Source organism: Klebsiella sp. G-Nf4 (genome assembly GCF_002810615.1).
GTDB lineage: Bacteria > Pseudomonadota > Gammaproteobacteria > Enterobacterales > Enterobacteriaceae > Klebsiella > Klebsiella variicola.
Genome location: NZ_PION01000001.1, coordinates 733510 through 847126 on the forward strand (window position 1 = coordinate 733510; position 113617 = coordinate 847126).

Annotated in this window: 101 protein-coding genes and 2 pseudogenes (1 of these 103 cut by a window edge); 56 read left to right on the forward strand and 47 right to left on the reverse strand. The window is 59.3% G+C overall.

The genetic code is table 11. From position 1 onward, the window contains the following. Window positions 1-58 precede the first annotated feature (58 nt). The 5 genes from ynfE to clcB all read left to right on the forward strand — a co-directional run bounded on the left by ynfE (window position 59) and on the right by clcB (window position 6060). On the forward strand, window positions 59-2494 hold the full coding sequence (gene ynfE, locus CWM57_RS03680) for a selenate/tellurate reductase subunit YnfE (protein WP_100675633.1): 2436 nt from the start codon (window positions 59-61) through the stop codon (window positions 2492-2494). 10 nt (window positions 2495-2504) lie between these two features. Next, window positions 2505-3122, forward strand: a complete 618-nt coding sequence (locus tag CWM57_RS03685; protein WP_100675634.1) for a DMSO/selenate family reductase complex B subunit — start codon at window positions 2505-2507, stop codon at window positions 3120-3122. A gap of 1 nt (window position 3123) precedes the next feature. Continuing rightward, complete coding sequence (locus CWM57_RS03690) at window positions 3124-3981, forward strand: dimethyl sulfoxide reductase anchor subunit family protein (RefSeq protein ID WP_100675635.1); 858 nt, start codon at window positions 3124-3126, stop codon at window positions 3979-3981. 41 nt (window positions 3982-4022) lie between these two features. Beyond that, window positions 4023-4631 carry a Tat proofreading chaperone DmsD gene (gene dmsD, locus CWM57_RS03695; protein ID WP_100675636.1) on the forward strand — a complete coding sequence of 203 codons (609 nt, stop codon included), beginning with the start codon at window positions 4023-4025 and terminating at the stop codon, window positions 4629-4631. Window positions 4632-4764: 133 nt separating this feature from the next. Next, on the forward strand, window positions 4765-6060 hold the full coding sequence (gene clcB, locus CWM57_RS03700; RefSeq protein WP_074385949.1) for a voltage-gated ClC-type chloride channel ClcB: 1296 nt from the start codon (window positions 4765-4767) through the stop codon (window positions 6058-6060). On the opposite strand, the gene bioD is transcribed toward clcB, so the two are convergent. From bioD to CWM57_RS03715, 3 genes are all read right to left on the reverse strand, one after another. After that, on the reverse strand, window positions 6013-6708 hold the full coding sequence (gene bioD, locus CWM57_RS03705) for a dethiobiotin synthase (protein ID WP_012541855.1): 696 nt from the start codon (window positions 6706-6708) through the stop codon (window positions 6013-6015). The two genes, clcB and bioD, sit on opposite strands and share 48 nt — an antisense overlap. Before the next feature lie 127 nt (window positions 6709-6835). After that, entirely contained in the window at window positions 6836-8056 is a 1221-nt protein-coding gene (mlc, locus tag CWM57_RS03710) for a sugar metabolism global transcriptional regulator Mlc (RefSeq protein WP_044649713.1), read from the reverse strand. A gap of 124 nt (window positions 8057-8180) precedes the next feature. Next, on the reverse strand, window positions 8181-9083 hold the full coding sequence (locus tag CWM57_RS03715) for a LysR family transcriptional regulator (RefSeq protein WP_100675637.1): 903 nt from the start codon (window positions 9081-9083) through the stop codon (window positions 8181-8183). 130 nt (window positions 9084-9213) lie between these two features. Here CWM57_RS03715 and CWM57_RS03720 point away from each other — a divergent pair, with 130 nt between their 5' ends. Next, complete coding sequence (locus CWM57_RS03720) at window positions 9214-10464, forward strand: MFS transporter (protein WP_008805023.1); 1251 nt, start codon at window positions 9214-9216, stop codon at window positions 10462-10464. A gap of 30 nt (window positions 10465-10494) precedes the next feature. Here the strand turns inward: CWM57_RS03720 and CWM57_RS28120 are convergent, their stop codons facing one another. Next, entirely contained in the window at window positions 10495-10587 is a 93-nt protein-coding gene (locus CWM57_RS28120) for a KPN_01571 family protein (protein WP_004206050.1), read from the reverse strand. A 226-nt stretch (window positions 10588-10813) separates the two neighbouring features. Between CWM57_RS28120 and CWM57_RS03725 the strand changes: the two genes are divergently transcribed. The 3 genes from CWM57_RS03725 to CWM57_RS03735 all read left to right on the forward strand — a co-directional run bounded on the left by CWM57_RS03725 (window position 10814) and on the right by CWM57_RS03735 (window position 14647). Further along, the gene (locus CWM57_RS03725; RefSeq protein ID WP_100675638.1) at window positions 10814-12301 is read left to right on the forward strand and encodes a carboxypeptidase M32; all 1488 of its coding nucleotides are present in this window, start codon (window positions 10814-10816) and stop codon (window positions 12299-12301) included. Window positions 12302-12476: 175 nt separating this feature from the next. Continuing rightward, entirely contained in the window at window positions 12477-12896 is a 420-nt protein-coding gene (gene asr / locus CWM57_RS03730) for an acid resistance repetitive basic protein Asr (protein WP_043875352.1), read from the forward strand. A gap of 938 nt (window positions 12897-13834) precedes the next feature. Further along, window positions 13835-14647 carry a trypsin-like serine peptidase gene (locus CWM57_RS03735; RefSeq protein ID WP_012968314.1) on the forward strand — a complete coding sequence of 271 codons (813 nt, stop codon included), beginning with the start codon at window positions 13835-13837 and terminating at the stop codon, window positions 14645-14647. On the opposite strand, the gene CWM57_RS03740 is transcribed toward CWM57_RS03735, so the two are convergent. After that, window positions 14648-16804: a putative bifunctional diguanylate cyclase/phosphodiesterase gene (locus CWM57_RS03740; protein WP_100675639.1), complete on the reverse strand. Its 2157-nt coding sequence runs from the start codon at window positions 16802-16804 to the stop codon at window positions 14648-14650. It lies immediately after the preceding gene. On the opposite strand from CWM57_RS03740, the gene CWM57_RS28380 reads away from it, so the two are divergent. Further along, a complete protein-coding gene (locus CWM57_RS28380) occupies window positions 16764-16853 on the forward strand; it encodes an ArsR family transcriptional regulator (RefSeq protein ID WP_407028635.1) in 90 nt (29 codons plus the stop codon). The genes CWM57_RS03740 and CWM57_RS28380 overlap by 41 nt on opposite strands. Before the next feature lie 56 nt (window positions 16854-16909). Here the strand turns inward: CWM57_RS28380 and kpnF are convergent, their stop codons facing one another. Together kpnF and kpnE are read right to left on the reverse strand one after the other, a co-directional pair. Next, the gene (gene kpnF, locus CWM57_RS03745; RefSeq protein WP_061154707.1) at window positions 16910-17239 is read right to left on the reverse strand and encodes a multidrug efflux SMR transporter subunit KpnF; all 330 of its coding nucleotides are present in this window, start codon (window positions 17237-17239) and stop codon (window positions 16910-16912) included. Continuing rightward, entirely contained in the window at window positions 17226-17588 is a 363-nt protein-coding gene (gene kpnE / locus CWM57_RS03750; RefSeq protein WP_100631915.1) for a multidrug efflux SMR transporter subunit KpnE, read from the reverse strand. Before kpnE ends, kpnF begins: the two co-directional genes overlap by 14 nt. A 441-nt stretch (window positions 17589-18029) precedes the next feature. Here kpnE and CWM57_RS03755 point away from each other — a divergent pair, with 441 nt between their 5' ends. From CWM57_RS03755 to mdcH, 9 genes are all read left to right on the forward strand, one after another. Further along, a complete protein-coding gene (locus tag CWM57_RS03755) occupies window positions 18030-19064 on the forward strand; it encodes an AI-2E family transporter (protein WP_008805030.1) in 1035 nt (344 codons plus the stop codon). 225 nt (window positions 19065-19289) lie between these two features. Beyond that, complete coding sequence (gene mdcA / locus CWM57_RS03760) at window positions 19290-20945, forward strand: malonate decarboxylase subunit alpha (protein WP_074385954.1); 1656 nt, start codon at window positions 19290-19292, stop codon at window positions 20943-20945. Next, window positions 20945-21787 (forward strand): triphosphoribosyl-dephospho-CoA synthase, encoded by an 843-nt coding sequence (locus CWM57_RS03765; protein ID WP_100675640.1) that lies wholly within the window; start codon window positions 20945-20947, stop codon window positions 21785-21787. Before mdcA ends, CWM57_RS03765 begins: the two co-directional genes overlap by 1 nt. A gap of 17 nt (window positions 21788-21804) precedes the next feature. Further along, window positions 21805-22104, forward strand: coding sequence for a malonate decarboxylase acyl carrier protein (gene mdcC, locus CWM57_RS03770; RefSeq protein WP_012541865.1), 300 nt, complete (start codon window positions 21805-21807; stop codon window positions 22102-22104). After that, entirely contained in the window at window positions 22097-22930 is an 834-nt protein-coding gene (locus CWM57_RS03775; protein ID WP_012541866.1) for a biotin-independent malonate decarboxylase subunit beta, read from the forward strand. Before mdcC ends, CWM57_RS03775 begins: the two co-directional genes overlap by 8 nt. Then, window positions 22930-23730, forward strand: coding sequence for a biotin-independent malonate decarboxylase subunit gamma (gene mdcE, locus CWM57_RS03780; RefSeq protein ID WP_074385956.1), 801 nt, complete (start codon window positions 22930-22932; stop codon window positions 23728-23730). Before CWM57_RS03775 ends, mdcE begins: the two co-directional genes overlap by 1 nt. 136 nt (window positions 23731-23866) lie before the next feature. Beyond that, entirely contained in the window at window positions 23867-24826 is a 960-nt protein-coding gene (locus CWM57_RS03785) for an AEC family transporter (RefSeq protein ID WP_012541868.1), read from the forward strand. Between the two features lie 3 nt (window positions 24827-24829). Next, window positions 24830-25447 carry a malonate decarboxylase holo-ACP synthase gene (locus tag CWM57_RS03790; protein WP_100675641.1) on the forward strand — a complete coding sequence of 206 codons (618 nt, stop codon included), beginning with the start codon at window positions 24830-24832 and terminating at the stop codon, window positions 25445-25447. Further along, the gene (mdcH, locus tag CWM57_RS03795) at window positions 25447-26349 is read left to right on the forward strand and encodes a malonate decarboxylase subunit epsilon (RefSeq protein WP_074385958.1); all 903 of its coding nucleotides are present in this window, start codon (window positions 25447-25449) and stop codon (window positions 26347-26349) included. The genes CWM57_RS03790 and mdcH overlap by 1 nt, the downstream gene beginning before the upstream one ends. On the opposite strand, the gene CWM57_RS03800 is transcribed toward mdcH, so the two are convergent. The 4 genes from CWM57_RS03800 to CWM57_RS03815 form a co-directional block, all read right to left on the reverse strand. Next, complete coding sequence (locus CWM57_RS03800; RefSeq protein ID WP_100675642.1) at window positions 26339-27265, reverse strand: LysR substrate-binding domain-containing protein; 927 nt, start codon at window positions 27263-27265, stop codon at window positions 26339-26341. The genes mdcH and CWM57_RS03800 overlap by 11 nt on opposite strands. 170 nt (window positions 27266-27435) lie before the next feature. After that, window positions 27436-28620, reverse strand: a complete 1185-nt coding sequence (locus CWM57_RS03805; RefSeq protein ID WP_032732935.1) for a multidrug effflux MFS transporter — start codon at window positions 28618-28620, stop codon at window positions 27436-27438. 186 nt (window positions 28621-28806) lie between these two features. After that, window positions 28807-30417: a malate dehydrogenase (quinone) gene (gene mqo, locus CWM57_RS03810; RefSeq protein WP_229588974.1), complete on the reverse strand. Its 1611-nt coding sequence runs from the start codon at window positions 30415-30417 to the stop codon at window positions 28807-28809. 307 nt (window positions 30418-30724) lie between these two features. Then, window positions 30725-31648 (reverse strand): N-acetylmuramic acid 6-phosphate etherase, encoded by a 924-nt coding sequence (locus CWM57_RS03815; RefSeq protein WP_100675643.1) that lies wholly within the window; start codon window positions 31646-31648, stop codon window positions 30725-30727. Window positions 31649-32021: 373 nt separating this feature from the next. Here CWM57_RS03815 and CWM57_RS03820 point away from each other — a divergent pair, with 373 nt between their 5' ends. Both CWM57_RS03820 and dcuR read left to right on the forward strand, forming a co-directional pair. Then, on the forward strand, window positions 32022-33638 hold the full coding sequence (locus CWM57_RS03820; RefSeq protein WP_061154717.1) for a sensor histidine kinase: 1617 nt from the start codon (window positions 32022-32024) through the stop codon (window positions 33636-33638). Beyond that, window positions 33635-34354: a two-component system response regulator DcuR gene (dcuR, locus tag CWM57_RS03825; RefSeq protein WP_008805043.1), complete on the forward strand. Its 720-nt coding sequence runs from the start codon at window positions 33635-33637 to the stop codon at window positions 34352-34354. Before CWM57_RS03820 ends, dcuR begins: the two co-directional genes overlap by 4 nt. Here the strand turns inward: dcuR and CWM57_RS03830 are convergent. Together CWM57_RS03830 and CWM57_RS03840 are read right to left on the reverse strand one after the other, a co-directional pair. Beyond that, a complete protein-coding gene (locus CWM57_RS03830) occupies window positions 34335-35285 on the reverse strand; it encodes an FAD:protein FMN transferase (protein WP_100631923.1) in 951 nt (316 codons plus the stop codon). The genes dcuR and CWM57_RS03830 overlap by 20 nt on opposite strands. Window positions 35286-35498: 213 nt before the next feature. Beyond that, on the reverse strand, window positions 35499-38276 hold the full coding sequence (locus CWM57_RS03840) for a flavocytochrome c (RefSeq protein WP_074385962.1): 2778 nt from the start codon (window positions 38274-38276) through the stop codon (window positions 35499-35501). Between the two features lie 641 nt (window positions 38277-38917). Here CWM57_RS03840 and CWM57_RS03850 point away from each other — a divergent pair. From CWM57_RS03850 to CWM57_RS03860, 3 genes are all read left to right on the forward strand, one after another. Next, complete coding sequence (locus CWM57_RS03850; RefSeq protein WP_074385963.1) at window positions 38918-40429, forward strand: anion permease; 1512 nt, start codon at window positions 38918-38920, stop codon at window positions 40427-40429. A 54-nt stretch (window positions 40430-40483) separates the two neighbouring features. Beyond that, window positions 40484-42136: a class I fumarate hydratase FumA gene (gene fumA, locus CWM57_RS03855; RefSeq protein ID WP_074385964.1), complete on the forward strand. Its 1653-nt coding sequence runs from the start codon at window positions 40484-40486 to the stop codon at window positions 42134-42136. 164 nt (window positions 42137-42300) lie between these two features. Continuing rightward, window positions 42301-43917: a mechanosensitive ion channel family protein gene (locus CWM57_RS03860; RefSeq protein ID WP_165784131.1), complete on the forward strand. Its 1617-nt coding sequence runs from the start codon at window positions 42301-42303 to the stop codon at window positions 43915-43917. A 436-nt stretch (window positions 43918-44353) separates the two neighbouring features. Here CWM57_RS03860 and pcaC read toward each other — a convergent pair whose 3' ends face one another. Genes pcaC through CWM57_RS03895 form a run of 6 tightly spaced genes read right to left on the reverse strand, consistent with a single transcriptional unit; the run spans window position 44354 to window position 49418 of the window. Then, window positions 44354-44743 carry a 4-carboxymuconolactone decarboxylase gene (gene pcaC / locus CWM57_RS03870; protein WP_012968329.1) on the reverse strand — a complete coding sequence of 130 codons (390 nt, stop codon included), beginning with the start codon at window positions 44741-44743 and terminating at the stop codon, window positions 44354-44356. Further along, window positions 44733-45500 carry a 3-oxoadipate enol-lactonase gene (pcaD, locus tag CWM57_RS03875; protein WP_100675644.1) on the reverse strand — a complete coding sequence of 256 codons (768 nt, stop codon included), beginning with the start codon at window positions 45498-45500 and terminating at the stop codon, window positions 44733-44735. The genes pcaC and pcaD overlap by 11 nt, the downstream gene beginning before the upstream one ends. Further along, complete coding sequence (locus CWM57_RS03880) at window positions 45490-46842, reverse strand: 3-carboxy-cis,cis-muconate cycloisomerase (RefSeq protein WP_100675645.1); 1353 nt, start codon at window positions 46840-46842, stop codon at window positions 45490-45492. The genes pcaD and CWM57_RS03880 overlap by 11 nt, the downstream gene beginning before the upstream one ends. A 9-nt stretch (window positions 46843-46851) precedes the next feature. Continuing rightward, window positions 46852-48054: a 3-oxoadipyl-CoA thiolase gene (gene pcaF, locus CWM57_RS03885; protein WP_061154725.1), complete on the reverse strand. Its 1203-nt coding sequence runs from the start codon at window positions 48052-48054 to the stop codon at window positions 46852-46854. Window positions 48055-48064: 10 nt separating this feature from the next. Further along, complete coding sequence (locus CWM57_RS03890; RefSeq protein WP_061154726.1) at window positions 48065-48721, reverse strand: 3-oxoacid CoA-transferase subunit B; 657 nt, start codon at window positions 48719-48721, stop codon at window positions 48065-48067. Window positions 48722-48731: 10 nt separating this feature from the next. Then, entirely contained in the window at window positions 48732-49418 is a 687-nt protein-coding gene (locus CWM57_RS03895; RefSeq protein ID WP_032754259.1) for a 3-oxoacid CoA-transferase subunit A, read from the reverse strand. A 169-nt stretch (window positions 49419-49587) separates the two neighbouring features. On the opposite strand from CWM57_RS03895, the gene CWM57_RS03900 reads away from it, so the two are divergent. Further along, a complete protein-coding gene (locus CWM57_RS03900; protein WP_061154728.1) occupies window positions 49588-50394 on the forward strand; it encodes an IclR family transcriptional regulator C-terminal domain-containing protein in 807 nt (268 codons plus the stop codon). Here the strand turns inward: CWM57_RS03900 and smrA are convergent. Continuing rightward, a complete protein-coding gene (gene smrA, locus CWM57_RS03905; protein ID WP_100630827.1) occupies window positions 50391-50954 on the reverse strand; it encodes a DNA endonuclease SmrA in 564 nt (187 codons plus the stop codon). The two genes, CWM57_RS03900 and smrA, sit on opposite strands and share 4 nt — an antisense overlap. Before the next feature lie 101 nt (window positions 50955-51055). Further along, a complete protein-coding gene (locus CWM57_RS03910; RefSeq protein ID WP_061154730.1) occupies window positions 51056-51964 on the reverse strand; it encodes a LysR family transcriptional regulator in 909 nt (302 codons plus the stop codon). 166 nt (window positions 51965-52130) lie between these two features. Between CWM57_RS03910 and CWM57_RS03915 the strand changes: the two genes are divergently transcribed. The 3 genes from CWM57_RS03915 to abgT all read left to right on the forward strand — a co-directional run bounded on the left by CWM57_RS03915 (window position 52131) and on the right by abgT (window position 56536). Further along, window positions 52131-53441: a M20 family metallo-hydrolase gene (locus tag CWM57_RS03915; protein WP_100675646.1), complete on the forward strand. Its 1311-nt coding sequence runs from the start codon at window positions 52131-52133 to the stop codon at window positions 53439-53441. Next, window positions 53441-54886: a M20 family metallopeptidase gene (locus CWM57_RS03920; RefSeq protein WP_100675647.1), complete on the forward strand. Its 1446-nt coding sequence runs from the start codon at window positions 53441-53443 to the stop codon at window positions 54884-54886. Before CWM57_RS03915 ends, CWM57_RS03920 begins: the two co-directional genes overlap by 1 nt. Window positions 54887-55009: 123 nt before the next feature. Beyond that, window positions 55010-56536, forward strand: coding sequence for a p-aminobenzoyl-glutamate transporter (gene abgT / locus CWM57_RS03925; protein ID WP_100630829.1), 1527 nt, complete (start codon window positions 55010-55012; stop codon window positions 56534-56536). A 32-nt stretch (window positions 56537-56568) separates the two neighbouring features. On the opposite strand, the gene CWM57_RS03930 is transcribed toward abgT, so the two are convergent. Beyond that, window positions 56569-56727: a phosphatidate cytidylyltransferase gene (locus CWM57_RS03930; RefSeq protein WP_100630830.1), complete on the reverse strand. Its 159-nt coding sequence runs from the start codon at window positions 56725-56727 to the stop codon at window positions 56569-56571. A 229-nt stretch (window positions 56728-56956) separates the two neighbouring features. On the opposite strand from CWM57_RS03930, the gene ogt reads away from it, so the two are divergent. From ogt to uspE, 3 genes are all read left to right on the forward strand, one after another. After that, on the forward strand, window positions 56957-57472 hold the full coding sequence (ogt, locus tag CWM57_RS03935) for a methylated-DNA--[protein]-cysteine S-methyltransferase (RefSeq protein WP_100675648.1): 516 nt from the start codon (window positions 56957-56959) through the stop codon (window positions 57470-57472). A gap of 194 nt (window positions 57473-57666) precedes the next feature. After that, the gene (gene fnr, locus CWM57_RS03940; RefSeq protein WP_002903394.1) at window positions 57667-58419 is read left to right on the forward strand and encodes a fumarate/nitrate reduction transcriptional regulator Fnr; all 753 of its coding nucleotides are present in this window, start codon (window positions 57667-57669) and stop codon (window positions 58417-58419) included. 138 nt (window positions 58420-58557) lie between these two features. Beyond that, window positions 58558-59508 (forward strand): universal stress protein UspE, encoded by a 951-nt coding sequence (gene uspE, locus CWM57_RS03945; protein ID WP_061154735.1) that lies wholly within the window; start codon window positions 58558-58560, stop codon window positions 59506-59508. A 116-nt stretch (window positions 59509-59624) separates the two neighbouring features. Here the strand turns inward: uspE and CWM57_RS03950 are convergent, their stop codons facing one another. The 3 genes from CWM57_RS03950 to pntA form a co-directional block, all read right to left on the reverse strand. Further along, on the reverse strand, window positions 59625-59813 hold the full coding sequence (locus CWM57_RS03950; protein WP_004887037.1) for a YdiH family protein: 189 nt from the start codon (window positions 59811-59813) through the stop codon (window positions 59625-59627). A 148-nt stretch (window positions 59814-59961) separates the two neighbouring features. After that, entirely contained in the window at window positions 59962-61350 is a 1389-nt protein-coding gene (pntB, locus tag CWM57_RS03955) for a Re/Si-specific NAD(P)(+) transhydrogenase subunit beta (RefSeq protein WP_012541888.1), read from the reverse strand. 10 nt (window positions 61351-61360) lie between these two features. Beyond that, window positions 61361-62890, reverse strand: coding sequence for a Re/Si-specific NAD(P)(+) transhydrogenase subunit alpha (pntA, locus tag CWM57_RS03960; protein WP_023340072.1), 1530 nt, complete (start codon window positions 62888-62890; stop codon window positions 61361-61363). Between the two features lie 521 nt (window positions 62891-63411). On the opposite strand from pntA, the gene ydgH reads away from it, so the two are divergent. The 3 genes from ydgH to folM all read left to right on the forward strand — a co-directional run bounded on the left by ydgH (window position 63412) and on the right by folM (window position 66681). Further along, complete coding sequence (gene ydgH / locus CWM57_RS03970; protein ID WP_061154737.1) at window positions 63412-64362, forward strand: DUF1471 family protein YdgH; 951 nt, start codon at window positions 63412-63414, stop codon at window positions 64360-64362. Window positions 64363-64539: 177 nt separating this feature from the next. Then, window positions 64540-65922 carry an amino acid permease gene (locus tag CWM57_RS03980; protein ID WP_061154738.1) on the forward strand — a complete coding sequence of 461 codons (1383 nt, stop codon included), beginning with the start codon at window positions 64540-64542 and terminating at the stop codon, window positions 65920-65922. A 36-nt stretch (window positions 65923-65958) separates the two neighbouring features. Next, complete coding sequence (gene folM / locus CWM57_RS03985; protein ID WP_061154739.1) at window positions 65959-66681, forward strand: dihydromonapterin reductase; 723 nt, start codon at window positions 65959-65961, stop codon at window positions 66679-66681. On the opposite strand, the gene CWM57_RS03990 is transcribed toward folM, so the two are convergent. Continuing rightward, window positions 66678-67013, reverse strand: coding sequence for a GlpM family protein (locus CWM57_RS03990; protein ID WP_061154740.1), 336 nt, complete (start codon window positions 67011-67013; stop codon window positions 66678-66680). The two genes, folM and CWM57_RS03990, sit on opposite strands and share 4 nt — an antisense overlap. Before the next feature lie 128 nt (window positions 67014-67141). Here CWM57_RS03990 and rstA point away from each other — a divergent pair, with 128 nt between their 5' ends. The 5 genes from rstA to tus all read left to right on the forward strand — a co-directional run bounded on the left by rstA (window position 67142) and on the right by tus (window position 72019). Then, window positions 67142-67858, forward strand: a complete 717-nt coding sequence (gene rstA / locus CWM57_RS03995; RefSeq protein ID WP_100675649.1) for a two-component system response regulator RstA — start codon at window positions 67142-67144, stop codon at window positions 67856-67858. 252 nt (window positions 67859-68110) lie between these two features. After that, complete coding sequence (locus CWM57_RS04000) at window positions 68111-68473, forward strand: hypothetical protein (protein ID WP_074385975.1); 363 nt, start codon at window positions 68111-68113, stop codon at window positions 68471-68473. A 255-nt stretch (window positions 68474-68728) separates the two neighbouring features. After that, window positions 68729-69469: an SDR family oxidoreductase gene (locus tag CWM57_RS04005; protein WP_074385976.1), complete on the forward strand. Its 741-nt coding sequence runs from the start codon at window positions 68729-68731 to the stop codon at window positions 69467-69469. Between the two features lie 241 nt (window positions 69470-69710). Then, window positions 69711-71012 (forward strand): two-component system sensor histidine kinase RstB, encoded by a 1302-nt coding sequence (gene rstB, locus CWM57_RS04010; protein ID WP_074385977.1) that lies wholly within the window; start codon window positions 69711-69713, stop codon window positions 71010-71012. Window positions 71013-71086: 74 nt separating this feature from the next. Next, entirely contained in the window at window positions 71087-72019 is a 933-nt protein-coding gene (tus, locus tag CWM57_RS04015) for a DNA replication terminus site-binding protein (protein ID WP_074385978.1), read from the forward strand. Here tus and fumC read toward each other — a convergent pair. Together fumC and fumA (CWM57_RS04025) are read right to left on the reverse strand one after the other, a co-directional pair. Next, a complete protein-coding gene (gene fumC / locus CWM57_RS04020; protein ID WP_100675650.1) occupies window positions 72009-73409 on the reverse strand; it encodes a class II fumarate hydratase in 1401 nt (466 codons plus the stop codon). The genes tus and fumC overlap by 11 nt on opposite strands. A gap of 337 nt (window positions 73410-73746) precedes the next feature. After that, window positions 73747-75393 (reverse strand): class I fumarate hydratase FumA, encoded by a 1647-nt coding sequence (fumA, locus tag CWM57_RS04025; RefSeq protein ID WP_100675651.1) that lies wholly within the window; start codon window positions 75391-75393, stop codon window positions 73747-73749. A 201-nt stretch (window positions 75394-75594) separates the two neighbouring features. Here fumA (CWM57_RS04025) and manA point away from each other — a divergent pair, with 201 nt between their 5' ends. Next, window positions 75595-76773, forward strand: a complete 1179-nt coding sequence (gene manA / locus CWM57_RS04030; protein WP_016160937.1) for a mannose-6-phosphate isomerase — start codon at window positions 75595-75597, stop codon at window positions 76771-76773. An 87-nt stretch (window positions 76774-76860) separates the two neighbouring features. Further along, window positions 76861-78438: a YdgA family protein gene (locus CWM57_RS04035; protein WP_100675652.1), complete on the forward strand. Its 1578-nt coding sequence runs from the start codon at window positions 76861-76863 to the stop codon at window positions 78436-78438. A 39-nt stretch (window positions 78439-78477) separates the two neighbouring features. Here CWM57_RS04035 and CWM57_RS04040 read toward each other — a convergent pair whose 3' ends face one another. Next, window positions 78478-79506 (reverse strand): Mal regulon transcriptional regulator MalI, encoded by a 1029-nt coding sequence (locus CWM57_RS04040; protein WP_008805079.1) that lies wholly within the window; start codon window positions 79504-79506, stop codon window positions 78478-78480. Between the two features lie 173 nt (window positions 79507-79679). Between CWM57_RS04040 and malX the strand changes: the two genes are divergently transcribed. Continuing rightward, a complete protein-coding gene (gene malX, locus CWM57_RS04045) occupies window positions 79680-81272 on the forward strand; it encodes a maltose/glucose-specific PTS transporter subunit IIBC (RefSeq protein WP_012541901.1) in 1593 nt (530 codons plus the stop codon). A gap of 52 nt (window positions 81273-81324) precedes the next feature. Next, window positions 81325-82497: a MalY/PatB family protein gene (locus CWM57_RS04050; RefSeq protein ID WP_100630836.1), complete on the forward strand. Its 1173-nt coding sequence runs from the start codon at window positions 81325-81327 to the stop codon at window positions 82495-82497. Between the two features lie 13 nt (window positions 82498-82510). Here the strand turns inward: CWM57_RS04050 and CWM57_RS04055 are convergent, their stop codons facing one another. Next, window positions 82511-83539, reverse strand: coding sequence for a CorA family divalent cation transporter (locus tag CWM57_RS04055; RefSeq protein WP_100675653.1), 1029 nt, complete (start codon window positions 83537-83539; stop codon window positions 82511-82513). 298 nt (window positions 83540-83837) lie between these two features. On the opposite strand from CWM57_RS04055, the gene ydfZ reads away from it, so the two are divergent. Beyond that, on the forward strand, window positions 83838-84041 hold the full coding sequence (ydfZ, locus tag CWM57_RS04065) for a putative selenium delivery protein YdfZ (protein ID WP_061154751.1): 204 nt from the start codon (window positions 83838-83840) through the stop codon (window positions 84039-84041). A gap of 69 nt (window positions 84042-84110) precedes the next feature. Here the strand turns inward: ydfZ and CWM57_RS04070 are convergent, their stop codons facing one another. Continuing rightward, a complete protein-coding gene (locus CWM57_RS04070; RefSeq protein ID WP_165784151.1) occupies window positions 84111-84590 on the reverse strand; it encodes a hypothetical protein in 480 nt (159 codons plus the stop codon). Between the two features lie 237 nt (window positions 84591-84827). On the opposite strand from CWM57_RS04070, the gene CWM57_RS04075 reads away from it, so the two are divergent. From CWM57_RS04075 to CWM57_RS04090, 4 genes are all read left to right on the forward strand, one after another. Further along, the gene (locus tag CWM57_RS04075) at window positions 84828-85181 is read left to right on the forward strand and encodes a DUF1304 domain-containing protein (protein ID WP_100675655.1); all 354 of its coding nucleotides are present in this window, start codon (window positions 84828-84830) and stop codon (window positions 85179-85181) included. 103 nt (window positions 85182-85284) lie between these two features. Next, the gene (gene yedE / locus CWM57_RS04080; RefSeq protein ID WP_100675656.1) at window positions 85285-86496 is read left to right on the forward strand and encodes a selenium metabolism membrane protein YedE/FdhT; all 1212 of its coding nucleotides are present in this window, start codon (window positions 85285-85287) and stop codon (window positions 86494-86496) included. Then, window positions 86493-86726 (forward strand): sulfurtransferase-like selenium metabolism protein YedF, encoded by a 234-nt coding sequence (yedF, locus tag CWM57_RS04085; RefSeq protein ID WP_002903233.1) that lies wholly within the window; start codon window positions 86493-86495, stop codon window positions 86724-86726. Before yedE ends, yedF begins: the two co-directional genes overlap by 4 nt. Window positions 86727-86986: 260 nt before the next feature. Then, on the forward strand, window positions 86987-87379 hold the full coding sequence (locus CWM57_RS04090) for a DUF1398 domain-containing protein (RefSeq protein WP_016160930.1): 393 nt from the start codon (window positions 86987-86989) through the stop codon (window positions 87377-87379). A gap of 39 nt (window positions 87380-87418) precedes the next feature. Here the strand turns inward: CWM57_RS04090 and CWM57_RS04095 are convergent, their stop codons facing one another. Then, a complete protein-coding gene (locus tag CWM57_RS04095; protein WP_002903230.1) occupies window positions 87419-87577 on the reverse strand; it encodes a YqaE/Pmp3 family membrane protein in 159 nt (52 codons plus the stop codon). A gap of 282 nt (window positions 87578-87859) precedes the next feature. Here CWM57_RS04095 and gap point away from each other — a divergent pair, with 282 nt between their 5' ends. Next, window positions 87860-88858 (forward strand): type I glyceraldehyde-3-phosphate dehydrogenase, encoded by a 999-nt coding sequence (gene gap / locus CWM57_RS04100; protein ID WP_061154755.1) that lies wholly within the window; start codon window positions 87860-87862, stop codon window positions 88856-88858. Window positions 88859-88906: 48 nt separating this feature from the next. Here the strand turns inward: gap and aldA are convergent, their stop codons facing one another. Beyond that, a complete protein-coding gene (gene aldA, locus CWM57_RS04105; protein WP_100630840.1) occupies window positions 88907-90346 on the reverse strand; it encodes an aldehyde dehydrogenase in 1440 nt (479 codons plus the stop codon). On the opposite strand from aldA, the gene CWM57_RS27410 reads away from it, so the two are divergent. Beyond that, the gene (locus tag CWM57_RS27410) at window positions 90345-90482 is read left to right on the forward strand and encodes a hypothetical protein (protein ID WP_165784132.1); all 138 of its coding nucleotides are present in this window, start codon (window positions 90345-90347) and stop codon (window positions 90480-90482) included. The genes aldA and CWM57_RS27410 overlap by 2 nt on opposite strands. A gap of 61 nt (window positions 90483-90543) precedes the next feature. On the opposite strand, the gene CWM57_RS04110 is transcribed toward CWM57_RS27410, so the two are convergent. After that, complete coding sequence (locus CWM57_RS04110; RefSeq protein ID WP_100630841.1) at window positions 90544-91344, reverse strand: YdcF family protein; 801 nt, start codon at window positions 91342-91344, stop codon at window positions 90544-90546. A gap of 381 nt (window positions 91345-91725) precedes the next feature. On the opposite strand from CWM57_RS04110, the gene CWM57_RS04120 reads away from it, so the two are divergent. Continuing rightward, window positions 91726-93051 (forward strand): MFS transporter, encoded by a 1326-nt coding sequence (locus CWM57_RS04120; RefSeq protein WP_100675657.1) that lies wholly within the window; start codon window positions 91726-91728, stop codon window positions 93049-93051. A 927-nt stretch (window positions 93052-93978) separates the two neighbouring features. On the opposite strand, the gene CWM57_RS04125 is transcribed toward CWM57_RS04120, so the two are convergent. Genes CWM57_RS04125 through CWM57_RS04150 form a run of 6 tightly spaced genes read right to left on the reverse strand, consistent with a single transcriptional unit; the run spans window position 93979 to window position 101490 of the window. After that, complete coding sequence (locus CWM57_RS04125) at window positions 93979-95409, reverse strand: amino acid permease (protein ID WP_100675658.1); 1431 nt, start codon at window positions 95407-95409, stop codon at window positions 93979-93981. 9 nt (window positions 95410-95418) lie between these two features. Next, the gene (astE, locus tag CWM57_RS04130) at window positions 95419-96414 is read right to left on the reverse strand and encodes a succinylglutamate desuccinylase (protein WP_100675659.1); all 996 of its coding nucleotides are present in this window, start codon (window positions 96412-96414) and stop codon (window positions 95419-95421) included. Window positions 96415-96424: 10 nt separating this feature from the next. After that, window positions 96425-97765 carry an N-succinylarginine dihydrolase gene (gene astB / locus CWM57_RS04135; RefSeq protein ID WP_100675660.1) on the reverse strand — a complete coding sequence of 447 codons (1341 nt, stop codon included), beginning with the start codon at window positions 97763-97765 and terminating at the stop codon, window positions 96425-96427. Window positions 97766-97786: 21 nt separating this feature from the next. Next, window positions 97787-99253, reverse strand: coding sequence for a succinylglutamate-semialdehyde dehydrogenase (gene astD, locus CWM57_RS04140; protein WP_100630846.1), 1467 nt, complete (start codon window positions 99251-99253; stop codon window positions 97787-97789). Next, window positions 99244-100266 (reverse strand): arginine N-succinyltransferase, encoded by a 1023-nt coding sequence (gene astA / locus CWM57_RS04145; RefSeq protein WP_162678306.1) that lies wholly within the window; start codon window positions 100264-100266, stop codon window positions 99244-99246. The genes astD and astA overlap by 10 nt, the downstream gene beginning before the upstream one ends. Window positions 100267-100284: 18 nt before the next feature. Beyond that, on the reverse strand, window positions 100285-101490 hold the full coding sequence (locus CWM57_RS04150; RefSeq protein ID WP_012968351.1) for a bifunctional succinylornithine transaminase/acetylornithine transaminase: 1206 nt from the start codon (window positions 101488-101490) through the stop codon (window positions 100285-100287). A gap of 169 nt (window positions 101491-101659) precedes the next feature. Here CWM57_RS04150 and CWM57_RS27415 point away from each other — a divergent pair. After that, a pseudogene (locus CWM57_RS27415) lies at window positions 101660-101806 on the forward strand (hypothetical protein). Between the two features lie 212 nt (window positions 101807-102018). Then, window positions 102019-103293 (forward strand): Glu/Leu/Phe/Val family dehydrogenase, encoded by a 1275-nt coding sequence (locus CWM57_RS04155; protein ID WP_008805096.1) that lies wholly within the window; start codon window positions 102019-102021, stop codon window positions 103291-103293. A gap of 64 nt (window positions 103294-103357) precedes the next feature. Here the strand turns inward: CWM57_RS04155 and CWM57_RS04160 are convergent, their stop codons facing one another. From CWM57_RS04160 to CWM57_RS04190, 7 genes are all read right to left on the reverse strand, one after another. Then, window positions 103358-104011, reverse strand: a complete 654-nt coding sequence (locus CWM57_RS04160; protein ID WP_012968352.1) for an HAD family hydrolase — start codon at window positions 104009-104011, stop codon at window positions 103358-103360. Further along, entirely contained in the window at window positions 103992-104777 is a 786-nt protein-coding gene (locus tag CWM57_RS04165) for an AfsA-related hotdog domain-containing protein (RefSeq protein ID WP_012541915.1), read from the reverse strand. The genes CWM57_RS04160 and CWM57_RS04165 overlap by 20 nt, the downstream gene beginning before the upstream one ends. A gap of 13 nt (window positions 104778-104790) precedes the next feature. Continuing rightward, window positions 104791-105996 carry an acetyl-CoA C-acyltransferase gene (locus tag CWM57_RS04170; RefSeq protein ID WP_012968353.1) on the reverse strand — a complete coding sequence of 402 codons (1206 nt, stop codon included), beginning with the start codon at window positions 105994-105996 and terminating at the stop codon, window positions 104791-104793. Window positions 105997-105998: 2 nt separating this feature from the next. Continuing rightward, window positions 105999-107483: an FAD-dependent oxidoreductase gene (locus CWM57_RS04175; RefSeq protein ID WP_012968354.1), complete on the reverse strand. Its 1485-nt coding sequence runs from the start codon at window positions 107481-107483 to the stop codon at window positions 105999-106001. Between the two features lie 61 nt (window positions 107484-107544). Further along, window positions 107545-108609, reverse strand: coding sequence for an aldo/keto reductase (locus CWM57_RS04180; protein WP_008805101.1), 1065 nt, complete (start codon window positions 108607-108609; stop codon window positions 107545-107547). Then, entirely contained in the window at window positions 108606-109793 is a 1188-nt protein-coding gene (locus CWM57_RS04185; protein WP_008805102.1) for an MFS transporter, read from the reverse strand. The genes CWM57_RS04180 and CWM57_RS04185 overlap by 4 nt, the downstream gene beginning before the upstream one ends. Window positions 109794-109842: 49 nt before the next feature. Beyond that, window positions 109843-110841 (reverse strand): aldo/keto reductase, encoded by a 999-nt coding sequence (locus CWM57_RS04190; RefSeq protein WP_074386001.1) that lies wholly within the window; start codon window positions 110839-110841, stop codon window positions 109843-109845. Between the two features lie 100 nt (window positions 110842-110941). Between CWM57_RS04190 and CWM57_RS04195 the strand changes: the two genes are divergently transcribed. The 3 genes and pseudogenes from CWM57_RS04195 to CWM57_RS04205 form a co-directional block, all read left to right on the forward strand. Beyond that, on the forward strand, window positions 110942-111856 hold the full coding sequence (locus tag CWM57_RS04195) for a LysR family transcriptional regulator (protein WP_100675661.1): 915 nt from the start codon (window positions 110942-110944) through the stop codon (window positions 111854-111856). A gap of 137 nt (window positions 111857-111993) precedes the next feature. Further along, window positions 111994-112425, forward strand: coding sequence for a MarR family winged helix-turn-helix transcriptional regulator (locus tag CWM57_RS04200; protein WP_100675662.1), 432 nt, complete (start codon window positions 111994-111996; stop codon window positions 112423-112425). After that, window positions 112425-113617 (forward strand): annotated as a pseudogene (locus CWM57_RS04205) (MFS transporter); it runs 460 nt beyond the window's last position. The gene CWM57_RS04200 and the pseudogene CWM57_RS04205 overlap by 1 nt, the downstream one beginning before the upstream one ends.

The following is a 113617-nucleotide window of genomic DNA, read 5'->3' on the forward strand; positions in this document are numbered from 1 at the left end:
CGTCTGTTAATGACGTGGCGGCCCTTCTCCGCACAGCATAACTATCATGGAGTGAGCAATGTCGAATCAGGAATCCCCCGGCGGCGTCACCCGACGCGCGCTACTCAAATCCACAGCCCTCAGCTCTCTGGCGCTGGCCGCCGGCGGGCTTACCCTGCCCTTTACACTGCGTAGCGCCGCGGCAGCAGTACAACAGGCTACCGGCGACAACACCCGCGTCGTCTGGGGCGCCTGTTCGGTCAACTGTGGCAGCCGCTGCGCCCTGCGGCTGCACGTGCGGGATGATGAAGTGGTTTACGTCGAAACGGATAACACCGGCGACGACCGCTACGGCGACCACCAGGTCCGCGCCTGCCTGCGCGGGCGCTCGATTCGTCGGCGCATCAATCACCCGGATCGCCTTAACTATCCCATGAAGCGCGTCGGCAAACGCGGGGAAGGCAAATTTGAACGCATCAGCTGGCAGGAGGCGCTGGATATCCTCGCTGACCGCCTGAAAAGCACCGTTGCCCAGTATGGCAATGAAGCCGTGTACATTAACTACTCTTCGGGGATCGTCGGCGGCAACATCACCCGTTCGTCGCCTTCAGCGTCGCCGGTAGCGCGGCTGATGAACTGCTACGGCGGCTCGCTTAACCAGTACGGTACCTACAGCACCGCACAGATTGCCTGCGCGATGCCCTATACCTACGGCAGCAACGACGGCAACAGTACTTCGGATATTGAAAACAGCAAGCTGGTGGTGATGTTCGGCAATAACCCAGCGGAAACCCGGATGAGCGGCGGCGGCATTACCTGGTATCTGGAGCAGGCTCGCGAGCGCTCTAACGCGCGGATGATCGTTATCGACCCGCGCTACACCGATACCGCCGCCGGACGGGAAGATGAGTGGATCCCTATTCGTCCCGGCACGGACGCCGCGCTGGTCGCCGGTATCGCCTGGGTGCTGATAAACGAGGATCTCGTCGACCAGCCATTCCTCGACAAATACTGCGTTGGCTACGATGAGAAAACGCTGCCGGTCGGGGCGCCGGCAAACGGTCACTACAAAGCGTATATTCTTGGCGAGGGCGACGACGGCGTCGCCAAAACACCGCAGTGGGCCTCGCGTATTACCGGCATCCCCGCCGATCGCATCATTAAGCTGGCGCGCGAAATCGGCATGAGTAAACCGGCTTATATTTGCCAGGGCTGGGGACCGCAGCGCCAGGCCAACGGCGAACTCTCCGCCCGCGCGATCGCCATGCTGCCGATCTTAACCGGCAACGTCGGCATCAACGGCGGCAACAGCGGCGCCCGCGAATCAACCTACACCATCACTATCGAACGTCTGCCGGTGCTGGAAAATCCGGTAAAGACCGCCATCTCCTGCTTCACCTGGACCGACGCCATCGCTCGAGGCCCGGAGATGACCGCCACCCGCGACGGCGTGCGCGGCAAAGAGAAGCTGGATGTGCCGATCAAGTTCCTGTGGAACTACGCGGGCAACACCATCATCAACCAGCACTCCGACATCAATAAGACCCACGAGATCCTGCAGGACGAAAGCAAGTGCGAGACCATTGTGGTTATCGACAACTTTATGACCTCGTCGGCGAAATACGCCGACCTGCTGCTGCCCGATCTGATGACCGTTGAGCAGGAAGATATTATTCCCAACGACTATGCCGGCAATATGGGCTATCTCATTTTTATCCAGCCTGCTACCTCGGCGAAGTTCGAACGCAAACCGATTTACTGGATCTTAAGTGAAGTCGCGAAACGGCTCGGCGACGACGTGCATCAACGTTTTACCGAGGGGCGCACGCAGGCGCAGTGGCTGCAGCATCTGTATGCCAAAATGGTGGCGAAAGACCCCGCGCTACCTGGCTACGACGACCTGAAGCAGATGGGCATCTACAAGCGTAAAGATCCGAACGGCCACTTCGTCGCCTATCGCGACTTCCGCCGCGATCCTGAAGCGCATCCGCTCAAAACCCCGTCCGGCAAAATTGAAATCTACTCCAGCCGGCTCGCCGAGATTGCCGCCCACTGGCAGCTGGAGAAAGACGAAGTTATCAGCCCGTTGCCGGTCTACGCCTCCACATTTGAAGGTTGGGACGATCCGCTGCGCAGTCAGTATCCGCTGCAGCTGTTTGGTTTCCACTATAAAGCGCGCACCCACTCCAGCTATGGCAACGTCGATGTATTACAAGCGGCCTGTCGCCAGGAGGTGTGGCTCAATCCGCTTGACGCGGAAAAACGCGGGATTAAAAACGGCGATATGGTGCGCGTCTTTAATCAGCGCGGCGAAGTCCGTCTTCCGGCGAAAGTGACGCCACGCATCATGCCGGGCGTGTCGGCGATGGGCCAGGGCGCCTGGCACGACGCGAATATGGCCGGAGACCGGATCGACCATGGCGCCTGCATGAATACGCTGACCACCCACCGCCCGTCGCCGCTGGCGAAGGGGAATCCACAGCATACCAACCTGGTCGACATAGAGAAGGTTTAAGGAGTAAACCATGAGCACGCAATATGGATTCTTTATCGATTCCGCTCGCTGTACCGGGTGTAAAACCTGCGAACTGGCCTGTAAGGACTACAAGAATCTCACCCCGGAGGTCAGCTTCCGTCGCATCTATGAGTATGCCGGCGGCGACTGGCAGGAGGACAACGGCGTCTGGCAGCAGAATGTATTCGCCTACTACCTATCCATCGCCTGTAACCACTGCGAAGATCCGGCCTGCACCAAGGTCTGCCCGAGTGGGGCGATGCACAAGCGCGACGATGGTTTTGTGGTGGTCAACAAAGCGGTGTGCATTGGCTGCCGCTACTGCCATATGGCCTGCCCGTACGGCGCCCCGCAGTACAACGCCGACAAAGGCCATATGACCAAGTGCGACGGCTGTCACGAGCGCGTCGCAGAGGGGAAAAAGCCGATCTGCGTAGAGTCCTGCCCGCTGCGGGCACTCGATTTCGGGCCGATTGCCGAACTACGCGCTAAACACGGCCAGCTGGCCGCGGTGGCCCCGCTGCCGTCGGCGCACTTTACCAGGCCGAGCATCGTTATCAAACCGAACGCCAATGCCCGGCCGTGTGGTGATACCACCGGTTATCTGGCAAATCCAAAGGAGGTGTGAGATGGGAAGCGGATGGCATGAATGGCCGCTGGTACTGTTTACGGTACTGGGGCAATGCGTGGTCGGCGAGACTATCGTCAGCGGGCTGGGCTGGCTATCGCTGACAGACCAGCGCGAAGCGCAGCAGCGGCTGGTGCGCAGCATGTTTTTTATCTGGCTGCTGATGGGCATCGGTTTTCTTGCTTCAGTGATGCATCTCGGTTCGCCGCTGCGGGCGTTTAACTCGCTGAACCGCGTCGGCGCCTCGGCGCTGAGCAATGAAATCGCCAGCGGCGCCTTGTTCTTCGCCGTGGGAGGATTCTGGTGGCTGCTGGCGGTAGTAGGCAAAATGCCGGCGGCGCTGGGTAAAATCTGGCTGGTGTTCACCATGCTGTTAGGCCTGCTGTTTGTTCTGGCGATGACCCGGGTTTACCAAATCGATACTGTGCCAACATGGTACAATGGCTACACTACCAGCGCGTTCTTCCTGACGGTGCTCCTCAGCGGGCCGCTGTTCGCCGCCCTGCTGCTGCGGCTGGCGAAAGTTGACTTTAACGGCTGGTTTTTTGCCGGGCTTAGCGTGGCCGCGCTGGCGATCAGCGCCGCCGTTATCATCATGCAAAGCACCGGGCTCAGCACCATTCACAGTTCAGTCCAGCAGGCAGCCACCCTGCTGCCAGATTACGGCACACTCCAGGCGTTACGCCTGATACTGCTGGCTCTCGGTCTTGGCTGCTGGCTGTGTCCGCTGATCCGCCGCCAACCGCCGCGCGCTACGGGGCTGCTGATCGGCCTGCTGCTGGTCTTGATCGCGGAATGTATTGGTCGCGGCCTGTTTTATGGTCTGCATATGACCGTCGGTATGGCGGTTGCCGGTTAATGAGACGGCGCGCTGGCGCGCGCCGCAGAAAGGAATAAGTAATGATGCCGATCCCAAACCGCGACGCTGTCGCGTTAAGCGCCCGCACCCTGGGCGCGCTGTTCTCTTATGCGCCGAATAGCGCGCACATTGCGCCGCTGGTCGCCGCCTTCCAGGACGGCAGCTGGCAGCAACAGTGGCCCTTCCCGGTAGCCGCCCCGCTGGCGTCAGCCTTTGCCGCGTCGACGGAAGAGTCATTACCGGAAGCCTGGCAACGCCTGTTTATCGGCCCGTGGGCCCTGCCGGCACCGCCATGGGGATCCGTCTGGCTGGATAAAGAGTCAGTGCTGTTTGGCGATTCCACGCTGGCCCTGCGCGAGTGGATGCGCACGAACGGCATCGCACTGGACGCCGAGCGTAACGAACCGGAAGATCATTTCGGCACCCTGCTGCTGCTGGCGGCGTGGCTGTGCGAAACGGAGCAGGATGCGTTGTTTGCCCAGCTGCTGGCCTGGCACCTGCTGCCGTGGTCCGGGCGCTTCCTGAGCGTCTTTGTCGACCACGCCGCCCACCCCTTCTACGAGGCGCTGGGTCAGCTGGCGCAGGCAACGCTGGCGCAGTGGCAGGAGAACCTGCCGATCGCCGTGGCGGAAAAAGCGCTCTATCGTTAACCCTTCACCGCGCCGGTATCCGGCGCGGTTTTATTTCGCCGCTTCCCAGCCCCTCTCCCGCACTTATCGCTTTTGCATCTAAGGTTATTCCCTATCACAATAAGGCCATGTTTTCCGAACCTCACCGTAACTGATGCACCGTCTTCATCCCTATCCTGATGTGCAGGTGATGTTCCGCCGCCTGTTGATCGCCACGCTGATTGGCCTTCTCGCCGCCCTGGCGGTGGCGCTGTTTCGCCATGCGATGGTGGTGCTGGAAACGCTGTTTCTTGGCAATGACAGCGGAAGCCTGGTCAACGCGGCGCAGTCGCTGCCGGCGTGGCGGCGGCTGATTACCCCGGCGCTGGGCGGCCTGGCGGCAGGGACACTTCTCTGGCTGTGGCAGCGACGCAGCATCGCGCGCCCGCATGCTGCCACCGATTATATGGAAGCCCTGGAGACCGGCGACGGTTGCTTCGATACGCCGGCAAGCCTGGTGAAATCGCTGGCGTCATTGCTGGTCGTGGTCACCGGCAGCGCGATTGGCCGGGAAGGCGCCATGATCCTGCTGGCCGCGCTGGCGGCGTCGCTGTTCGCCCGCCGCTTTACCCCGCAGACTGAATGGAAACTGTGGGTCGCCTGCGGCGCCGCTGCCGGGATGGCCAGCGCCTATCATGCCCCGCTGGCCGGCAGCCTGTTTATTGCTGAAATTCTCTTTGGCACGCTGATGCTGGCCTCGCTCGGGCCGGTCGTTATCTCGGCGGTGATCGCCCTGCTGTTGACGCAGTTTCTCAACGGCGGCGCCGCGCCGCTGTACCACGTCGTCCTGCAGCAGAACCTCAGCGCGCTGCACTATGGTTTAATGCTGGCGACTGGCCTGCTGGCCGGGCTGTGCGGCCCGCTGTTTATCTGGCTGATGGACTACAGCCACCGCGGGTTCGTCAAACTGAAACTGACGCCGCCGTGGCAGCTGGCGCTGGGTGGGCTGATTGTCGGCGGCTTATCGCTCATCACCCCGGCGGTGTGGGGTAACGGCTACAGCGTGGTGCAAAGCTATTTGCGGGTGCCGCCGTCTGGCCTACTGCTGGCCGGCATTTTCCTGTGCAAACTGCTGGCGGTGCTGGCCAGCAGCGGCTCCGGCGCGCCGGGCGGGGTCTTTACCCCCACGCTGTTTGTCGGCCTGGCGATGGGCATGCTGTTTGCCAGCGTCAGCGGGCTATGGCTACCGGGGAATGAAGAGATGGCTATGATGATCGGTCTGACCGGCATGGCGGCGTTTCTGGCTGCCACCACCCATGCGCCAATCATGTCGACCCTGATGATATGTGAGATGACCGGGCAGTATGCGCTGCTGCCCGGCCTGCTGATCACCTGCGTGGTGGCGTCGGTGCTGTCGCGGACGTTACGCCGGGATTCGATCTATCGCCATCACGTTGCCGAGCATGTCTAAGTCGACGTAGCGGCTCAGCTCACGCTGTTCGGCGCGCGGCAGGTATGGCAGCTCGCCAATCAGCGGCGCCGGCAGCTTCTTACTGAGGACATCGATGATTTCAGCGTAGTGCGCGAGACCGGGGTTGATGCGGTTGGCCACCCAGCCGATCAGCGGCAGCCCGTCATTGGCGATCGCCTGGGCCGTCAGCAGCGCATGGTTGATACACCCCTCCTGGATCCCCACCACCATCAGCACCGGGAGCTGCTCCTGTACCACCCATTCGGAGAGCGGTCGCAGGTCGTTCATCAGGCTGCGCCAGCCGCCGGTGCCTTCAACCACCACGTGATCGACCTGACCGGCCAGTCGCTGCAAACCATCCGACAGCAAACCGTAGTTGATCGGGCAGCTGTGCGCCACGCTGCTTTCGTCTTCACTTAACGCTATGGGATTGACAGCCTCATACGGCAACGCCAGCGTGGAGACGCTCTGCAGCACCAGCGCGTCTTTGTTACGCAAACCGTCTGGCGTCTCTTTGCTGCCCTTCGCCACAGGCTTGTACCCGGCCACGCTTTTGCCTCTGGCAGCAAGTGCCTGCAACAGCGCACGGGAAACCACTGTCTTCCCGACAGAGGTGTCTGTACCTGTAATAAAGAAACGCTTAAACATCACTAACCCCACAGTTTTGTCGATGAAATATACGGGAGAGAAATAATCAACAGTGGGCAAAGTCTACGTGATGCCGCCAGAGGTCGGCTTGAGATAGCGCAATTTTTGGTGTGACTATGAAAAAATGTTAACCCTGTAACAGTCGTATGAGTAAGGATCCGTTATAGAGCGCATCCTTGACCAGCGCCGCGCCAGCCATCGTACCACGATTGGAAAACTGGGTGCTTTCAACCGCGATATGCTGGCTGTAGGCCGGGAGCGATTGTTGCCGAATGCAGCTGGAAATTGCCGGAAAAAGGATATCTGCCGCCAGATTAAACGGCGAGCCAATCAGAATTTTCTGCGGGTTAAACAGATTGACCATAATCGCCAGAATCCGCCCGACGTGGTTACCCACGCCGCTGATAATGTCTCTGGCCAGCAGATCGCCCTGCAGCGCGGCCTGGCACAGCCACTCCACGCTCAGCGGACGCTGGTGCAGCAGCGAGCTCATCGACTGGGCCATGCGCATCTGCGCCAGCTCCAGCACGCTCTCTACGCTGGCAATGGTTTCCAGACAGCCATGGTTGCCGCAGTAGCAGCGCTTGCCGTAGGGATCGACCTGAGTATGGCCGATCTCCACCAGGCTGCTGCTGCCGGCATGCAGCAGGCGCCCGTCGGTGATAACCCCGGCGCCGACGTTATGATCGATAACCACCTGGATGACGTCCCGGGCGCCGCGCGAGGCGCCGAACAACGATTCCGCCATAGTCCAGGCGCTGATGTCATGCTGAATGTAGACCGGCACCCCGGTATGGTTGGCCAGCACATCGCCCAGCGGCACATCTTTGACATCCTCATAAAACGGCATGCGATGAATAATGCCATTTTCGGTATCAATAATACCCGGCATCGTCATGGCGATGGAGGTGAGGCGTTCCAGCTTCTTCTGGTGACGAATAAAGAACCGATCGATGTGGTCAATAATGCGCGTCAGAAACGGCGTGCTGTCGGTGAGGGCCAGCTCCAGCTGATCCTCCACCACCAGCTGACTGCTTAAATCACGCAGCGAAAGGTGGATCTCGCCGCGGCTGACGCGCACCGCGAGATAGTGCCAGGCCTCGGTTTCCACCATCAACCCTACCGCCGGGCGGCCACGGCTGCCGGGCTCCTGGATCTCCGTCTCCTGTACCAGATGCGCTTCCAGCATCTCGCGGACAATCTTGGTGATGCTGGCGGGAGCCAGTTGCGCAAATCGGGAGAGGTCGATACGCGATACCGGGCCGAGCTGATCAATCAGGCGATACACAGCGCCCGCATTGGTCTGCTTAATTTGATCGATATGGCCTGGTTGACTATCCGCTACCACCATTGACTCCCTTTATTTTCGCGCTTCGAAATAAACTTTCGGCTATGGTGAAGCACTTCGATGGTGAACGTCAAATTTTTACTTAGCCTTGTGATTTACCGCACATTTCCAGCCCCTTTTCGCCTCAATTGTGCTCGGTTTTCCAGGCCAGCAGCGACTCGCGAAAGCGTTTTGCCAGCGCCCCCTGTTCATGATGTTTCGACCACACCAGCCACATCTCCGAGACTGCATCCTGTTCGTCGATCGGCAGCCAGCGCATTTCACTGAGCTGTACGCGCTGAAAGGAGGCCGGCAGGATAGACACCCCCAGTCCGGCGGCCACCAGACCAATAATGGTCATCGCCTCCCCCACCTCCTGGGCAATCACCGGCGTATGGCCGTAACGACGCAGCAAGCCAAGGATATCGTCATACAGGCCGGTACCCACGTGCGGGTCGAAAAAGACGAAGGGTTCGCGCGCCAGCGCCGTCAGGCTGACCGAGGGCTGGCGGGCCAGCGGATGGTCGGCCGGGACCATCGCCAGCAACGGCTCGCGCAGCACCCGCTCCCACGCCAGGGTGTCCGGCAGTTGGGTATTGCGCAGCAGCCCCAGATCGAGAGCCCCCTCGCTCAGCGGCACAATCTGTTCGCGGGTGTTGGTCTCGCGGGTCAAAATATGCACATCCGGGTAGCGCTGACGAAACATCGACAACGTATCGGATACCGCCTTGATAAAGGGGGCCGAGGAGGTAAAGCCGATACGCAGTTCGCCGGTTTCACCGTGATGCAGACGCGCAGCGCGGGTGGCCGCGTCATCCACCTGGGCAAGAATTTGTCGGCTATCGGCGAGAAACTGCTTTCCAGCCGCCGTCAGGCTGACGCTGCGATTGGTGCGCGCGAACAGGCGGGCGCCGGTCTGCTGCTCAAGGATCTGAATTTGCTGGCTTAACGGCGGTTGAGAAATATTCAGTCGCGCCGCGGCGCGGCCAAAATGTAATTCCTCGGCGACGGCGACAAAGTAGCGCAGATGACGCAACTCGATATTCATATTTAAAACGTCTTATTTGAGATTATTAATATATTAGACAGAATATTTACATTTTCATACCCTAAAAATGTGAGCTGAATGGTCACAACATTCTGTTGGTAAGCAGCAACTTCTACGCAAGGAATTATCTGTGAGTCGTACAACAACCGTTGACACCGTGCCGGCGGGCGAGGTCAGCGTCGCTGGTGCATCCCGCCCGGATCAGTTTATTAAGCGCGGCACCCCGCAATTTATGCGAGTCACCCTCGCGCTGTTCTCCGCCGGTCTGGCCACCTTTGCTCTGCTCTACTGCGTGCAACCGATCCTGCCGGTGCTGTCGAACGAGTTCGGCGTATCGCCGGCCAGCAGCAGTATTTCACTCTCCATTTCCACGGCGATGCTGGCGGTGGGCCTGTTGTTTACCGGCCCGCTGTCCGACGCCATCGGGCGCAAGCCGGTAATGGTCACCGCCCTGCTGCTGGCCGCCTGCTGCTCGCTGCTGTCGACCATGATGACCAGCTGGCACGGCATCCTCATTATGCGCGCCCTGATCGGCCTGTCGCTGAGCGGCGTGGCGGCGGTCGGCATGACCTACCTGAGTGAGGAGATCCACCCCAGCTTCGTCGCCTTTTCGATGGGCTTATATATCAGCGGCAACTCTATCGGCGGCATGAGCGGCCGCTTGCTGACCGGGGTCTTTACCGATTTCTTCGGCTGGCGCGTGGCGCTGGCGGTGATCAGTGGCTTCGCGCTGGCCGCGGCCATCATGTTCTGGCGCATTCTGCCCGAGTCGCGCCATTTCCGCTCGACCTCGCTGCGACCGAAAAACTTGCTGATCAACTTCCGTCTGCACTGGCGCGACCGCGGTCTGCCGCTGCTGTTCGTCGAAGGTTTTCTGCTGATGGGCGCTTTTGTCACCCTGTTTAACTATATTGGCTACCGGCTGATGATGTCGCCGTGGTCGCTAAGCCAGGCGGTGGTTGGCCTGCTGTCGGTAGCTTATCTCACCGGCACCTGGAGTTCACCGAAGGCGGGCGCCATGACCGTACGCTTTGGCCGCGGACCGGTGATGCTCGGCTTTACCGCTGTCATGCTCTGCGGCCTGCTGCTGACGCTCTTTTCTTCCCTGTGGCTTATTTTCATCGGCATGCTGCTGTTTTCCGCTGGCTTCTTCGCCGCGCATTCCGTCGCCAGCAGCTGGATTGGCCCACGCGCCCGCCGCGCCCGCGGTCAGGCGTCATCGCTGTATCTGTTCAGCTATTATTTGGGTTCAAGTCTTGCCGGGACGTTAGGCGGAGTGTTCTGGCATCACTACGGCTGGAATGGCGTCGGTGGGTTTATCGCGCTGCTGCTCCTTGCCGCGCTGTTGACCGGCACCTGCTTACATCAACGACTGAAATAGTCGCGTGTGACGTGGCCTGCGGGCCACGTTTCACCACATGCCCATAATGGAAGACAAGCCCATCAGCTCTCTGACGGCATCAACGGACAGTAGTGCAATAAACAGCCAGGTGAACGGATTCATAAACCACCCCCGAACCTCCAGACCTGCGTTATAGATCACAGTTTAGTTCCGATATGTTACCGTTTTCTGCAATATTGCTCACAGAGTCACTTTTTTTTCTTTCCCGCTCGGGGCTGACGTTTATCCCGTACTCCAGCGCACAATGCTCGACCCGCCAGGCGTATCAGGATAGTGTAGAAGCATACCGATAACCTGTTCATTCACCTGTCACGGACCGAACGCCACTATGACTGAAAATACGCCTTATCAGCAACTTACCCGTACCTTTCAGCGCCTGTCGCGCTTTTCGCATCTCTCCGCCATCGCTGGCTGGGATATGTTTGCGATGATGCCTCCGGGTGGCAGCGCCGCCCGGGGCGAAGCGCTGGCGGAGCTCGGCGTGCTGCAGCATCAGATCCTGACCGATAAAAAAGTGGGCCAATGGCTGCAGGAAGCCCGCCAACAGGACCTCAACGACGTCGAGCAGGCCAACCTGCGTGAAATGCAGCGTCAGTATGATCAGGCCGCGCTGCTGCCGGAGAGCCTGGTGGAGGCAAAATCTCTTGCCGGCAGCCGCTGTGAGCATGCCTGGCGCAGCCAGCGTCCCGCTAACGACTGGGCTGGCTTTGCCGACAATCTTCGCGAGGTGGTCAAGCTGAGCCGTCAGGAAGCGCAGATCCGCGCCGATGCCAGAGGCGGCTCACGCTACGACGCACTGCTCGATATTTTCGAACCAGATATGACCAGCGCCCGGCTGGATAGCCTGTTTGCCGACCTCAAGTCCTGGCTGCCTTCCCTGCTGCGGCAAGCGGTCGCTAAGCAAGCGACGCAAACATTACTCGCCCCGCAGGGGCCTTTCCCGATTGCCGATCAGCGCGAGCTGGGCCTGCAGGCCATGCGCATTCTCGGCTTTGACTTCGACGGCGGGCGCCTCGACATCAGCGCCCACCCATTCTGCGGCGGCGTCCCCCAGGATGTGCGTATCACCACCCGCTACAATGAAAACGACCTGCTCAGCGCCCTGTTCGGCGTGATCCACGAAACCGGCCATGCCCGCTATGAGCAGAATCTGCCTCGCCCGTGGGTCGACCAGCCGGTAGGACTCGCTCGCTCCACCGCTATCCACGAGTCGCAGAGTCTGTTTTTTGAAATGCAGCTGGGACGTAGCGAGCCTTTCCTTAACCGCCTGTTACCGGCGGTGCGCGAGCGCTTTGGCGATCAACCGGCCTTTAGCCGCGACAACTTTGTCGCCTGGAATCAGCGGGTGAAACCGGGCTTTATTCGCGTCGATGCCGATGAGGTCAGCTACCCGGCGCATGTGATCCTGCGTTATGAAATTGAACGCGCGCTGATTGACGGCGAGATTGAAGTAGATGATATCCCGGCGCTGTGGGACGAGAAGATGCAGCACTGGCTGGGGCTGTCGACCACCGGCAACTACCGGGACGGCTGTATGCAGGATATTCACTGGACCGACGGCGGATTCGGCTATTTCCCTTCCTATACGCTGGGCGCGATGTATGCCGCCCAGCTGATGGCCGCCGCCCGGCGCGCGCTGCCGACGTTAGACCGCGATATTGCGGAGGGAGATTTCAGCGCCCTGTTCGACTGGCTGCGACAGAATATCTGGCAGCATGGCAGCCGCTTCTCCACCTCGCAGCTGATCCAGCAGGCCACCGGCGAGGATCTTAACAGCCGCTACTTCCGCGAACACCTTACCGCCCGCTATCTGTGATCGTGCGCGCCGGGCTGCCCGGCGCGTCCTTCCACTCCCCACGGCCAGGCGTGTTGTACATTCGGTTACACGCCGATACCAAACACTCACGGAAAGCTCGAAAAGACAAGCATATAGTGATTTCACCGGCCCCGCAGTGGGGTTGAAATTAAGAAAACTTTTCGAGGATATCAGAATGAAAAAAGTATTAGCTCTGGTCGTTGCCGCTGCTATGGGTCTCTCTTCCGCCGCTTTCGCTGCTGACGCAGTAAGCACCACTCAGGCACCGGCTGCTACCCACAGCACTGCTGCCAAGACCACCCATCATAAAAAACACCACAAAGCCGCGGCAAAACCAGCTGCAGAGCAGAAAGCTCAGGCTGCCAAAAAACACAAAAAAGCAGAAGCTAAACCAGCCGCTGCCCAGAAAGCGCAGGCCGCTAAAAAACACAAAAAAGTAGAAGCTAAACCCGCTGCTCCGCAGAAAGCTCAGGCGGCTAAAAAGCACCACAAAGCTGCGGCTAAACCGGTAGCACAGAAAGCGCAGGCTGCGAAAAAACACCACAAAACCACTAAACACCAGGCCGCTAAACCTGCTGCACAGCCGGCAGCATAATTCCTCCCGGTGAACTAACCTTCTTAATAATCGGCGCTGTTTCAGCGCCGTTTTTTTCTGGAGAGCACTATGCTGCGGCGCTATCGTTTTGAGCTCATCCTGATCCTGTTAATCATTTGCGCAGTGGTTGCTACCCGCTTTTTCTTCTATTAATCATTTCCACCACGCTCTCATTTACTGCTTCTGCCGCCTTTGTAGAAAAATAAATACCGTACGGCGATCGCTGACGACACCTTCCCGCTTCTCATTACCCTGAATTTCCTGCGGCACAAAAAATGCCCGGCGCCCGAAGACGCCAGACACTGTAGTCATAAACTAGCGCGCGCCGGCCACCTCGCGGTGACCAGACGCTTCACAGTACGCGCACCGCTTCCATCACCAGATAACCGGTCGCGCCCCAGATAGCGACTGAGACCAGGGAAACATAAACCAGTGCGCGAATACCTTTTTTAGACATATACCCTCCCAACGTCGGGGAAATAGAATTCAGGCTATCATCGCCGGTATTACCTCTCTATTTACTCAACGGCGGAGTGACGGTAACAACGTTTTCGGTGAGAAAATGTTTCGCATTGAAAATAATTACGAGAGGCGTAAAGAAGTGCGAATTCTGGTGAAGTTTTGGCGGGCAAGCGCGTTATTTTTCAGCGAATCGCTGACAAACCAGGAATAATCCTAATGCCCGGTTGGTGAATTATTCACCGGATTCAGTACGTTCTGATACACGAATTTTGTTGCGTCGGACGTCGCTTTCTGCGGAAATAGCTAAAGCAATCAGCTGGCATTAACCGTTTGAAATCAGACGGTTTTGCCAGCGGCAGCGTCAGCCCGCCTCGCCTGATGGCAGCGGTTTGGTCTGATTAGAATTATTGTTTACTTTCAAAAACTTAAATCTCCTGCTACTGTCAATAGACATCATAGCCTCCCCAGAGAGTGATATGCGTAGAGACGTTCTGTTATTGCTGTGTTCATTTTATCTGTTACCTCTGGGCGCACATGCCGATGATAGCGGACTGAGCGCCAAAGATATTAAGACGCTGTTCTTCGGCCATGATGACCGAAAAGCGGTCAGTCACCCCGAGGAAAGCCCGTGGGATGCGATCGGTCAGCTGGAAACCGCCAGCGGCAATCTGTGCACAGCGACGCTTATCTCCCCGCACCTGGCACTGACCGCAGGCCACTGTCTATTGACGCCTCCGCGCGGCAAACCGGACAAAGCGGTTGCTCTGCGCTTTATTTCGCGCAAGGGCGGCTGGGTATATGAAATTCACGGCATTGAAGGGCGAGTGGATCCGGCCTTAGGTAAGCGCCTGAAGGCCGATGGCGATGGCTGGATCGTGCCCTCCGCCGCGGCGCCGTCAGATTTTGGCTTGATCGTACTGCGCTATGCTCCCTCGGGCATCACGCCGATCCCACTCTTCCCGGGTAGCAAGGCCGATCTCACCGCTGCGCTGAAGGCGGCGGACCGGAAAGTGACCCAATCGGGATACCCGGAGGATCATCTGGATAATCTGTACAGCCATCAGGATTGCATCGTGACCGGCTGGGCGCAAAACAGCGTGCTGTCGCATCAGTGCGATACGCTGCCTGGTGACAGCGGGTCGCCGCTGCTGTTGAAAACGGAGGACGGCTGGCAAGTGATTGCCGTGCAAAGCTCCGCTCCCGGCCCGCAGGATCGCTGGCGGGCTGACAACCGCGCCATTTCGGTTACCGGCTTTCGCGATAAGCTGGAAGCGCTGGCCGGAGAGTAATCACCCCTGCGGCTGACGCCGCTGCAGCAGGTCGGCGATCGGCATCGGTTTACTGAAATAGTACCCCTGAAGCCGGTCGCAGCCGGCCCGCCGCAGCAGCGCCAGCTGTTGCGGATCCTCGACCCCTTCCGCGACCACCGTCATTCCCAGCGCGCGGGCTATCCGCACCGTCCCGCGCACCATTTCTGCCGCCTGCTCATCACGCTCCACTCGCCCGGCAAGAGATTTATCGATTTTAAGACTGTCGAAGCGAAAGCGGCGTAAATAGCCAATGCTCGAATAGCCGGTACCGAAATCGTCCAGCGCCACGGCGATGCCCTGGGCCTTCAGATTTTCTACCACCGCCAGCGAACGTTCCGGATTTTCCAGCACATAGCTCTCCGTCACCTCCACCTGCAGGCGCGACGGCGGAAAGCGGCAGGCAGCGACGGTCTTCATTACCCGGTTTTCAAAGGCCGGGTCGCGAAATTGCGCCGGCGAGATATTCACCGACAGGAGGAGATCGTCCATCGGTTGCAGATCGCTGCAGGCGCGTTGCAGGACAAACTGCCCGAGGGCATCGATCAGGCCGCTGCTCTCGGCAATACTAATAAATGCGTCCGGCGCCAGCGCCCCCTGCGGGCGTCGCGGCCAGCGCAGCAGCGCCTCCACGCCAATCATCGCCAGGGTATCGGCATCAACCACCGGCTGATACCAGACCTCAAATTCCTCCTCCTCCAGCCCCTGGCGGATGCCATTCTCAATCGTCATCTGATGGCGGCGCACGGCATCCAGCGCATCGTCATACCAGGCCGTACGACCTTTGCCGCTCTTCTTGGCATGGTACATAGCGATGTCCGCCCGGCGAAACAGCTCGGTACTGGAGCATTCCGCCGGAGCGCCGCTGGCGATGCCAATGCTGGCGCCGATATAAATTTTGCGTTTGCTGAGCGTCACCGGCGCTTTCAGCAGCTCCAGCGCTGCCCAGGCGAACGCCGCCGCCCGGTCAATCGCTTTTGCGCCGCTCACCGCCATGGCGAACTCATCCCCGCCCATTCGAGCCAGCATGGCCCCCGCCGGTACCCGCGTCTGTAGGGCGCTGGCAATATGGCGGATCAGGGCGTCGCCGACATCATGACCATAGTTATCATTGACGTCCTTAAAACCATCCAGATCGATAAACACCACGCACTGAATGTCGTGTTTCCCCGTCTCGCATACCTGGCTTAGCCGCAGCAGAAGCGCTCGCCGGTTAGGCAGACGGCTCAGCCAGTCAATCATGGCTATCTCCCGCGCCTGACGTTCGCCGCGCGCCAGCTTATACATGCCCAGACTGCTAAAAAGGATAAACAGCAGGATCAGGCTGGCCGCAACACCAGCGATCAGTCGCATACTGCCTGACGAGGCCTGCGCCGCTTCGGCTCCGGGCAGGCGTGGCTGCCAGGCCAGGTATCCCAGTACCTCACCCGCCTGCGTTCGCAGCGGAATACGGTAGGCGCCGGGGCCCTCGGCGAGATGCAGATGGCTTATCTGGAAGGTGTCGCCCAGGCGTTCCAACAGCTGGGGGTTGATATGCCGAGTAATCACCAGATAGCGCCGCGTCGCATCAAATACCTGAAGCCGAGCTGTCGTCGGGCGTATCAGGCCGATACCGACAAAGGCGATCCCGGCCTCCGTGCGCGTGATACCGGCAAAGGCGTTTTTTCCCTCACGCAATGCCTGCGCATGAGTGTGGATCAGACTGGTCAGGCCAGCCCCAAGAAATGAGAGGTCGGTCCGGGGCATGACCTGGCTCTGAAAGGCGCCCCACAGGATGCGATAGTGTTCGTCCAGGACAAAGGTACCATCGTACAGATTATTGATTTTAAAGCCTGACCCCCACGAGTCGTACAGCCATTTCTGATCCAGCGAGGGCGCGTAAGTCTGCGTGACCGCATCGTCCCAGATGGCATTATCCAGCACCAGCGACAGCACCCGATTGACCGAGGTCTGCACGGCCCCTTCCACCGAGAGGACTGACCGCTGCTGGTCAATTTCATTGGATTTACTGGCAATGAGGTGTTGCGAGAGATAAAGCAGGGAAATGACCGACGCGGTGAGTCCGAGGCCGGCGAGAAAAATCATTATCGACAACGTCCTGGCGGAAGGAATTTTCCGCCAGCCGAAAGCATTGAACATGCGCAGTCCTCATCGTCACCGGACACAAACTCAGCGGGGCCGGTCTTGAGATAAGCATACTACAGAGGACCTGTTTTGCCGCCTGGCTTTGCAGGCGGCGAGACGTCAGGCGAGTTTAATTAACACCATGCCGGCCACCAGCAGGATGAGCCCCGCCCAGCCTTTGTTATTCAGGCGCTGACCAAACAGCACCCAACCGGCGGCAATGGTCGCCGCGATACCAAAGCCGCCCCACAGCGCATAGGCGACCGACAGATCGATACCTTTGACCGCCTGCGACAGGGCGCTGAATGCGCCCAGCACCGCCGCCAGCGACAGGATACCGTAGACCTTGCGGCGGAAGCCGTCGGAAAACTTCAAAAAGACGTTGGCAATGATTTCAAGCACGATGGCGATCGCCAGCCAGGCGGCATGGATCCACTCAAACTGCTGCATGGGCCACCTCCTGCTTTGACGACGCTTTTTTCTGGGTGCCGGATTTAATTAAGACGATCCCCACCACCAGGGTGGTCAGGCCGGCGATCTTCAGCGGCGACAGGCTTTCATCAAACAACAGCACGCTGAACAGGGTAATCAGCAAAATGCCGATCCCTTCCCATAGCGCGTAGGCCACACCCAGGGCAATTTTTTTAACCGCAAAGGCAAGAAAAATATATGACAGAGCAATCATGGCCAGCATTAAAATAAAGCCGGTGTGCCCGCCACTCACGCTTGCCCATTTCATTGACAAGGTGCCGGTAATTTCAGCAACAATAGCTAAAGCTAATAAAATCCAATAAAACATGATCCCTTCTCCTGCTTGAGAATATAATCCATTACCGTTTACGCGAGGCGTAAACAGGAAAATTTCTGACGTAGATTTCGCTGTGCGCTTGGCGCCAGCTCAGGCAGAGAAAAGGTGACTATAGCGCCGAATGCCAGTGCTGCTCGCCGGCAAAACGGGAAAAAGAGAGAGAGACTGCGGGGTGGTTTAAAATATACATCCTGAACTGATTGTCCATAAAATTACAATTATCCGCGGTGTTGCTTCTCGTCCGTTGCGGATGAAAATTGTCCTCAGTAGTTATACACAGGTAAATTTGTAGCATAGTGCTACATTTAATTCAAAGAATTTGCAGTTCTTTACGCCGCCGTTTTGCTTCAATGCGTTTTTTCTGCAAAAAAACGTCATTATGCTAATGTAACGCAACCTGTTAATAGGCAAGGAAGATTGAGGTCGGGACCTATGGCTAAACCCATTATTACACTTAACGGATTAAAGATGGTCATCATGCTGGGCATGCTGGTGATCATCCTTACCGGCATTCGCTTTGCGGCGGACATTATTGTCCCCTTTATTCTCGCCCTCTTTCTGGCGGTGATCATTAATCCGCTGGTACAACTGCTGGTCCGCTGCCGGGTCCCGCGCGTGCTGGCGATCTCGATGCTGATTGGCCTCATCGTCATGCTGGCCATTGTGCTGCTGGCCTCGCTGGGGACCTCGCTTAACGAACTGGCGCGTACCTTACCGCAGTATCGCAACTATCTCTACGAGCCGATGCAAACCATCGCCCCCTGGCTGCAGCGCATGGGGTTCACCGTCTCGGTGGTGGAGCTGAATAAATACATCGACCCTAACGCAGTGATGACGCTGGTCACCAGCCTGCTCACTCAGCTGTCGAACGCGATGTCCTCGATTTTTCTGCTGCTACTGACGGTTGTATTTATGCTGCTGGAGGTCCCCCAGCTTCCCGCCAAGCTGCAACAGCTGATGTCCCGTCCGGTTGAAGGAATGGGCGCCATTCAGCGCGCCATCGACAGCGTGTCGCATTATCTGGTGCTGAAAACCGCGATTAGCCTGGTGACCGGCCTGGTGGTCTGGGGCATGCTGGTCCTGCTGGACGTGCGCTTCGCCTTTATGTGGGGACTGCTGGCCTTCGCGCTCAACTATATTCCCAATATTGGCTCCGTGCTGGCGGCCATCCCGCCGATCCTGCAGGTACTGGTGTTTGGCGGGCTGTACGAGGCGCTGGTGGTCCTGGCCGGCTACCTGATCGTCAACCTGGTGTTCGGCAACATTCTGGAGCCACGGGTGATGGGACGTGGCCTGGGGCTCTCCACGCTGGTGGTGTTTCTGTCCTTGATCTTCTGGGGCTGGCTATTGGGCCCGGTCGGCATGCTGCTGTCGGTGCCACTGACGATTATCGCCAAAATTGCCCTCGAGCAGACCAGCGGCGGTCAGAGTATTGCTTTCTTATTAAGTGATGTCAGTAAAGAGTAACCCCTTCCCACGGCCGGCCGTGTACCGGCCGGCTTCCTCACCTGCGCTCTCCCCGTAGACCACTACGCCTTTCGTATTATTGATCCCTATCACAAACGGTAAGACCCAATCGTTACTCTAAAGCTAACAATCAGCCGCCGTGCTTAATTGATGCGCAGCGCCACGCATCGCACACTAACTTCCACCAGGACAAACGAAACGATTTGTCGAATCAGGAGGTTAACAATGAATGCTGAACAAACGACGGCGCGGGTCTGGAACCGTCGCCGGACGGAAAAACAGCGGCGGCTGGCCGAAGCGAAGATCGCCGGCAAAGTCATCCCCACTGACCAGCTGGTCAGCGTACTGGAAAAGCTGCTCGCCCCGGGCGATCGGGTGGTACTGGAAGGTAACAACCAGAAACAGGCTGATTTCCTCTCCCGCATGCTCGCCGAGGTCAATCCGCAAAAAATTCACGACCTGCATATGATTATGCCCAGCGTCGGACGCAGCGAGCATCTGGACCTGTTTGAAAAAGGCATTGCCCGTAAACTGGATTTCTCTTTCTCCGGCACCCAGAGCCTGCGCATTTCGCAGCTACTGGAAGATGGCCTGCTCGAAATCGGCGCCATCCACACCTATATCGAACTCTACTCCCGCCTGTACGTTGATCTGTCGCCAAACGTCGCGTTGATCGCCGGCTATAAAGCGGACCGTAAAGGCAACCTGTATACCGGGCCAAGTACCGAAGATACCCCGGCGCTGGTCGAAGCCGCCGCCTTCCACGACGGCATTGTCATCGCCCAGGTCAACGAACTGGTGGACGACGAATGCGATCTGCCGCGCGTCGATATTCCCGGCTCGTGGATCGATTACGTGGTGGTCGCCGACAAACCGTTCTTCATTGAACCACTGTTCACCCGCGATCCGCGCCTGATTAAGCAAGAACACATTCTGATGGCGATGATGGCGATCAAAGGCATCTACGCGGAACACCAGGTGCAGTCGCTCAACCACGGTATCGGCTTTAATACCGCCGCCATTGAGCTGCTGCTGCCCACTTACGGCGAGCAGCTCGGCCTGAAAGGCAAAATCTGTAAACACTGGACGCTGAACCCGCATCCGACCTTAATCCCGGCCATCGAGAGCGGCTGGGTGGAGAGCGTGCACTGCTTCGGTGGCGAACTGGGGATGGAAGAGTACATCCGCGCCCGCCCGGATATCTTCTTTACCGGCCCGGATGGCTCGATGCGCTCTAACCGCGCCTTCTGCCAGCTGGCAGGTCAGTACGCGGTAGATATGTTTATTGGTTCGACCCTGCAGGTTGATGGCCTGGCTAACTCCTCCACCGTCACCCGCGGCCGCCTTTCCGGCTTCGGCGGCGCGCCGAATATGGGCCACGACCCGCACGGTCGCCGCCACGCTACCCCGGCCTGGCTCAATATGATCACTGAACCAGACCCGATGCAGCGCGGGAAAAAACTGGTGGTACAGATGGTCGAAACCTTCCAGGCTGGCGTGAAACCGACCTTCGTTGAAACCCTCGACGCGGTTGAGGTGGCGAAAGCTTCCGGCATGCCGCTGGCGCCGGTGATGATTTATGGCGATGACGTGACCCACGTGCTGACCGAAGAAGGTATCGCTTACCTGTACCGCGCGGAGAGTCTTGAAGAGCGCCGGGCGATGGTCGCCGCGGTGGCCGGGATCACCGATATTGGCCTCGGCGTGGACGCCAAACGCGTCGCCGCCCTGCGCCAGAGCGGCAAAGTGGTCTACCCGGAAGATATCGGCATTCGCCGCAGCGATGCCACCCGCTCGCTACTGGCGGCCGGCAGCGTCGCCGACCTGGTGGAATGGTCCGACGGACTGTACAACCCACCGGCAAAATTCCGGAGCTGGTAATGAAAAATCTCTCTCCCCAACTCGCAGAAAGCCGCGTCAGCTGGCTGGCGCATACCGCCAGCGCGTGTCTGATTGACGAAGCCCGTCTGAGCCCGAAACCGGGTCTGGTCGATAGTCGCGGCAACGGCGCGCATCAGGATCTCAATCTGGACCTGATGGAACGCTCCGCCCGCAGCCTGCAGCCGACCTTTCACGCGCTGGCGCAGCAAAGCTGGCAGCGTCCGGCGGATATCGCCCTGCGCGAAACCGTCGGCCGCCTCGGTCGCGAAGGTGAAGCGCAGATGATAATGGCGACGGGTGGGGTTAACACCCACCGCGGCGCCATCTGGGCGCTGGGCCTGCTGGTCAGCGCGGTGGCGATGTTGGGTGGAGAGGGTCAATCACAGGCGATCGCCGGGACCGCCGCCGCCCTCGCCCGTCTGCCTGACGGCTTCGCGCCGAAAAGCTTTAGTAAGGGGCTGCGCGCCAGCCGCCGCTGGCAGGTGCCGGGCGCACGCGAGGAAGCGCAGCGCGGATTTCCGCATGTTACCACCCTGGCGCTGCCGCAACTGCAGCAAAGCCGGGCGCGAGGCGCCAGCGAGTCGCAGGCGCGCCTTGATGCGCTGATGGCCATCATGACCTCGCTGAGCGATACCTGCGTGCTGTCACGTGCAGGCATGAACGGCCTGCACGCTATGCAGCAAGGCGCTCGCGAGGTTCTGGCGGCTGGCGGTTGCGCCAGCGTCGCCGGTCGCGCCGCGCTGGCGCGCCTTGATGCGCAGATGCTGGCGCAAAACGCCTCGCCGGGTGGCGCGGCCGATCTCCTTGCCGCCACCCTGTTTCTCGACCGGGTTTCCGGCTAACGCATTCAGAGGATGTTATGGAACAGATTACATTGTCATTTCCTGCCAACCGCGCCCTCAGCGGCAAAGCATTGGCAGGGGTCGTAGGTTCAGGCGATATGGAAGTGCTTTATACCGCCGCACAGAGCGCCACGCTCAACGTACAGATCACCACCTCCGTGGATAACAGCCAGGCGCGCTGGCAGGCGCTGTTCGACAGGTTGAACCTGATCAACGGTCTGCCCGCCGGGCAGTTGATTATCCACGACTTCGGCGCCACGCCGGGCGTCGCTCGTATTCGTATTGAACAAGTCTTTGAGGAGGCCGCTCATGCGTAACGATCGCAGCTTTATCGAACTGCGCGCTCGCGAACGCGCCCACGCCCTGCTGGACGACGGCAGCTACCGCGAACTGCTGGATCCGTTTGAAGGCATTATGTCGCCGTGGCTCGGCGCACAGGGCATCGTCCCGCAGTCCGACGACGGTATGGTGGTCGCCAAAGGCACTATCAACGGCCAACCTGCGGTGGTGATTGCCATCGAAGGCACCTTCCAGGGCGGCAGCATGGGCGAAGTCTCCGGAGCCAAAATGGCCGCCGCGCTGGAGCTGGCGGCGGAAGATAACCGCAACGGTATCCCGACCCAGGCGGTGCTGTGTCTCGAAACCGGCGGCGTGCGTCTGCAGGAGGCCAACCTTGGTCTGGCCGCCATCGCCGATATTCACGCCGCGATTGTCGACCTGCGCCGCTACACCCCGGTCGTCGGCATTATCACCGGTACCGTCGGCTGCTTCGGCGGCATGTCCATCGCCGCGGCGCTGTGCAGCTACCTTATCGTCACACGTGAAGCCCGTCTTGGCCTCAACGGCCCGCAGGTTATCGAGCAGGAAGCCGGCATTGAAGAGTACGACTCCCGCAACCGGCCGTTTATCTGGAGCATGACCGGGGGTGAAATTCGCGCCGCCAGCGGGCTGGTCGACGCGCTGGTTAACGATGGCGTTAATGCCGTTAAAACCGCAATGAATGAGGCAATCGCCAAAGGCGTACCGGCCCAGCACCGCAGCGACAACTATGACGATTATCTGCGTCGCTTGAGCCAGTTCGATACCCGCCAGCAGGCGGATACCGCGCAGATTAAACAGCTTTTTGCCCGGGAGGATAAATAATGAGTCAGTTCCCAAACCGCGCCGCGCTGTGGCTGAATAAACTGGCGCCTGACGCGCCGCTGATGAGCGGGCTGTGCCCGTCGGTACAGGTCGCAGATGGCCAGATTGATGGCGAAAGCGTCCGCTTTATCGCCGTGGTGCCTGACGCCAACAACCACTACCCGCGCGCGGCCGGCGGCGAAGTCGGCCTGCTGGAAGGCTGGACGCTGGCGAAAGTGGTCAACGAAACCATCGCTGCCGACGCCGACCAGCCTGTCAAACGGCCAATCGTGGCAGTGATTGATGTCCCGAGCCAGGCCTATGGCCGCCGCGAAGAAGCTTTCGGCATCCACCAGGCACTGGCCGGAGCCGCGGGCGCCTACGCCAAAGCCCGTCTTGCCGGCCACCCGGTGATTGGTCTGATTGTCGGAAAAGCGATGTCCGGGGCGTTTCTGGCCCATGGCTACCAGGCCAACCGCCTGATCGCCTTTAACGATAGCGGCGTGCTGGTTCACGCCATGGGTAAAGAATCGGCGGCGCGTATTACCCTGCGCACCGTGGAGGCGCTGGAAAAACTGGCGGCTACCATTCCGCCGATGGCCTACGACGTCAGCAACTATGCGACGCTCGGCCTCCTCTCCGCCCTTTTGGATATTAATAATCCGGATGCCCCTGACGACCACGATCTGTCGTTGGTCAGCAACACGCTGCGCGACGCCATCGCTGACGCGCGCAAAGATACCTCGCTGAAGTGCCGCCTGGGCGCGGAAAACCGCCGCAGCTCACAACGGGTTCGCGATCGCATGCGCGCCAGCTGGTAAGACGTTCGTACGTAAGTAGTAGAAGAAAACCTGCCGGAAGTCGTCCCCCGGAGCGCGGAATAAACGCTCCGGGAAGGGACGGCTTTTAGAAAAAATAACAATCGCGCCAGTACTCTATTTTATTTACAGGTGATTTATGACTTATGTGATTATTCATGCTCTCGCGCCCATTTTCGTTATCATGCTGCTGGGTTTCTGGGCCGGAAAGGCCGGGATGGTAGATAACAAAAACGTCTCGCTGCTCAATATTTTTGTAATGGATTTTGCCTTACCCGCCACGCTGTTTAGCGCGACGGTACAAACGCCGTGGGCCGGTATCGTCGCCCAGTCGCCGCTGGTGCTGGTACTGACCGGCGCGATGTGGATCACCTATGCCGCGATCTACTTCCTCGCCACCAGCGTGTTCAAACGCACGCCGCAGGATGCCGCGGTGCTGACCCTCACCGTCGCCCTGCCAAACTATGCCGCGCTGGGCCTGCCGATCCTCGGCAGCGTGCTGGGTGAAGGCGCGTCAACCTCGCTGTCGGTAGCGGTCTCTATCGCCTGCGGTTCGGTATTGATGACCCCGTTCTGCCTGCTGATTCTGGAACGTGAAAAAGCCCGCGCCGCGGGTGAAAACAGCGGTTCTACGCTGGCGATGCTGCCGGTGCTGATGTGGCGCTCGGTGAAAAAACCGATCGTCTGGGGCCCGCTGCTTGGGGTGGTGCTTTCCGCTATCGGCATCAAAATGCCGGAAATGCTGCTGGCCTCCATCAAACCGCTGGGCCTGGCCGCCACCGCTGCCGCGCTGTTCCTCACCGGGGTGATCCTGTCGGCACGTAAACTGCAGCTCAATGCGCTGATCGCCACCTCCACCATCGTGAAACTGCTGGTGCAGCCGTTTATTGCCTGGGGTCTGGTGATGCTGCTGGGTCTGCACGGATCCATCGCCATTACCGCGATCCTGATGATTGCCCTGGCCGCCGGCTTCTTCGGCGTGGTCTTCGGCAACCGTTTCGGCGTCCAGTCACCGGATGCTGAAGCCGTGCTGCTGTTGAGCTCGGTTCTGTGTATCCTGTCGCTACCGCTGTTTATCTCTTTGACTTCAGGACTGTAAACCATGTCATCAACGCCGCGTCCCCACGATTTAATCTGGTTAAACCACGCCAGCGCCCTGGAGGCTATTGCCGAGCCGTGGGTGGCTCAGCAGTGGCGGGCCGCGCTGCCGGTGGTGGTGAGACGCGACGTTGATGACCACTCCCGCATCCCGGTTGGGGTACGAGGCATGAAGCGCGAGCAGCGCGCCGCCGGTTGGGTACAGGCGCACAATATCGTGCGCAGCGTCACCCCGGAGATGCTTGTTGATCGTGAGGTCTTACTCCATTCGCCTTTTGTTTCGCAGCCGCCGGTCCAGGCGGCTATCGCCCTTACCTTGCACAACTGGCCCTGGCGCTGGGGCGTCACCGGTAGCACCGGCTACGCGCTGGCAACCGAAATCCCGGTACTGCATGGGGCAAGCGATCTGGATCTGCTGATCCGCGCGCCGCAGCCGCTGGACCGCGAGGCATTGCTGGAATGGCAGGCCCGTGTGGCCCAACTGCCGTGCCGCGCCGATACCCAGATAGAAACACCGTATGGCGCCTTCGCCCTTAATGAGTGGCTGCGCGATGGCCGCGCGCTGCTGAAAACATCCCGCGGCGCACGCTTAACCGCGACGCCGTGGCACAGGGAGGAATGATGAAAATTTTGTTTACTTTTCCCGGTCAGGGCGGCCAGCGGCCAGCCATGCTGGCGGCCATCCCCGACCGCGAGAACATCTTCGCGCAGGCGCGCGAGGTGCTGGGGGATGAAGTCGATAGCCTCGATAGCGCCGCAGCGCTAAAACACACCCGTGCGGTACAGCTCTGTCTGCTGATCGCCGGCGTGGCCTGGGCGCGCGAACTACAGCGCCAGGGCGTTAATCCGCAAATGGTCAGCGGCTTGTCAATCGGCGCCTTTCCCGCCGCGGTGATCGCCGGCGCGCTCGATTTCGCCAGCGCGCTGCGGCTGGTGGCGCTGCGCGGTGATTTAATGGAGCAGGCGTATCCTGAAGGTTACGGACTGACGGCGATTATGGGCCTGACCCGCCCGCGGGTTGAGGCGCTGATGCAGGGCCACGAGGTTTATCTCGCCAACCTCAACGCCGAAACGCAGATCGTGATCGCCGGGCGCGATGAGGCGATGGCCGAGGTGGCGCAGCTGGCGCTGCGGGCTGGCGCCAGTAAAGCCCAGCGGCTGGCGGTCAGCGTGCCCTCGCACTGCGCACTGCTGGATAAACCCGCCGCAGCGCTGGCAAAAGCCTTTGCCGATGTCACACTGACGCGTCCTAAGTGCGCCTATTTAAGCGGCTCGACGGCGCGCGTGCTGTGGGATCCACAGCGGATCGCTGACGATCTGGCGATGAACATGGCGCGCACCGTGCACTGGCAGGAGGCGATGATCGCCGCCGATGAACGCGACGCCAGGCTGGCAATCGAGATGCCGCCCGGCGGGGTGCTCACCTGCCTGACCCGCCAGGCGGGCTGGCGCGGCGAGACCATTTCGCTGGAGCGCAGCGGCGTAGACGTCGCTCGCCATCTGGCCCAGCGGCTTAGCGATTAATACTGCGGGCGTACATCCGCCCTTCCGCCGCCAGCGCCAGCAGGTCGGCATCGCGCTCGCGGTGGTGCGAATAGACGATAGAGATCAGCTGGCGCATCTGATAGGGTTCCGCCAGCTTTAACAGCTGCACATCGTTTTCGTAAACCTTCTTCATGCGCCCCGGCAACAGTGCAAACCCGACGCCTGCCTGCACCAGGCTTATCATCGAAAAGATATCATTCACCCGGGTCACAATTTCCGGTTCAAAACCGGCCACCTGAAAGGCCTCCTGAAATCCGGCATAAGTCGCAAACCCTTCCGCCAGCGAGACAAATTTACGATCGGCGTAATCGCGCAGGTCGGCGAGCTGAGTGGTATCCAGCTGTTCCGTCGCCGGCGCGGCGAGGAAGATATCATCTTCAAACAGCGGCACTACGTCGAAAGCCGAATTATTGTATTCGCCTTCATTGGTGGCGATTAAGATAGCGTCAAGGGCATCGTCCTCCAGCATATCCAGCAGCATCTGGTTGGAGCCCATGGTCAGATCCAGCTCCAGCTCCGGGCGACGCAGCTTCATCCCCATAATGATGCGCGGAACAGTTTCCAGCGTCAGCGAATAGAGGGTACCGATGCGCAACCGTCCCTGACCGACGCCGGCGACTTTACGCGTCGCCTCAAGCCCACGGCTCATCAGACTTATCACATCCTGGCAGTATTCGAGCAGCGTCCAGGCCGCCTGCAGCGGCAGCAGGTTGCGCCCTTTGTGGACAAACAGCGGGCAGCCGACCCCCTCTTCGAGCGTATGCAGCGCGCGGTGAACGCTAACGCTGCTGAGCTTCATGGCTTCGGCGGTTCTGGCGATATTGCCCTTCGCCATAAACATCATAAAGACTGACAGTTTGCGGAAGGTGATCTCCTGGTTGATATCGTCTTTCATAGCCCTTCCACACTCCTGGTTATCGTTTTTCTGCAGTAATTCAAGGCAGTATAACAATAACCCTCACGTCCGTTTTGACCGCAACCGCTAATTATCGTCAATATCCCCCGCGTTGTCGGTTCGCTTACTCGCCAGCCGGGAAATCGACTTGTCTCTATGAGCTCAATTCATTAATCGACGCGCCGATGGAGCCACGCCAAAAGCAGGCTGGCGAGTGTAAAAGCGGCCATGATCCACGCCATCGTCCACGGCGTACCGTCGTGGAGCCATGCCAGCAGTAGCGAAGAGATAATGCCGCTGCCATACTGCAGCGAGCCGATCAGCGCCGAAGCGGAACCGGCATATTCACCGGCCTCATCCAGCGCCGCAGCGGTTGAGGTGGCGGCAATCACCCCATTCATTGAGAAGAACAGGAAAATACTCACCACAATCAGCGCCACGCCGCCGATATGCAGACGCACGCCGGCTGCCAGCACGACGACGGCAATCGCCGATACCGCCAGCGCCGCCTTCAACAGCGAACCTAACGCATGGCGCTGCACCAGACGACGATTGACCACGCTCATCAGCATAACCCCAACGATATTGACCGCGAACAGCCAGCCGTAGTGCTGCGGCGCAACGCCGTAATAGCGAATATAGACATCCGGCGAACCGGTGATAAAAGCGTAAGCCGCGACGTAAAAGAAAGTCAGACTGAGGGTATAACGCATAAACGTCCGGTTTTTTACCAACGCGGCGTAATTGCGAAACGCGCTAAGCGGCGATCCTTTCTGCCGACGCTCTGGCGGCAGAGTTTCCGGCAGCCAGCACAAGGCGATAAACATCAGAGCGCCAATCACCACCAGCAGCCAGAAAATAGTGTGCCAGCTGGTGAATTTAATCATCTGCCCGCCGATCAGCGGCCCGGCAATCGGCGCAATCGCCATCACGATAGTCAGCGTCGAGAGCATCTGCGCGGCGCGGGTACGAGCAAACAGATCGCGAACCATCGCCCGCGCCAGCATCGGCCCAGTGCAGGCGCCAAGCGCCTGAAACACGCGCCAGAAGACAATCTGATCGATGGTGGTCGACAGCGCGCAGCCGGCGGAGCCGATAATAAATAGCACCATGCCGATGAACAGCGGCGTGCGACGCCCCAGCCGGTCGCTTATTGGCCCCCACACCAGTTGCGCCAGCGCAAAGCCAATCAGAAATCCGGTGATCGTCAGTTCGGCATCGCCGTGCAGTTGCGCGGCCATCATCGGCATGGCCGGCAGATAGATATCGGTGGAGAGCGAAGTAAAGGCCATCAGGCCGCTTAAAATCAAAATAAAAAGCGCCCCGCTGGTGGCGCGCTGATGCGATGAAGTCATTATGGTATCCGTTAAGGAGAGGAAAGCGGTGAAGTGCCTGGCTATTTTAGCCGTTTCGGGGTAACGGATAATCCCCGGAAATCATAACAGGGTTATGAGCATCATTCATAAATAGCGGCAGGGAAATGTGGATGTAAAAAAGGGAAGACCGTGGTCTTCCCTTTTGTTCACTGCACGAATGTGCTTTTACAGCGCCATATCGTGCTGCGGCGAGGCGTCGCGCTGCGGTTCAGCCGGTTTGGCGGTCGCGGTTGGCGCAGCCGCTGGCATCTGAATCACCGGCGGCTTAGTCAGCTGCAGCGCCGCGGCGGTGTCATCCCATACCTGCTGGGTCAGCGCCACGTTACCGTTCAGCTTCTGACCGTAGCTCGGCACGATAGCGTGAATACGGCTCTGCCACTCCGGCGAGTTAAACTGCTGCGGGAACATCTGCTTGAGTACGTTCAGGGTGATCGGCGCGGCGGTGGAAGCCCCCGGCGACGCGCCGAGCAGCGCAGAAATCGTTTTCTGCTGATCGACCACCACTTCGGTACCCAACTTCAGAACGCCGCCCTTCTCTGCATCTTTCTTAATGATCTGCACGCGCTGGCCGGCCTGGATCAGCTTCCAGTCTTCTTTACGCGCGTCCGGGTAGTACTCTTTCAGCGCAGCGAAACGATCATCATCACTGAGCATCACCTGGCTGACGAGATATTTCACCAGATCGAAGTTGTCGAGACCGACGTGGGTCATCGGCAGCACGTTATCGGTGGTGGTGGTGCTGAGCAGGTCAAAGAACGAACCATTTTTCAGGAACTTGGTCGAGAAGGTGGCGAATGGCCCGAACAGCACCACGCGCTTACCGTCGAGGTAACGAGCGTCAAGGTGCGGCACCGACATCGGCGGCGCGCCGACCGAAGCCTGACCGTAGACTTTCTCCAGATGCTGCGCGGTGACCGCCGGGTTCTCGGTCATCAGGAACGAGCCGCCCACCGGGAAACCGGCGTAGTTATCCGCTTCCGGAATACCGGTTTTCTGCAGCAGCTTCAGCGCGCCGCCGCCGGCGCCGATAAAGACGTATTTGGCGTCAATAGTCTGCGCTTCCCCGCTCTGCACGTTCTTAATCGTCACGTGCCAGGAGTTGTCGGCATTGCGTTTGAAATCGGTCACCTCGGAGGAGGTTTGCAGGGTGAAGTGGTTATTTTTCTTCAGGCTGCCGATCAGCTGGCGGGTAATTTCGCCGTAGTTGACATCGGTACCCACCGGCGTCCAGGTGGCGGCCACTTTCTGCTGCGGATCGCGACCTTCCATCACCAGCGGCGCCCACTGTTTAATTTGCGCGTGATCGGTGGAGAATTTCATTCCCTGGAATAAGGTGGTCTGCTGCAGCGCGTTATAACGTTTTTGCAGGTAATCGACATTATCGCCCCACACGAAACTCATATGCGGTGTGGAGTTAATAAAGGAGTGCGGGTCGTGCAAAATACCGCGTTTCACCTGTGTCGACCAGAACTGACGGGAAATCATAAACTGTTCGTTAATATCCAGCGCTTTGCTGACGTCAATCGACCCGTCCGCCCGCTCCGGCGTATAGTTCAGCTCCATATTCGCTGAGTGGCCGGTACCAGCGTTATTCCAGCCATTGGAAGATTCCAGGGCCACGCCGTCCAGTTTCTCCACCATGGTCAGGTTCCAGTCCGGCTGCAGCGCCTGCAGCCAGGTGCCGAGCGAGGCGCTCATGATCCCGCCGCCAATCAGCAGAAAGTCGGTTTTTTTAGAGGTATCCGCTTCAGCATGCGTCGCCGCGCTGACGAACATTGCTAATGCGGTAAAGGAAATAATCGTTTTTTTCATTGCAGGCATAATAGAATTATCACGTAGCACACGGTAATAAGAGGCAGCATATTAACGCACTTTTACTTTATTTTAAAATATCATTTACACTCTGGCATTTTTAATCAAATAATTATTTAACTTAAAAAAGCAAAGCGAGCCATCAAAATGATACCTGGTGAAAAATAAGATCGAAAATTCAGCCTGATTGCTGAGAAAAATAAAAAAGAGAGTTTTTTTTAGTTAATAAAGTCCAGGCGCGTACGACAATCGCGCGCGCCTGGCAGAGGGGTTAATGGGCGGGAGTGGCCGTGCTGCTGCGCTGTGCTTCGCGCAGGGCGAGACGCAGATGATCGTGATGTTCCCTCAGCAGCTCGCGCGCGTGCCAGGCATCCAGCCCGCTGAGCAGCATCAGGATCGCGGTGCGGCAGTGCTGATGGCAGCTGGCCAGTGCCGCTTTTGCTTCACTGCGCGTGCAGTCGGTGGCCGCCATGACAATCGCTATCTGCCGCTCCGCCCAGTGCGAATTGTCAGCCTGCACGTCCACCCGCAGATTGCTGTACACCCGACCGTCACGGATGGCGAGCCCGGTCGTCAGCATGTTGACGATCTGCCGCTGGGCCAGTTGAGCCTTCGGATTGGCTAAGCCCGACACTGCCTCCGGCCCGGTCTGTGGGGCAATGATGATATCCGCCAGTTGCGCCGCCTCACTGGCCGCCTGCTGAGTGACGACAGCGATAGGGGCCCCCAGCGACCAGGCGTGGCGCATCGCGCCCCATACCCACGGCGTCTTGCCGCTGACGGTCAACGCCAGCAGCATATCGTGGTTGGAAAAGTCCAGCGACTGCAGTTCAAAGGCGCCCAGGTCATAATGGTTTGCTGCGGTTTCCCGCTCGGCCATCGCCGCCGTCTGCCCACCGGCAATCAGTCCCACCAGCGCGTGTTTGCCTTCCGGCGAATAGTCACTGACCGCCTCGATGGCCGTCCGGCCTGACGCCCCGGCGCCGATAATGACCAGGCGCCCTCCCCGGCCCATCGTCGCGGTGGCGACATCAATCAGCCGGGCGATGTCCGGCAGGCAGGCGCCGACCGCCTCCGATATCTGCTTATCATCCTGATGCAGCATCGCCAGCATGTCGGCCGTGGCGAGACGATCGATGTGAGTGGTATCCGGGTGACGGCGGGCCTGCATTGCAGCGGTTAGCGAACTGTTCATAACAACCTCCATTTACAACAGAAAAAGCGCATCTCGGCGTAATCAGCGGCCTGATGCATATCCTTATATTCATCATGCCTATTTAATCTCTGTCGCCACTATACGGGCATTCTTCCGCACTTTACCGCCGTCGGGGTCACAGTTTACCGTCCCGACCGCCCCGCCAGGGGGCGATTGCCGGTTATCTGAGCAATCCTGTCTTACGCCTCATCTTCACCGCCCGCCGGCATGGCCAGCCAGAAGGATTGCTGACCGGGCATGTGAAACGGTTTACGCATCGGCTAAACCGCCTCGATTTGCTTTGATTACACGGCTTTATGAAAACCGTCCTATCGGCGATAATATGCCTTCACTGAATCAATCCGGGATCGTCATGAAGGCATCAGAGCAGCAGCCTCGCGTTCGTCAACGCACCTTACCGTTAAAGCTGAGCACCGCCGTATCCTTGATGATTGGCAGCGTCATCGGCGCCGTGCTCCTGCTGGTCTATGCCCTGTGGTATATGCAGATAAGCAATGCCACCCGCGACGGTTTGAAAGAGACCGCGCTGGCGGTGGCGCGCACCATGGCTGATATGCCGCAGGTGAAGCGCGGACTGGAGGCGCCCCCGCAGCAGCAGATCATTCAGCCGCTGGCGCAGGCCATCACCCGGCGCAATGACCTGCTGTACGCTATCGTCACCGATATGCACGGTATTCGCTATTCGCATCCGGATACCTCCATCATCGGTAAGCGGTTTATCGGCCGGGATATCCTGCCCACGCTGCAGGGAAAAGAGAACGTTGCCATTAACCACGGCGTGCTGGCCCCGGCGCTGCGGGTGTTCACCCCGGTGTTCAACGACCAGCGCCAGCAAATTGGCGTGGTGGTGGTCGGCATTTCGCTGAGTAAAGTGGACGAACAGATCGCCAACAGCCGCTGGGACGTGCTGCTGACCATCCTGTTCAGCGCGCTGGTCTGCGCGCTGGGCACCTGGAGCCTGGTGCGGGGCCTGAAGCGCGTCCTGCTGGGGCTGGAGCCGCAGGAGATTTCCACCCAGTTTCAACAGCGTCAGGCCATGCTTCACGCCCTGAAGGAGGGCGTCGTTGCCGTCGATGCCCACGGCGAAGTTAATTTGATCAACCCGGCGGCGCAGGAGATCCTCTTTTCCGGGCCGGACAAAACCCTGGCCCACACGCCGCTACTCGCCGACCTGCAGACCGTCTTGCAGAGCGGCGAGCCGATGTACGACCGCGAGCTGGGGTGCAATGGCCTGTTGCTGATCGGCAATACGGTGCCCATTCGCAGCCAGGAAGCGGTAGTCGGCGCCATCTGTACCTTCCGCGATAAGACCGAGGTGAGCCAGCTGCTGCAGCGGCTGGACGGCATGATGAGCTATGTGGATGCCCTGCGCACCACCTCCCATGAATTTATGAATAAACTGCACGTGATCCTCGGCCTGCTGAATATGAAAAGCTATGGCAAACTCGAGGAATACGTGCTGCAGACCGCCCACCGCTATCAGGCGGACATCGGCGACATTCAGCACCGCATTAAATCCCCGGTGGTGGCCGGCTTCCTGATAAGTAAAATTCAGCGCGCCACCGAGTGCGGCTTTACGCTAACGCTGGCGGAAGAGAGCCTGGTGCCGGATTGCCCGAATGAGAAGCAGGTCACGGTGCTGGTAACGGTGCTGGGCAATCTTATCGAGAACGCGCTGGACGCCATGAGCGGCCAGGCGGAGGGTGAGATCGGCCTGCTGCTGCACTACCAGGACGGCTGGCTAAGCGGTGAAGTGAGCGATGACGGACCGGGGATCCCGGAAAATAATATCGACGCTATCTTTAACAAAGGCTTCTCCACCAAAGGCGAGAATCGCGGCGTCGGGCTGTTTCTCGCCAACCAGCAGCTGCGCGAACTGGGCGGCACCCTCGCCGTCGAGTCGGAACCCGGCGTATTTACCCAATTTTTTGTTCATCTCCCCTGGGATAGTAAAAGGAAACGTGCGTGATAAATGTGTTGATTGTTGACGATGATGCGATGGTGGCCGAACTGAATCGCCTGTACGTGGCAAGAGTTCCCGGCTTTCGTTGCAGCGGGAGCGCTTCGACGCTCAGTCAGGCCCAGGAGATGATTAACGATAAGCAGCGGGAGATCGATCTGGTGCTGCTGGATGTCTACATGCAACAGGACAGCGGGCTGGATCTACTGCCGACGATCCGCGAGTCGGGGCGCGCCATCGACGTCATCATGATCACCTCGGCGGCAGACGCCGCCACGGTGCAGACTGCGATGCATTACGGGGTGGTTGACTACCTGATCAAACCTTTCCAGTTTCCGCGCTTTGAAGAGGCGCTCACCACCTGGCGGGAGAAGCGTAAACTGATGACCGGCCAGCCGTATTACGAACAGGCCGACGTCGACCGTCTGCTGCACGGCGGCGCGCCGGAGGCCAGCGACGCGCGCAAGCTGCCCAAGGGGCTAACCGCGCAAACGCTGCGTACACTCTGCCAGTGGATTGACGCCCATCCGGACGTCGAATTCTCTACCGATGAGCTGGCGGCGGCAGTGAATATCTCCCGAGTCTCGTGCCGCAAGTATCTGATTTGGCTGGCGCAGATCAATATCCTCTACACCACTATCCACTACGGCGCTACCGGGCGACCGGTCTATCGCTACCGCCTGGTCGCCGAACAGTACAGTTTGCTTAAGCAGTACAGTCAATAACCTGATAGCCGCTGTCCAGCGGCGCAAAACGCAGCCGCTGCGGCGATGAGAGAATGATGTCGCGATTTTTGGTGACGAAAATCGCGTCGATATCCTCACGCTGACGCAGCGCTGCGCAGCCCTTCTCTACGCCGAGGCCGAACAGCAGCGTAGTCCAGATATCGCCGTCTAAAGAATCCGTGGAAATCACCGTCACGCTGTCGAGTTCGTTATCCAGCGGATAACCGCTGCGCGGGTCGAGAATATGGTGCCAGCGTTTGCCGTCCTGCTCAAAGTAACGTTCATAGGTTCCGGAAGTGACCACCGACTGCCCGTTGATCGTCAGGGAGCCGATCAGCGCCTGCGCGTCGGCAAACGGTTTTTTCAGGCCAATGGTCCATTCGCCGAGGGTATGCACATTGCCGCCGAGATTGATCAGCGCCTTCTCCACCTGTTGCTGACGGAGATAATCGCGCACGCGGTCAGCGATATAGCCTTTGGCGATCGCCCCGAGATCCAGCTCCATCCCCGGCTGCTGGAGAAACACGCTACAGGTTGCCTCATCAAGGACCACCTCCTGCGGGCGGGTCAGCGCCAGTCGGGCCCTGATATCAGCCGCGTCAGGCACGCTGTGCCCGTGAAAGCCAATTCGCCACAGCTTCACCAGCGGGCCGATGGCAAGGTTAAAGGCGCTGTCGCGCACCATGCTGGCAGCTTTGGCGCACTGAATCAGCTGAAAGACCGGGCGACTGACCGTGACCGGATGGCGCCCGGCGGCATGGTTGATATCCATCACCTGCGACTCGGCACGGTTAACGGTAAGCAGATCTTCGTAGCGTTTAATTAACTGAAATACGCGGGAGGCCAGCGCCTCATCGTGGGAATAAAGTTTGAGCAGGATGGGCGAGCCCATCAACACGGCGGAGTAGCTATAGACGCGGTTATCGGACATCGGGCTCTCCTTAGAAGGGATAAGAACCTATCCCAGTAGGCGTAATTGGCGCAGCCAGTTTGAACACGGACAGCGCGCAGAAACCGGAGCGTACACGTAGTACGTGAGGATTTCGAGCACTGCCCAGGTTCAACATGGCAAGCAAAATAGCCCTAATGAGATAGGCTCTAAGCCGGGCGGCAAAAGCACCAGCCCGGCATCAGCAATTACCTGTTATCCTCTGGCACGTTTCGCCGCCTGGTGGCCCGCGAGGGTACCGAAGATGATGATATCCGCGACCGCGTTACCGCCGATGCGGTTGCCGCCGTGGATCCCGCCCACCACTTCACCGGCGGCGTAGGCGCCGCGGATCGGCTGCTGGTCAACGTTCAGCACTTCGCCATCGGTGTTAATGGTCACGCCGCCCATGGTGTGGTGCACCCCTGGGGCAATACGAATGGCGTGGAACGGGCCTTCGTTAATCGGCGCGCGCAGCGCGGTGGTCCGGCCAAACTGTTCATCATGCTGTTTTTCCACTGCCCCGTTGTAACACTCGAGGGTGGCGAGGAAGGCATGGTAATCCATCCCCAGTTTCTCCGCCAGTTCACGTGGCGAGCTGGCGCTGGTGACGAAGCCTTTGGCGATGTACTCATCGGCAGCTTTGTTTTTCGCCCGCACATGTTCGTCAAAGACAATGTACGCATAGTGTTCCGGCAGGGCGATAATCGCCGCCGAGACTTTATCGCGGGTCTCCATTTCGTTAAAGAAGCGGTTCCCCTGCTGGTTAACAAGAATAGCGCCGCCGCCGCGAATCGATTCGGAAATCAGGTACGAGGTCTGCTGTTCGACGGTGGGGTGAATCTGAATTTCGCCCATATCCACGGTGCCGGCGCCGATGCGTTCCAGCAGCGCGATACCGCTCCCGGTCGCCCCTTTGTGGTTGGTGGTCACGAAACCGTCGAGGTCCGGACGATACTTCACCACCATCGCGCTGTTGGCACTGAAGCCGCCGGTGGCCACTACGATGCTTTTGGTCTGCACTTCGATGACTTCTTTCTCGTCGTTGACCAGACGTACACCGCTCACCTCATCCCCGCGCATCAGGATCTCTTCCACCGAGGTATCCAGCAGGACGTCGATGCCGCGTTTGGTGATGTTGCGCACCAGGCCGCTAATCAGATAGCCGCCGACCGCTGACCCGTCGCGCGGACGGTGGGTACGGTCAATGCTCATCCCGCCGGTGGTGGTGATGTCGTTGAGCATAATGCCGCGGTCCGCCAGCCACTCAATGGCTTGCGGCGCATTCTCCACGAAGCGACGCAGCAGCTGCGGGTTGTTTTTGTTGTGGCCGCCCTTCAGGGTTTCCTGATAGAACAACTCTTTACTGTCCTGAATACCTTTGACCCGCTGGAAGCGAGTTTCCGCGGCGTTCATCCCGGCGGAAGCCTTGATGGTGTTGCCACCAATGGTCGGCATTTTTTCGACGATCAGCACGCTGGCGCCTTCGTCGTGAGCCTGAATAGCTGCCGCCAGGCCGGCGCCGCCGCTGCCGACCACCACCACGTCATAACTTTTCGGCGCGGCGTCATTGCCGCCCTCTTCCGCTGCCAGCGCTTTGCTGGATTTCAGCATCGCTTTGGCGACCGCTTTTTTCACCGCTTCGCTCTGGCTGGTGGCACCGGAAATGGCGTCCACGTGCGGGGTATTGGCGGTCAGAATACGTTCGCGGATCTCTTCGAAGCTGGTGGTGAACTCGACGGTCTGCACCGGGCTCGCCGCCAGTTCGATATCGGCAATATGATCATTTTCGAGGCTGACGTTGATCACCAGTTCATTGGTGTCATCCTGAACGGTTTCAACAAACATCCCCGGCTTAAATTTGGCGTCGCCCATGCTCATGTCGCGGATCATCGCTTCCACCAGCGAGAAGCGCCACAGCGGTTCCGGAATATGCAGCGCTTCACGCTGGGTGCTGTCGATAAACAGCTCCAGCTCTTCACCGGCGGCGATACGTGCCGCCCAGTCCGGATAGGCGATGCAGGCGCGACCCACGGCGATCAGGTCATAACCATGATCGAGGCCCAGCTCGGCATCAGCAACGTTAACCACACCGCCGACGCCCATTACCGGCACCTGGGCGAGGGTTTCAGAGCGCATCGCACAGTATTTCTCGATCAGCGGTGTCGGATCGCAGGTATCGACGATAGACGGACGCAGCGTCGCGCCCACCGAGAAGTGCAGATAATCGACACCGCGGGCGGCCAGCTTTTCCAGCAGATACATGGTGTCGTCGAAGCGGATCCCCGGGACCTCCATCTCTTCCGGCGAGAAGCGATAGCCGATGATAAAGGCATCGTCAGCGTACTGGCGGGCCATTTTGTGGGTGATGTCGAGGACCGCCAGCGGGAAACGAGCGCGATTGTCGCGGCTACCGCCCCACTCGTCGTCGCGCTGGTTGGAGTTCGGCGAATAGAACTGCTGGATAAGATAGGTGTTGGCCCCATGGATTTCAACGCCGTCGAAACCGGCGAGAATGGCGCGACGGACGCCGTCGCCAAACTTGGCGATCATCCCTTCCACTTCTTCTCCGCTCAGCGCCCGCGGCATCGCGGCGCCCTCACGCGGCGCGGCAATAGCGCTTGGCGCCACCGGCTGACGCCCCCCGATCAGTTGCGGGTCGACCATGCGTCCGCCGTGATAGATCTGCAGAATCGCTTTTGAACCTTGCGCTTTGATCGCCTCGGCGATTTTCGCCAGGCCGGCAATTTTTTCATCATTATCGATGCCGATCGCGCCCGGGAAGGCCAGGCCGTAGTCATCAATAAAGCAGCACTCGACAATAATGGTACCGATGCTGCCGGCGCGAGCGCGATAGTACTCCACCAGCTCGCTGGTGACAGTCCCATCGAAATAACCGGTGCAGGTGGTCATCGGCGCCATGAGCAAACGGTTTTTCAGCTCCGTACCATTTGGTAAAGTAAATGGCTGCAGAATTCGTTCGTTACTGGTCATAAGTTACGCTCCAGATTTTAAAATATTAAAAACTCAGAATGGGGTGACGGAATCATTAATGGTTTTGGTTTTTTAATTCCTGTTGTCATGCCAATAATATAGCGTGTTTTTTAGTTACTAAATCAATTACGTTAGTTATAAAACTATTTAACCCCAACAATAACATCGCTACCTCTATTGTATTATTAAAATAATAAATAGCATTTACATAATACAAATGTACGATAACATTTTAGATACTTATGTTAACATTCAAAACGATTGCAGCGACCAATAAAAGCATTTACTTTCATATAGTTGTGCGAGAAATGAATAAATTAAGCATTAATTGTTCATTTTTATTTTAACATTTATCGATATTTTAGCCAAATTAACACCTCATCACATAGGGTTATACTGATAATAAAAAAATAGTGAAATCACCTGCTTTACTTGATCTCGATCAATTGCAACGGCCATTGAAAGCGCAATATATAAATAACCAACAAATTTAATTTAACGCCCAGACAAACGCGTTAAATAATCGCCCTGACGATACTCAGAAACGAAAAATAAAAACTAAAGTAACTTTTGTAATTAAAGAAATCACTGAGCATGTCGCTGGCGTAAACGCTATTTTCAACAACTTGCAGATACTCATTATGAAAGAGAAAAAGACAACCATACCGCCTGCCGGTACAGTCAACCCAACGACTGCGACTAAAAAACGTCTCCTGATGATGGCGCTGCCGATAATCGTCGCTGTGCTGTTACTGTTTGTTCCCGTCCCCGATGGCCTGCCGCCGTATGCCTGGCACTACTTCGCCATCTTCGTCGGGGTGATCGTCGGGTTAATTTTTGAACCGCTGCCTGGCGCCGTTATCGGCATCACCGGCGTGGTGGTGATCGCCCTCTGTAGCCAGTGGCTGTTGTTCAGCCCGGAACAGATGGCCGCCCCGAGCTTCAAGCTGGCCGGCGCCTCCTTTAAATGGGCGGTGAGCGGCTTCGGCAACTCCACGGTCTGGCTTATCTTCGGCGCCTTTATGTTCGCCGCCGGCTACGATAAAACCCAGTTTGGACGCCGCCTGGCGCTGATCCTGGTGAAATATCTTGGCCGTCGCAGCCTGACGCTGGGCTACGCCATCACCTTCGCTGACCTGTTGCTGGCGCCGTTTACGCCGTCTAACACCGCACGCAGCGGCGGTACCATCTACCCGATTATTGCCAACCTGCCGCCGCTGTACGGTTCAAAACCAAACGACCCGAGCGCGCGTAAAATCGGTTCCTATCTGATGTGGGTGGCGATCACCGCCGCCTGTATCACCAGCTCGATGTTCCTGTCAGCGCTGGCACCGAACCTGCTGGCCCTGGCGCTGGTAAAAAGCATCGTCGGCATCAACATCTCGTGGGGGACCTGGTTCATCGCCTTCCTGCCGCTCGGTGTCCTGCTGATCCTGACTATGCCGCTGCTGGCTTACTGGTTCTATCCGCCGGAAGTGAAAATCAATAACGAAGTGCCGCTGTGGGCCGCGCGTGAGCTGGAAAAACTGGGCAAACTGTCGCGCAATGAAATTCTGCTGCTGGTGTTCGTCTGCTTCGCGCTGATGATGTGGATCTTCGCCGCCGACTGGATTGAACCGGCGCTGGCCGCCCTGCTGGTTATCGTGCTGATGCTGTGGACCGGCGTGCTCTCCTGGAGCGACATCACCAACAACAAAGCGGCGTGGAACACCTTTGTCTGGTTTGCCACCCTGGTGGCGCTGGCCGACGGCCTCTCCTCCACCGGTTTCATCGCCTGGCTGGGTAAAGAGGGCGGCGCGCTGATGGGCGGTATCTCCCCAGGCGTGGCGACCATCGTCCTGCTGCTGGCGTTCTACCTGCTGCACTACCTGTTTGCCAGCACCACCGCGCACACCACTGCCCTGCTGCCGGCCATGCTGACTATTGCGGCCACCATTCCGGGTATGAATATGGAAGTGTTCGTCCTGCTGATGGTCACCTCGCTGGGCGTGATGGGGATTATCACCCCGTACGGTACTGGCCCAAGCCCAATCTACTACGGCAGTGGCTACCTGCCGACCAAAGACTACTGGCGCCTCGGCACCATCTTTGGCGCCATCTTCCTGGCCGCCCTGCTGCTGATTGGCTATCCGTGGATGTCCATGATGTTCTGATTCATAACCGCCGGGACCACCCCGGCGGTTTTTATCTTTATGGAGTAAGTGACTATGTCGACTAAACCGTTTGTTTATCAGGATCCGTTCCCGCTGGCGCACGACGATACCGAATACTATCTGCTCAGCAAAGAGCACGTCTCTGTCGCCGAATTTGAAGGCCAGCCGGTTCTGAAAGTAGAACCGCAGGCGCTGACCCTGCTCGCCCAGCAGGCCTTCCACGACGCCGCCTTTATGCTGCGTGTCTCTCATCAGCAGCAGGTCGCGGCCATTCTGCTCGACCCGGAAGCCAGCGAAAACGACAAATACGTGGCGCTGCAGTTCCTGCGCAACTCCGAAATCGCCGCCAAAGGTATTCTGCCGACCTGTCAGGATACCGGCACCGCCATCATCATGGGTAAAAAAGGCCAGCGCGTCTGGACCGGCGGCGGTGACGAAGCCGCCCTGGCGCAGGGTGTATACAACACCTATACCGAAGATAACCTGCGTTACTCGCAGAACGCGCCGCTGGATATGTATAAAGAGGTCAACACCGGCACCAACCTGCCGGCGCAGATCGATCTCTACAGCGTCGACGGTGAAGAGTATAAGTTCCTGTGTATGGCGAAAGGCGGCGGTTCCGCCAACAAAACCTATCTCTATCAGGAAACCAAAGCGCTGATCACCCCGGCGAAGCTGAAAAACTATCTGGTTGAGAAAATGCGCACCCTCGGTACGGCCGCCTGCCCGCCATACCACATCGCGTTTGTGATCGGCGGTACCTCGGCAGAAGCGACGCTGAAGACCGTGAAGCTGGCGTCCACCCGCTACTACGACGGCCTGCCGACCGAAGGCAACGAGCACGGTCAGGCGTTCCGCGATGTGCAGCTGGAGCAGGAATTGCTGCTGGAAGCGCAGAACCTCGGCCTCGGCGCGCAGTTCGGCGGGAAATACTTCGCTCACGATATCCGGGTGATCCGTCTGCCGCGCCACGGCGCCTCCTGTCCGATCGGCATGGGCGTCTCCTGCTCCGCCGACCGCAACATCAAAGCGAAAATCAACCGCGACGGCATATGGATCGAGAAGCTGGAGAGCAATCCGGGGAAATATATCCCTGAGCATCTGCGTCAGCAGGGTGAAGGCAATGTCGTCAGCATCAACCTGAATCAGCCGATGAGCGAGATCCTGGCGCAGCTGTCGGCGCACCCGGTCTCCACCCGCCTGAGCCTCAACGGCACCATTATCGTGGCCCGCGACATCGCCCACGCTAAGCTGAAGGAACTTATCGATAACGGCGAGGCGCTGCCGCAGTACGTCAAAGATCACCCGATCTACTACGCGGGCCCGGCGAAGACGCCAACCGGTTATGCCTCCGGCTCCCTCGGTCCGACAACCGCAGGCCGCATGGACTCTTATGTCGGTCTGCTGCAGTCGCACGGCGCGAGCATGGTAATGCTGGCGAAAGGCAACCGCAGCCAGCAGGTGACCGATGCCTGCCATAAACACGGCGGCTTCTACCTCGGCAGCATCGGCGGCCCGGCAGCCGTGCTTGCCCAGCAAAGCATTAAGAGCCTCGAGTGCGTGGCCTATCCGGAACTGGGGATGGAAGCCATCTGGAAGATCGAAGTGGAAGATTTCCCGGCGTTTATTCTGGTCGATGATAAAGGTAACGACTTCTTCCAGCAGATCCAGAATAAGCAGTGCGCCGGCTGTAAACAGCACGGCTAACGCTCACTTCTGACGCTGATAGCAGGCCGTCGCCGTTTGGGCGACGGCTTTTTTTATGCCCACCCCGCGCCAACTTGAATTCATTTCGCGCCAGGCTATGCTCAACTACAAGCCGTCCGTTGTTTGCTGAAAAATAACAATAATTCTCTTTCTCAGGTGCCTCTATGAACAGGATGAGCGTGGTGATCGTCTGGGCGCTGGCGCTGCTGGTGCTAAAGCCGGCGCTGGCTGCCGAACCGCGGCAGCAGCCAACCGCGCGCGAGCAGGCACGCACGGTCACCGTTTTCCACCAACCTGTCGTCATGTTGCAGGCTACTTTCGGCCAGACTACGCCCGAAGAGCGCGTCCTGCGTACCCGCAGCGCCCTGCGCGCCTTTACTGAAGACGATATTCGCCAGCCGCTGCGGGTCGTTGCGGTCAACCGCTATGGTCAGCCAGGCCGGCTGTTCCTGATGAACGGCAAACCGGTGCTGCTGCTGAGCCAGGCGGATCTCGACGAGGGCGATGATTTAACGCTCGACCAGGCGGCCCAGCGGGTGCTGGCGCGAATGGAGGCCCAGCGCACCAGCCTGCAGGAACAGTTCAACCACCGCTATCTGCTGCTCTCCGCCGGCAAAGCGCTGGCCGGGGGGCTGCTGCTGGCACTGTTTTATTATGGCGCCTTCCGCGCCTGGCGGCGGGTGCGGCGCTTTTTCCTGCTGCGGATCCTTGAAAAACGCAGCGCCATCCCGCAGCACTGGCGGCGCTATCTCGGCAATATTGAAGTTCGACTCTATGCTGTGCTGGTCATTCTCGTCGGCATGCTGGCCAGTTATCTCTGGCTGAACTGGGCTTTCAGCCTGTTTCCCTGGACACGGGTGTGGAGTGAATCGCTGGGCGACTGGTCGCTGGGCGTGATCCGCGATCTCTCCCTGTCGATTGTCGCCTCCCTGCCGGGGCTGATGATTGTGGTACTGATTTTCCTGATCACCTGGCTCATCATTCGCCTGGTGAAAGTCGCTCTCGACCAGGTCGCCGCCGGCCGCATTCAGGTGCCGGGCATCCATCCGGAAACTGTCAGCGCCACCCGCCGGTTGATCTCGGTGGTCATCTGGCTGTTTGCCCTGTCCGCCGCCTACCCGTTCCTCCCCGGCGCCAACTCCCTCGCCTTCAAAGGCATTAGCGTGTTCTTCGGCCTGATGCTGACTCTCGGGTCGACCGGGGTGATGACCCATGCGATGAGCGGCCTGGTGCTGATCTACTCCCGGGCGCTGCGCAAAGGCGACTGGATCCGCCTCGCCGACAATGAGGGACAGGTCAGCGAGATTGGCGTGCTGGCGACCAAGATCCTCACCCGTGAGAATTACATTGTCACCGTCCCGAACGCCGTGGTGGTGAGCGGGAAAATTATTAATCTCAGCGCCGAGAGCACCGACGGCGGGTTCAACCTCACCACCAGCGTCACCATCGGTTACGATACGCCATGGCGTCAGGTTCATGCGCTGCTGGAGCTGGCGGCAAGACGCACCCCCGGCGTGGATCAGCAAATCGCCCCGATAGTTCGCAAGCTGGGGTTGCTTGACTGGTACACCGCGTATGAGCTGCAGGTGCGCTTGCTCCCCGCGACGTTGTTGCCGGAGGGCCGCAACGCGTTGCATAGCAGTATTATTGATGTGTTTAACGAATTCGGCGTGCAGATTATGTCGCCGAATTTTGTGATGCAGCCCAAGGCGGCGGTGGTGGTGCCGCAGGAAGCCTGGTACGCCGCCCCAGCCGTCGCGCCGCAGGAGCCTGAGAAATAAGGGATATCGTACCGGCATGTCCGCCGGGTGGCGGCTGCGCCGCTGAGCAAAAACAGCCAGCGCAGAGCCGCGTTTGTGCCGGGCGGTGGCTAACGCCTTGCCCGGCCTACGGATCGTGCGACCTGTCACTCATTTACCCACTTGCGCGACTGAAACTGCCGGTGCTGGCCGCCCCCTGTGCGCTCCCTGCGCCATAAGAGACATAGCGCAGAAGATCAACCGGGAGCGCAATCTGCCCGGAATTAACATAGAAGTTGTAGCCCTGCCAAACGTTGTGGCCCTGCCAAACATAGTGCGAACAGGGACATTTCCGGTAGTGCCGTTATTTCGCCGGGTGGCGGCTGCGCCTTACCCGGCCTACGGGGTCTACAGGCGATCTTCGCTTCCCAGGCCCGGCAAGCGCAGTGCCGCCGGGCAATCCGACTCGGACGACGACTCAACCCTGCGCGGCGTCGATGTCATCAAACACCTGCTGCGCCAGATGCATCGTGGCATTCGCCGCCGGCAGCCCACAGTACAGCGCAGAGTGCATGATCAACTCTTTCAGCTCATCACGGGTCACCCCGTTGTTAAACGACGCGCGCAGATGCATCTTCAGCTCCGCCTCGCGATTGAGAGCGATCAGCATGGCAATAGTGATCATGCTGCGGGTATGATGATCGAGCCCCGGACGCGTCCAGGTCTCGCCCCAGGCGTAGCGGGTGATAAAGTCCTGAAACTCGTCATTCAACGGCGTCAGATGCTGCAGGGTACGGTCGACGTGGGCGTCGCCCAATACTTTGCGCCGTACCGCCATCCCGTCCTGATAGCGCTGTTTATCCTCCATGGCGTTCCCCCTGGAAAAAGCTCAGCAGCGCCGAAGTAAAGCTTTTCGGCGCCTCAATGTTTGACAGATGCGATGCCGCCAGCACCACCACCTGGGAAGCGGGGATCTGCTGCTGCAGGAAACTGGCGTCGCTGACCGTAGTGACAGGGTCACTTTCACCGGCGATAATTAACGTCGGCAACGGGATCTGCCCTACTTCGCCGCGCAGGTCGGCCGCGGCCAGCGCCTCACAGCAGGCGGCATAGCCTTCGGCGTCGGTATGGGTTAACTGGTGGCATAGCGCCTCCACCACCTCCGGCGCCTTCTGGCGAAACGCATGAGTGAACCAGCGATCCGCGGCCCCGGCGGCCACCACCGCCATTCCCTCCTGGCGTACCGCCCGCGCCCGCGACAGCCAACTGGCCTGATCGCCAATACGCGCCGCGGTGTTGGCGACAGCCAGACCATAAAAACGCTCTGGCGCAAAGCGTCCCAGCCACAGGCCGGTCAGCCCCCCCATTGAGATCCCGCAGAACCAGGCGCGGTCGATATTCAGGTGATCGAGCAGCGTAATCACATCCTCACCCAGTTGGGCGAGGGTGACTTTGCCATTTTTCGTCGTATTGCCGTGACCGTGGGTGTCATAGCGCAGCACCCGAAAATGGGCGGTTAACGCCTCGATCTGCGGCTGCCACATCGCCCGGGTGGTGCCCAACGAGTTGGAGAGGACGATAACCGGCGCGCCATCCGGCCCGTCGAGTTGATAATCAAGATTCATCACGTTGCTCCTGATAACGCGCCAGCACCTGGCGCACAAAGCGTTCGGCGCTGCCGGTCGCCGTTGCCGGGTCCAGCAGCGTGGTTAAGCGTTCACGAGAGAGATACTGACTGACCTGCGGATCGGTCGCGAGCAGATCGACCAGCGGAGAGTGACGGTCCAGCGCCTGACGGCACAGCGCCTCGATATGATGATGCGCCTCGGCTTTGCCGGTGAATTCCGCCAGCGCCAGGGTCACCGCCTCGGCCATGATCAGCCCGTGGGTGATATCGAGATCGGCGCGCATTTTCTGCGGGAAGACCTGCATATCGCGCACCAGCGCTTCGCTTTGCGCCAGCGCCCCACCCACCAGGGTAATCAGCTCCGGCAGCGTCTCCCACTCCGCCTGCCAGCCGCCCAGCGCCCGCTCGTGCTGCTGAAGTTGGCTGGCGTAGAGGGTCGCCATCAGTCCCGGCGTACGCTGGGCGGCGGTCAGGATCGCCGCGCAGGCCACCGGATTGCGCTTATGCGGCATCGTCGATGAGCCGCCGCGGCCTTCCGCCACCGGCTCGCCGACCTCAGCCACTTCGGTCTGCATCAGCAGAGAGAAGTCGTTAGCGAATTTCCCCAGCGTGCCGCAGACGCCGGCAAACCAGGCGCCCACCTCCAGCAGCCGATCGCGCTGGCTGTGCCACGGGGTATCCGGCAGCGACAGACCGAGGATCTGCGCCAGCGCCTGGCCAACCGCCGGCCCTTTCTCTTTTAGCGCGTCCAGAGTGCCCGCGGCGCCGCCAAACTGCAGCACCAGCAGCCGCGGACGCATCTCGCGCAGCCGCTGCTGCCAGCGAAGGAGCGCGTCGAGGGTGCCCGCCAGCTTCAGGCCAAAGGTCACCGGCAGCGCATGCTGCATCCAGGTCCGACCCGGCATGACAGTATCGCGATAACGATCCGCCTGGAGAGCCAGGGCAGCCAACAGTTGCTCAAGCAAGGTCTCAGCGGCTTCCAGCGCCCCGCGCAGCTGGAGCACCAGTCCGGTGTCGATGGCGTCCTGGCTGGTAGCGCCCCAGTGAACGTAGCGCGCAGCCTCAGGATCTCGCGCTTTTACCTGCGCCGTCAGCTGTTTCACCAGCGGGATCGCCAGGTTACCGGCCCCCACCGCCGCCTCGCCCAGCGCGGCAAAATCAATGGTCTCGTGGCGGCAGGCCGCGACAATCGGCCCGACCGCTTCCGGCGGCACCATCCCGCAGGCGGCCTGCGCCTGCGCCAGCGCCGCTTCAAAATCCAGCATGCCCTGCACCCGCTGCGCGTCGCTGAACCAGTCGGTCAGCGGACTGCTGCGCAGCATTGGGGTCAACAAACTCATTCTGGCTCCTTAAACACGTTCAATAATCAGGGCAATCCCCTGTCCGACGCCGATGCACATGGTGCACAGGGCGTAGCGGCCGCCGGTCCGTTTCAGCTGATAAGCCGCGGTCATCGCCAGCCGGCCGCCGGAGGCGCCGAGCGGGTGGCCCAGCGCGATCGCCCCGCCGTTAGGGTTAACGTGGGCGGCATCATCCGGTAAGCCCAAATCACGGGTCACCGCCAGCGCCTGAGCGGCGAAGGCTTCATTCAGCTCGATGACATCCATCTGGGCTAATGTCAGGCCGGTCTGCGCCAGCACCTTACGCACCGCGGGCGCCGGGCCAAAGCCCATGATCCGCGGCGCAACACCCGCCGTCGCCACGCCGACCACCCGGGCCAGCGGTTGAAGATCGTGAGCCGCCAGCGCCGTCTCGCTGGCCAGCAGCAGCGCACAGGCGCCGTCGTTAACACCGGAGGCGTTACCGGCGGTGACGCTGCCGTCGGCGCGCACCACGCCGCGCAGTTTAGCCAGCGCCTCCAGCGAGGTACTGCGCGGGTGCTCATCGCGGCTAAACAGCAGCGGCTCGCCTTTGCGCTGCGGCACCTGGACGGCAATCAGCTCATCGGCGAAACGCCCCGCCTCCTGCGCCGCGGCGGTACGCAGTTGACTGCGTAAGGCGAACGCGTCCTGATCGGCACGGGAAATGGCAAACTCATCGGCGACGTTTTCCGCCGTCTCTGGCATGGAATGTACGCCGTACAGGGCTTTCATCTGCGGGTTAATAAAGCGCCAGCCGATGGTGGTATCCTCCATCTGCATGCTGCGGCTAAAGGCGCTCTCCGCTTTCCCCATCACAAACGGCGCGCGGGACATGCTCTCCACGCCGCCAGCGATCATCAGCTGCGTCTCGCCGCTTTTAATGGCTCGCGCCGCGACGCCGATCGCATCGAGGCTGGAACCGCACAGGCGGTTGATGGTGCTCCCGGGCACGCTCTCCGGCAGCCCGGCCAGCAGCAGCGCCATCCGCGCCACGTTGCGGTTATCTTCCCCGGCCTGGTTGGCGCAGCCAAAGATCACATCGTCAATGCGCGAGGGATCCAGTCCCGGGTTACGCGCCAGCAGGGCTTTCAATGGCAGCGCCGCGAGGTCGTCGGCGCGCATCGTCGCCAGGGTACCACCAAAACGGCCAAAGGGTGTACGCACCGCATCACAGATAAATGCCTGATTCATCATAGGTTCCTTACGCGCTTTCCGCCAGTTGTTCAAAGGTCAGCGCCACCGGAGTGATGCGCTGCAGCTCTTCAAAAGAGAGACCGTTAAAGATTTCACGTACCACCGGGCCGCGGTCGGTGATGTCGATCACCGCCAGGTCGGTATAGATCCGGCTGACGCAGCCGACGCCGGTCAGCGGATAGCTGCACTGCTCCACCAGCTTGCACTCGCCGTCACGGGTCAGGTGGTCCATCATCACGAATACCTGGCGGGCGCCGATGGCCAGATCCATCGCCCCGCCAACGGCCGGGATCGCGTCCGGCGCACCGGTGCTCCAGTTGGCGAGGTCGCCGCTGGCGGAAACCTGATAGGCCCCCAGCACGCAGATATCGAGATGGCCGCCGCGCATCATGGCGAAGGAGTCGCCGTGGTGGAAATAGCAGCCCCCCTGCAGGAGGGTGACATACTCTTTGCCGGCATTGATCAGCTCGGGATCTTCTTCCCCGGGCTGCGGTTTCGGCCCCATCCCCAACAGGCCGTTTTCGCTGTGCAGGAACACCTCTTTGTCGGCGGGCAGGTAATTGGCAATGCGGGTCGGCAGGCCGATACCGAGGTTGACGTAAGCGCCTTCGGGAATATCTCGGGCCACGCGCTGGGCCATTTCGTCACGGGTCAGTTTTTGCATGTCGGGCTCCTCAGGCGCGTTGCGCGGCAGTCAGGTTTTCCAGCGAGAAGACACGCTGGACGAAAATGCCGGGGGTGATGATAGTTTCCGGGTCGAGGTCGCCCAGCGGCACCAGCTGCGAGACTTCAACGATGGTGGTTTTCGCCGCCGTCGCCATGATCGGGCCAAAGTTGCGCGCCGCCTTGCGATAGACCAAGTTGCCCCAGCGGTCGCCCTGATGGGCCTTAATCAGCGCGAAATCGGCTTTGATCGGATACTCCAGCACATAGTGACGACCGTCGATTTCCCGCGTCTCCTTGCCTTCCGCCAGCGGTGTGCCGTAGCCGGTGGGGGTAAACACTGCCCCCAGCCCGGCGCCAGCCGCCTGGATCCGCGCCGCGAGGTTACCCTGCGGCACCAGCTCCAGCTCCACTTTGCCGCGGCGATAGAGGTCATCGAAAATCTGGGAATCCACCTGGCGCGGGAAGGAGCAGATCATCTTGCGTACTCGCCCGGCCTTGAGCAGCGCCGCGAGACCCACTTCCCCGTTGCCGGCATTGTTATTAATGATGGTCAGGTCGCGGGCACCCTGGTCAATCAGGGCGTCAATCAGAAAGGTCGGCTGGCCGGCGGGACCAAAGCCGCCGATCATAATAGTCGCCCCGTCGTGGATCCCGGCGATGGCCTCGCTCAGCGTCGATACGCTTTTATCAATCATCAGGTCGCTCCAGTGATGTGCGGTAATCGCACTTTTATTCGTTGTTCGCACAAAATGTGACCCGCTTAACGATGTCGGTCAAGGGCGATAATCGAAATATGGTGCGATAATCGAACATCGGTTATCTTTAGCGAAAGAATGTGATCGATGGCAAATATGGGGAACAGAAATGGACAAGCATCCAGACGATTTACTGACCGGCGACGGCGATCCGTTTAAAGGCGATCCTAACTTTATGGCCTCCCTGGCTCGGGGTCTGGAGGTGATTCAGGCGTTCACACCGCAGCGGCCCCTGTTGTCTATCTCGCAGATCAGCCAGAAGACCGGCATTCCGCGCGCGGCGGTGCGCCGCTGCCTGTATACCCTGAGCAAGCTGGGGTTCGTGTATGCCGAAGACGGTAAGAATTTCCAGCTGCGACCGCGGATCCTGGCGCTGGGCCACGCCTGGCTGGCCTCGACGCCACTGGCGCGTTCGGCGCAGCCGGTGCTGCGACATCTGAGCGAAATGCTCAATGAGTCCTGCTCCATCGCCACCCTCGACGGGGACGATATTCTGTATATCGCCCGCGCCTCCAGCTCGCGGATTATGACCATCGACCTGGATATTGGCAGCCGCCTTCCGGCCTGGGCGACCTCGATGGGCCGGGTGCTGCTCAGCCATCAGCCGGAGGAGAAGCTCAACGATATGCTGGCTCGGGTGACCATGATCCGCTACACCCCGCAGACGGTGGATTCGGTGGCGAAGCTACGCACCGAACTGAAACGGATTCACCAGCAGGGGTATGCCCTCAACGATCAGGAACTGGAGATGGGCCTGCGCTCCCTCGCGGTACCGCTGTTTAACGCTCAGGGGCAGGTCCAGGCGGCGCTGAACGTCGGGGTGCATGCGGGCCAGATGTCGGCCCGCGAGATGATCGATCGCGTGCTGCCGGAGCTGCAAAAAGCCGCCCGCGAGCTGACGCTGCTTCTGCGCTAACGACTGCGCTTGGCGTGCTGCTCCCAGGTCTCCTGCTTCGCCTCGGCCGATTTACGCAGCGCGACATAGCAGGCGCCGCTACCGCCATGATGTGGAAGCGCGGTGCAGAAGGCCTGCACCTCCGGCAGCTCTTCCAGCCAGCGCGCCAGATAGCTGCGGATAATATTGGCGTGGGACTGGTCGTCGCGGCCTTTGCCGTGAACGATCAGCACATTGCGTAACCCCTCTTTCTGCGCCTGCACCATAAAAGCGAAGAGCATCTGCCGACATTGCTCCACCGGCTGGCGCAGCAGGGAGAGGCTCGCCTGCTGGCTGTATTTCCCTCGGCGCAGCTTATCCAGCACGCCGCTCTGCAGCCCTTCACGCTTAAACTCCAGCGGCGTGGCGAGCGGCACGATATCGAGATAGCCGGTGGTGAGAAAATTATCCAGTTGCAGGGTATCGACGCGCTGCGGGGCCCGGCTGTTGCGCCCGGGATGCCAGTGCACGTCATTGTTACGTTTCAGAGGCTGGACATCTTCCATGGCGTCAAGAAACAGGGATTTGTCATCAAGGTTCATGGGCTCTCCTCCAGCGGCTGTCGCCAGCTACTATAGCCGCCCCGCGCGCGCCCCTCAACGCGTTTAGCCGCGTTCGCTGGCAAAGTGAGCGCCACGGGCGATTAAGGAAACAATTGTCGGCTCTGACGGCGAAACAGCGTGATTAACGACGCCGTTAATGGCGTCTGCCGGGTGTCGCGCCGCTGGATCAGAAAATAGGCGGCCGTCGGCAAGACGTCGCGGACAGGGATCATCACCAGCTTGTCCGCCATCAGCGGATCGTTGCCGAGCTCCACCGGCAGGATGCTGAGAAAATCACTTTTCACCACCAGGCTAATGCACGACGAGAAGGTTTCGCAAACAATATCCACCTTAGGTGCCAGCCCGGCCTGATTAAGCCGGTCCTGCAGCTGTTTAAAGTAGCTGCCGCGCGGCGTCGGCATGGTCCAGTGGTGATCCATCAGCTCCCCCAGCGAGGTGGCCTGCGCCGCCGGATGTCCCGCGCGGGCGAACACCGCGAACGGTTTCTCAAACAGTTTCTCAAAGCTGAACTCATGGTCGTACGGCCCGGGGTAATAGGTATTGATGGTGAAATCCAGCTCTCCCTGGCGCAGCTCATTGATCATCGCCAATAGTTGGCCTTCCATGATCCGCACCTTTACCTGCGGATGCTGCTGATGAAAGCGGCAGATCACCGACGGCATCAGCGACCGGGCGACGCTGGCGCCGAGGCCAATATTAATTTGCCCGGCCTGCTCGCCCTGGCGCTGCAGCAGTTCGTCCTGCGCCGCCCGCAACTCTTCAAGGATCAAGCTCGCATGTTGGTAAAAGCTTTCGCCGTTTTCGGTCAGCGCCACCCCCTGACTGCGGCGTACGAACAGCTGGGCGGAAAGCCCCTCCTCCAGCTCTTTAATCGCTTTGGTCAGGGCCGGCTGCGAGACCGCCAGCGCCCGGCTGGCGCCGCGAATACTCCCTTCCCGGGCCACTTCGACGAAGGCGCGGATATGATGAAATTTAATCTGAAATGCCATGCTTTAGGTGATAACCATTGTTTATCAGACAGAAGAAAATCACATCTACTGTAATCCATCAGGCTGTGGCAGGTTAAGTGGGATACGGCCTGTAAAACGTAAGTGATAAACAAAAGCTATCACATCGTGAACACCGTCACATTTTTTACTTATGACAGGATGAGCTATGCCGCAACTTGATGAATACCTCCACCAGCTGGCGCCGGCCATGACCGAATGGCGTCGTGATTTTCACCTGCACGCGGAATCCGGCTGGCTGGAATTCCGCACCGCCAGCAAGGTGGCGGAGATCCTCGACGGGCTCGGCTATCAGCTGGCGCTGGGGCGCGACGTCATCGATGCCGATAGCCGGATGGGGCTGCCGGACGAGGAGACCCTGGCCCAGGCTTTCGAACGCGCCCGCGAACAGGGGGCGACGGAACGCTGGTTACCGGCGTTTGAAGGCGGTTTCGCCGGCGTGGTCGCCACGCTCGACACCGGGCGGCCCGGCCCAACACTGGCTTTCCGCGTCGATATGGATGCCCTTGACCTCAATGAACAGCACGACGACAGCCACCGCCCCCATCGCGACCATTTCGCTTCCTGCAACGCCGGCATGATGCACGCCTGCGGCCATGATGGCCATACCGCCATCGGGCTGGGTCTGGCGCATGTCCTGAAGCAGTATGCCGCGCAGCTCAACGGGGTAATTAAGCTGATTTTCCAGCCCGCTGAAGAGGGCACCCGCGGAGCCCGGGCGATGGTGGCCGCCGGCGTGGTGGATGACGTGGACTACTTCACGGCGATCCATATCGGAACCGGCGTGCCGGTGGGCACCGTGGTGTGCGGCGGCGACAACTTTATGGCCACCACTAAATTCGACGTGCAGTTTAGCGGCGTGGCCGCCCACGCCGGCGGCAAGCCCGAGGAGGGGCGTAACGCGCTGCTGGCCGCCGCCCAGGCCGCTCTTGGCCTGCATGCCATCCCGCCGCACAGCGCCGGCGCCTCGCGGGTCAACGTCGGGGTGATGCAGGCCGGTACCGGGCGTAACGTGGTGCCCTCTTCCGCGCTGTTAAAAGTGGAAACCCGCGGTGAAAGCGAAGCCATTAACCAGTACGTGTTCGAGCGGGCGCAGCACGTCGTCGCCGGGGCGGCGGCGATGTACGAAGCCCGCTACGAACTGCGCATGATGGGCGCAGCGACCGCCAGCGCACCGTCGCCGGCGTGGGTGGACTATCTGCGCGAACAGGCCGCCCGGGTGCCCGGCGTGCAACAGGCGGTGGATCGCATCGCCGCCCCGGCGGGCTCGGAAGACGCCACCCTGATGATGGCCCGGGTCCAGGCGCGCGGCGGCCTCGCCTCGTACATGATCTTCGGCACCGAACTGAGCGCCGGTCACCACAACGAGAGATTTGACTTCGACGAGAGCGTCATGGTGATAGCGGTAGAAACCCTGGCGCGAATCGCGCTTAACTTTCCCTGGCAGCGGGGGGTGTGATGGGATCCATTTTTGCGTTTGTGGATGAAGTGATTGAGACGCGACGCGAGGCATACTGTGCCATCGCCGATGACATCTGGGATCACCCGGAGACCCGCTTTGAGGAGTTCTGGTCCGCCCAACGCCTGGCGGACGCCCTGGAAGCGGAAGGTTTCCAGCTCACTCGCGATGCGGGTGGGATCCCTAACGCCTTTATCGCCAGCGTCGGCGAAGGCCAACCGGTCATTGCCCTGCTGGGCGAATATGACGCGCTGGCGGGTCTCAGCCAGCAGGCCCATTGCGCGGAGCCAATGTCGTTGACGCCGGGGGCAAACGGCCACGGCTGTGGGCATAATCTGCTCGGTACGGCGGCATTCGCCGCGGCGGTCGCCGCCAAAGCCTGGCTGCAGCAGCACGGCGGCGCGGGCACGCTGCGCTTCTATGGTTGTCCCGGCGAGGAAGGCGGCTCGGGAAAAACCTTTATGGTGCGCGAAGGGTTGTTTGATGATGTCGATGCGGCGCTGACCTGGCATCCGGAAGCCTGGGCCGGGATGTTCAGCACCCGCACCCTCGCCAATATTCAGGCGGCATGGCGTTTTACCGGCACCGCCGCCCACGCTGCGAATTCGCCGCACCTGGGCCGGAGCGCGCTGGATGCCGTCACCCTGATGACCACCGGCAGCAACTTCCTCAATGAACATATCATCGAGAAGGCGCGGGTCCATTATGCCATTACCGATACCGGCGGTGTCTCGCCCAACGTAGTGCAGGCTCAGGCGGAAGTGCTGTATCTGATCCGCGCGCCGGAGATGGCCGACGCGGAGCAGATCTTCGCCCGCATCGAGAAGATTGCTCAGGGGGCCGCGCTGATGACCGAGACTCAGGTCAGCTGCCGCTTTGAAAAAGCCTGCTCCAGCTATCTCCCCAACCGCACGCTTGAGGCGGCGATGTATCAGGCGGTCTGTCATTACGGTACCCCCGACTGGAGCGACGAGGAGCGCGCCTTTGCCGCGGCGATCCGCGCCACCCTCAGCGCCAACGATATTAACAACAGTCTGAACAATATTGCCGGCACCAGTGGGGAGGAAGGGAAAACGTTCGCTCGTCGCCACCGCGACACGCTGCTGATTGATGAGGTGGCGCCGTGGGCGGCCACGGATAACGTCCTCGCCGGCTCCACTGACGTCGGCGATGTCAGCTGGAAAGCGCCGGTGGCCCAGTGCTTCAGCCCGTGCTTCGCGGTGGGAACCCCGCTGCACAGCTGGCAACTGGTGAGCCAGGGCAGAACCACCATCGCCCATAAAGGGATGTTGCTGGCGGGGAAAGTGCTCGCGGCGACTGCCATCCGTTTATTCAGCGACAGCGCCCTGCTGGCGGCCAGCCAGCAAGAACTCAAGCAGGTACTGGCCGAACGCCCCTATCGTTGCCCGATCCCGGCGGAGGTGAGTCCGTCCGTTTTACGATAACCACTTAAGACAGGCTACTCCTGGCCAACGCTGACCGGCATCGCGGCACGCACCGACCATAATAACCGCCGGCAGTACGGGAGCAGGCCTGCCCAACACAACAACGACAACAGAGGAACGCCCATGAGTATGTCATCCATACCGTCGTCTTCCCCCGGCGGAAAGCGCTATGGCTGGGTAGAGAAGATCGGTAACAAAGTCCCGCACCCGTTTTTGCTGTTTATCTATCTTATCGTGGCGCTGATCGCGGCCACGGCGATACTCTCCGCCTTCAACGTCGGGGTGCAGAACCCTACGGATGGTTCACGGGTGGTGGTCAAAAATCTGCTCAGCGTGGAAGGGTTGCACTGGTTTTTGCCCAACGTCATTAAAAACTTCAGCGGTTTCGCGCCGCTGGGGGCGATCCTCGCCCTGGTGCTGGGCGCCGGCTTCGCCGAGCGGGTGGGCCTGTTACCCGCGCTGATGGTGAAGATGGCCTCTCACGTCAGCGCCCGATATGCCAGCTATATGGTGCTGTTTATCGCCTTCTTCAGCCATATCTCTTCTGACGCGGCGCTGGTAATTATGCCGCCGCTGGGCGCGCTGATGTTCCTCGCCGTCGGTCGGCATCCTGTCGCTGGCCTGTTGGCGGCGATTGCTGGTGTGGGCTGCGGCTTTACCGCCAATTTACTGATTGTCACCACCGACGTACTGCTCTCGGGGATCAGCACCGAGGCGGCAAAATCCATCGATGCCACTTTGCACGTCAGCGTGATCGACAACTGGTACTTTATGGCGACCTCGGTGATCGTTCTGACGCTCGTCGGCGGACTGATCACCGATAAGCTGGTTGAACCGCGGCTGGGTCAGTGGCAAGGCAGTCGTGATGAAAAGCTGCAGACGCTGACGCCCGAGGAGCGTTTCGGCCTGCGCATCGCCGGCGTGGCAACGCTGGTATTCGTGGCGGTCATCGCCCTGATGGTGGTCCCCGAGAACGGTATACTTCGCGACCCGGTTCAACATACGGTCATGCCCTCGCCGTTTATCAAAGGCATTGTGCCGCTGATTATCTTTTTCTTCTTTGTCGTGTCGCTGGCATACGGCATCGCCACCGGCAAAATTCGCCGCCAGGCCGACCTGCCGCAGCTGATGATTGAGCCGATGAAAGAGATGGCCGGGTTTATCGTGATGGTCTTCCCGCTGGCGCAGTTCGTGGCGATGTTCAACTGGAGCAACATGGGCAAGTTTATGGCCGTCGGTCTGACGGACCTGCTGGAGAGCGCAGGGATGAACGGCGTCCCGGCGTTTGTCGGACTCGCACTGTTGTCGGCTTTTCTGTGTATGTTTATCGCCAGCGGCTCGGCCATCTGGTCGATTCTGGCGCCGATCTTCGTGCCGATGTTTATGCTGCTGGGCTTTCACCCGGCATTTGCGCAGATCCTCTTTCGCATCGCCGATTCATCGGTGCTGCCGCTGGCGCCGGTGTCGCCGTTTGTGCCGCTGTTTCTCGGCTTCCTACAGCGCTACCGGCCGGATGCCCGCCTCGGCACCTACTACTCGCTGGTGCTCCCTTACCCGCTGATTTTTCTTGCCGTCTGGCTGCTGTTGCTGGTGGGCTGGTATCTGGTGGGACTGCCGATCGGCCCGGGCATCTATCCGCGTCTTCCTTAACCCGCTTGCAGGCCAGGGACGGCCGCATAACGTTAACGCGCCCCCTTCGTTTTCACTTTGCTGGCAGCATGATCCGCACTGGCGAATTTGTAGAAAAGCGCTTTATACACCCTTTCAAACACCAGGGTCAGACCGTGGATCGCTAAGCCGCTGATGATCAATACCAGTACGCCAGTCAGTATAAATTGCATAGCTCCACCTCTGAGTGATTAACCGCGCCGCGCTGAGGCGTCGGCATCGTCATTAAAAAGTAGCAAAAACCATGCCCGATAACCCGCCGGGATCGATCCAAAAATAAATCATTGTGGCTCACGCAGAGCGCCAGCCCGTGATGCGGCTTTATCTTTTGGGAGTATAGTTGACTGTCGTCAGCGCGTGGTATCGTGTGCCCCTCATGTACGATGGTGGATGACAGAAACGATGTTGACCTTGCTGCAGGATAAAATGGATACCCCGCTGGGGCCGCTGTGGGTACTTTGCGACGAACAGTTTAATTTGCGCGCCGTTGAGTGGGACGAGCACCGCGATCGGATGGAAACCCTGCTCGACGTTCACTATCGCCGGGAAGGTTATCAGCGCGTCGACTGCTGCAATCCAGGCGGTCTCAGTAGTAAGCTGAACGACTATTTCGCCGGCGATCTGGCGATTATCGATACCCTGCCTACCGCCACCGCTGGCACCCCTTTCCAGCGTCAGGTCTGGCAGGCGTTACGCGATATCCCCTGTGGCCAGGTGATGCACTATGGCCAGCTAGCCGAGGCGCTCGGACGCCCCGGCGCCGCTCGCGCCGTGGGGGCCGCCAATGGCGCCAATCCGGTGAGTATCGTGGTGCCCTGCCATCGGGTCATCGGGCGTAACGGCACCCTAACCGGCTATGCCGGCGGCGTGCAGCGAAAAGAGTGGTTATTGCGCCATGAAGGGTATCTTTTACTTTGACTGAAAATGCCTTTTCTGGAATCTTCAGGTAATTTTACAATCAAACATAGCGAAATAATCTATTGTTAATCAAATAGATATATATCCGTTTTGATTTACCCTGCTGATATTACGTGTTTCCGGGTCTGAAGACTTACCTGCTGATCAAAAAGATGTTAAAATTGACCAATATCAATTAAGGCCTGAGCAGACATATGATCCCTGAGAAGCGAATTATTCGACGCATTCAGTCTGGCGGTTGTGCTATCCATTGTCAGGATTGCAGTATCAGCCAGCTCTGCATCCCCTTTACTCTGAACGAGCATGAGCTTGATCAGCTGGATAATATTATCGAGCGGAAAAAGCCTATCCAGAAAGGTCAAACCTTGTTCAAAGCCGGTGATGAGCTGAAGTCGTTGTACGCTATTCGCTCCGGGACCATCAAAAGCTACACCATCACCGAGCAGGGTGATGAGCAGATCACCGGCTTCCATCTGGCGGGCGATCTGGTGGGCTTCGACGCTATCGGCACCGGTCTGCACCCGAGCTTTGCACAGGCGCTGGAAACCTCGATGGTTTGCGAGATCCCCTTCGAAACCCTTGACGATCTTTCCGGAAAAATGCCGAATCTGCGCCAGCAGATGATGCGCCTGATGAGCGGTGAGATTAAAGGCGACCAGGATATGATCCTGCTGCTTTCCAAAAAGAATGCCGAAGAGCGCCTGGCTGCGTTTATCTATAACCTCTCTCGTCGTTTCGCCCAGCGCGGCTTCTCACCGCGTGAGTTCCGCCTGACCATGACCCGCGGCGATATTGGCAACTATCTCGGCCTCACTGTCGAAACCATCAGCCGTCTGCTGGGGCGTTTCCAGAAAAGCGGCATGCTGGCGGTGAAAGGCAAATACATCACCATTGAAAACAGCGATCTGCTGGCCCAGCTGGCCGGTCAGGCGCGTAACGTCGCTTAATCTCTGCGCACCACCTGGTCACGATCGGCAATTTTTTAAGATTTGTTGATCTGACCAGGCTCCTCCCCTGTTTCAATTCATCCATATAGGTTATCTTTTTAGTAACTGACGGTAGCTGCAGTTGTAAGGAGACCCTGTATGGCGAAGTATCAGAGCATGCTGGTAGTAATCGATCCTAACCAGGACGACCAGCCGGCACTTAGGCGCGCGGTGTACCTGCACCAACGGATTGGTGGACGCATCAAAGCCTTTTTGCCGATCTATGATTTTTCTTATGAAATGACCACCCTGCTGTCGCCGGACGAACGCACGGCGATGCGCCAGGGCGTTATTGCCCAACGTACGGCCTGGATCCGCGAGCAGGCGAAATTCTATATTGAATCGGGTGTGCCGATTGACGTGAAAGTGGTGTGGCACAACCGCCCCTTCGAAGCCATTATTCAGGAAGTCATTAGCGAGAAACACGATTTGCTGTTGAAGATGGCCCACCAGCACGACAAACTGGAGGCGGTGATCTTCACCCCGACCGACTGGCATCTGCTGCGTAAGTGCCCGTGCCCGGTGTGGATGGTGAAAGACCAACCGTGGCCGGAAGGTGGTAAAGCGCTGGTCGCGGTCAACCTTGCCAGCGAAGAGAATTATCACAATACCCTGAACGAAAAGCTGGTTCGGGAGACGCTGTCGCTGGCGAAAGAAGTCAACCATACCGAAGTACATCTCATCGGCGCCTATCCGGTGACCCCCATCAATATCGCGATTGAGCTACCGGATTTTGATCCCAGCGTCTACAACGACGCCATTCGCGGTCAGCACCTGCTGGCGATGAAAGCGCTGCGGCAGAAGTTTGGCATCGATGAGAAATTCACCCACGTGGAAAAAGGACTGCCTGAGGAGGTGATCCCGGATCTCGCCGAGCATCTGCAGGCGGGGATCGTGGTGCTGGGAACGGTCGGACGTACCGGCCTGTCAGCAGCGTTCCTCGGCAATACGGCGGAACAGGTGGTCGACCATCTGCGCTGCGACCTCCTGGTACTCAAACCGGAGGCCTACCAGACGCCGGTGGAACTGGACGACGACGACGACGATTAACCCTCTTCTCGTACCGCTCACCTTCCCCCGCCTCGCGGGGGATTTTTTTGCTTGCTGCCAGTCAGGCACAAAAAAAGGGCCGCTGGCGGCCCCTGTCACTGTCCAGCGAGAATGGCTTAGTGGATACCCAGACGCCAGGCCAGATCGATCTCTTCTTTCAGCTCCAGCGATGAGAGCGCCATCAGGTCAGCAAACTCCAGCTCCAGCAGTTTCAGCTTTTTCAGATACTGCGCTGGGGTCATGACGGTAGTGTCGCGGCGTAAGAATTCGATGGCCATCTGCGTTGGGGTTAACTCGGTATCCATAATATCCTCTGTCTGATGTAATAACCGGGACATTATATCACCTCTTGCCGCTTATTTTATGAACAATTCCAGGCACTGCGCCGTATATAAAAAAGCCGTCTCACAGGAGACGGCTTATAAACAAACGTTGTAAAACAAGCGTGCTACATTACAGCGCTTTCAGGATCGCATCGACGCTGGCTTTCGCATCCCCAAACAGCATATGGGTGTTCTCTTTGAAGAACAGCGGGTTCTGTACGCCGGCGTAGCCAGTGTTCATCGAACGCTTAAAGACCACCACGTTCTGCGCTTTCCAGACTTCCAGCACTGGCATACCCGCGATAGGACTCTTCGGATCGTCCTGCGCCGCCGGGTTGACAGTGTCGTTGGCGCCAATCACCAGCACGGTGTCGGTATCGCTGAAATCGTCGTTGATCTCATCCATCTCCAGCACGATGTCGTAAGGCACTTTGGCTTCCGCCAGCAGCACGTTCATATGCCCCGGCAGACGCCCGGCTACCGGGTGAATACCAAAGCGTACTTTGATACCCCGCGCCCGCAGCTTCTCGGTAATTTCTGCCACCGGATACTGCGCCTGAGCCACCGCCATACCATAGCCGGGGGTGATGATCACCGACTGGGAGTTTTTCAGCATCTCCGCCGTCTCTTCCGCGCTAATCTCGCGATGCTCGCCCACTTCTTCATCGCCGCCGCTGGAAGAACCATCGGTGCCGAAACCGCCGGCAATCACGCTGATAAAGGAGCGGTTCATCGCCTTACACATAATGTAAGAGAGGATGGCACCGGAAGAACCCACCAGCGCGCCGGTGACGATCAGCAGGTCATTGCTCAGCATAAAGCCCGCTGCCGCTGCCGCCCAACCCGAGTAGGAGTTCAGCATGGAAACCACCACCGGCATGTCCGCGCCGCCGATAGAAGCCACCAGGTGCCAGCCGAAGGCCAGCGCGATCGCGGTCATCACCAGCAGGCACAGGACCTGGGTGCCGGTGCTGTCGGCGCGAACAAAAATCACCATCAGTACGAAGGAGACCACCAGCGCCGCCAGGTTCAGCTTATGGCGATTGGGCAGCATCAGCGGCTTCGAGGAAATTTTGCCGCGCAGTTTACCAAACGCCACCACCGAACCGGTGAAGGTGACTGCACCGATGAAGATGCCGAGGAACACTTCGGTCAAATGGATATTGACCAAAATCTGCTCCATCCCGGTTTCATGCTGCAGGTAGCTGTTAAAACCAACCAGCACCGCCGCCAGGCCCACGAAGCTGTGCAGGATAGCCACCAGCTCCGGCATCTCGGTCATCTCGACCTTCTTCGCCAGACGAATACCGATCGCTCCGCCGATCACCATCGCGAGGATGATCCAACCGACGTTGCCGGCGTCCGGCCCCAGAATAGTGGCGATCAGGGCGATGGCCATCCCGGCGATGCCGAAATAGTTGCCCTGCTGCGACGTTTCGTGTTTCGACAGACCCGCCAGGCTGAAAATAAACAGGATTGCGGCAACAATGTATGCAGCTGTAACTAATCCACCAGACATGTGCTACCCCTTATCCTTTGCGAAACATTTTCAGCATGCGCTGAGTCACGGTAAAACCACCGAAAATATTAATGCTGGCGATCAGTACCGCGATAAAGCTCAGGAAGCTGACCCAGCCCCCGTGGCCTATCTGCAACAACGCACCAACAACGATAATGCCCGAAATGGCGTTCGTCACCGACATCAGCGGCGTATGCAGCGCATGGGAGACGTTCCATACTACGTAGTAACCCACTACGCAGGCCAGCGCGAAGACGGTGAAATGACCAAGGAACTCTTTTGGCGCGACGTTGGCCAGCCAGCCGAAGAGGATAATCGCCAGCGCTATCAGGGCATATTTACGCCATGGGGACACCGGTTTTGCCGCTTCTTTCGGCGCTTCGACTTTTTTCGCCGCAGCCTGCGGCTGAGCGGAGACCTGAATCGGCGGCGCCGGCCAGGTGATTTCGCCTTCACGCACCACGGTCACGCCGCGCACCACCACGTCATCGAAATCGATAACAATGTTGCCATCTTTCTCTTTGCACAGCAGCTTCAGCAGGTTGACCAGGTTGGTGCCATAGAGCTGGGAGGACTGGGTCGGCAGACGGCCCGGCAGGTCGGTGTAACCGATAATTTTCACGCCGTTGGCGGTGGTGACCACTTCGCCAGGCACGGTGTACTCACAGTTGCCGCCGTTTTGCGAAGCGAGGTCGACCACCACACTGCCCGACTTCATGGAATCAACCATTTCGCGGGTGATCAGCTTCGGCGCCGGTTTACCCGGAATTAACGCCGTGGTGACGATGATATCGACATCTTTCGCCTGTGCGGCGAAGAGCGCCATTTCGGCCTTAATAAAGGCCTCAGACATCACCTTGGCATAGCCGTCGCCGCTGCCCGCTTCCTCTTTAAAGTCCAGCTCGAGGAACTCGGCGCCCATACTCTGCACCTGCTCCTTCACCTCCGGACGGGTATCAAAGGCGCGGACGATAGCGCCCAGGCTGTTGGCGGCACCAATCGCGGCCAGACCGGCCACCCCGGCGCCGATGACCATCACCTTCGCGGGCGGAACTTTGCCTGCCGCCGTAATCTGCCCGGTAAAGAAACGGCCGAATTCATGAGCCGCCTCAACGATTGCGCGATAGCCGGCGATATTCGCCATTGAGCTGAGCGCATCCAGCGACTGGGCGCGAGAAATACGCGGCACCGAATCCATCGCCATCACGTTGATATTACGGGCCGCCAGTTTTTCCATCAGCTGCGGGTTTTGCGCAGGCCAGATAAAACTTATCAGCGTAGTTCCCGGATTCAGCAGCGCAATTTCATCGTCATTTGGGGCATTGACCTTGAGGATGACGTCAGACTGCCACACCTCGTTGCCCGTGACGATCTCAGCCCCTGCCTGGGTAAAGGCTGCATCGTCAAAGCTGGCCAGTTTCCCGGCACCGCTTTCTACCGCGACGCTAAAGCCGAGTTTAAGCAATTGCTCAACGGTCTTCGGCGTGGCGGCGGCCCGGGTCTCCTGGGCTAGCCTCTCTTGTGGTACACCAATACGCATAGTTTTCCCTTCCATCGGTTTTTGATGATGGTTTACTTTTCTGACCAACAACGACAAGACGGCGAAATCTTCCTCGCCATCTTCCGCTGTCTGCAAAATGAAACAGTAACAAACTTTTTATAACCTACTGAAAATAGCGATTGTGATCTACAGCGATAAAACAGAAATTTTGATTTTATTGCTTATTGTCAGCACAGATGGTTTCGGGCAGCAATATTTACCTGAATTTCTCACTCAGGCCTGATAATCCGCTTATCCAGCGTGATAAAACGCCATTTATCGCCATTGAGATCATTGTATTAACATTACGTTAACTAATAAAAGTGGTATCGATTATCGTTTTTGCTGGTCAAGCGGCTGTTTTTTCAACATATCGAAAAATGTTATCTTTCCGTAGTATACGATTCGGGCGGCAAGCAAAAAATGACGCAGACAGTCACAACGATTAAATGCAATAATCAAACGTTTTCAGTCAACAACAACACCAGTATATGGTTTGCGCAAGGCAAAGGATTATTTTTATGAAGCTTAAAAACACCCTCCTGGCGTCTGCTCTCCTGACAACCGCCACGTTGTCTGCCCATGCAGCGACCGAGTTGACCCCGGAGCAGGCGGCTGCGCTGAAGCCCTACGATCGCGTTGTCGTCACCGGCCGGTTTAATGCCATTGGCGACGCGGTACAGGCGGTATCGCGCAAAGCCGACAAAGACGGCGCGGCCTCATTCTATGTTGTCGACACGTCGGACTACGGCAATGGCGGCAACTGGCGCGTCACGGCTGACCTCTATAAAGACAACGCACCGCAAGCGGATACGCCGAAAAATCGCATCATCAATGGCGTGGTAGAACTGCCGAAAGATCAGGCTGTTGCACTGATGCCTTACGACACCGTCACCGTTCAGGGCTTCTATCGCAGTCAGCCGGAAGTGAACGATGCCATCACCAAAGCGGCAAAAGCGAAAGGCGCCTATGCGTTCTTTATCGTGCGCCAGGTGGATGCCAACCAGGGTGGCAACCAGCGCATTACCGCTTATATCTATAAAAAAGATGCTGAGAAACGCGTACTGCAGAGCCCTGACGCCATTCCGGCGGACTCTGACGCCGGTCGCGCAGCGCTGGCCAAAGGCGGCGAAGCGGCGAAAACTGTGGAAATCCCGGGCGTCGCCACCACTGCGGCTGTAGGGTCAGGCACTGGCGTCGGTCGTTTCTTCGAGACCCAGTCGTCTAAAGGCGGGCGTTACACTGTCACGCTGCCGGACGGCACCAAAGTCGAAGAAGTGAACAAAGTGACCGCAGCGCAAATGGTGCCGTTTGATAATATCCAGTTCACCGGCAACTACGGCAACATGACCGAAATCTCCTATCAGACGGCGAAACGCGCGGCGAAGAAAGGGGCGAAGTACTATCACATTACCCGCCAGTGGCAGGAACGCGGCGGCAACATCACCATCAGCGCCGATTTGTACAAATAATCACTGCTGACTGGCTAAAAAGGCGGCGCAATGCCGCCTTTTCATTTTTTTTCATCCCCCGCCATTGCATGGCTCCCGGACACTCCGTAAAATCCCGCGCCTTAGCGCAATCCTCCATTTTTATGCGATTTCGCAAAATAAATATTCTGGAACAGCCATTTTCACCTCGGGAATGCAATGGAAAAGAAACTGGGCCTGAGCGCCCTGACCGCCCTGGTCCTTAGCTCAATGCTCGGCGCTGGCGTATTCAGTTTGCCGCAAAATATGGCTGCCGTAGCCAGCCCCTCCGCTTTGCTTATCGGCTGGGCCATCACCGGCGTCGGGATCCTGTTCCTCGCCTTCGCCATGCTGCTGTTAACCCGAATTCGCCCCGACCTCGACGGCGGGATCTTCACCTACGCCCGCGAAGGGTTCGGTGAGCTGATTGGCTTCTGTTCCGCCTGGGGATATTGGCTCTGTGCGGTGATCGCCAACGTCTCCTATCTGGTGATCGTCTTTTCGGCGCTCAGTTTCTTCACCGATACCCCTGAGCTGCGCCTGTTTGGCGATGGCAACACCTGGCAGTCTATCGCTGGCGCTTCAGTTCTGCTGTGGGTTGTCCATTTTCTGGTTCTGCGCGGCGTGCAGACGGCGGCGGGGATTAATCTGGTGGCCACCCTCGCCAAACTCCTGCCGCTGGGCGCGTTTATCGCGCTCGCCGCCCTGGCCTTCCAACTGGATACGTTTCGCCTCGATTTCCGTGGGCTGGCACTGGGTATCCCCGTTTGGGAGCAGGTTAAAAACACCATGCTGATCACCCTGTGGGTGTTTATCGGCGTGGAAGGTGCCGTCGTGGTTTCCGCCCGCGCCCGACACAAGCGCGATGTCGGTCGCGCAACGCTGCTGGCGGTCATCTCTGCCCTCGCGGTTTATCTGCTGGTCACCCTGCTGTCGCTGGGCGTGGTGCCGCGCAGTGAACTGGCCGGCATGCGTAACCCGTCGATGGCGGGACTGATGGTCAACATGATGGGCTCATGGGGAGAAATTGTGATTGCGGCGGGCCTGATCGTGTCGGTGTGTGGCGCCTACCTGAGCTGGACCATCATGGCTGCGGAAGTGCCGTTCCTGGCCGCCACGCATAAAGCCTTCCCGCGCCTGTTTGCCCGCCAGAACAGCAATAATGCCCCGTCCGCCTCGCTGTGGCTGACCAATATCAGCGTTCAGGCATCGCTGGTGCTGATCTGGTTGACCGGGTCGGACTACGGCACCCTGCTGACCATCGCCTCAGAGATGATCCTCGTCCCCTATCTGCTGGTCGGCGCCTTTCTGCTGAAAATCGCCACCCGCCCGCTGCACAAAGCGGTGGGTATCGGCGCCTGCATTTATGGCTTATGGTTATTATACGCGTCGGGACCTGTGCATTTACTGTTGTCGGTGGTACTTTACGCTCCGGGTCTTCTGGTCTTTTTGTACGCTCGACGTACGCACCAGCACGATCGTTCGCTCAAACGCCGCGAATTGGCGCTAATTGGTTTATTGCTGGTTGCCGCTGTGCCGGCAACGTGGATGCTGGTGGGGTAAGCGGTCGCCCTGCCGCAGAACGCATAGGAGATACCCATGGCTGAACAACAGCCCCGCCCGGTTCTGATCACAGGAGGAGGCCGCCGCATCGGTCTCGCTCTGGCACACCATTTACTGCTGCAACACCAGCCGGTCATCGTCAGCTATCGCACGCCCTATCCGGCGATCGATGGCCTGCGCGACGCGGGCGCCCTCTGTCTGCAGGCCGATTTCAGTAGCGATGACGGCATACTCACCTTCGCCGAAGCGGTCAAATCGCATACCAGCGGCCTGCGCGCCATCATCCACAACGCCAGCGACTGGATGGCGGAGAAGCCGGGGGTCGCGCTGAGCACAGTGATCAACCGCATGATGCAGATCCACGTCCATGCCCCCTATCTGCTCAACCACGCACTGGAGGATCTGCTGCGCGGCCACGGCCATGCCGCCAGTGATATCATCCATATTACCGATTACGTCGTGGAGCGCGGCAGCGATAAACATATCGCCTACGCCGCCAGCAAAGCCGCGCTGGACAATATGACCCGCTCCTTCGCCCGCAAGCTGGCGCCGGAGATCAAGGTCAACGCCATCGCCCCGTCGCTGATCATATTTAATGAGAGTGATGACGAAGCCTATCGGCAGCAGGCGCTGGATAAATCGCTGATGAAAATTGCCCCAGGCGAAAAAGAGATTAGCGACCTTATCGACTACCTGTTTACCAGCCGCTATGTCACCGGCCGGTCATTCGCCGTCGACGGCGGCCGCCCGCTGCGCTAGTGGAAGCGGCTCCAGCCAACAATTAGCAGCCACGCGCATAGCCCCCAGCACCCCACTGCGCCTGCCAGCGCCAACGGCAGGCGCATGATCCCGGTGAAGTACCACAGCGATAACAAATAGACAAAATAGGGAACGATCGACCACATGCCGAACACGATAGTGGTGCGCAGGGCTTCAATACCGCGCTCGCTGGCGACGATATAGTGAGCGATGAGCGCAAAGGTAGGAAACAGCGGGATCAGCCCGGCGAGAGCGTAATTTTTCGTTTTTGCCAGCACGCCAATCAGCACCACCACCAGCGCACCCAGCAGCCCTTTGATTAACAGCCCCATGTCCGTATGCCTTAACAATGAATCAACAAGTTAGCGCAGCATAGCGGAAATAGCGCTGTTTATAAAAGAGTAATGGCGGGTAAAATAAGCGCGGTGTATGTTACTTCTTTTACTGATGTGCAATAGACATGAATAAAATCGTTTTTGTTGAGGATGACCCTGAGGTAGGGACGCTGATCGCCGCCTATCTCGGCAAGCATGATATGGATGTGGTGGTCGAGCCTCGCGGCGACCGCGCAGAGGACGTGATCGCGCGGGAGAAACCGGACCTCGTGCTGCTGGACATTATGCTGCCCGGCAAAGACGGGATGACGCTCTGCCGCGACCTGCGCGGGCAATGGCAAGGGCCCATTGTCCTGCTGACCTCGCTCGACAGCGATATGAACCATATCCTCTCCCTGGAGATGGGCGCCAGCGATTATATCCTGAAAACCACGCCGCCAGCGGTACTTCTCGCGCGACTGCGTCTGCATCTACGCCAGCATATCGCTCCGGCGGGCGCCGGAACCCCCTCAACACTCACGCCACATAAAACCATCTCCTTTGGTTCGCTGACCATCGACCCGGTCAACCGTCAGGTGCTGCTCGGCGGGGAAAGCGTCGCATTGTCGACGGCCGATTTCGATCTGCTGTGGGAGCTGGCCACCCATGCCGGGCAAATTATGGACCGCGACGCGCTGCTGAAAAATTTACGCGGTGTCACCTACGACGGGATGGATCGCAGCGTCGACGTGGCCATCTCCCGCCTGCGTAAAAAACTGCTCGACAACGCCACGGAGCCTTATCGGATTAAGACCGTTCGCAACAAAGGCTACCTGTTCGCCCCTCACGCCTGGGACAACTAAGCTTCTCCCGCGGCCCTGCGAGGGGCCCGTTTTATGGCGCACTCCACGGCGATAACCGCCTCAGCTTTGGCTGCTTAGGGCGACTGCGCGGGTTTCCCTCTGCGCGCCGACTGCCCGCTGCGAATTTGTCATATTGCGTAAATCAATAGATTTAGCCGTACAGTTCCCCATCACATAAGCCCTCAATATGATTGTGCTCAAGGACTTACCGTTATCAGAGTGGCATAAAGCCTGAAAACACAGGACTTTTGCATGATGAAATACGTTGTACTTTTGGCACTCTCACTCTTCACTTCACTCTCTGGCTGGGCTTTTTCCCTCGACAACGCCGATATTCGACTCCTCTGTCCACAGCGCGGGCAAATCGAGGTGATCCTCCACCGCTATGAACATACCCAGCAATCCTGGGGACAGCATCACTTTGAAACGGGAGGCGGCCACGTTCGCCAGGGACCGCTGCTGGTGATCCCGTTTGCCAACCTCGATCAGATGATTTACCACCAAACCACGGGCGAGTTTGCTTACTGGTATGCCGAAACGGAAAAGCTGGTGCGCTGTCGGCTGCTGAGTCTGACGACCACCTATCCGGTAGATATTCCCTACTTTCACGAGTAGCGATACCCCGGTCGGCTCCCCTGGAAGGCGCAGGTCAGGTGAATAAACTTTATTTGTGACACCGTCACATACACACCTCCCTGTGCGACCTTCCCGGCGAATGTCACCCCGGAGACGCTGCATACATCGGGTATAGCGGCGCCACAAAGATGGCAAGTCGCAACACGCCGGGCCCCCCAAAGATGGTCGTTTTACAATAAATTTTCATTGTTCTAGTGTGAGTTAACTCAACACTCACGCGGTACGGGAGAGACAATGGGACGGTTCTCAGGTAAGAAAATTGTGATTACAGGGGCGAGCAGCGGTATTGGTCTGGCAGGGGCAATGCGCATTATTGATGAAGGGGGCGAAGTGATGCTGACCGGACGCCATCAGCAAAAACTGGAATCGTTACGCACAGTGCTGCCCGAGCGCGCCTGGTTTCTCCAGAACGATGGCGCGGAACCTGAGGCAGCGCATGCCCTCGCCGAGTCTGTAGAATCCTTTGGCATGCTGGATGGCCTGTGGCTGAACGCCGGCCAGCTCGCCTTTTCAACGGTGGAAAATACCACCGAAACGCAGTTCGATACCATCATGGCCAACAATGTTCGTTCTGCCGTCCTGCAAATCGCCGCACTTACGCGTTTTTTGAAGACCGGAGCCTCGGTGGTCATCACCGCCTCTACGGCCGCCTACGAAGGCACGCCACTGGCGGCGCTCTATGCCGCCAGCAAAGGCGCGCAGCTTGCACTGGTTCGCAGCTGGGCAACGGCCTTCGCCGCCCGCGGGATCAGAGTTAACGCGCTGGTCCCCGGGGCAATCGATACCCCTCTGCTTGACGCGATCCCCGCCCCCTTCCGCGAGCAGTATGATGCGCAGATCAGGGCTACCGTGCCGCTAAAACGCCAGGGAACGCCGGAAGAAGCGGCGGCGGTTGCGCTGTTTTTATTATCGGATGATGCCGGGTATGTGACGGGTAGCCAGTATGTGGTGGATGGCGGACTGCTGCGCTTATAAGGGCTGCGTCATTATTTATGCCTGCGGGATGTTGTCAGTGAGGGTGAACCCTGCTTTGATAGCGCATTAAACAGGGCGTGAAACGCAGAAGTGATTTTTGCGGTATATTCTGCCGTGACAAACGCCCTGGACAGCGGTCTGGTTTCGTTCCTGCATCTCCGCTTTAGCGGAAAGGCACATACCACACCGCGCCATGAAGGCAAAAGATAGGTAATTAACATTCTGATTTAAGTGAGATTTAATGAAAAAGCTGTTTGTGCAGTTCTATCTTTTGCTCTTCGTCTGCTTTCTGGTCATGACCATGCTGGTCGGCCTGGTCTATAAATTTACCGCTGAACGCGCCGGACGACAGTCGCTTGACGATCTGATGAAAAGCTCGCTGTATCTGATGCGCAGCGAGCTGCGGGAAATTCCGCCGCGCGACTGGAGCAAGACGCTCAAAGAGCTGGATCTGAACCTGTCGTTCGATCTGCACATCGAGCCGATGAGCAAATTCAAGCTATCGGAAAGCTCGATGCAGCACCTGCGCGCCGGCGATATTGTCGCGCTGGATGACCAGTACACCTTCATTCAGCGTATTCCCCGCAGCCATTATGTGCTGTCGGTGGGCCCGGTGCCCTATCTCTATTTTCTGCATGAAATGCGCCTGCTGGACATTGCGCTGATGGCGTTTATCGCTATCTCGCTGGCCTTTCCGGTGTTTATCTGGATGCGTCCACACTGGCAGGACATGTTGCGCATTGAAACCGCTGCCCAGCGCTTTGGCGAGGGCCACTTCAGCGAGCGCATTCATTTTGACAGCATGTCCAGCTTTGAACGGCTCGGCGTGGCCTTTAATCAGATGGCCGATAACATTAACGCCCTCATTGCCAGTAAAAAGCAGCTGATTGACGGTATCGCCCATGAGCTCAGGACGCCGCTGGTCCGCCTGCGCTATCGTCTGGAGATGAGCGAAAACCTCACTGAGGCGGAATCGCAAGCGCTGAACCGCGATATCGGCCAGCTCGAGGCGCTGATTGAAGAACTCCTGACCTACGCCCGCCTCGACCGTCCGCAGACGGAACTCAGTCTGACCACCCCTGATTTCCCCGCCTGGATCAGCGATCATGTCGAGGATATTCAGATGGTCAACCCGCAGCGCGAGGTCGCTCTGGCGACGCTGACCCACGGCAACTATGGCGCGCTGGATATGCGGCTGATGGAGCGGGTACTGGATAATCTGGTGAATAACGCCCTGCGCTACAGCACCCAGCGGGTGGCGGTCAGCCTGACCCTGCAGGGAGCGCGTGCCTCGTTGCAGGTCGAGGATGACGGCCCGGGCATTGCCCCTGAAGAGCGCGAGCGAGTGTTTGAGCCCTTTGTCCGTCTTGACCCCAGCCGCGATCGGGCGACCGGAGGATGCGGCCTCGGCCTGGCGATTGTGCACAGTATTGCCCAGGCGATGGGCGGTGACGTGCGCTGCGAGGCCAGCCCTCTCGGCGGCGCCCGCTTCTGCTTTAGCTGGCCGGTTTATCATCAGTTGCCCGATTTTACCTCTGCCTGAATAAAACTTGCGCAGAGGCCGCGCGCTGCGTATGCTGCAAAAATCGAATAGTATGTTGTAACTAAGGTGAATCGATGGCTCGCTACGACCTTGTTGAACGTCTGAATGATACCTTTCGTCAGATCGAGCTGGAGCTGCAGACGCTCCAGCAGGCGCTAAGCAGCTGCCGGCTGCTGGCGGCCCGGGTATTTGAACTGCCGGCGGTCAGTAAGGATGCCGAGCACGATCCGCTGGCCAACATTCCGGTGGTGCAACACATCGGCAAGGCGGCGCTGACCCTCGCCCTACGCCATTACAGCCATCTGTTTATCCAGCAGCAGTCGGAAACCCGCAGCAGCAAAGCCGCCGTTCGTCTGCCGGGGGCTATCTGCCTGCAGGTCACCGCCGTGGAGCAGCAGGATCTGCTGGCGCGCATTCAGCATATTAACGCCCTGAAGGCTACCTTCGAGAAAATCGTCACCGTCGATTCTGGCCTGCCCCCCACTGCCCGTTTTGAATGGGTGCATCGCCACCTGCCGGGCTTGATCACCCTCAGCGCCTACCGCACGCTGACGCCCCTCGTCGACCCGAGCACCATCCGCTTCGGCTGGGCCAATAAACACGTGATCAAGAACCTGACCCGCGACCAGGTATTGATGATGCTGGAGAAAAGCCTGCAATCACCGCGGGCGGTGCCGCCGTGGACCCGTGAGCAGTGGCAGAGCAAGCTTGAGAGGGAGTATCAGGACATCGCCGCCCTGCCGCAGCGGGCGCGGCTGAAAATCAAACGGCCGGTGAAAGTGCAGCCGATTGCCCGCGTCTGGTACGCCAGCGAGCAGAAACAGGTACAGTATGCCTGCCCCAGCCCGCTGATCGCGCTGATAACCGGTAGCCAGGGGGTCAGCGTCCCGGATATCGGCGAATTGCTGAACTATGACGCCGACAATGTCCAGTACCGCTACAAACCGGAGGCGCAGTCGCTGAGATTACTTATCCCGCGCCTGCACCTCTGGCTGGCTAACGAGTAGCCAGGCTGCCGACCATCTCTTCCGGGCGCACCCAGCTGTCGAATTCGGCTTCCGTCAGGTAGCCCAGCGCCAGCGCCGAGGCTTTGAGGGTCAGCCCCTCATGGTGCGCTTTTTTAGCGATTTCCGCCGCCTTGTCGTAGCCGATATGGGTATTCAGCGCGGTTACCAGCATCAGCGACTCATTGAGCAGCTGGCTGATCCGCTCGCGATTCGGTTCAATACCCACCGCACAGTGCTCATTAAAGCTCTCCATACCGTCCGCCAGCAGACGCACCGACTGCAGGACGTTGTGAATGACCATCGGACGATAGACGTTAAGCTCAAAGTTACCCGAGGCGCCGCCGATATTTACCGCCACGTCATTGCCCATCACCTGGCAGCAGACCATGGTCAACGCTTCGCATTGAGTTGGGTTAACCTTGCCGGGCATGATTGAAGAACCCGGCTCATTCTCCGGGATGGCGATTTCGCCAATGCCGCAGCGGGGGCCGGAGGCCAGCCAGCGGACATCGTTAGCGATTTTCATCAGCGACGCCGCCAGGCCTTTCAGCGCGCCGTGGGCATGGACCAGGGCATCCACAGTAGCCAGCGCTTCGAATTTGTTCGGCGCGGTGACAAATGGCTGTCCGCTGAGCGACGCCAGCTCGGCCGCCACCCGCACGGCATACTCCGGATGGGTATTCAGCCCGGTTCCTACCGCCGTCCCGCCCAGCGCCAGCTCGGCAAGATGCGGCTGGCTGGCTTCAATGTGCTTCAGGCTATGGTCCAGCATCGCCACCCAGCCGGAGATCTCCTGGCCTAACGTGAGCGGTGTGGCGTCCTGCAGATGGGTGCGGCCGATCTTGAAGATATCCCTGAAGGCCACTGCTTTTTCGTTGAGCGTCGCCCGCAGCGCCTGCAGCGACGGGATCACTTTTTCCCTCAGGGCAATCAGCGCCGCGACGTGCATGGCGGTGGGAAACACGTCATTTGAGCTCTGGCTCTTATTCACATCGTCATTGGGATGAATTTTTCGCGCCATCCCCCGTTCACCGCCCAGCAGTTCACTGGCGCGGTTGGCCAGCACCTCGTTCATATTCATATTGCTTTGGGTGCCGGAGCCGGTCTGCCAGATAGCCAGCGGGAACTCCTGCGAGTGCTTTCCGGCCAGGACTTCGTCAGCGGCAGCGACGATCGCCCCGGCTTTCTCCGCCGTCAGCAACCCGAGATCCTGATTAACCTTCGCCGCCGCCCGCTTGGTCAGCGCCAGGGCGTATATCAGCTCCCCGGGCATTTTTTCGGTCGAGATGCGGAAATGCTCCAGCGAGCGCTGGGTCTGGGCGCCCCAGAGTTTATCGGCCGGGACGTCGATGGCGCCCATCGAGTCTTTTTCACTGCGATGCGTTGTCATTACTTTCTCCTTGGATTCAAAGTGCGTCATAGCGACAAAGCTCACCTGCTTAAAAGACTAAGTATTGGCCAGATTTATAAGTTGTTTTGGTGGTTCGTGCCGCGAAGCGACATAAAAAAGCCGCCCCGAAGGGCGGCCCAGACCGCTGACAATATGCAATCGTCGGGATTGCCCGGCGGCGCTGCGCTTGCGCGGTCCTACAGAGAACTGCATAACTGTTTGATATTGCTGTTTTCGTAGGCCGGGTAAGGCGAAAGCTGCCACCCGGCAGAAAGGCGATCACAATAACGAAAACCGGTTTGTCATCGGCCAGAGCCGCCCCGAAGGGCGGCCTGGGTTACTTCACGCAGCGGGCGCACTGCGACGTCTGGATCTGCTGGAAGAAGTCATTGCCTTTATCATCGACGAGGATAAACGCCGGGAAATCTTCCACTTCAATTTTCCAGATAGCCTCCATACCCAGCTCCGGATACGCCACGCACTCGAGGCTGCGGATGCTCTGCTGGGCCAGCACCGCCGCCGGGCCGCCGATGCTGCCGAGGTAGAAGCCGCCGTGTTTGTGGCACGCATCGGTCACCTGCTGGCTGCGGTTGCCTTTCGCCAGCATGATCTTGCTCGCGCCGTGCGACTGCAGCAGATCGACGTAAGAATCCATGCGGCCTGCGGTGGTCGGCCCCAGAGAGCCGGAGGCGTAACCGTCCGGCGTCTTAGCCGGGCCCGCGTAGTAGATCGGGTGATCTTTGACGTACTGCGGCAGTGCTTCACCGCTGTCGATAAGCTCCTTCAGCTTGGCGTGGGCGATATCGCGGGCCACGATGATAGTGCCGCTCAGCGACAGGCGGGTGGACACCGGGTACTGCGACAGCAGCGCCAGGATCTCGCTCATCGGCTGGTTAAGATTCACCTTCACCGCTTCGCCTTCCCCGGCCTGGCGCAGATGCTCAGGGATATATTTCCCCGGATTGCTCTCCAGCTTCTCGATCCAGATGCCGTCGCGGTTGATTTTGGCTTTGATGTTGCGGTCGGCGGAACAGGAGACGCCCATCCCTACCGGGCAGGAAGCGCCGTGACGCGGCAGACGGATCACCCGGATATCGTGGGCGAAGTATTTCCCGCCGAACTGCGCGCCGAGGCCGAGGTTCTGCGCTTCCAGCAGCAGCTCCTGCTCCAGCTGAATGTCGCGGAACGCCTGGCCATGCTCGTTACCTTCGGTCGGCAGGCCATCGTAGTATTTGGTGGAAGCCAGCTTCACGGTTTTCAGCGTCGCTTCCGCCGAAGTTCCGCCAATCACAAAGGCGATATGGTACGGCGGACAAGCGGCCGTACCGAGGGTGCGCATCTTCTCAACCAGATAGTTTTTCAGCTTCGCCGGGGTGATCAGCGCTTTGGTTTCCTGGTACAGATAGGTTTTGTTCGCCGAACCGCCGCCCTTGGCGATGCAGAGGAATTTATACTCATCGCCATCGGTAGCATAGAGATCGATCTGCGCCGGCAGGTTAGTACCGGTGTTAACCTCTTTATACATATCCAGCGGCGCGTTCTGCGAGTAGCGCAGGTTGTCCTGGATATAGGTGTTGTACACACCCTGCGCCAGCGCGGCTTCATCGCCGCCGCCGGTCCACACGCGCTGGCCTTTTTTACCCATGATGATCGCGGTGCCGGTGTCCTGGCAGGTGGGCAGAATGCCTTTGGCGGCGATATCCGAGTTGCGCAGGAACTGCAGCGCCACGTATTTGTCGTTTTCGCTGGCTTCCGGGTCGTTAAGGATATCCGCCACCTGCTGCTGATGCGCCGGGCGAAGCATAAAGGAAGCGTCGTGGAAAGCATGCTGCGCCATAAGGGTCAGCGCCTGAGGGTCGACTTTTAGCACTTCCTGGCCGGCAAATTCGGCCACGGAGACGTAATCACTGCTGAGGAGATAATACTCGGTGTCATCCTTTTTGAGGGGAAAAGGATCCTGGTAAACAAACGGTTTATTCGACATTGTACTCTCACTTACTGCTTTGGCTGATTATGTTTCAGGCAGGGACTCCATGTGCCTGTAGAAAAGCGAGTCGATCAATCTTACACAATTTTTTAACAAAAACTGAGACAGGGACGACTTTTTCTTTCAGCAGTTGCTTCTCCACGGTTTGCTGGTTTAATAGAGTAATAATTTTTACTTTGATTGATACAGGGAATGAGAATGCAAAAGCTGATCAACGCCGTACAGAACTACGCATGGGGAAGCCACACCGCTTTAACTGAACTGTATGGCATTGCCAACCCGGACAACCTGCCGATGGCAGAGCTGTGGATGGGGGCGCATCCGAAGAGCAGCTCGCAGATCCTGGCGGCCGACGGCCAGCCGCGTTCGCTGCGCGAGGTGATTGACGCGGATAAAACCGCCCTGCTCGGCGACAAGGTTGCCGCCCGCTTTGGTGAGCTGCCGTTCCTGTTTAAAGTGCTGTGCGCCGCTCAGCCACTCTCTATTCAGGTACATCCCAACAAGCAGGCCTCGGAAGAAGGTTTCGCCCGCGAGAACGCCGCCGGCATCCCGCTCTCCGCCGCCGAGCGTAACTATAAAGATCCAAACCACAAGCCGGAGCTGGTTTTTGCCCTGACGCCGTTCCTGGCGATGAATGCGTTTCGCGAGTTCAGCGAGATTGTCACCCTGCTGCAGCCGGTGGCAAGCGCGCATCCGGCGATTGGCGCCTTCCTGCAGCAGCCGGACGCGGCTCACCTGAGCCAGCTGTTTGCCAGCCTGCTCAATATGCAGGGTGAGGAAAAAGCCAAGGCGCTGCAGGTACTGCGCGACGTACTGGCCCGTGAACAGGGCGAACCGTGGCAGACTATCCGCCTGATCGCGGAATTCTATCCGGACGACAGCGGCCTCTTCTCGCCGCTGCTGCTGAACGTGGTGAAGCTGAACCCTGGCGAAGCCATGTTCCTGTTCGCCGAAACGCCGCATGCCTATCTGCAGGGGGTGGCGCTGGAGGTGATGGCCAACTCGGATAACGTACTGCGCGCCGGTCTGACGCCGAAATACATTGATATTCCTGAGCTGGTCGCTAACGTCAAGTTCGAAGCCAAACCGGCGGGTGAGCTGTTGACCCAGCCGCAGCAGCACGGCGCAGAGCTGGACTTCCCGATCCCGGTGGAAGATTTTGCCTTCTCGCTGCACGACCTCTCCGCCGAGGCCAGCGATCTGGCTCAGGCGAGCGCGGCGATTATTTTCTGCGTCGACGGCGAAGCCGTACTGCACAAAGGTGACCAGAGCCTGACGCTCAAGCCGGGCGAGTCGGCTTTCGTGGCCGCCAACGAATCACCGGTGCAGGTCAGCGGCCGCGGCCGCGTGGCGCGCGTGTTTAATAAGCTCCAGTAAGTGACTGACCTTTCAGGTCGCGCTTACTGAATGATGACAACTCAGCCAGGCGGTCTCTCCGCCTGGCTTCATTTATGGACAAATGCTATGAAAAAATCGCTGGTCGCAGCAGGCATCATCGTGGCGCTGGGCGTGGTATGGACAGGCGGCGCCTGGTACACCGGCAAACAGCTGGAAGGCCGGGTCGCCGATATGGTGCAGCAGGCTAACGCGCAGCTACGCAGCAGCGCGCCGGAATCAGGTCTGGAGCTGAGCTATCAGGATTACCGGCGCGGGCTGTTCAGCAGCCATCTGCAGCTGGTGGTTAAGCCGATCGCCGGTCAGGCCAGCTGGCTGGCCGCCGGACAGAGCGTGGTGCTTGACGAGGTGGTCGATCATGGCCCCTTCCCGCTGGCCTCATTAAAAACCTTTAATCTGGCGCCGGCGATGGCCTCGGTCCACACCACGCTGGTGAAAAATGACGCCAGCCAGGCGCTGTTCGAGATCGCCAAAGGCAACACTCCCTTTACCGTCGATACACGCATCGCCTACCGCGGCGACAGCCAGTCGGCGATCGTGCTCAATGCCCTCGACTATGCCAAAGGTGATGAGAAAGTCACCTTCAGCGGCGGTCAGTTCCAGCTCGACGCCGACCGCGACGGCAAAAACATCAGCCTGAAGGGCCAGGCCGGCAGCGGGCAGATCGATGCGCTCAACGAATATAATCAGAAGGTGCAGCTGCGCTTCGTCAATCTGACCACCGACGGCGCCACCGAGCTGGCCAGCTTCAACGAACGTATCGGCCAGCAAAAAATGACCCTCGATAAACTGGCCATCAGCGTCGAAGGCAAAGAGCTGGCGCTGGTTGACGGGATGGCGCTGGACGGCGGCTCGACGCTGACCCAGGACGGTAAAGGCGTGAACAGCCAGGTGAACTACACCGTCAACAGCCTCAAGCTGCAGGGGCAGGATATGGGCAGCGGCAAACTGACGCTGAAAGTGGATAATGTCGACGGTCAGGCGTGGCACCAGTTCAGTCAGCAGTACAGCGCACAGTCTCAGGCGCTGCTGGCAAAACCGGAGCTGGCGCAAAACCCGGAACTGTACCAGCAGGCGTTAACCGAAGCCCTGTTCAATGCGCTGCCGATCCTGCTTAAAGGCAATCCGTCGGTGACCCTCTCTCCGCTGAGCTGGCGCAATGCCAAAGGGGAAAGTACCCTGAATCTGTCGGTTCTGCTGAAGGATCCGGCCCAGGTGACCACCCCACCGCAGACCCTGGCGGACAGCCTGGATCGCGTGGTGCAGTCGCTTGACGGCAAGGTGGTGATCCCGGTGGATATGGCGACGGAGTTAATGACTAAGATCGCCGGTCTGGAAGGTTACCAGCCAGCCGATGCGGCCAAGCTCGCCGATCAGCAGGTCAAAGGCCTGGCGGCGATGGGCCAGATGTTCCGCATCACCACCATGGAAGATAACGCCATCAGCAGCAGCCTGCAGTACGCTAACGGCCAGGTGACGCTGAACGGGCAGAAAATGCCGCTGGAGGATTTTGCCGCGATGTTTGGTCTGGAAGCGCCTGCTCAACCGGACGCGGCGCCGCAGGAAGGCCAGCCGCAACAGGATGACGCCGCTCCGCAGCAAGATGACGCCGCTCCTCAGCAGGACGACGCCGCCCCGCAGCCGTAACTTATCGGCTCAGGAGACGGCCATCGCGCGCCGTCTCCCTCATTTCCGTGTCACCAGCCGCGGCGGCATAATCTGGTTGCGCGCCTCGCCGGTGCCTTCCTCAAGCCGTCGCAGCATCGACTCTGCCAGGGTTTTCCCCATCTCGCGCGCCGGGGTCGTTACCCAGGTGAGCGGCAGGTCATCCAGCGCCGCCTCCGGCACGTCGGCGAACGCCGCCAGCGCCACCCGCTGTTCGAAATAGCTCTCGACACCGTCTTCTCCGCTCTGCCTTCCGGCCCGCAGTAAACCAAACCACGCGCCAGTGGCCACCACGTTGTTGTAGCACAGCACCGCAGTGATGGTCGGATTCTGGCGCAACAGCCCCGCCATCGCCTCCGCCGCCTGCTTCTGGCTCGACTCGCACTCCAGCACCCATTCGCTGTGAAACGGCAGACCGTATTTCAGCAAGGTGGCGCAATAGCCGCCGACCCGCTCGGCGCGCGTCAGCGAAGAACTCTGCCCACCAAGCCAGGCGATCCGCTGATGGCCGCGGCGGATAAGATGCTCGGTCACCAGCTGCGCCGCCTGCATGTTGTCCGGGCGGATCAGGTCGACATCGTCAAGGTAGCTGGCGCGGGAAGCAAACACCAGCGGCACGCCAGCCTGCGCGGCCCGCTCGCGCAGTTCGCTCCCGCGATCGATCGACCCGGCGATGATCACCCCGTCGACCCCCTGCGCCGCGAGGGTATCAAACCGCTGGTCTATCTTCTCGCCGCTGCGACCGCCCTGGGTGAGGAACACCATTTTCCCCTGCCTTTCCAGGGCGTCGGTGAGGCCGGCGGTTAATTCGGCGTAAAACGGCTTTGACAGATCGCTAACGATAAGGCCAATCACCCCGCTCTGCCCGCCACGCAGCGAGGCGGCCTGGCGGTTGCGCACAAATCCCAGCTGTTCGATGGCCTGATTAACCCGCTCGCCGGTGGCGCTGGAGATGCGCCCTTTACCGCTCAGCACCAGCGAGACGGTGCTCACGGAGACCCCGGCGGCCTGCGCCACATCATTGATGGTGATCTTTTTTGCGATAGCCATAACGCGCTGGCTGACTCCCTTGCCTGTCGATAAAACGTTTTATCATTGTGCGATCTTTATAAACCTTATTATCGCTTGATTATGTGATTTTTATCGCACTAAAAAGTGATAAAACGTTTTATCTTGCCGTGGCGTTAGTTCTTCCCGACCACTTGAGAATCAGGAACCGTGTTATGACGGCGAAAACAGCACCAAAAATCACTTTATGGGAGTTTTTCCAGCAGCTCGGAAAAACCTTTATGCTGCCCGTAGCGTTGCTCTCGTTTTGTGGGATCATGCTGGGGATTGGCAGTTCGTTAAGCAGTCACGATGTTTTGACGCTGTTGCCGTGGCTGGATATGCCGCTGCTGCAGGCCATCTTTATCTGGATGAGCAAAGTCGGCTCCTTTGCTTTCAGTTTCCTGCCGGTCATGTTCTGTATCGCCATCCCACTGGGGCTGGCGCGGGAGAACAAAGGCGTCGCCGCCTTCGCCGGCTTTGTCGGCTACGCGGTCATGAACCTGGCGGTCAACTTCTGGCTGACGGCGAAAGGCATTCTGCCCACCACCGACGCCGCGATCCTGAAGGCCAACAATATCCAGAACATCATCGGTATTCCGTCGATCGATACCGGGATCCTCGGCGCGGTTATCGCCGGGATTATCGTCTGGCTGCTGCATGAACGCTTCCATAACATTCGCCTGCCGGACGCCCTGGCCTTCTTCGGCGGCACCCGCTTCGTGCCGATCATCACCACCGTGGTGCTGGGTCTGGTCGGGCTGGCGATCCCGCTGGTGTGGCCAGTCTTCGCCATGGGGATCAACGCCCTCGGGAAGATGATCAACAGCGCCGGGGATTTTGGCCCGATGATCTTCGGCACCGGCGAGCGACTGCTGCTGCCGTTTGGCCTGCACCACATTCTGGTGGCGCTGATCCGCTTCACTGAAGCCGGCGGTACCCTCGACGTCTGCGGCCACAGCGTCAGCGGCGCGCTGACCATCTTCCAGGCGCAACTGAGCTGCCCGACCACCCACGGCTTCTCCGAAAGCGCCACCCGCTTCCTGTCGCAGGGTAAAATGCCGGCCTTCCTCGGCGGCCTGCCGGGAGCCGCGCTGGCGATGTACCACTGCGCCCGTCCGGAAAACCGGCATAAAATTAAAGGCCTGCTGATCTCCGGGGTCATCGCCTGCGTGGTCGGCGGCACCACCGAGCCGCTGGAGTTCCTGTTCCTGTTCGTCGCGCCGGTGCTGTATGTCATCCACGCGCTGCTGACCGGTCTCGGCTTTACCATCATGGCGGTGCTCGGGGTGACCATCGGCAACACCGACGGCAATATCATCGACTTCGTGGTGTTTGGCATCCTGCATGGCCTGGCGACCAAGTGGTATCTGGTGCCGGTGGTGGCGGCTATCTGGTTCGCGGTCTACTATGCCATCTTCCGCTTCGCCATCACCCGCTTCAATCTGAAAACGCCGGGTCGCGATATCGACACCGCCGCCAGCGTGGAGAAAGCCGTCGCCGGTACCATCGGCAAATCCGGCTATAACGTGCCGGCGATTCTGGCGGCGCTCGGCGGCGCCGAGAACATTGTTTCGCTGGATAACTGCATTACTCGTCTGCGTCTGTCGGTACACGATATGAGCAAAGTGGACGCCGCCGCGCTGAAAGCCCATCGCGCCATCGGGGTGGTTCAGCTCAATCAGCATAACCTGCAGGTGGTTATTGGCCCGCAGGTGCAGTCAGTAAAAGATGAAATGGCCGTATTGATGAATACTGTTCAGGCCTGACCCTACTGGTCCCCCTTCCGCGCGGAGGGGGACATTCGCTAAGGAAGTTCCGATGTTTGATTTTGCCACCCCCATCGACCGCCACGGTACCTGGTGCACACAGTGGGACTATGTCGCCGACCGGTTTGGCGCCGCCGACCTGCTGCCGTTCACCATCTCCGATATGGATTTCGCCACTGCGCCCTGCATTCTCGACGCCGTCAGCCAGCGGCTGGCCCACGGGGTATTCGGCTACAGCCGCTGGCAGAACGAGGCGTTTCTCGGGGCGATTGCTCACTGGTACGCCAGCCGGTTTAACAGCGTCATCGATCCGCAAACGGTGGTCTACGGGCCATCGGTTATCTACATGGTGGCGGAAACCATCCGCCAGTGGTCAAGCGAAGGCGACGGCGTCGTCGTCCATACTCCCGCCTACGATGCGTTCTATAAGACCATCACCGCTAACCGCCGGGAGATTGCCCCGGTGCCATTGACCCTGACGGATAACCAGTGGCACTGCGATATGGCCCGCCTGGAAGCCGTGCTGGCGGAACCGAAGAATACCCTGCTGCTGCTGTGCAGCCCGCACAACCCCACGGGGAAAGTCTGGCGTCGCGAGGAGCTGGAGACCATGGCGGCCCTGTGTCAAAAACATGGCGTCAGGGTGATTAGCGACGAAATTCATATGGACATGACCTGGGGCGAACACTGCCATATCCCGTGGAGCGAGGTCGCTCAGGGACCGTGGGCGCTGTTCACCTCCGGTTCAAAGAGCTTTAATATTCCGGCCTTTACCGGGGCCTATGGCTTTATCCCCGAGGCGAACGCGCGCGACAGCTACCTGCAGGCGCTGAAGGCCCGCGACGGGCTCTCTTCTCCCTCAGTGCCAGCGCTGGTCGCCCATATCGCCGCCTATCGCGACGGGGCTCCCTGGCTCGACGCCTTGCGTGACTATCTGCAGGCGAATATGCGCTATGTCGCCGACACGCTTAACAATGCCTTCCCCGCACTCTGCTGGCAGCCGCCGGAGGCCACCTACCTGGCGTGGATCGACCTGCGCCCCCTGAACATCGACGACCACGCGCTACAGCAGGCGCTGATCGCCGAACAGAAGGTGGCGATTATGCCGGGTTATACCTATGGTCCTGAGGGCAACGGCTTTCTGCGGCTCAACGTCGGCTGCCCGCGCGAGAAGCTGGAACGCGGTGTCGAAGGACTGATTGCCGCCCTGCGCAGCCTCAGCTGATTCGACGCGCAATCTACAGGTCATCGCGCCGGCGGAATGCCAGGTAGCCGGCGCCGAGGGTAAAGATGGCGACTATCACCACCAGCAGGATAAACCCGTGGTGGTTACTCGCCAGCGGGATCCCACCGACGTTCATGCCGAAGAAACCGGCGACGATGTTAATCGGCAGTGCGAGGACCGTGATCACCGTCAGGGTGTAGAGGGTGCGGTTGCTCTGCTCCAGCTGGCGGGCGCCAATCTCCTCCTGCAGCAGACTAATGCGCTCGATCAGGCCGGACAGGTCATTGAGCACCACGCTAAACTCTTCGGTGAACTGACGAAACGCCTGCACCACTGCACGATCCATCCACGCCGGCGGCCGGTTAAGCAGACGGAACATCGCTGCCGGCTCCGGCGCCAGCAGCCGCTGAAAGCGTAAAAGCATCCGCCGCAGCCGCGCCAGATCGGCCCGGTTGCGCTGCACATGATTGCTCAGGAGACGCTCTTCGATAAGGTCGACATGGCGGCTGGCCTGGCGGACGACCTGCTCCAGCACCTCCTCCTGCTCCTCCAGCAGAAAAGCCAGCAGCTCGGTAGAGGAATTCACCCTGAGCGTCTGCAGACGCGGCAGCATCCATTCGATAAACCGTAACGGTTTGAAGCGCGCCGTCACCACCAGCTTAGGGCTACAGTAGAGCCACAGCGTGGCGGTTTCCGCGCTGGTATCCTGCGGCCGAAACAGCACATCGTTGAGCACAGCGAACAGATTCTCCCCCTGTCGCTCAATGCGGGTGGTGTGCGAGCCGCTGCGGATCTCCTCGAAGAAAAAGTCCGCCACCGGAAAGTGGCTGGTTAACCATTTCTCGGCGGTGGCATGATTAAGATTCAGATGTAACCAGATAAACGCCTTGTCATCGGCGAGCGCCTGATAGCGGGCGCACACCTCGCCAGAGGCGATGGGCTGCGGGGGGCGCTGTTCATGAAACAGATAACCATGCACCAGACCGGAAACTTCACTATCAAAATCGGGCTTTAACATCTTCGCGGTGACGTCTTGACTCATGGCTCCCTCAGGACACGCACTGGCACTGTTGATGCCCGAATAGCGCCATCTTTCGCTATTTTCCGCGGGCTGGCAAGGTTAATAATCTGGTCATAAAACAGTAACCTGAATGACATATTGCCGTCAGTGTCGCGCGCCACGCAGGCGATACGATCGGCGCGAATGGCGGGGGCTTCTGGCCCTTTTCGCTCCGGGGTTATTAAAATAAATTTGATTATCCTCAAAACTTTTTTAGGAAAAAAGCGTATTAATTAAGCCGCTTAATCATTGCTTACACTGGTTTATTGAGGAGGAGACCATGAAAACCTATGACCGTAATCGTAACGCTATTGCTACCGGCAGCAGGGTAATGATCGCCGGTAACGGCACGACAGGCGTGATTAAAGCTATCCATGGTGAAGGGAAAACCGCCGAGCAGCTTCGCCGGGCGGACTGCGTTGAAATCGACGGCTGCGAGGGCCGCTTTTGCCCGTTAGATCTGATCCGTCTCGGCTTCCATTAATTCCTGCCGCCAGGTCATCAGTATCAGGCCACCTGAGGTGGCCTGCTCTTTTCCCGACTAATAAAGCGTCTAGCGAAAGCTCCACTGAATACTCATCACAAAGATCGCCGGCACAATAATGCCGCCTTCCACACCGAAATAATCGGTGAAGTTATATTGCAGACCATGATAGATGTAGGGCGAAAAACCGACGCCGGTCATTTTTTTGGCGGTGCGGTAGGTGCCGGAATCCCCACAGTGGCTGAAGGCATCAAAGAAAAATTCCCCGGTATAGGCATACACCCCTTTCAGCACCCAGCCGGTATCGTTTTTCAGCCAGTCGCGGCGCACGCCGAGGGTCAGGCAGCGATCGTCAAAGCTGTTTTTCATCGTTCCGACCAGCACGCTGTATTTTGAATCCTGAGAAAACTTGCGCTCCACCGAGAAAAAGTTGTTATTGAAATGTTCGTTATATTGTCCGTGGTTACCGGTCATATGATAAACATAGGAGCCGGTATTCATCGAATAGAGGTTTAATTCCCCGGCCTGCGCCGACGGCATGGCAACCATCAGTAGCCCTGATAACAAAATCCATAATTTATTTAACATTCAGTAACCTACACCACACCCGAAAAAAAGAACCCGGCATACTAGCACCGCCAAGCTAAACCAAAGGGCAATCGGATAAACCGACGCTGGTCGCGGCAGAAAACATGACCCTATCTGCACTATAGCAGCGACGCTCCCGCTTCGTTAGCGCTTGCAGCTATACTGCAGACACATTCCTCTTATTGATTAAGGACCGCTGTGTTAACCACTTTCCTCGTTGCGCTGGTCGCTATTATTCATCTCGCCATCCTGGTGCTGGAGATATTTTTCTGGGAGGCCCCCGCCGGGCGCCGGGCCTTTAACCTCAGCGCCGATTTCGCCCGGGAGACCCGGGTGCTGGCGGCCAACCAGGGATTGTATAACGGTTTTCTGGCCGCCGGCCTGGCGTGGGGGCTGTGGCTGGGGGCGTCGGGGGTGCAGGTGGTTATCTTTTTCCTGGCCTGCGTGCTGGCCGCCGGGATTTTCGGCGCGCTGACCGCCAGCCGCAAAATTCTTTATATTCAGGCGCTGCCCGCACTGCTGGCGCTGCTTGCCATGCTGGCGCAAGCGTAGGGGCTTGATCCAAAACAGAGAAAGCAGGCGCTGAGGCGGGTATTATTTGCCCCCTTCGGTCGGTCATCGACCTTTAATACCTTCTGAGTTCAGAGGCATTTTTATGACATGGCAATCCTTCAAACAGGCCTGGCTTATCCGGTTCTGGTCCCCTGTCCCGGCGGTCATCGCCGCGGGCATCCTCTCCACCTACTATTTTGGCATCACCGGCACCTTCTGGGCGGTGACCGGCGAATTCACCCGCTGGGGCGGTCAGCTGCTGCAGTTGCTGGGCGTCCACAGCGAACAGTGGGGCTATTACCAGCTGATTCATCTCGAAGGGACGCCGCTGACCCGCATCGATGGCAGGATGATCATCGGCATGTTCGGCGGCTGCCTGGCCGCCGCGCTGTGGGCCAATAACGTCAAACTGCGCTTTCCACGCAGCCGGATCCGCATTGTGCAGGCCGTGGCAGGCGGCATCATCGCCGGGTTCGGCGCGCGGCTGGCGATGGGCTGCAACCTGGCGGCCTTTTTCACCGGCATTCCGCAGTTCTCCCTGCACGCCTGGCTGTTTGCCATCGCCACCGCCATCGGCTCCTGGTTTGGCGCCCGCTTCACGCTGCTGCCCCTTTTTCGCATCCCGGTAAAAATGCAAAAGGTGTCCGCCGCCTCGCCGTTAACCCAAAAACCGCAGCAGGCGCGTCGCCGTTTCCGGCTGGGCATGGTGGTCTTTTTCGCTATGATCGGCTGGGGCCTGCTCACCGCCGCAGACCACCCGGCGCTCGGCCTGGCGATGCTGTTCGGCATCGGCTTCGGTCTGCTTATCGAGCGCGCGCAGATCTGCTTTACCTCCGCCTTTCGCGATATGTGGATCACCGGCCGGACGGTGATGGCAAAGGCGATTATCTTCGGCATGGCGGCGAGCGCCATCGGTATCTTCAGCTATGTGCAATTGGGGATGGCGCCCAAAATTATGTGGGCCGGTCCCAACGCGGCGATTGGCGGGCTGCTGTTTGGCTTTGGCATCGTGCTGGCCGGCGGCTGTGAAACCGGCTGGATGTACCGAGCGGTGGAGGGCCAGGTTCACTACTGGTGGGTTGGGCTGGGCAATGTCATTGGCTCAACGCTGCTCGCCTGGTGCTGGGACGATATCGCCGCTCCGCTCGCCACCCACTGGCAGAAAATCAACCTGCTGAAAGCCTTCGGCCCCTTCGGCGGGCTGCTGGCGACCTATCTGCTGCTGCTGATCGCCCTGCTGCTGGTGATCGCCTGGGAAAGACATTTTTTCCGCCGCCAGTCGACGGCGGTCCGGACCGTGAAGGAGAGCGCATGAAAAACATCATCCCTGATTATCGCCTGGATATGGTCGGCGAACCCTGTCCCTATCCGGCCGTGGCCACGCTGGAGGCAATGCCCTCCCTGCAAAAAGGCGAGATCCTGGAAGTGGTCAGCGACTGTCCGCAGTCGATCAATAACATTCCACTCGATGCCAGGAACCATGGCTATACGGTGCTGGATATTCAGCAGGATGGCCCAACCATTCGCTATCTGATCCAGAAATAGCCGCGGCTCATGGCCCCGCCGGCGACGATCATCGCCGGCGATAATTTCGCCCCTTCCCGTCTTATCACACCCTCTGCCTGCCTCGAGGATCCCCTGCGAACCTTTGCAATAGCTTGTAACACTTGAAACGGTGTTCCAGTTACATAATAACCATTAATATAACGCGCCTATATTATTAAAATACGAATAAGTAAACGTGTGAATGGTTTATGCCGACAGACGCCGAAACCATGCGCAGCAACAACACAACAAGGATTGAAATGGAACTGCTGGCAAGGCTGGGTCACTTTTTCGAACAGGTTCGCGCGGATGCCGATTTTACCACCTTCGCCAGTGAACTCCGCCGGCATCAGGTCTCCTACTACATCTATTTTGTCTCCACCGGCAATATGAATTTCGTGATGGCAAACGACGAGGTGATTTCGATAAAAAGCGCCCGCGGCCTGCTACGCGTGCGCAGCGCCCCCAGCCATCGGCTGACCTCGGCCGCGGTCATCCGCCATTTTGCCGGCGCCATCAACTTTGAACAGTACTGCAAGGATCTCGCCAGCGCCGGCGTGTTTAAGTGGATCGTTGATCTGGAAGAGGAGACCCGGCACTACTGGTCGAAGGATAATACGCTGCTGTATAAAGAGAACCTGATGCCCCCCTGAGCGGGTCACAGGGGGGAGACGTGGTTATCTGCTCGGCCCTCAGTCGCGGGTCTGTACCCAGAAGGCGTGGATCAGGCCAGGAATATAGCCCAGCAGGGTCAGAATAATGTTGAGAATAAACGCCCAGCCGAAGCCTTTACCCAGCAATACGCCCAGCGGCGGCAGAATGATAGTGAAAACGATTCTCCAGAATCCCATAACCTCTCCCTTCGTCTAACGTCAATATTTTACTAAGCTATTCAATAGTTAAGCATAGCCACTTTTCACCGCTTCGCCAGCAGGCGGCAACCTCATCTCCGGTAACAAAAATTATTCCCTGCTGTCAGCGCTAAAAAAGGCCGGGAAAACATTCACTTTTTCCCTCTCCGGGCCGGAAGCGCTGGCATACCGCACAGATTGTCAGTTGACCAATCAGGGGGACAGGACTAAGCCTGGAGGAGTTTTATCACATCGAGTCGTTTTACCAACCGGAGAATGTCCATGAGTAAACTTGGGATTAATGGATTTGGTCGTATCGGACGTTTGGTGTTACGCCGTTTATTAGAAGTCGACAGCAGCCTGGAAGTGGTGGCTATCAACGACCTCACCTCGCCAAAGGTGCTGGCCTACCTGTTAAAGCATGATTCAAACTACGGCCCCTTCCCGTGGAGCGTCGACTTTACGGAAGATGCGCTGATCGTCAACGGCAAAACCATTACGGTGTATGCCGAAAAAGAGGCGCAGCATATTCCGTGGCAGGCGGCAGGCGCCGAGGTGATTGTGGAGTGTACCGGGTTCTACACCTCGGCAGAGAAATCGCAAGCCCATCTCCAGGCTGGCGCGCGCAAAGTGCTGATTTCTGCCCCCGCTGGCGAGATGAAAACCATCGTCTACAACGTCAATGATGACACCCTGACCCCGGAAGATACCATCATCTCCGTGGCTTCCTGCACCACCAACTGCCTGGCGCCGATGGCCAAAGTGCTGCAGGATGCCTTCGGCATCACCGTGGGCACCATGACCACCATCCATGCTTATACCGGCACCCAGTCGCTGGTGGACGGGCCGCGCGGCAAAGATCTGCGCGCCTCCAGAGCGGCGGCAGAAAACGTCATCCCGCACACCACTGGCGCAGCCAAAGCCATTGGTCTGGTGATCCCCGCCCTGAGCGGTAAACTGAAGGGCCATGCCCAGCGCGTACCGACCAAAACCGGCTCGGTGACGGAACTGGTGTCGGTGCTGGAGAAAAAGGTCAGCGTTGAGGAAATCAATCAGGCGATGAAGCAGGCGGCCGAGGGCAATGAATCCTTCGGCTACACCGAAGAAGAGATTGTCTCTTCGGATATTATCGGCAGCCATTTCGGCTCGATCTACGATGCCACTCAGCTGGAGATTGTGGAAGCTGGCGGCGTACAGCTGGTGAAAACCGTCGCCTGGTACGATAACGAATACGGCTTCGTCACCCAACTGATCCGCGTGCTGGAGAAATTTGCCCGCTAAGCGAACGGCGGGCAGCCTGAGCTGTCCGCCGGTTCTGTGTTGAGTGCCTCAGGCCTGCAGATAGACCACTTGGGTCTGCAGGTACTCATTCAGCCCGTGGCGGCCATCAGCGCCGCCGATCCCCGATTTGCGCCAGCCGGCGTGGAAACCCTGCATCGCCTCAAAGTTTTCCCGGTTGATATAGGTTTCGCCGAACTTCAGTCCCTTAATCGCCTTCATCGCCACGTTCAGATCGCGGGTATAGATCGAGGAGGTCAGGCCATAGTCGCTGTCATTGGCCATCGCCAGCGCCTCATCGAGGGTCGAAAACGCGACCACCGGCAGCACCGGCCCGAAGGTTTCCTCGTGGATAATGTCCATCTCCTGACGCACATCCAGCAGCAGGGTCGGCGGATAAAAATAGCCTTTGCCCTCCAGCGGCTGGCCGCCCAGCGCCACCCGTGCCCCCTGCGCCACCGCCTTCGCCACTTTGCCCGCCACCTGATCCCGCGCCGCGGCGTTGATCAGCGGCCCCATCGCGATGTCATCGCGCGCCGCCGGGTCGCCAAACTGCACGGCCTTCATCGCCTCGCCGAGGCGGTTGACGAAGCGGTCGTAAATGCCCTGCTGAACATAGACCCGCTCGACGCAGTTACACACCTGTCCGGTGTTAATCACCCGTGAGTCCACTACCGCTTTCACCGCCAGCTCCAGATCCGCATCGTCCATCACAATGGCAGGCGCTTTGCCGCCGAGCTCGAGGCACACTTTGGTGATATTTTTCGCCGCAGCGGCCATGATTTTCTCTCCTGCCGCCACGCTACCGGTCATGCTGACCATCGCCACCTTCGGATTGCCGGCCAGCTCCTGACCAACGGTTTCCCCGCGGCCGAGCACCAGGTTAAAGACCCCTTTCGGCAACCCTACCTGATGGACAATCTCGGCAAAGGCGATGGCATTATTGGGCGTAAATTCGCTGGGCTTAATGACGATGGTATTCCCGGTGATCAGCGCCGGCGCCAGCTTGCGGGCGATAAGAAAGAACGGGAAGTTCCACGGCAGGATCCCGGTGGTCACCCCCAGCGCGCGTTTAAAGACGAGGATACTCTCTCCCGGGTGATCGCTCTGCACGATCTCGCCTTCGTAACGGCGCGCCCATTCCGCCATATAGTCGAGATAGTCCGCGGTGAATGCGACTTCCACCGCCGCCAGCTGCTGGATCTTGCCGCCTTCAGCCACGATCAGCCCGGCAATCTCTTCAGCACGCTGGCGGATACCCGCGGCAATCTTGCGCAGCCAGCCCGCGCGCTCAATGGCCGGCAGTGCTTCCCAGGCGGGCTGGGCGCGCTCAGCCGCGTCAATCGCCAGCCGCGCCTCTTCAGCAGTCCCGTCCGGGATCCGCGACAGCAGCGCTTCGGTCGTCGGGTTAAGCACGTCGATCCAGCCGTCGCCGCGACCGGAAACGAACTGGCCATCAATATACATTTGGTGTTGAACGGGTGCTGTCATGGCTGCTCCTGTAGTGCGTTTGTATTTAACAAGTAATTTTTTTGTTAAATATCGGGCGGATAAGCCGTGGCTTCGCAGCACGTTGGCGCAGTTCTGTGAGCTGATTCATAAAACCGGGCCAAAAATGCCCGATTGAGGTTACATTTCAATAACACAAACTGCCCGTTTGCGACAAATTTGCCGCAAACGGGCAGTTTTTAGCCGAGGGTGCGGGCCTGCAGCGCCCCGGCAAGCTGGGCGTCCTCCCGCAGCTGTCGCCAGGCATCGAGGACCTCAGGCGGGAAGGTGACGTGGCTAATGAAGTCTTTCCCGCGCGGACCGTATCCTTCAGGCGTATCCTGCAGGCGCGGCAGCTCGCCCAGCAGCAGCGCCAGGTAGCGAGTGACCGGCCACAGCCCCGCCCCGCCGCCCGCGAACCTCAGCTGGCCATCGGTCTGCTCCAGCACCGGCGAGCAGCCGGGAAAGCTCAGCCACTGTGGCGGCGTCGTCGCCCCCTGCCAGACGCGGGCGAAGGTAGCCATGGTTCGCCGCTGCATGGTGGGGTCCTGAATGACGATCCCGCGACGATGCAGGATCCCCCGGCTCTCCAGCGTTGTACGGGTAAAACGGGCGTTCTCGCCGCAGTTGGTCGACTGGTCCTCCACGACCAGCCGCGAGCGCGGAATGTGCCAGTAGTCATGAGCAATATCGGCCAGAATATGCGCTTCCGGACGCCCCTCCACCGGCAACGTACGGTAGCGGCTGTCCTGACGCACCGCCTCGTAGAGAAAGCCCGTAGAATGCCCCACGCCGCCGCTGATCAGCAGCGGGACCTCCTGCGCCGCCGCCAGCCGGCAGGCGGCGTCGATGGTCGGGATCACGGCGTTGCCGGCCAGCACCACCACGTCCACCTGCGGCAGCGCGGGCAGCGTCGCCAGATCGTCCTGCGCCAGCCAGGCGCCGACCTGGTTAGCCGCCGCCAGCGTCGCCGCCGACAACGGGGGAAATTGTTCTGCCATTCTGTCTCCTTAATCCCCTCTCAGCCGATCGGAGAGGATGCATTCGCCATCATAAACGCCGCCTCGCGGGACGCAAAGCGGCGTCGATTTGTAACCATTTTGAAATAACAAGAAACATCTAAAAACAGGCGGGTTGCACCTGAACAACTCACTATGAAAATAACAAAAAACAGCAAAATCAGGTGGAAAATAAAAAATAGCGTCGCGGTTACACCACACCAAACCTCGCCATGTCGCCCAGTTTGCCAGCGATGAACTTGCCAATTGTAACCTTCAACCCTAATTTGCTTAACAATTACACAACCTTTTTCACACCAGGTTGCACCCTGCTTACACAGAGTGACACCTGACCTATTTACCGTGGCGGGAGAACGTTTCGTAATGAGCAATCCACAAGACAACACTGCATCCATTCTGCAGAAAAACAAGAAGGTCCTGATAGCGAGCCTGACAGGCAGCGCCATCGAATGGTTCGATTATTTTCTCTATGGCACCGCCGCCGCGCTGGTGTTCAACAAAATCTTCTTTCCGATGGTCGACCCGGTCATCGGCCTGATCCTCTCCTGGCTCTCCTTCTCGCTGACGTTTTTTATCCGCCCCATCGGCGGCGTCATTTTCGCTCATATCGGCGATCGCATCGGCCGCAAGAAGACGCTGGTGCTGACCCTGTCGCTGATGGGCAGCGCCACGGTGGCGATCGGCCTGCTTCCCACCTATGAGATGGTGGGCCTCTGGGCGCCCGCCCTGCTGATTACCCTGCGCATTATTCAGGGCATGGGTATCGGCGGTGAATGGGGCGGTGCGCTGCTGCTGGCCTACGAATACGCGCCGGAAAAGCGGAAAGGCTTTTTCGGCAGCATTCCCCAGGCCGGCGTGACCATCGGCATGCTGATGGCGACGTTTATCGTCTCGCTGATGACCCTGTTTGACGAGGCACAGTTTCTCGCCTGGGGCTGGCGCATACCGTTCCTGCTCAGCTCCGTTCTCGTTTTTCTCGGCCTGTGGATCCGCAAAGATATCGACGAAACGCCCGCCTTTAAGCAGGTGAAAAAATCCGGCCAGGTGGCGAAGGCCCCGCTGCGCGAAACGCTCAAGCACCACTGGCGGGAAGTGCTGATTGCCGCCGGTCTGAAAGTGGTGGAGACCGCCCCATTCTATATCTTCTCCACCTTTGTGGTCAGCTATGCCACCACCACCCTGAGCTACCAGAAGTCGCAGGCGCTGGAATCCGTGACCCTGGGCGCGCTGGTGGCCACCGTGATGATCCCGCTGATGGGGCTGCTGTCAGACAAGGTGGGTCGGCAAAAAATGTACACCCTAAGCGTGGTGCTGCTGGGGCTGTTTATCGTCCCGTGGTTCCTGCTGCTCGACACCGGCACCAGCTGGGGCATCATGCTGGCGACGGTCGTGGCCTTCGGCATCCTGTGGGCGCCGGTAACTGCGGTACTCGGCACCTTGTGCTCTGAGATTTTCAGCGCCAATGTGCGCTATACCGGGATCACCCTCGGCTACCAGTTGGGTGCCGCGCTGGCCGGGGGCACCGCGCCGCTTATCGCCACCGGTCTGCTGGCGAAATATGACGGGGACTGGCGGCCGGTGGCCGTTTATCTGGGCGTTACGGTGGTGATTTCGCTGCTGGCAATTTTCTGCGCCAGCCGGATGAAGTCCGCGCCCGGTGCGGCCCCTTCCCGCGCGCAAAGCGTCTAACCGCCGCCCGCCCGGGCTACTACGGCGCCGAGTATCCCGCCCGGCGGCGCTACGCTTGCGCGGGCCTACAGGGAGATCGCGCCGCAGGGGAAACCGCTCATCCCAGGCCCGGTAAGCATATAGGCCCGGTAAGGCGCCAGCCGCCACCGGGCAGTAAAGCCGCTACGGAGCTGAGTATCCCGCCCGTCGGCGCTGCGCTTGCGCGGGCCTACGGGGGGATCACGCCGCGGGGGAAACCGCTCATCCCAGGCTCAGTAAGACAGTAGGCCCGGTAAGGCGCCAGCCGCCACCGGGCAGAAAAGCCGCTACGGAGCCGACTATCCTGCCAGGCGGCGCTGCGCTTGCGCGGGCCTGGGGGGGATCACACCGCGGGAGAAACCGCTCATCCCAGGTCCGGTAAGCATGTAGGCCCGGTAAGACGCCAGCCGCCACCGGGCAGTAAAGCCGCTACGGAGCCGAGTATCCCGCCCGTCGGCGCTGCGCTTGCGCGGGCCTACAGAGGGGGATCACGCCGCGGGGGAAACCGCTCATCCCAGGTCCGGTAAGCATGTAGGCCCGGTAAGGCACCCGCCGCCACCGGGCAGTAAAGCCGCTGCGGAGCCGACTATTCTGCCCGGCGGCGCTGCGCTTGCGCGGGCCTACAGAGGGAGATCACACCGCGGGGGAAACCGCTCATCCCAGGTCCGGTAAGACAGTAGGCCCGGTAAGGCGCCAGCCGCTACCGGGCAGTAAAGCCGCTGCGGAGCCGACTATCCCGCCCGGCGGCGCTGCGCTTGCGCGGGCCTACAGGGGGGATCACGCCGCAGGGGAAACCGCTCATCCCAGGTCCGTAAGCATGTAGGCCCGGTAAGGCGTCAGCCGCCACCGGGCACAAACAGACGTCCAGTCTTCACCTCCTGCTTAGCCGGCCAGGTTGGTCGGCGAGTGTCAGGCGCTCTGGTTGTCCAGCGTCAGCTGCCCCTCGCGCCGCTGCTTCAGCTTCCAGAAGCCCCACAGCGCGATAAACCACAGCGGAGAAGCCAACAGCGCCAGCAGCGTGTCCGGGTCAAAGATCATGATGAAGATGGCGAAGGTGAAGAACAGCAGGCTCACCCAGCTCATCACCACCCCGGCAGGCATCTTAAAGTTCGACCCGGCGTGCAGGTCCGGACGCTGACGGCGATAGACCAGATAAGCCACGAGGATCATCCCCCAGCTGAACACCACCATAATCGCCGCCAGGGTCGAGACGATGGTGAACAGGGTCATCACATTCGGCACCAGGAACAGCAGCAGCGTGCCGATCAGCATGCAGAAGCAGGAGAACAGCAGGCTACGCACCGGGATGCGGGTATTGCGCGACAGGATGCGAAACTGCCAGTGCGCGTGCTTCTCCACCGACAGGCCGTACAACATGCGGGTGCTGGAGAAGACGCCGCTGTTGGCCGAGGACATCGCCGAGGTCAGCGCCACGAAGTTAATCACCGCCGCGGCGGCAGGTAGCCCAGCTTTGGCAAACAGCGTCACGAACGGACTGGTCTCCGCCGACACCCCCGGCCAGGAGGCGACGGCGATAATCACCACCATCGACAGCAGATAGAAGATGATAATCCGCAGCGGCAGAGCATTGATCGCCTTGGGCAAAATGCGCTGCGGATCGCGGGTCTCCGCCGTCATGGTGCCCAGCAGCTCAATGCCGGTAAAGGAGAAGATCGCTATCTGGAAGCCGGCGAAAAAACCGGTGATACCGTGAGGCATAAAGGCCGTCGGGTCGGTAAGATGGCTGAGAGAAGCCGTCACGCCGTCCGGGGAAGTCCAGCCGGTGGCAATCATCCAGCCGCCAGTGCAGATCAGGGCGATAATGGTGATCACCTTGATCAGGGCGAACCAGAACTCCGCCTCGCCAAACATTTTCACCGACAGCAGGTTAAGCAGGAACAGGATCGCCAGCATGCTGAGGGCCGGCATCCATGCCGACAGTTCCGGGAACCAGTACTGCATATAGCTCCCGCAGACCACCACGTCGGCGATACAGGTCACCACCCAGCTTAGCCAGTAGGTCCAGCCGAGGTAAAAGCTCGCCTGCGGCCCAAGATACTCGCCGACAAAGTCGGCAAACGAGCGGTAGTCATGGCGGGTGAGCAGCAGCTCGCCCATCGCCCGCATCACCATATAGGTAAAGAACCCGACCAGCACATAGATCACCAGAATCGAGGTGCCGGCGACGGCGATGTTGCGCCCCGCCCCCATAAACAGCCCGGTGCCGATAGCGCCCCCGAGGGCAATCATTTGAATGTGGCGGGCGCCGAGCCCGCGTTTAAGCTGTGACGCGTCCTCACCTCCGGCGGCAGGTGACGCCTGATGTTGATGTTCAGTCATGGTGTTTCCTCAGGCTGGTTGTGGGAGGCGAAGAGCCGCAGCGCGCAGCAGCAGCCCGGCGCGCTGACCGGTGGCAACCCCGGCGTTGGGAAAGAGGATATAGGGGGCCCGGGCCTGCACCACCCACCGTGTCTCCGCCTGGCGAGCGATTTCGTATCCCGCCGGGAGCGCGGTGAAGTTCTCAACGTTGGCCGCGAGGTTAAGCGTAAATTCCCCCTCGCGCTTGATGATGCTCTCCTCGACCAGGAAGTAGTCCACCGGCGCTTTGTCGCGCGGCGGCAGCGGCGCGTCAGAAATCCAGGCCCGGATCGCCGCGTCGGTGGCGGCGAACAGGCTGAGATCGTTGGCGCCGAACGGCATCACTTTCCCCAGCTCCAGGGTGGCGCTTTGCGCGGCAAACTTTTCGCAGGTGAAATGGGTGAAAGTGCCGCCCGCTTCGGTATGGCGCACGATGGCGTCCATCCCGCTGGCCTGCAACAGCTGATAGAAGCCGGACGAAAAATCCCCCGCGTGGGCCGGGAGCAGCGCAAACTGGCGATACAGCGACCCGCGAATAGCGGTGTGCATATCGAGATGGCTACGGTTGACCGGACCCGCCGCATCGGCGGCGCGATAGAAGGCCTGCACCGCCTGCTCCAGCGCAAAAGCCCGCCGCGACTCATTACCCGGGGTGACCGCCAGATGGCGGCCGCCGAACAGGCGATTCAGGTCGTTGTGCAGATAGCGGCGCGCGGCGCGGATCGCCGGCAGGTTACCAAAGACGATCAGCAGCGCCTGAGTGAGCGGCTGCCGCCCCTGGCTCAGATCGTGGGTCAGCTGCAGCAGCAGCTCCGTCGGCGCGGTCTCATTGCCATGCACGCCCGCGGAGAGGATCGTCGCCTGGCGCCACGGCGACGTCGGCAGCAACTGCAGGATCCCCTCGCCCAGCCAGCGGGCCTCGATATCCGCCGGGAAGGTCCACTCCTGCAGGCGGCAGTGCAGTAAATCGTTAACCAGGTGCTCCATCTGCCGCTCCTTAACGCTGAAAATCATAGACCGCGCCCAGGCGCAGGATCTGCGTCAGCTCATCCAGCGCCTGATAAACCTCGCGCAGCAGCTGCGGGTCCGCCAGATCGCGGGCGTGCAGCCGATCGCGATAATGTTTTTCCACCCATGCCGTCAGCTGCTGATAACGCTCGTCGTTCATCAGGCTATGCGCGTTGACCGCCTGGCGTTCAGCCTCGTTGAGCACCACCCGCAGCCGCAGACAGGCCGGGCCGCCGCCGTTGCGCATGCTTTCCCGCAGATCAAAGACCGCCACTTCATCGATCGGCGATGCGCTGTCGGCGGCCAGGTCGCTCAGATAGCGCCAGACGTTTTCCCGCTGGCGGCACTCCTCCGGGACCACGATCAGCATCTTGCCGTCAGGTTTGCTCAGCAGCTGGCTGTTGAACAGGTACGAGGCCACGGCGTCATCGAGCGACACCCGCTCGTCCGGCACTTCCACGCTGGTGAAGGGGATATCCAGACTGTCGCTTTTAGCCCGCAGCGTCGCCAGCACCGTCGCCTGATCGACAAACGCCTGCTGATGGTGAAACAGCACATGGCGATTGCTGACCGCAATGACGTCGTTATGAAACACGCCGCGATCGATAGCCTGTGGCGCCTGCTGGGCAAACACCGTGTAGCGCGGATCCAACTGATGCAAGCGAGCCACTGCTTCGCTGGCCTCGAGGGTCTGCCGCGCCGGATACTTCACCGGGGCGATCCCACCGCTGGCGCGTCGACCGTAGACAAAAAACTGCACCCCCTGCCGGGCATACTCCCGGCAGAAGCGGTTATGGTTGGCCGCCCCTTCATCGCCGAGGTCGCCATGCTGCGGCAGCGCCGCATGGTGGGCGAAGTAGCGCGGATCGGCGAACGTGGCGCCCAGGATCGCCGAGGTGGTGGGCGCCTCCTGCATACGGTGCAGCTTATTGTTCAGGTTGGCGACGGTGAAATGAACTTTGCCATCGGCGCTGTCCGCCGACGGTGAGACGGTCGCCGCGTTGGCGGTCCACATCGACGAGGCGGAGCTGAAGGCGGAGAGCAACTGCGGCGCCGCGTGGGCCGCCTGCTGGATAACCTGCTCATCGCTGCCCTGGAAACCCAGTTCGCGTAGCAGACGCAGATTCGGCCGCGGCTGTGGCGGCAGAATGCCCTGCACGAACCCGCGATCGGCAAGGGCTTTCATTTTATACAGCCCCTGCAGCGCCGCCTTTTTAGGGTTAGAGAGACCATCGCGGTTATTTTGCGAGGCTTCATTGCCGACGGAGAGTCCGGCGTAGTGGTGCGTCGGGCCGACCAGGCCATCAAAGTTTGCTTCAAAACCAGACATATGTCCTCACAGGATCCGTTATCAGAATGGCAGGCCCGGCGATACCGTCGCCGGAAGCGTCAGCGTATCGCTGACCAGAGAGGCCATCGGCCAGGCACAGTAATCGGCGGCGTACCACGCTGCCGCGCGATGGTTGCCGGAGGCACCCACCCCGCCAAACGGCGCTTTACTGGAGGCGCCGGTCAGCGGCTTGTTCCAGTTGACGATCCCGGCCCGCGCCTCGTCCGCCAGCTGGTCAAACTGCGCCGCATCGCTGGAGATCAGCCCGACGGCCAGGCCATAGCGGGTCTGGTTGGCGAGGCGGATGGCCTCCGGGAAGCCGTCATAACGGATAACCGTCAGCAGCGGGCCAAAGTACTCTTCATCCGGCACGTCGATACCGGTGACATCAACGATCCCCGGCGTCAGTACCGTGGAACGTGGGTCGGGCTGGCGCATGCGCAGCAGCACCTTGCCGCCGAGCCCCTCTAGTTTTTGCTGCGCCGCCAGCATGTTCTGCGCGGCGTCGAGAGAAATCACCCCGCCCATAAACGGCGCCGGCTGGTCATCCCATTTGCCGGCGCGGATCTGCGCGCTGGCCGCGACCAGCCGCTGCAGCAGCGCATCCCCCTGCTCGCCACGCGGAACGATCAGCCGGCGCGCGCAGGTGCAGCGCTGTCCGGCGGAGATAAACGCCGACTGGATAATCACATGCAGCGCCGCATCGACATCGGCCACGTCGGCGACGATCAGCGCGTTGTTGCCGCCCATCTCCAGCGCCAGCATCTTCTCCGGCTGGCCGCCGAAATAGCGATGGAAGTGGAAACCCGCCGCCGCGCTGCCGGTGAACAGCACGCCGTCGATATCACGATTTTCCAGCAGCGCCTGGCCAGTGGTTTTTCCGCCCTGCAGCAGATTAATCACCCCGGCGGGGACGCCCGCCTGCTGCCACAGCTGGACCGTCATTTCGGCGGTGGCCGGCGTCAGCTCGCTGGGTTTAAACACGATGGTGTTCCCGGCGATCAGCGCCGGAATGATATGCCCGTTGGGCAGGTGGCCCGGGAAGTTGTAGGGACCAAAGACCGCCATCACACCGTGCGGTTTGTGGCGCAGCTGTGCTTTTCCGTCCGGCAGCGTCGACTCGTGAAAGCCCGTCCGCTGGTGATAGGCCTCGATGGAGATCGCGGCCTTGCCGATCATCGCCTGCACTTCGGTGCGGGTCTCCCACAGCGGCTTGCTGGTCTCCCGGGAAATCAGAGTCGCCAGCGCCTCTTTATGCGTCTCCAGCAGCGCGGCAAAACGCTCCACCACGGCAATACGCTCGGCCAGCGGCCGGTGCGACCAGGGGTAAAACGCCGCGCGCGCCGCGGCGCAGGCCGTCTGGACGTCGTCGGCACCCGCGCTGGCCGCCTGCCACAGCAGCGACTGATCCTCCGGGGCCAGTTTGCTCATCGTTGCGCCGCTGCCCGCCTGCCACTGCCCGGCTATAAACTGTGCTTTTACCGCCATGATCTGTTTTCCTCTGGATTCAGGGTTACCGTATAAACGCGGTCGGTTTCACTGACCTGCAGCGCGTCCAGCGCGGCGGCATCCAGTGAGACCTGCTCTTCGTGGGCCACCAGCAGCGCCCGGAAATTGTCGAACTGACCGTTGGCGACGAGCGTCGGCGCCGGCAGGGCGCCCATCAGCTGCTGGGCCGGCAGGCACTGGCTGTCGCGCACGGCGCGGATCTGATCGGTGTTCGCCTCCAGCACCGGACCGGCATCGAAAATATCCACCGAGCCGCGCCAGCTGAATCCCTCTTTCTCGAGGATCGCCCGCGCCGGGGCGGTATTGGGATGCACCTGACCGATGACCTCGCGGGCCGCTTCCGGCAGCAGTGAGATATAGATCGGGTAAGCCGGCATCAGTTCGGCAATAAAGGTTTTCATGCCGGTGCCGGTCAGCCGGTCGGCATCGGCAAACGGGATGTCGAAGAAGTGATGGCCCAGCGCATCCCAGAACGGCGACTGCCCCTGCTCATCGCTGCAGCCGCGCAGTTCGGCAAACAGGTGCGGGGAAAACCACTCGCGAAAGGCGGCGATAAATAAAAAGCGCGCCTTGGAGAGCAGCAGACCATTGCGGTTGCGCTGATAGGCCGGGTCGAGAAACAGCGTACACAGCTCGCTGTGCCCGGTGTGGTCATAGCTGAGATTCAGCAGCTCCTGAGGCTTATAGACTCCCAGCGCTTTCGAGGCGCGAACCGTTTTCTGAATGCGAAAATTGTAAAACGGCTCGTCAAGGCCCACCGCGACCTCAATGGCGCTCACCCCCACCACCCGCGCCAGCGCGGTGTCTTCCAGCACAAACAGGAAACCCTGCTGGCCGCGCGGCAGTTCGCCGGCGAAGGTCTCGATACTGCGCTGGATACGGGCCGCCAGGCGCCCGGCATCATGCGGTAAGGAGGTCATGCCGACTCCCGCCCGCGCGGCAAGGCGGACGATGTCGTCGAGATCGTTTTCCCGTACGGGACGAAATAGCATCACAGGCCGTCCTCCCGGTTAGCGGGTTAAGCGAGCAACGGCGCGATCAAGGCGCACGAAGGCTTCCGCAATATCCGCCAGCGGGATATTGAGCGCCGGCGCGAAGCGCAGCACGTCCGGGCCGGCAATCAGGGCGATCAGCCCCTCTTCCGCCGCCAGGTTGGTCAACGTTTTGGCCTTGCCGCGCAGCGGCCCCGCCAGCTCAGCGCCGATCAGCAGACCGGTGCCGCGCACGGCGCTGAACGCATCGTAACGGGCAGAGATCGCATTCAACTGGTCAACAATCAGCGCATGGCGCTCGCCAACGCCCGCCAGCAGCGGCGCATCGAGATGGGCCAGCACGGCGTTAGCGACGGTCGCCGCCAGCGGGTTGCCGCCGAAGGTGGTGCCATGGGTGCCGGGCTGGAAGACCTGCGCCCAGGCCTCTTTCGCCAGCATCGCGCCGATTGGGAAGCCGCCCCCCAGCCCTTTGGCGCTGGTGAGGATGTCCGGGACGACGTTGTAGTGCTGGTAGGCGTAGAGATGGCCGGTACGGCCCGCCCCGGTCTGCACCTCATCGAATATCAGGGTCGCGTGATGGCGATCGCAGAGGGTGCGCAGCGCCTGGAGGAACGCCGGGTCAGCGGGTATCACGCCGCCTTCGCCGATGATCGGCTCGACGATCACCGCACAGGTGCGCGAAGAGATGGCCGCGGTGACCGCCTCGATGTCGTTATAGGGCAGATGGGTAATGCCCTGCGGCAGCGGAGCATAATCGCTGGAATATTTCGGCTGGCCGCCGACGGAGACGGTGAACAGCGTCCGGCCATGGAAGGCATGGTTGAAGGCGATGATTTCGCTTTTTTCACCACCAAACTTATCGTGAGCGTATTTCCGCGCCAGTTTGAGAGCGGCCTCGTTGGCTTCGGCGCCGGAGTTGCAGAAAAACACCTTATCGGCAAAGGTCGACTGCACGAGGGTTTTCGCCAGCTGCAGCACCGGCTCGTTGGTATAGCCATTGCCGATATGCCACAGTTTCGCCAGTTGATCCTGCAGGGCCTGAGCCAGCGCCGGATGGGCATGGCCTAAGGCATTCACCGCAATGCCGCCCGCCATATCGATATACTCTTTCCCCTGCTGGTCCCAGACGCGGGAACCCGCCGCCCTGACCGGAATAAACGGCGCGGGGGCAAAACAGGGAACCAGGTAAGCGTCAAAATCTTCGCGAGTCATAGTGCCTGACATCATTCATCTCCGGAACGTAAGACGACGGAAAACGCTCCCGCCGCGTTGGACAATCGACATTAACCCTGACCCTCGGCTTATTTTGGACACGAGCGCGCCCGCTGTGATGGCAAAAATATTCACCACAGGAAAAATAAGCCCTATTTATTTTGCGGATATTTGTTAATTCATGGTTAACGTCATGTTGTTGTGTGGGCTAATGCTGGCCTGTGAACAATAAGATTGTCAATACGGGTGGAAGCAATTTATTCACTTTTTGAAGATCATCAAGATAATGAAAAACATAGAAAAAATATTTTTCTATGCACTTAAGTGAATAAAAAGTGAATTAAAATGCACAGCTTGTAGGTGGTTGGCGTGCGTAGTTATTCACTTAAAAAATAAAAAATCTAACAAAAATTTAAAAATCGGAATTGCCGTCAAATACCGCTTTATAAAATTGGTGATACCATTCATTGCACAGAGTTTACTGCTGTAGCTATTCCACGGTTTTACACGACATAAATAACACTGAGAAACAGGACTCTTATGGAAAAGTTATCTTACGCATCTGAAAGTAGTACATCTCCATGGACCACCTACCTGCGCCAGATCGACCGTGTCGCGCCTTATCTCGGCGATCTTGCCTACTGGGTGGAAACCCTGCGCCATCCGAAGCGTGCGCTGATCGTCGACATTCCTGTGCAAATGGACGACGGCACCATCCGCCACTTCGAGGGCTATCGCGTTCAGCACAATCTGTCGCGTGGACCGGGTAAAGGTGGTGTTCGCTACCATCCGGATGTCGATCTTAACGAAGTCATGGCACTTTCTGCCTGGATGACCATTAAGTGCGCCGCGGTCAATATTCCTTACGGCGGGGCCAAAGGCGGCATTCGCGTCGACCCCTTCTCACTGTCAGAAGGTGAACTGGAGCGTCTGACCCGCCGCTACACCAGCGAAATCGGCATTATTATCGGGCCGCAGAAAGATATTCCGGCGCCGGACGTCGGCACCAACGGTAAAGTGATGGCATGGATGATGGACACCTACTCCATGAACCATGGCACCACCATTACCGGCGTGGTCACCGGCAAACCGATCCACCTCGGCGGCTCCCTCGGCCGTGAAAAGGCCACCGGGCGTGGCGTATTTGTCACCGGCCGGGAAGTGGCTCGTCGCGCCGGTATCGAAATTGAAGGCGCCAAAGTCGCGCTGCAGGGCTTTGGTAACGTCGGTAGCGAAGCAGCCCGCCTGTTCGCCGGCGTCGGCGCCCGCGTGGTGGTCATTCAGGATCATACCGCGACCCTGTATAACGAAGGCGGGATTGATATGGCCGCCCTCACCGCCTGGCAGGCGGAGAAAAAGCAGATTGCCGGTTTCCCTGGCGCCCAGGAGATCGATAAAGACGCCTTCTGGACCACCCCGATGGACATTCTGATCCCGGCGGCACTGGAAGGGCAAATCACCCGCGAGCGCGCGGAGAAGCTGACCTGCAAACTGGTGCTGGAAGGGGCCAACGGCCCAACCTATCCGGAAGCGGACGACGTGCTGGCCGAGCGCGGCGTGATCGTAGTGCCGGACGTTATCTGTAACGCCGGTGGGGTGACCGTCAGCTATTTTGAGTGGGTGCAGGATATGGCCAGCTTCTTCTGGAGCGAAGAAGAGATCAACGCCAAGATGGACCGCATCATGACCGACGCCATTATTCACGTCTGCGATAAAGCCGCCGAGAAAGCGTGTACGCTGCGTACCGCCGCCTATATCGTGGCCTGCGAGCGCATCCTGATGGCGCGTAAAGACCGCGGCATCTACCCGGGCTGATCCCCGTCAGGGTGTGAATCAGGGGGTGGCGTAGCGCCGCCCCCTTTTTTTCGCTATCGTGCCGTCAACCGCCGTTAGACCACAGCACCGGCCATCCCCGACGCTGCGACTCCGCCAGCAGCGCCGCGCACGGATTGACCGCGCAGGGGTTGCCAACCAGCGCGAGCAGCGGCAGATCCGAGATATGGTCCCCAAAGGCATAGCACGCCGCCAGCGGCTGGCCCCGTTCCTGCGCGTAGCGTTGAGCATGCAACGCCTTATGTTCGCCAATGGCGGTCCGCCAGAGTTCCCCGGTATAGTGTTCGTCAACCACCACCGGCTCTGAACACAGGGCATGCTCCACCCCCAGCGCCGCCATCGCCGGCCAGAGAATGTCGGTCATCGATCCGGAGACAAACACCACGTCATCCCCGCGCCCCTGATGTTGCCGGAGGATCGCCACCACCTCACGGTGAAAACCGTACCCACCTTCGCGATACAGTGCCTCAGCAACCGCCCGCACCTGGGCGCGCGGCTCATGGCGAAACAGCGAATAGTAGTAGCGATTGATCGCCTCCCGCGGTTGACCCGCTTTGCTAAGCGCCTGGAGCTGGCGGACAATCGCCGCGGCCGTCAAACCGCACTGCAGCGGATATTCCTCGGCATAGCGGTGCAGAAACAGGAACATACTTTTGCCGGTAATCAGCGTTTCATCCACGTCAAAAAAGGCGATGCTCATCCCCGTCCCCCTGCTCAATACTGACCAGATAATGTTGATGGCAGAGCGCCGCCTGCTCACACTCCTTACGAGTAATGTAGTTCAGGTCATAGACGCTGAAGCTAAAGCCGACTTCCGCTTTGCGGGTGCCGGTCTGGTCAAAACCGACCGAACACTCGCAGGTAAAGCGGCCGTGGGCTGAGCTTTTGCGCGACACCACATTCAGCACAATGGTCACCGGCAGCGGGAAAACAAAGCTGGAAAAAGCTACCTGCAGCGAGCTCAGCGTGAAGTACTTCTCGTCCATCGCCACGCCCGCCTCCGCCAGCAGAAATTTCTCCGAGGTGGCGATGATGGTTTGCCGCGCCGCCTCGATCAGCACCATCCCCTGGATGTGTTGCCCGGTCTGGTGGTCGCAAAGCAGCTCCGAGGCGTCCTGCAGGATCAGACGCGCGCAATAGCTATCTTCATCGCGTTTTTCCGGCGAGGTGATGAGGATGTTCTCTTTTTTACGTTTATGCACCAGCCGCTGATGATCGCGGTTGTTTTGATAATAGAGATCCTGCAGATTGACGATCTGGCGGATTTTATCCGGATAGTGCTGACGAATAATGCAGACCGTGCGGGAGATGTCGTCGAGCTGCACGCCCTGACCAATGACGATTTTATCGACGCCGGCGAGCTCGCCGCTCCAGACAAAACGCTCAAACTCGTTGACGGTCAGCACGTTCTGATGCCGCCGGGCAAAATCGGTAAATTTCTCACCCACCACAATTAATTTTTCCATGGCGCTTGTCTCCTCAGATCGTTTTCACAATTAACGCAATACCCATCCCACCGCCGATACACAGCGAGGCCAGGCCGGTCGGTTTATTCTCCCGGCGCAGCGCGTGCAGGAGGCTCACGACAATCCGGGTTCCGGAACTGCCGAGCGGGTGCCCGAGGGCAATCGCGCCGCCGTTGACGTTCAGGCGGGCGGCTATCTCCTCCGCCGTCATCTGATGCTCGCGGGCCAGCCCCTTGACCACCCCCAGCACCTGCGCGGCAAAGGCTTCGTTAATTTCCAGTCGCGCCATATCGCTGAGCTGAAAACGCCCGCGGCGCAGAGCGCACGTCATGGCCGGCAGCGGCCCAAGCCCCATCATCGCCGGGTCGACGCCGCCCTCGCCGAAGGCGACTATCTCAGCCAGCGGCCGCAGGCCGTACTGCGCAACGGCGCGCGCCGAGGCGAGGATCACTGACGCCGCGCCGTCGTTCAGCCCCGAGGCGTTGCCCGCCGTGACGCTCCCGTCGCGACGAAAAGCCGGTTTCAGCGCCGCCAGCTGGTCGGCGCTAAGGTCATGGCGGATCTGCTCATCCTCGCGGACCACGCTGACGCCCCGCTTCCCGCTGACCGTCACCGGCACTATCTCCTCGGCAAAATGGCCGGCGCGGCTGGCGGCGGAGGCTTTTTGATGGCTGTCCAGCGCGTACTGGTCCTGTTCTGCGCGCGAGATCTGCTCATGCGCGGCGATGGCCTCCGCCGTTTCCCCCATCGGAATATGCAACAGCGGATCGGTTAAGCCATCGCTCTGGATCAGATCCTCGCTGCTGAACGCGCCAAATTTCACGCCGCCCCTTATCTCTCCCCTCAGCAAAAACGGCGCCTGGCTCATGTTTTCCATCCCGCCAGCGACGACCAGGTCGGCATAACCGCTCTGGATATGGATCGCCCCCTCGGTAATACTTTTCATGCCGCTACCGCAGATCATATTCAGGGTGTAAGCCGGCTTTTGCACCGGGATCCCCGCCCGCAGCGCGACCTGACGCGCCGGCCCCATCCCCTGCCCGGCGGCGAGGACGCAGCCGCAGATCACTTCGTCAATCCACGCCGGGTCAATCCCGGCCTGCTGCAGGTTGTGGCGGACGGTGAGCGCGGCCAGTTCCACCGCAGAGACCGTTTTCAGGGCGCCAAGAAAACGCCCCACCGGCGTACGGCAGGCCGCGACGATATACACTTTATTCATGATTATTCCATTACGTAGAGCGAGGAAAGATACTGCGATGTCCCGGCTTCGCTGCCGGTAAAGCCCACATAGCCATCGGGATTGATCACCGCATAGTCATCGCGGCCAATCTGTAGCGCCTCGAGAAACGCCTCGTCCGCTGGGTCAAGGGCGCAGAATATAAACCAGCCGCCAGGTTTCAGGCGGGATAAGGGAGGACAGTCGACGCGCGCGGAAAAGACCACGACCTTACCGCTGGCGAAGGCGTCATAACTGTTGCGAAACGTCGCCTGCGGCGAGGTAAAGACGTACCACGGAACATGGTGGCCCATCAGGCCGTTCGGGTGAGCGCACTGCGGCGCGGCAAAGCCGGCGTACTGCAGCGGCAGCTGGTGGCGATAATAGTGACGATTGCAAAACTCCGGAAAGTAGACCGCGTCGATATGATTTTTCGGCACCAGACCGGCAATCAGGCCGGTATCGTGATCGGTGGCATGCAGCACGCCGCTCACCGCGGCGAAGCGCTCGGTGCGATAGGATGCCAGCAGCCGGTCGCTGGCGACGCCATGCAGGTAAAAGGCCAGCTTCCAGGCCAGGTTAATCGCATCCTGAATACCGGTATTCATCCCCTGCCCGCCAATCGGACTGAACAGATGGAAAGCATCGCCTGCCAGCATGATATTGTGCTGCAGATTGTCATCGGCGATCCGGTTATAGAAGTTGGCGCTAGAGGACCAGGTCAGCGCCTGCGCCGGAGGAACCTCGGGGCAGAAGCGCGCCAGCGCCACGTTGATCTCCTGCAGATCCGGCACCGGACGCGGCGACGGTAATCGACCGGCTCTTTTAATCACGATCCTGACCTGATTGTCCGGCATGGGCAGAAAGATCAGAAAGCCCAGCTCGTCAATATAGTAAGAGGTTCCCGGGAGCGTCGCCGCGCTGGCGAACTGCACGTCCGCCATTACAAAATGCAGCGGGTAATCATGGCCGCTAAAGCCAATCCCGGCCAGCTCCCGGACGGTGCTGGCCGCGCCGTCGGCGCCGATAATATAGTCATAGGTAGCGGAACAGGCCCGGCGGGCATCGTCGAGCAGAGAGACGTGATAGCGCCCTTCCTCCCGCCGCCAGGAGACCAGCTGATGTCCGCGTTTCACCAGTTGACCGGCCTCGGCCAGCGCCGTTTCAAGGATCTTCTCCGTCCGCGGCTGCGGGATACTGACATGGAAGGGATAGCAGGTGGGGAGATGGCGGTTATCAATATGCAGAAACTTGCGGTTTTTATACCAGGCGTAAATTGACTGAACCTGCTTGCCCTGGGCGGTCAGCTCCCCGGCAAGGGCTAAGCCGTGGAAGGCTTTAATCGTCGCCGGACTGACGCTCAGCGCTTTGGACCAGGTGGTGCTGTGTGTATTTTTATCAATAATATCAAAATCAATTCCATACTTATTCAGATAGCAGCCAATGATTAACCCTACCGGGCCGGCGCCAACAATGAGTACTTTTTTCACGATCGAGCCTCTCTGTATGCCCCCAGGGGGGCATACGCGTGTTGCCTGGGTGCAGGGTGAGTTAGGGGTAGATATCGTCGGCCAGACGGCGATCGCCGGCGACATTGCAGATATGCCAGTAGGGATAAGGCTTCTCTTTTTCGCTCACGCTGTTGAGGATCGCCGCCTCCTCGTCGCTCAGCGTCCAGTTCAGTGCCGCCAGGTTATCCTCCAGCTGGGCGAGTTTGGTCGCGCCGATCACCAGCGATGTGATCCCCGGGCGGGTACGCAACCAGTTGAGCGCCACCTGCGCCACGCTGGCGTTGCGCTGACGGGCAATCTCCTGCATCACTTCCAGAGTCTGCCAGGCTTGTTCGCGATTGGCGATCGGCGCCGACTCAAACGGGGTGGCGTTCGCCAGCCGACTGCCCTCAGGAAACGCCTGATTGCGAGGGTATTTACCGGTGAGGAAGCCCCCGGCCAGCGGGCTCCAGACGGTGATGCCGACGTTCTGATCGACGCTGAGCGGGATAATCTCATGCTCCAGTTCTCGCGCGGCGATATTGTAATAGCCCTGATAGACGCAGAATTTTTCCAGTCCGAGGCGCTCTGAGATCCCCAGCGCCTTCGCCAGCTGCCAGGCCGCGTAGTTGGAGACCCCGATGTAGCGAATTTTCCCGGCGCGAATCAACGCATCCAGCGTCCGCAGGGTATCCTCCAGCGCGGTGCGCGGATCGAACCCGTGGAGATGATAGATATCGATATAATCCGTTTTCAGCCGCTGCAGGCTGGCGTCGACGGCATTAATAATATGGTAGCGCGACGCCCCCAGCGCGTTCGGATTGGGGTCGGTCTGCCAGCGTCCTTTGGTGCCGATAATCACCTGCTGGCGTTTCCCCTTCAGCGCGTTACCGAGCAGCTCTTCGCCCTGGCCGTTTTTATAACAGTCCGCGGTATCAAAAAAGTTAATCCCGGCGTCCAGCGCTTTGTACACCAGATCGTATGCCGTATGCTCAGGCACCACGCCGAATTCCGACCAGTTGCGTCCCGGCGCGCCGAGAAAGGCCCCTTTTTCACCAAACGTCATGGCGCCAAAACAGAGCTCTGACACCGACAGCCCGGTGGAACCTAAATACCGATACTTCATGCTTGACTTCCTTTTAAAGGTGACAACGTCACACTAGCGATAACAAATCCGCTGGCGGTCAGGCATGCACCGGCCAGGGGAATATGCGAGAGGGAGACGCCGGCGGTGAGCAACAGCCCACCAAACCAGGCGCCAGCGGCATTGCCGAGGTTAAAGGCGGCGATATTGCACGAGGAGACCATGCTTTTGCCGGTCTCACTGCTGTCCAGCGCCTGCATCTGCAGCGGCGGAATGGTGGAGAACATCGCCGCCCCCAGCAGAAACACCGCCGCGCAGGCGCCGGGTAGCGTCTGAATGGCGAACGGAAAGAGGCACAGGACGACGATAAGCAAGGCCAGGGTCAGCAGCAGCGCCCGGCGGACCCCACCGTCGGTCAGGCGGCCGCCGAGGTGATTCCCGGCGACCATCCCGACGCCAAACAGCACCAGCACCGGTGGAATGAGATGTTCGCTCATCCCGGTGACGGTTTTCAGCATGGGCGCAATGTAGGTAAAGGCGGCGAAGACGCCGGAAAACCCGAGCGCGGTGATCAGCAGGCTGCGCAGCACCGTCGGATGGCGCAGCACCTTCAGCTCGTCGCGGATCCGACTCTGCACCGCCGGTTGGGCCTGACGGCCGGGCACCAGGGCAATGACTGCCAGGGCGGAAAGAATGCCAATCAGCGTGACCATAAAGAAGGTGTAGCGCCAGCCAAGGTATTGCCCTACCCAGGCGCCGAGGGGCACGCCCAGAATATTGGCCAGGGTGGCGCCGAGAAAGACGGCGGAGACCGCCGAAGCCCGTTTATCCACCGGCGCCAGCTCCGCGGCATAGACCGAACTGATGCCGAAGAATGAGGCGTGAGCTAAGGCGGTTATTACCCGGAAAATAATGAGCATGGTCATATTACCGGCAATACCGCAACCTAAATTACCGATGGAAAATAAGATCATCAGAAATAACAACGCTGGTTTTTTGGGGTAGCGGCTTAATAGCGGTGTGAGGAGCGGCGCGCCAATCACCACCCCACAGGCATAAGCGGTAATAGACCAGGCGGCAAGCGTAATGGATATATGAAAATCATGGGCCACATCAAGTAATAATCCCATAATCACAAATTCGGTGGTACCAATACCAAATGAGCCCACGGAAAGCGCATAAACTGCCGCAGGCAATCCCGCCGAACGGGAAACAGCAATAGTCATAAGTAACCTCATCTCCCGCCAGGACGGCGGGAGAATAGTATTCAGGGAGTTATTTTTCGATTAAGTTAAAGTCGCCCTGGTTATAGCGTAAGCCAGTGACGTTATCGGGAGTGAAAATATCTTCGATGGTGAGAATATCCTCAGGAGAGAGGGTAATATTGGCGGCTCCGGCATTATCACGCAGATGGGCAATTTTTCTCGCCCCCGGGATAGGCACGATATCCTCGCCTTTGCTCATGACCCAGGCAAGGGCAATCTGCGCAAGGGTCGCGTCATAGCGCGTGGCCACCTGCTGCAGGCGCTCAAGCAGCAGCTGGTTTTTGCGCATGGTCTCGGCCTGGAAGCGCGGCAGATTGCGGCGGAAATCATCCTCAGCGAAGACGCCAGGATCGGTGATTTTTCCCGTCAGGAAGCCGCGCCCCAGCGGGCTGTATGGGACAAAGCCCACCCCCAGCTCGCGGCAGGCGTTGAGAATACCGGCCTCCGGCTCGCGGGTCCACAGCGAGTATTCCGTCTGCACGGCGGTAATCGGATGCACCTTGCAGGCCCGGCGCAGCGTCTGGGCTGAGACTTCCGACAGTCCGATATGGCGAATTTTCCCCTCTTTAACCAGGTCGGCCATGGTGCCCACCACGTCTTCCACCGGCACCGCCGGATCGACGCGGTGCTGATAGAGCAGATCGATGGTCTCGATATTCAGCCGCTTCAGCGACCCTTCCACTGACTCGCGAATATGTTCCGGACGACTGTCAACGCCGGCCATCCGCTCCAGTCCCTGGCCGGTCGGCAAAATACGAAAACCAAACTTGGTGGCAATTTGCACCTTATCGCGGATACCTTTTATCGCTTTCCCGACAAGAACTTCATTATCGAAAGGACCATACACTTCGGCAGAATCCAGGAAGGTCACGCCCATGTCCACCGCGGCATGAATCGTATTAATCGCCTGCGACTCCTCGGCGCCGCCGTAGGCGAAACTCATTCCCATACACCCGAGACCCAATGCGGGAACCTGGAACTTCTCTTTTCCGAGATAACGTGTTTTCACCTTATTTTCCTTACGTGCTGAATGTTATTAAATATATACTTCCCTTTTACATTGATAACAATTAATCTATTCCGAACGCGGTGTTAGCTGGAAATTAACAATGAAAACCTTGCCGGATTTGCAACAAATTGAAATATTAATACTCATAGTGAAACATGGCAGTTTTCGCCAGGCCGCCAGGGCATTAAATCTTTCACCACCGGCCCTCACCAGCGCTATTAATCATCTGGAAGAAAAGTTAGGCGTGCGCCTGCTAAATCGCTCGACGCGCAGTTTGTCATTAACTGCCGTGGGTGAGGAATTTCTTAATAATATGACGCCGGTGGTCAATGATTATCGCCGGGTGGTTGACAGCCTGAATTATCATCGTCTGACGCCGGAAGGCGTAGTGAAAGTCAATTTACCGCGTATTGTTCTTGACCTGTTTTTTCAACACTATTTTATTGCCTTTAAAACCGCCTATCCCGATGTGACGCTCGAACTGTATACCACCGATCGGAAAGTCAATATTATTGAGTCCGGTTTTGACGCCGGTATTCGCTACTCGCAGGATGTGCCCAAAGATATGATTGCCATCCCCTTTGGCGAGAAGCTGTCGCTGATCCCGGTGGCCAGCCCGGCCTATATCCGCGAGGCCGGAGAGCCCAACACCCCGCAATCGCTGGTCAATTTCCGCTGCATCAACCGCTGTTTTCCCAGCGGCGAAAAGTACCGTTGGGAGTTTATTAGCCCCAGCGGGGAGCCTAGCGAAGTCACGGTCAGAGGCGATCTGGTCGTTGATTCCGATACGGCGATGATCCAGGCGGCGGAGAGCGGATTAGGCATCGCCTTTGTCTATCAGTCGCTGGTGACGCAGCAGCTGAGCACGGGCAGTCTGGTCCGTTTGTTACCCGACTACCACTATCCGGCAGACCATTTCTGCGTCTACTACCCGAGCCGGAAACATATTCCGGTGCCGCTGCGGGCCTTTATCACCTGGGTGATGGCGCAGAATAAGAACATCCTCAGTGAGTAAAGGGTTCGCGGGTTAACCCATCGCTATTTGCCACAATAAACGCACATACCGTTAACCACTTTTTTTCCTTCGCCTTGAATTATGGCAGTCGCCCGGCATAAACTCGTTAGAGCTCTAACGATATTGGCAGACGACCTATGGATAACCGACAGCTAAACTTCTCTCATCTTTTATACCTCACCGCCCATCACTGGCGGCTGGCGGTCAACCGTCGGCTGAAGGACCTTGGCCTGAGCCAGGCCAGTTGGGTGGCGGTCGCGGCCATTGCCCGCCACCCACAGCCGCTGTCGCAAAGCGAACTGGCGCAGGAGCTGGGGGTAGAGAGCCCGACCATTGTGCCGCTGATCAACCGGCTGGTCGCCCTCAGTCTGGTGGAGCGTGTCACCACCGCCAGCGATAAGCGTAAGCGGCTGCTGGTCGCCACCGAGCAGGGAATGGCGCTGTATGAGCAGGTCAAAACAGTGGCGGACGATCTGCGCGAGGAGATCCTGACGGCGATCACCCCGCAGGAGCGGGAACAAACTCAGCGAGTGCTGGAAAAGCTGTTGCGTGAAGTGGAGAAGAAATAATGCCCCGTCACCAGGGTAACCCCTACGCCCCGCATGACTGGGCGCCGCATGAAAAACCGGCCCTGCTCGGCTCGCCCTCGACGCCGCTGCACAGCCCGGCGAAACGTCTCGCCTATGGCGTGGTCGGCCTGCTGGTGTGCCTCACCGGCGCGCTGGGCAACGCGGTGGTCACCGCCAACCTGCAGCTGCTGCAGGGCACCTTCGCCGCCTGGTCGACCGAGATCGCCTGGCTGCCGGCGGTGTACGTCATGACCAACGTCTCCATCAACCTGCTGCTGGTGAAATTTCGCCAGCAGTTTGGGCTGCGCGCCTTTACCGAAGGCTTTCTGGTGCTCTATGTGCTGGTCACCTTTTTCCACCTGTTCGTCAACGATCTCAGCTCGGCGATAATGGTCCGCGCCGCCCACGGCATGGTGGCCGCAGCGCTCAGCTCGCTGGGGATCTACTACCAAGTGCAGGCCTGGCCCGCACGCCACCGCCTGAAAGGGCTGACCATCGGCATCACCGGCTCGTCACTGGCCATTCCGCTGGCGCGTCTCTTTTCCACCGAGCTGCTGCAGATCGATGAATGGCGCGGCCTTTACTTCTTTGAACTGGGGCTGGCGCTGGTGTCGCTGGCCTGCGTCATCGCGCTGAAACTGCCGCCGAGCGATCGTAAAAAGGTGTTCGAGAAGAAGGATTTTATCACCTTCTTTCTGTTGGCGCCCGGCATGGCGCTAGTGTGCGCCGTGCTGTCGCTGGGGCGGCTCGAGTGGTGGTTTGAAGCGCCATGGATCGGCTGGTCGCTGGCGGCCGCCGTGGTACTGATCGTCGCCGCTATCGCCTTTGAGCATAACCGCAGCAATCCCCTGCTCAATACCAAATGGCTCTCCAGCGGCAGCATCGTACGCCTCGGCCTGATTATGCTGCTGATCCGCATCGTGCTGGCGGAGCAGAACACCGGGGTCATCGGCTGGTTGCAGTACGTTGGCCTGCAAAACGAACAGATGACTAACCTCGCGTGGTCTATTTTCGCCGGCATTCTGTGCGGGATCATCGCCAGCTGTCTGACGCTCAACCCGCAGAAGCTCTACTGGCCGACCGCCACCGCCCTGGCGCTGATCATGGTAGCCTCGCTGCTCGACAGCCAGTCCAACGCCCTCACCCGTCCGGAACAATTAATGTTCAGCCAGTTTTTACTTGGCTTCGGCAG

What these genes read in the sequence shown, in the direction of transcription:
- ynfE (WP_100675633.1), top strand. Translation starts at nt 59, where the DNA reads ATGTCGAATCAGGAATCCCCCGGCGGCGTCACCCGACGCGCGCTACTC.
- CWM57_RS03685 (WP_100675634.1), top strand. Translation starts at nt 2,505, where the DNA reads ATGAGCACGCAATATGGATTCTTTATCGATTCCGCTCGCTGTACCGGG.
- CWM57_RS03690 (WP_100675635.1), top strand. Translation starts at nt 3,124, where the DNA reads ATGGGAAGCGGATGGCATGAATGGCCGCTGGTACTGTTTACGGTACTG.
- dmsD (WP_100675636.1), top strand. Translation starts at nt 4,023, where the DNA reads ATGATGCCGATCCCAAACCGCGACGCTGTCGCGTTAAGCGCCCGCACC.
- clcB (WP_074385949.1), top strand. Translation starts at nt 4,765, where the DNA reads ATGCACCGTCTTCATCCCTATCCTGATGTGCAGGTGATGTTCCGCCGC.
- bioD (WP_012541855.1), bottom strand. Translation starts at nt 6,708, where the DNA reads ATGTTTAAGCGTTTCTTTATTACAGGTACAGACACCTCTGTCGGGAAG.
- CWM57_RS03715 (WP_100675637.1), bottom strand. Translation starts at nt 9,083, where the DNA reads ATGAATATCGAGTTGCGTCATCTGCGCTACTTTGTCGCCGTCGCCGAG.
- CWM57_RS28120 (WP_004206050.1), bottom strand. Translation starts at nt 10,587, where the DNA reads ATGAATCCGTTCACCTGGCTGTTTATTGCACTACTGTCCGTTGATGCC.
- CWM57_RS03725 (WP_100675638.1), top strand. Translation starts at nt 10,814, where the DNA reads ATGACTGAAAATACGCCTTATCAGCAACTTACCCGTACCTTTCAGCGC.
- asr (WP_043875352.1), top strand. Translation starts at nt 12,477, where the DNA reads ATGAAAAAAGTATTAGCTCTGGTCGTTGCCGCTGCTATGGGTCTCTCT.
- CWM57_RS03735 (WP_012968314.1), top strand. Translation starts at nt 13,835, where the DNA reads ATGCGTAGAGACGTTCTGTTATTGCTGTGTTCATTTTATCTGTTACCT.
- CWM57_RS03740 (WP_100675639.1), bottom strand. Translation starts at nt 16,804, where the DNA reads ATGTTCAATGCTTTCGGCTGGCGGAAAATTCCTTCCGCCAGGACGTTG.
- kpnF (WP_061154707.1), bottom strand. Translation starts at nt 17,239, where the DNA reads ATGCAGCAGTTTGAGTGGATCCATGCCGCCTGGCTGGCGATCGCCATC.
- kpnE (WP_100631915.1), bottom strand. Translation starts at nt 17,588, where the DNA reads ATGTTTTATTGGATTTTATTAGCTTTAGCTATTGTTGCTGAAATTACC.
- CWM57_RS03755 (WP_008805030.1), top strand. Translation starts at nt 18,030, where the DNA reads ATGGCTAAACCCATTATTACACTTAACGGATTAAAGATGGTCATCATG.
- mdcA (WP_074385954.1), top strand. Translation starts at nt 19,290, where the DNA reads ATGAATGCTGAACAAACGACGGCGCGGGTCTGGAACCGTCGCCGGACG.
- CWM57_RS03765 (WP_100675640.1), top strand. Translation starts at nt 20,945, where the DNA reads ATGAAAAATCTCTCTCCCCAACTCGCAGAAAGCCGCGTCAGCTGGCTG.
- mdcC (WP_012541865.1), top strand. Translation starts at nt 21,805, where the DNA reads ATGGAACAGATTACATTGTCATTTCCTGCCAACCGCGCCCTCAGCGGC.
- CWM57_RS03775 (WP_012541866.1), top strand. Translation starts at nt 22,097, where the DNA reads ATGCGTAACGATCGCAGCTTTATCGAACTGCGCGCTCGCGAACGCGCC.
- mdcE (WP_074385956.1), top strand. Translation starts at nt 22,930, where the DNA reads ATGAGTCAGTTCCCAAACCGCGCCGCGCTGTGGCTGAATAAACTGGCG.
- CWM57_RS03785 (WP_012541868.1), top strand. Translation starts at nt 23,867, where the DNA reads ATGACTTATGTGATTATTCATGCTCTCGCGCCCATTTTCGTTATCATG.
- CWM57_RS03790 (WP_100675641.1), top strand. Translation starts at nt 24,830, where the DNA reads ATGTCATCAACGCCGCGTCCCCACGATTTAATCTGGTTAAACCACGCC.
- mdcH (WP_074385958.1), top strand. Translation starts at nt 25,447, where the DNA reads ATGAAAATTTTGTTTACTTTTCCCGGTCAGGGCGGCCAGCGGCCAGCC.
- CWM57_RS03800 (WP_100675642.1), bottom strand. Translation starts at nt 27,265, where the DNA reads ATGAAAGACGATATCAACCAGGAGATCACCTTCCGCAAACTGTCAGTC.
- CWM57_RS03805 (WP_032732935.1), bottom strand. Translation starts at nt 28,620, where the DNA reads ATGACTTCATCGCATCAGCGCGCCACCAGCGGGGCGCTTTTTATTTTG.
- mqo (WP_229588974.1), bottom strand. Translation starts at nt 30,417, where the DNA reads ATGTTCGTCAGCGCGGCGACGCATGCTGAAGCGGATACCTCTAAAAAA.
- CWM57_RS03815 (WP_100675643.1), bottom strand. Translation starts at nt 31,648, where the DNA reads ATGAACAGTTCGCTAACCGCTGCAATGCAGGCCCGCCGTCACCCGGAT.
- CWM57_RS03820 (WP_061154717.1), top strand. Translation starts at nt 32,022, where the DNA reads ATGAAGGCATCAGAGCAGCAGCCTCGCGTTCGTCAACGCACCTTACCG.
- CWM57_RS03830 (WP_100631923.1), bottom strand. Translation starts at nt 35,285, where the DNA reads ATGTCCGATAACCGCGTCTATAGCTACTCCGCCGTGTTGATGGGCTCG.
- CWM57_RS03840 (WP_074385962.1), bottom strand. Translation starts at nt 38,276, where the DNA reads ATGACCAGTAACGAACGAATTCTGCAGCCATTTACTTTACCAAATGGT.
- CWM57_RS03850 (WP_074385963.1), top strand. Translation starts at nt 38,918, where the DNA reads ATGAAAGAGAAAAAGACAACCATACCGCCTGCCGGTACAGTCAACCCA.
- fumA (WP_074385964.1), top strand. Translation starts at nt 40,484, where the DNA reads ATGTCGACTAAACCGTTTGTTTATCAGGATCCGTTCCCGCTGGCGCAC.
- CWM57_RS03860 (WP_165784131.1), top strand. Translation starts at nt 42,301, where the DNA reads ATGAACAGGATGAGCGTGGTGATCGTCTGGGCGCTGGCGCTGCTGGTG.
- pcaC (WP_012968329.1), bottom strand. Translation starts at nt 44,743, where the DNA reads ATGGAGGATAAACAGCGCTATCAGGACGGGATGGCGGTACGGCGCAAA.
- pcaD (WP_100675644.1), bottom strand. Translation starts at nt 45,500, where the DNA reads ATGAATCTTGATTATCAACTCGACGGGCCGGATGGCGCGCCGGTTATC.
- CWM57_RS03880 (WP_100675645.1), bottom strand. Translation starts at nt 46,842, where the DNA reads ATGAGTTTGTTGACCCCAATGCTGCGCAGCAGTCCGCTGACCGACTGG.
- pcaF (WP_061154725.1), bottom strand. Translation starts at nt 48,054, where the DNA reads ATGAATCAGGCATTTATCTGTGATGCGGTGCGTACACCCTTTGGCCGT.
- CWM57_RS03890 (WP_061154726.1), bottom strand. Translation starts at nt 48,721, where the DNA reads ATGCAAAAACTGACCCGTGACGAAATGGCCCAGCGCGTGGCCCGAGAT.
- CWM57_RS03895 (WP_032754259.1), bottom strand. Translation starts at nt 49,418, where the DNA reads ATGATTGATAAAAGCGTATCGACGCTGAGCGAGGCCATCGCCGGGATC.
- CWM57_RS03900 (WP_061154728.1), top strand. Translation starts at nt 49,588, where the DNA reads ATGGACAAGCATCCAGACGATTTACTGACCGGCGACGGCGATCCGTTT.
- smrA (WP_100630827.1), bottom strand. Translation starts at nt 50,954, where the DNA reads ATGAACCTTGATGACAAATCCCTGTTTCTTGACGCCATGGAAGATGTC.
- CWM57_RS03910 (WP_061154730.1), bottom strand. Translation starts at nt 51,964, where the DNA reads ATGGCATTTCAGATTAAATTTCATCATATCCGCGCCTTCGTCGAAGTG.
- CWM57_RS03915 (WP_100675646.1), top strand. Translation starts at nt 52,131, where the DNA reads ATGCCGCAACTTGATGAATACCTCCACCAGCTGGCGCCGGCCATGACC.
- CWM57_RS03920 (WP_100675647.1), top strand. Translation starts at nt 53,441, where the DNA reads ATGGGATCCATTTTTGCGTTTGTGGATGAAGTGATTGAGACGCGACGC.
- abgT (WP_100630829.1), top strand. Translation starts at nt 55,010, where the DNA reads ATGAGTATGTCATCCATACCGTCGTCTTCCCCCGGCGGAAAGCGCTAT.
- CWM57_RS03930 (WP_100630830.1), bottom strand. Translation starts at nt 56,727, where the DNA reads ATGCAATTTATACTGACTGGCGTACTGGTATTGATCATCAGCGGCTTA.
- ogt (WP_100675648.1), top strand. Translation starts at nt 56,957, where the DNA reads ATGTTGACCTTGCTGCAGGATAAAATGGATACCCCGCTGGGGCCGCTG.
- fnr (WP_002903394.1), top strand. Translation starts at nt 57,667, where the DNA reads ATGATCCCTGAGAAGCGAATTATTCGACGCATTCAGTCTGGCGGTTGT.
- uspE (WP_061154735.1), top strand. Translation starts at nt 58,558, where the DNA reads ATGGCGAAGTATCAGAGCATGCTGGTAGTAATCGATCCTAACCAGGAC.
- CWM57_RS03950 (WP_004887037.1), bottom strand. Translation starts at nt 59,813, where the DNA reads ATGGATACCGAGTTAACCCCAACGCAGATGGCCATCGAATTCTTACGC.
- pntB (WP_012541888.1), bottom strand. Translation starts at nt 61,350, where the DNA reads ATGTCTGGTGGATTAGTTACAGCTGCATACATTGTTGCCGCAATCCTG.
- pntA (WP_023340072.1), bottom strand. Translation starts at nt 62,890, where the DNA reads ATGCGTATTGGTGTACCACAAGAGAGGCTAGCCCAGGAGACCCGGGCC.
- ydgH (WP_061154737.1), top strand. Translation starts at nt 63,412, where the DNA reads ATGAAGCTTAAAAACACCCTCCTGGCGTCTGCTCTCCTGACAACCGCC.
- CWM57_RS03980 (WP_061154738.1), top strand. Translation starts at nt 64,540, where the DNA reads ATGGAAAAGAAACTGGGCCTGAGCGCCCTGACCGCCCTGGTCCTTAGC.
- folM (WP_061154739.1), top strand. Translation starts at nt 65,959, where the DNA reads ATGGCTGAACAACAGCCCCGCCCGGTTCTGATCACAGGAGGAGGCCGC.
- CWM57_RS03990 (WP_061154740.1), bottom strand. Translation starts at nt 67,013, where the DNA reads ATGGGGCTGTTAATCAAAGGGCTGCTGGGTGCGCTGGTGGTGGTGCTG.
- rstA (WP_100675649.1), top strand. Translation starts at nt 67,142, where the DNA reads ATGAATAAAATCGTTTTTGTTGAGGATGACCCTGAGGTAGGGACGCTG.
- CWM57_RS04000 (WP_074385975.1), top strand. Translation starts at nt 68,111, where the DNA reads ATGATGAAATACGTTGTACTTTTGGCACTCTCACTCTTCACTTCACTC.
- CWM57_RS04005 (WP_074385976.1), top strand. Translation starts at nt 68,729, where the DNA reads ATGGGACGGTTCTCAGGTAAGAAAATTGTGATTACAGGGGCGAGCAGC.
- rstB (WP_074385977.1), top strand. Translation starts at nt 69,711, where the DNA reads ATGAAAAAGCTGTTTGTGCAGTTCTATCTTTTGCTCTTCGTCTGCTTT.
- tus (WP_074385978.1), top strand. Translation starts at nt 71,087, where the DNA reads ATGGCTCGCTACGACCTTGTTGAACGTCTGAATGATACCTTTCGTCAG.
- fumC (WP_100675650.1), bottom strand. Translation starts at nt 73,409, where the DNA reads ATGACAACGCATCGCAGTGAAAAAGACTCGATGGGCGCCATCGACGTC.
- fumA (WP_100675651.1), bottom strand. Translation starts at nt 75,393, where the DNA reads ATGTCGAATAAACCGTTTGTTTACCAGGATCCTTTTCCCCTCAAAAAG.
- manA (WP_016160937.1), top strand. Translation starts at nt 75,595, where the DNA reads ATGCAAAAGCTGATCAACGCCGTACAGAACTACGCATGGGGAAGCCAC.
- CWM57_RS04035 (WP_100675652.1), top strand. Translation starts at nt 76,861, where the DNA reads ATGAAAAAATCGCTGGTCGCAGCAGGCATCATCGTGGCGCTGGGCGTG.
- CWM57_RS04040 (WP_008805079.1), bottom strand. Translation starts at nt 79,506, where the DNA reads ATGGCTATCGCAAAAAAGATCACCATCAATGATGTGGCGCAGGCCGCC.
- malX (WP_012541901.1), top strand. Translation starts at nt 79,680, where the DNA reads ATGACGGCGAAAACAGCACCAAAAATCACTTTATGGGAGTTTTTCCAG.
- CWM57_RS04050 (WP_100630836.1), top strand. Translation starts at nt 81,325, where the DNA reads ATGTTTGATTTTGCCACCCCCATCGACCGCCACGGTACCTGGTGCACA.
- CWM57_RS04055 (WP_100675653.1), bottom strand. Translation starts at nt 83,539, where the DNA reads ATGAGTCAAGACGTCACCGCGAAGATGTTAAAGCCCGATTTTGATAGT.
- ydfZ (WP_061154751.1), top strand. Translation starts at nt 83,838, where the DNA reads ATGAAAACCTATGACCGTAATCGTAACGCTATTGCTACCGGCAGCAGG.
- CWM57_RS04070 (WP_165784151.1), bottom strand. Translation starts at nt 84,590, where the DNA reads ATGGTTGCCATGCCGTCGGCGCAGGCCGGGGAATTAAACCTCTATTCG.
- yedE (WP_100675656.1), top strand. Translation starts at nt 85,285, where the DNA reads ATGACATGGCAATCCTTCAAACAGGCCTGGCTTATCCGGTTCTGGTCC.
- yedF (WP_002903233.1), top strand. Translation starts at nt 86,493, where the DNA reads ATGAAAAACATCATCCCTGATTATCGCCTGGATATGGTCGGCGAACCC.
- CWM57_RS04090 (WP_016160930.1), top strand. Translation starts at nt 86,987, where the DNA reads ATGGAACTGCTGGCAAGGCTGGGTCACTTTTTCGAACAGGTTCGCGCG.
- CWM57_RS04095 (WP_002903230.1), bottom strand. Translation starts at nt 87,577, where the DNA reads ATGGGATTCTGGAGAATCGTTTTCACTATCATTCTGCCGCCGCTGGGC.
- gap (WP_061154755.1), top strand. Translation starts at nt 87,860, where the DNA reads ATGAGTAAACTTGGGATTAATGGATTTGGTCGTATCGGACGTTTGGTG.
- CWM57_RS27410 (WP_165784132.1), top strand. Translation starts at nt 90,345, where the DNA reads ATGGCTGCTCCTGTAGTGCGTTTGTATTTAACAAGTAATTTTTTTGTT.
- aldA (WP_100630840.1), bottom strand. Translation starts at nt 90,346, where the DNA reads ATGACAGCACCCGTTCAACACCAAATGTATATTGATGGCCAGTTCGTT.
- CWM57_RS04110 (WP_100630841.1), bottom strand. Translation starts at nt 91,344, where the DNA reads ATGGCAGAACAATTTCCCCCGTTGTCGGCGGCGACGCTGGCGGCGGCT.
- CWM57_RS04120 (WP_100675657.1), top strand. Translation starts at nt 91,726, where the DNA reads ATGAGCAATCCACAAGACAACACTGCATCCATTCTGCAGAAAAACAAG.
- CWM57_RS04125 (WP_100675658.1), bottom strand. Translation starts at nt 95,409, where the DNA reads ATGACTGAACATCAACATCAGGCGTCACCTGCCGCCGGAGGTGAGGAC.
- astE (WP_100675659.1), bottom strand. Translation starts at nt 96,414, where the DNA reads ATGGAGCACCTGGTTAACGATTTACTGCACTGCCGCCTGCAGGAGTGG.
- astB (WP_100675660.1), bottom strand. Translation starts at nt 97,765, where the DNA reads ATGTCTGGTTTTGAAGCAAACTTTGATGGCCTGGTCGGCCCGACGCAC.
- astD (WP_100630846.1), bottom strand. Translation starts at nt 99,253, where the DNA reads ATGGCGGTAAAAGCACAGTTTATAGCCGGGCAGTGGCAGGCGGGCAGC.
- astA (WP_162678306.1), bottom strand. Translation starts at nt 100,266, where the DNA reads ATGCTATTTCGTCCCGTACGGGAAAACGATCTCGACGACATCGTCCGC.
- CWM57_RS04150 (WP_012968351.1), bottom strand. Translation starts at nt 101,490, where the DNA reads ATGTCAGGCACTATGACTCGCGAAGATTTTGACGCTTACCTGGTTCCC.
- CWM57_RS04155 (WP_008805096.1), top strand. Translation starts at nt 102,019, where the DNA reads ATGGAAAAGTTATCTTACGCATCTGAAAGTAGTACATCTCCATGGACC.
- CWM57_RS04160 (WP_012968352.1), bottom strand. Translation starts at nt 104,011, where the DNA reads ATGAGCATCGCCTTTTTTGACGTGGATGAAACGCTGATTACCGGCAAA.
- CWM57_RS04165 (WP_012541915.1), bottom strand. Translation starts at nt 104,777, where the DNA reads ATGGAAAAATTAATTGTGGTGGGTGAGAAATTTACCGATTTTGCCCGG.
- CWM57_RS04170 (WP_012968353.1), bottom strand. Translation starts at nt 105,996, where the DNA reads ATGAATAAAGTGTATATCGTCGCGGCCTGCCGTACGCCGGTGGGGCGT.
- CWM57_RS04180 (WP_008805101.1), bottom strand. Translation starts at nt 108,609, where the DNA reads ATGAAGTATCGGTATTTAGGTTCCACCGGGCTGTCGGTGTCAGAGCTC.
- CWM57_RS04185 (WP_008805102.1), bottom strand. Translation starts at nt 109,793, where the DNA reads ATGACTATTGCTGTTTCCCGTTCGGCGGGATTGCCTGCGGCAGTTTAT.
- CWM57_RS04195 (WP_100675661.1), top strand. Translation starts at nt 110,942, where the DNA reads ATGAAAACCTTGCCGGATTTGCAACAAATTGAAATATTAATACTCATA.
- CWM57_RS04200 (WP_100675662.1), top strand. Translation starts at nt 111,994, where the DNA reads ATGGATAACCGACAGCTAAACTTCTCTCATCTTTTATACCTCACCGCC.